This is a genomic window from Acidovorax sp. NO-1, assembly GCF_000238595.1.
GTDB lineage: Bacteria > Pseudomonadota > Gammaproteobacteria > Burkholderiales > Burkholderiaceae_C > Acidovorax.
In genome coordinates this window covers 1-111,306 of record NZ_AGTS01000036.1, presented here as the reverse complement: position 1 = coordinate 111,306, position 111,306 = coordinate 1, and the positions used below count along the sequence as shown (strand labels likewise).

The window sequence follows — 111,306 nt, the reverse complement described above, 5'->3', positions numbered from 1 at the left end:
CCTCGGCCACCACCATCAGGCGGCCCAGTGCACCGCCCAGTACGCCTTCGGCTGCCGCCAGGGCCCCCAGCGCGTTGGCGCTGCCGGGGGTGGCACGCGCCGCAGTGGCCGCGCTCTGTGCCTGGCCGCGCGCCTGGATGACGGCCTCCAGCGTGGCGGCTTCGTGCTGCAGGTAGCCGCGCGCAACCTCCACCAGGTTGGGGATCAGGTCATAGCGGCGCTTGAGCTGCACGTCGATCTGGCCGAACGCGTTGGCAATGCGGTTGCGCAGCTGCACCAGCCGGTTGTAGACGCTGATGGCCCACACCAGCAGCACAGCGATCAGGCCCAGAACGATCCAAGCGGTTGCCGACATAGCCCACCTCCCCTGTTGTGAATTGAATGGATGAATGAATGGGCGCATCTTAGTGGCAACTGCGCGCACACCCCTTGCATTCGTGTACCAGAAAATTTATGGTGAAAAATGCCTCCGGCACTTATCCAGCATGCGCTACGTGCTATATAAAAAATAGCAAAGCTTTGCACAACACCGGGCGGGCAGATCAGGGGGTGTTGCGGTTGCGCATCCAGTCGGCTGTTCCCATGAAGCTCTCTGCCAGGCGCGCGCGCAGATCGGCGGGCACGCCCGTCTCGCCCATGGCCTGGTCCATGCAGGCCACCCACTGGTCGCGTTCGGGGATGCCAATGGAAAACGGCATGTGCCGCATGCGCAGGCGCGGGTGGCCGAAGCGGCTTTGGTAGTGGTCGGGGCCGCCCAGCCAGCCGCACAGGAACCAGAAGAGCTTTTGCCGGGCGCTTGCCAGATCGCTGCCGTGGGCTGCGCGCAACGCGGCATAGGCGGGCTCCAGGTCCATCAGGTCGTAAAAGCGCTCGACCAGTGCGTGCACGCGGTCTTCGCCACCGATCCACTCATACGGCGTGATGGCCCGGGGCGCAGCGGCGTCGCCGCCGGAAGTCTCAGAATTCATATAAAAACACGCTCCAGCGCTTGTCCATCAAGCGCTGGCAGCTATCAAATTCATATCAAACAATGGCGCGGGCTTATTCCGACGCGCGGCGCAGTGTATCCACCACCGGGCGCAGCAGCACCTCACGCAGGCCCCACCAGCCCGCCGCCAGCGCCAGCACCGCGCCGGCCACGGCACCCGCCAGGGGCACCCAGGGTGCGGCGGTCCAGGCAAAGTCGAACACGAAGCGCGCCAGCGCCCAGCCCACACCCACCGCCACCGCACTGGCCAGAAAACCCGCCAGCAGGCCCACGCCCATCAGCTCGGCGCGCTGCACCTGCCGCAGCAGGCTGGCGCGCGCGCCCACGGCGCGCATGATGGCGTATTCGCGTGCGCGCTCTTCGCGCGTGGCCGTGACGGCGGCAAACAGCACCACCAGGCCCGCCGCCAGCGTGAAGGCAAACAGGAACTCCACCGCGCGGATCACCTGCTCCAGCACGCGCTGCACCTGGGCAATGGTGGCGCCCATGTCCACGTTGGTGATGTTGGGAAACTGGCGCACCAGGCCGTTGTCGAAGCCGTTGGTGTCGGGCGCGCGGTAGGCTGCAAGATAGGTCACGGGCACGCCCTCCAGCTCTGCCACGGGGTACATCACGAAGAAGTTGGCCCGCATGGAGCCCCAGTCCACCTTGCGCAGGCTGGTGATGCGTGCCTCGTTCTGCACGCCGCCCATGTCGAACAGCAGGCGGTCGCCCATCTTCAGGCCCAGGGTTTCGGCAATGCCTTCTTCGACGCTGATCGCGCCCTCTTCGCCCGGCTTCCAGGCACCGGCAACCACCTGGTTGTGGGGCGGGGCCTCCACGGCGTTCGACAGGTTGAACTCACGGTCCACCAGGCGCTTGGCGCGGTCGTCGGTGTAGTCGGCCGGGCCCACGGGCTTGCCGTTCACGGCCAGCAGGCGGCCCCGGATCATGGGGTACCAGTCGTACTTGGCCACGCCACCGTCCTTGAGCGTCTGCTGGAAGGCGTCGGCCTGGTCGGGCATCACGTTGATCACAAACCGGTTGGGCGCATCGGGCGGGGTGGCCTGGCGCCAGCTGTCCACCAGGTCGGTGCGCAACAGCACCAGCAGCACCAGGGCCAGCAGGCCCACGGCCAGGCTGCTCACCTGCACCACGGCATAGGCCGGGCGGGCCGATATCTGTCGCGTGGCCAGCACCAGCCAGCGGGGCGCGGTGGCCTCGTTCACACTTTTACGCAGCAGCTTCACCGCCACCCACGACAGCCCGGCAAAGAGGGCTACTGCCCCGGCAAAGCCGCCCACGGCGATCAGGCCGAGGGTGATGTCGCTGCTCACGGCCAGCAGCAGGGCGGCAAAGCCCGCCACCCCGATGCCCAGCACCGCCAGCGAGGCAGGCTTGAGCCCCCCCACGTCCCGCCGGATGACGCGCAGCGGCGGCACCTGGGCCAGCTGCAGCACGGGCGGCAGGCCAAAGGCAAACAGCAGCGTGAGCCCCATGCCCAGCCCGAACGCCACCGGCCACAGGCTGGGCGGCGGCAGGGCCGACTCGACCAGGCCCGCCAGCAGCAGCACAAAGGCGTAGTGCACCAGATAGCCCAGCGCCACGCCCAATGAGCTGGCAAACAGGCCCACCAACGCAAATTCGGCCGTGTACGCGCCCGCGATGGTGCGCTGGCTTTGGCCCAGCACCCTCAGCATGGCCGAGGCATCCAGGTGCTCGGCCGCAAAGCCGCGCGCGGCCAGGGCCACGGCCACGGCCGACAGCAGCGCGGCCAAGAGCGCCACCAGGCTCAGGAATTTCTGCGCGCGGTCCAGCGTCTGGCGCATTTCCGGGCGGCCGCTTTCGAGCGACTCCACCCGCACGCCGTGCACGTCGGGGTTTTTCGATTCAGCTTCGGCCCATTCGCTGAAGGCCTTGACAGCGGCGGCGGGCCCGATGACGGCGAAGCGGTAGGTCAGGCGGCTTGCGGGCTGCACCAGGCCGGTGGCGGGCAGGTCGGCCTCGTTCACCATCACCCGTGGGGCAAAGCTCATGAAACCGGCGCCGCGGTCGGGCTCGATCACGATGATGCGTGCAATGCGCAGCTGCGCATCGCCCAGCAGCAGCATGTCGCCCATGGCCAGGTTGAGCGATTCGAGCAGCGGGGCATCCACCCACACCTCGCCGCGCGCCGGGATGTCGCGGGTGGGCTGGTCGAGCGCGCCGGGGGCGTCTGCCACCTTGAGGCTGCCGCGCAGCGGGTAGCCCGGGGGCACGCTCTTGAGCGCCACCAGTTTGCTGGCGCCGCCCTGGGCGTCACTGGCGCGGCCCATGGTCGGAAAGCCCAGCGTGGTCACGGTTTGCAGGCCCAGGGCCTTGGCCTGCTCGACAAAGGCGGGGGGCGTGGGGTTGTCGCTGGCCACTACGGCATCGCCGCCGAGCAGCTGCAAGGCATCGCGCTGCAGGCCACCTTGCAGGCGGTCGGCAAAAAAACCGACCGACGTGAGGGCTGCCACTGCCAGCGTCACGGCCACGATCAGCAGCCGCAACTCGCCCGCGCGCAGGTCACGGGCCAGCGTGCGCCAGCCCAAGCGTAGAAAAGACAGGTTCATGGCGCTGAACCTTAGCGCAAATGGAACGCTCTGGCGACGCTCAGGGCTTTGCGTCCGCGGCGGCCACCTGCGGCGCGGCGCCGCCCTGTGCCTGCGCCGCTTGCAAGCGAAGCTCCAGCGCCTGCAGCACCGGAGCGATCTGCGCGCCCACATGGATCTGCGGGTTGGAGAAGCCGTCTTCTTTGCCCGCCTCCACCTCGCGCTGCGCGATCACGGGGACGGCCTTGGCAAAGGCTTCGGTGAACGAATGCGTCTGGCGCAGCTGTTCGTGGAACACCGCCCGGCCAAAGAAGGTCAGCTCGGAGCGCGTGCCGCAGCCGTATGACGTGTGCGTGGCATCGGCGGCGGTCATGATGAGGCTGCTGTCCGTAGCCAGGGGCTCGATCCAGCCGCCCGAGAAACAGGCCGACACGGCAATCACGCGGTGGCGGATGCCCGCCTCGTCCAGCATGGCGCGCAGCATTTCGGGCGTGACGGGGGGCACCTCCAGCGGCCAGTGCGAGGCCGCCAACTCATGGTTGCGCGCACCGTGCGAGGTCATGTAGATCACCAGCACATCGCTGTCGCGGTCCATGCGCTGGGCCAGCGCAGTGATGGCACGCTGCAGGTTCTGCGGCGTGGCCCAGGCGTGCGTGTCTGCAGTTTCGGCATGGTTGAGCAGGTGGAGCACGCGGCCCTGGGCGTCAAAGCGCTCTTGCAGCAGCGTGCTGACCATGGTGCTTTCCCGCCGGAACACGTTTTCGCTGGCGTAGGGGGCAAACACAAGCCCATAGACCTCCACCATGCCATCGCGGCCCGCGGGCAGCGCCTGTACCTGGCGTTCCCACAGCGCCTGCTGGTTTTCAAAGACCGCCTGCGAGAGCGCAAGCGGTGCGGGCTCCTGCGGTGCCGGCCCCGCATCGCCCGATGGGGCCGACGCAGCGGCCAGGCCCTGATGATCCGGCTCCCAGGGCTGGTCCTGAAACAGCCACATCCCCACGCCGATCACAGTCGCCATCGCCACCGAAAAGATCGATGTGCGCACCCGCGAGCGGATGAAGCGCGCACTCACCACCACCATCGTGGCCAGCACCCACAGTGTGAGCACCCCGTAGGCAACCCAAAAAACCATGCCCGCCACATCGCTGGCCCACAGGTCAGGCCTGTAGGCTAGCGCGCCCGTTAACGCGTACAGCAGCAACAAAGGCGCCAGGGGCGCCCAGGCAGACAGCACGTACCACGCCGCCAGCCCTCCCGATGGCCCCGATCCGGCGGGCAAAGAATGCTCTGCGGCAGCACGCTGCGCCGGAGCCATGGCCCACCAGCCGAGCCACAGCAGCACCAGGCTTGCCCACATCGGCGCCAGCCAGCCCCGCAGATTGAACTGGGCAGGGCCCACCACCTGGAACCGGGCCGCCCCCACCAGCAAAGCAGCGCCCAGCAGCGACAGCACCAGCACCTGCCAGGGGGAAGGCGCCGCGGCGGCGGTGCGCGGCCGAAGGAACAACGCGGCCCTCAGGCCTTCGCGCATCCAGCCCCACAGGGACAGCCTGGCCGGTGCCTGGGCCAAAGACCCGGAGGAAGCCACGGCGGTGGACGGCACAGGTGGCCCTTCCCCCAGCGGGATTTCGATCTTGGCGGGCTCAGGCCCCCACTGGCTGGGCAGGGTATCGGCCCAGTCGCTCTTGGCGTTCAGGTCTTTCATGGGGAGCGATCATGCCATTGCAGGTGTGGCGTGGGTCGGCGCGCCTGTCAGTGTCTGCGCCTGTGCAGATGGGGGCTGCAACGTCACCTGCTGCCGTGCAGCATCTTCAGGCCCGGCCTGCTCTCCCCGCTACGATCGCATCGCCGTTTCAGTCAGCGGGGGCGCCACCCTTGGCCACGGGTACAACCGGGGGCAGCGCCAATTGCGGCTGCAGCACCAGGCGGTCGGCGCCGCTGTAGCAGACAAACCGCCGGTTGGTGGCGCGCCCGATGGCGCACAGGCCCAGCTGCTGGGCCACGGCGTGTCCCATCTGGGTCATGCCGCTGCGGGACACCACGATGGGTACGCCCATCTGTGCGGACTTGATGACCATTTCGCTGGTGAGTCGGCCTGTGGTGTAGAACACCTTATCGGCGCCCGACATGGGGGAATGCAGGCCGCCCGCTGAAACGTCGAGTGGCTGCGTGGGGCCGGAGTGCGCCGAGGAAGCATCGCTTTCCAGCGTGCAGCCATCGGTATGCATCCACATCCAACCGGCAATGGTGTCGATGGCGTTGTGGCGGCCGACATCTTCCACGAAGGTGAGCAGCTTTTCGCCCTGGAACAGCGCACATCCGTGCACGGAGCCCGCGGACTTGTAGGTGGTCTCCTTGAGGCGGATGGCGTTGACGATGCCGTACAGCTCGCCCTGTGTCAGACGCGCCTCGGGGAGGGTGATGCGGTCCACCTCATCCATGAGCCCGCCGAACACACTCCCCTGCCCGCAGCCGGTGGTCACCACCTTGCTGGCAGTGCGCTCTTCAATGCGGGCAATGCCGTGGCGCGTGCGCACGGCGGCGGCGTGCACCTCCCAATCGACGGTGATGGATTCAATGTCGAACACGGACTCCACCAGCCGCTGGTTGCGCAGGTAGCCCAGCACCAGCAACTCTGGCTGGGCGCCCAGCGTCATGAGGGTGACAAGCTCGCGTTTGTCCACATAGATGGTGAGCGGGCGCTCGGCCGGGATCTGCACGTGCTCGCGCTCGCCGAATTCGTTGACAACCTCCACCTGGTGCGTGAGCGGCGCCTGCGCCTGCGTCAGTCGCGGCAGCGCAGGGAAAACGGGTGGTGTAGCGGGAGAAGGTGAAGCCATGGGGCGAATATACGCAGTGCCATCCCCTGCGAACGTATGGAGGGTTTTCGCGGGAATACCGTGGCGGTACTGCGCACAATGAAAAAAGCCGCGCACCATTTGCTGGGCGCGGCTTTCATGGTGGGGGCAAACGCCGATGTCAGGACTTGGGCGCCGATGCCGCGGCAGCGGGCGTGAGCGTGCTTGGGGGGCTGCTGGCGGTGCCTGGTGGCGAATGGGCGCCCGCTGCTTCTATGGGCTTGGCGGCAGGGGGCGTGTACGCGAACGGACCGGGATCGGGGCAGGCAGCAGCGGGCGCGGCCGACGGTTTGGCCGACGAGTTTGTCTTGCGGTAATGGGCCGCCACGCGGTCTTGCGCCAGGCACAGCTTGTAGCCATCAACCTTTGCAGACCAGGCGGACCGCGCCGCCGCCTCAGCCGCCTTGGCAGCGGCTTCGGGCGACGGGGCTGGCAGCTTGGCTGCGGCGAAGGTGCAGACACTGGCAGCGCACAAAGCCACCAAGGATGAACGGGAGAATTTATTCATGGTGCAAAACCTCATACCTGCGCGGGTTGACCCGCAGATGGCGTGGTGGCGTCGGCGGCCTGCGGGCTTGCGCTGCGCTGGCGGGGGATCTTTCCTGCCTGAACGTCGTCATACCAGAGCTCGTGGTGCTCCTTGGCCCACCCTTCGCTGACGTACCCTGTCCGCATGGCCTTGTAAGCGCCGCGCATGCCTACGGTGCCCATGTAGATGTGACCGCAGATCAACGCCATCATCCAGATTGCCAGAGAAGCGTGAATCATGTGGGCAATCTGCATGTCACTGCGCACGTCACCGAACCCGGGAATGAGTTTGTCCAGCACCAGGCCCGACGCAACCACGAAAATGCCCGGGATGGTGATGCCCCACCAGAAAAGTCCCTTTTCACCCGCGTTGAAGCGGTGCGAAGGAACCTGGTGGTCTCCGCCCAGCATGCCACCACCCTTGGACAACCACACGAAATCAGCGCGGTTGGCGATGTTGTCCTTGACGAAAGTCAGGATGATCACCAGAAGGGACACGGCAAACAGCGGGCCCATGAAGTTGTGCACGTTCTTGAGCACGTAGGTGAGCCAACCAAAAAGGGTGGCCCCCATGATGGGCAACAGAAAGAACTTGCCAAACGCCATGACGATGCCCGAGATGGCCAGTGCAATGAACGCAAACGCGTTCGACCAATGCGCGGCGCGTTCAAACGGCGTGAAGCGTTCGATGCGGCGCGGTCCAACACCATCGGCATGCTGATGTCCCAGCGGCCCCTTCACAAAGTAAAAAATGGCCAATGCCAGCAGCACGATGGCGAACAACGCCGCGCCGTACGGGATGATCCAGTTGTTGCGCACCTGTCTCCAGGCCTCTCCCGCATTGGTCACGCGGGAGCCGGGATACTGCACAAACGGCTGGATCAGGTTGCCGGCCTCTGGCGCCTGGCTTTTGGGCAGGCTGCTGTACCCGGTTACGCCCTGCCCCACCTGACGCCACATGGGCGCGTTGTTGCCCGGCTGCACCTTGGCGCGTTCGCCATTCGTCTGCTCGGCATATTTGGGGTCTGCGCTGGCATCCGGCCTGACCTCAAAAATGTTCTGGCTCTGAATGCCACCCGGGGCTGCGACTACTGGCGCGGCGGGAGCAGCAGGCGCATTGGCCACAGAAGCCGCTCCATCGGGCGCGGCGGGAGCCTGCGCATGGGCGGGTGCCCAGGCAAGCCCGGCCGCCAATGCGAGGGACCACACGATATGTTTCATGGCGGGCCTCACTTGGCGGTGGTGCGGGGATATTCGTTCTGACCGTACTGCAGCCGCGTCTTGAGTTGCGCTTCCCAGCTGGCCTTGTCGCCAGCTTTCCAGCCCGGTTCAGTGAAGTTGCTGCCCGTGCCAGCATAGGGCGCCGCATCACTGCGAATGCCTGCGCCGGTCTGGGGGTGCTCGCCACAGGCGCTCAGCGCTGCGGCGGCAAACAGGGTGGTGAGGAGCAGATGCGAACGCTTCATGACTTGCCTCCTGAAGGCTGACCCGCCTGTTGCGAACCATAGGCCGTACCCCAGCCCCACACTTCGGCGCCCTTGCCACGCTGTACCACGCGGTTGCGGAAGATGTCCGCCACCACGTCGCCATCACCGGCCAGGAGGGCTTTGGTGGAGCACATTTCTGCGCACGCGGGGAGCTTGCCTTCAGCCAGGCGGTTGCGGCCGTATTTTTCAAATTCTGCCTGGCTGCCGTGCGTCTCGGGGCCGCCAGCGCAGAACGTGCATTTGTCCATCTTGCCGCGCACACCGAAAGTACCCGACGAGGGGAACTGGGGAGCGCCGAAGGGGCAGGCATAGCTGCAGTAACCGCAGCCAATGCACACATCCTTGTCATGCAGCACCACACCCTCTTCGGTGCGGTAGAAGCAGTTGACCGGGCAGACGGCCATGCAGGGCGCGTCACTGCAGTGCATGCAGGCGACCGAAATGGACTTTTCGCCGGGCACCCCGTCATTGAGCGTCACGACGCGGCGACGGTTCACACCCCAGGGAACCTCGTGCTCGTTCTTGCAGGCCGTCACGCAGCCATTGCATTCGATGCAGCGCTCTGCATCACAGATAAATTTCATTCGTGCCATTGCCGTCTCCTTAGGCGCGTTCCACGTTGCAGATCGTGGTTTTGGTTTCTTGCATCATGGTCACGCTGTCGTAGCCATAGGTGGTAGCGGTATTCACGGCCTCACCGCGCACCACAGGTGCCGCCCCCTTCGGATAGTGGGCCAGCATGTCCACCCCCTGCCAGTGGCCGGAGAAGTGGAACGGCATCCACACCGTGTCGGGCGCCACGCGCTCCGTCACCAGTGCCTGCACATTCAGGCGCGCGCCGGTCGGCGAGCTGAGCCAGACGCGTTCGCCGTTGCGAATGCCACGATCCGCCGCAGTGCGGGGGTTGATTTCGACAAACGACTCCTGCTGCAACTCGGCGAGCCAGGGGTTGGAGCGGGTTTCCTCACCGCCGCCTTCGTACTCGACCAGACGGCCGGAGCTGAGAATGAGCGGGAATTTCTCGTGCGCCTTGTCGGCCACGTTCTTTTCCTGCACGGTCTTGTACAGCGTGGGCAGGCGCCAGAAGGCTTTCTTGTCGTCGTGGGTGGGGTACTTGGCCATGAGGTCCGGCCGGGTGCCATACAGCGGCTCGCGGTGCTGCGGAATGGCATCGGGGAAATTCCAGACCACGGCACGTGCCTTGGCGTTTCCAAAGGGATGGCAGCCATGTTTCATGGCCACACGGATGATCGCACCCGTGGGGTCGGTCTTCCAGTTCTTGCCTTCCGCCTTGGCCTTCTCGGCGTCGCTCAGGTCGTCCCACCAGCCCAGCTTTTTCAGCAGGACATGATCGAATTCGGGGTAGCCCGTGGTGATTTCACTGCCCAGCGAATGCGAGCCATCCTCGGCCAGCAGGTTGACGCCATCCTTTTCCACACCGAAGTTGGCGCGGAAGTTGCCGCCGCCATCCATGACGTGCTTGGAGGTGTCGTAAAGGTTGGGGGAGCCAGGGTGCTTCAGCTCAGGCGTGCCGTAGCAAGGCCAGGGCAGACCGAAATAATCGCCGCCAAAGTCGTAGCCCGTTTCCTTGTCCTTGCCGCCCTTGGCCTTGAGGGTCTTCACATCGAACAGATGCATGTTGCGCATGTGCGCCTTCAGGCGCTCGGGGCTCTGACCGGTGTACCCGATCGTCCAGACGCTCTGGTTGATTTCCCGCAGGATGTCTTCGGGCACGGGCTCGTCCATGCCCTTGACCTTCTGCATCTTGTAGTTCTTGGACAACTCGGCCGCAAAGCCCAGCTTCTCGGCGAACTGGTGCATGATCATGTGGTCGGAGCGGCTTTCCCACAGCGGCTCGATGACCTTCTCGCGCCACTGCAGCGAGCGGTTCGACGCGGTGCAGGAACCGCTGGTCTCGAACTGCGTGGCGGCAGGCAGCAGGTACACCGCGCGGTTGGGGTTCAGGTCCTCGGCCTTGCCAGGCATGGCGGCCATGGCGGCGGTGGCCGAGGGGTACGGATCCACTACCACCAGCAGATCGAGCTTGTCCATGGCGCGCTTCATCTCCAGACCACGGGTCTGGGAGTTGGGGGCATGCCCCCAGAAGAACACGCCGCGCAGGTTGGAGTCCTGGTCGATCAGCTCGTTGTTCTCCAGCACACCGTCAATCCAGCGCGACACGGTGATGCCGCTCTTGGTCATCATCGCGGGCGATGCGTACTGCTTTTTGATCCACTCGAAGTCCACGCCCCACACATTGGCGAAGTGCTTCCACGAACCTTCGGCCAGGCCGTAGTAGCCGGGCAGCGAGTCGGGGTTGGGGCCGACGTCGGTCGCGCCCTGCACGTTGTCGTGGCCACGGAAGATGTTGGTGCCGCCACCGGTCTTGCCCACGTTGCCCAGCGCCAGCTGCAGGATGCACGAAGCACGCACCATGGCATTGCCGATGGTGTGCTGGGTCTGGCCCATGCACCAGACAATGGTGCCGGGGTTGTTGTCATGCAGCATCTTGGCGACCTTGAACATCTGGTCTTCCTTGACACCGCAGGCCTCTTCCACCTTGTCGGGGGTCCATTTGGCCAGCACGTCCTCGCGCACCTTCTCCATGCCGTAGACGCGGTCGTTGATGTACTTCTTGTCTTCCCAGCCGTTCTTGAAGATGTGGTACAGCAGGCCGAAGAGGAAAGGAATGTCGGTGCCCGAGCGGATGCGCACATACTCGTCGGCCTTGGCCGCTGTGCGGGTAAAGCGCGGGTCCACCACGATCATCTTGCAGCCGGTTTCCTTGGCGTGCAGCATGTGCAGCATGGACACCGGATGGGCCTCGGCTGCGTTGGAGCCGATGTACAGAGCGACCTTGCTGTTTTGCATGTCGTTGTACGAATTGGTCATGGCGCCGTAGCCCCAGGTGTTGGCAACGCCGGCCACCGTGGTGGAGTGGCAGATGCGCGCCTGGTGGTCGCAGTTGTTGGTGCCCCAGAAGCTCACAAACTTGCGCAGCAGGTAGGCCTGCTCGTTGTTGTGCTTGGAAGACCCCACAAAGTACACGCTGTCGGGACCGCTGGCCTCGCGCAGCTCTTTCATCTTGGCGGTGATCTCGTTCAGGGCCGTATCCCAGCTGATGCGCTCGTACTTGCCGTTGACGAGCTTCATGGGGTAGCGCAGGCGGTATTCACCGTGGCCGTGTTCGCGCAGGGCTGCGCCCTTGGCACAGTGCGCACCCAGGTTGATCGGCGAATCGAACACAGGCTCCTGCCGAACCCACACGCCGTTTTCCACGATGGCATCGACTGCACAACCCACCGAGCAGTGGGTGCAGATGGTGCGGCGCACTTCGAGCTTGCTGTCACCGACCGCCACCTTTGCGCCTTCGGCAGCATTGGATTTTTTAACCAGCGTCAGTTGCGACGCTGCAATACCGACACCAACGCCCAGGCCGGAGCGGCGCAAGAAGGAGCGCCGGTCCATGGTGGGCAAAGCTTGCGACAGGCCGCGACGCAGGCTGTGCACAAAGGGCGATGCAGACGACGATGCGTTTTGCACCGCGTGGGAGGATTTCTTGGTTAACAACATGGCACGCCCCGCGGTCAGAGTTGGGTGGTCTTGTAGTACTGCTTCACGTGCGCAGACAGGTGGTAGCCACCGCCTTTTTCGGGCGCAACGCGTGCAGGTTCAGACACAACGGCATCTGAAGGCGCTACATGGGGAAGGGCCACTACGGCTGCTGCTGCAGCCCCTACGGTGGCGGCGCCGGAAAAGAAACTCCGGCGTGATGAATTCGGCTGGCGGTTCTGCATGCTTGTCTCCAGAATGGCTCGCTGCTATGAAACGGATTTCATACAGTCTATGTCAGTGTGTAAAAGCCTGCAATCGAGCTTTACACCTCCCACTAACTCACTCATCTTTTATAGCGTGGATGTACGGGTTTGTGCGGACTGCAGGCGTCAGGCCAGCATGTCGAAACCCTGCGACTCCACGTCCATGAAAGCCCGCGTGAATTGCGCCAAAGCCCCGTAGAACCGGGCTTCAGGATGCGCTTCGAGCGTGTCGCACAACCGCGCAATCCAGGGCTGCAGATGTGTCGTAAAAAAGTCGCGCTGCGCCGTCAGGTTGCAGACAGCTACGTCATCGCCCGCGATGAGGTAGCGCATCACTTCGCACAGGTACGCCACGTGGTCTTCGGTTTCCGGCATGGCATCGTCGCGCGCCAACCCCAGACGGTCCAGATCGGCGCGCAGGCGCGCAAGCGGCTTCTCGTTCAGAAAGCCACTCAGGTAGTGCGAACCGTACAGGTACACCTCGGGCTTGCCCACGCCGCCAAACAGACGATCGAATTCCTGTGCGATGGCGGCGTCGCTGTGCGCGCGCGCAGCGCCCACCAGCACCTGCCAGGGCTCTTGCAAAAATGCGCCGTCTGCCGGAGCCTCGGTGACGGCCACGCGCAGCGCAGCCATCAGTTCTGGGCTGGGCGCGGCGTAGTACAGCTGCGAAAGCACACCGTAGAGCTCGGCACGCGCGGTCTCCTCGTCCAGTGCGGAGCTGCCAACAGGGGATACCAAAGAAGCAGATGGGGCGCTCACAGGTCTGTCACTTTCGTTTCGCTTTGGGAGGAATACAGGTCGATCACACGGCAGTCGCTGCACATCTTGAGGCGCTCCAGCGCGTCGCCCTGGAACATCGCGTGGCCCGACAGCTTGCCCAGCATGGCCTCGATGGCCTTGACGGTGCCAAAGGGCTTGCTGCAGCGCACACAGGCCCAGGGCTTGGCTTCATTGAGCACAAGCAGTTGTGCGCGCTCCGGGCTCAGCAGCAGGCGCGGCTGCAGGGTGATGGCGTTTTCGGGGCAGGTGGTGGCACACAGGCCGCACTGCACGCAGTTCTTTTCAATGAAGCGCAGCTGCGGCAGCTGCGGGTTGTCCTGCAGCGCGCTCGCGGGGCAGGCGCTCACGCAGCTCAGACACAGGGTGCAGCGGTCCTTGTTGACCTCGATGGTGCCCAGTGGTGAACCCGCAGATGGCAAGGCAATGGCCTCTGGCCGCTCGGCCAGAGGCATCGGCGCCTGCTCGATCAGGTGGTCGAGCGCCATCTCCAGCGTGCTGCGCTTTTCCTGCGCCACTGCAAAGCGCGCAGCCACGGCCGGGGTCTTCTGGCGTGTCTGGCCCAGGGCCTGCAAGGCGGCGTCCAGCTCGGTGGGGTGCGCCGCGCGCAGCAGCTGCATGTGGGTGCCGGTGTAGCCCAGCCCGCGCAAGATGGCTTGCGCAACATCCATCTGTGACTGCAGGCCATCGAGGTACTGCGGGGCTTCTTCATCGGTGCTCAACACCACTACTTGCGAAGCGCCGTAGGCAATGGCACTCAGCCACAGGTCCACACCGGTGCTGACCGTGTGCCACAGCGCCACGGGGATCACATTGGCAGGCACGCCCTGCGCCAGCTTGAGCTGCGCGGCACGGCCCAGCTCTTCCACCAGCGCCTGGCCGCGCTCCTGGCTGTGCAGCAGCAGCACGGCATCCTTGCCACCTGCGGCGGCGTAGGTGGACAACAAGGTTTTGAGCTTGGCGCCCTGCTCGGTCGCACTGGGGTAGGCATAGGTCAGCGCGCCCGTGGGGCACACGGTGGTGCAGGCGCCGCAGCCCACGCACAGGTTGGGGTTCACCAAGATCCGCTGGCGGCTCTTGTCGCTGGCAATGGCCTCGGCCGAGCAGATGTCCACGCAGGCGTTGCAGCCCACGGTTTCGTTGCGGCTGTGGGCGCAGAGCTTTTGTTTGTAGACAAAAAACTTGGGCTTTTCGAACTCGCCCACCAGCTCGCGCAGCCTGAGCAGCGCAAGCATGTCGCGCCCATCCCAGCGCAGGTAGCCCTGCGGCAGCGCGTGCTGCAAAAACGTGGGCGTGGCGGTGGGCGAACGCAGGTCGAGCACCAGGTCAAAGCGCTCGGTCTGCGCCGTGGCGTCGCGGGTGAAGTCGATGGCACCCGCCACCTGGCACACCTTGACGCAGGCACGGTGCGACTGGCAAGCGGCCATGTCGATCTGGTAATCGAGCCCAATGGCGTTCTCGGGGCAGGCTGCCACGCAGGCATTGCAGCGTGTGCACAGGTCGAGGTCAATGGGGTTGTCTGCCTTCCACTGCAGCTCAAACGCACCCAGCCAGCCGGTAAGGCCCGTGATGCGCCCACCCAGCACGGGAAAACGCCGTGCCTGCGCACCGCCGGCATTGCCGGGGCCCTGGGTGAACAGGGTGACGTCGAGCACATCCGACACCAGGGCGGCAGCCTGTTCGGCCTGGTCGAGCGGCCCGATGATGAGCAAGCGGCCCGTGCTCTTGTAGGTGACCGTGGGCACGGGCGGCGGATCGGGCAGGCGGGCGGCGGCCAGCAGCGCGGCGATCTTGGGCGTGGCCTTGGCTGCATCGCGGCTCCAGCCCCCGGTTTCGCGGATGTTCACAAACCGTATGGGGGACACCGCGCCTTCGGTCTGCTGGCCCAGGTCGCCAAACAGGCGCTGCTCCTGCGTGCAGGCCACCACCACGTCGTCGCCCGACTGAATGGCTTTTTGGTATGCCCCCGCGTCGCGCCGGCACAGGGTGGAATGGAGGATCAGGTCTTCATGCAGCGCCGCGCCCAACGCCTTGGCGTTGAGGGGCATCGTCTGGTTGCAGTCGCAGATGAGCGTGGTGGTCATTTTCAATGTGGCTGGCTGGGATGGCCATCGCGCCCTCATCGGGCCGCGTGACCACCTCACGCTCGCTGGAGGGGTCGCTAGGAATAGCGTTGCATACCCCGGACTGTGCCACGTCCTGCGGCGCTGCACCCTCGGCATCATCCCGAGTCTGAGCAACCGCTGGGGCTATTGGGTCCGGTTCCGTTTCTGTCGATGCTGCGGCAGACTGGTTCGCGGGCAACGGATCTGCCGTCTTTTCATGGTCGAAAAAGCCCATCGCATGCGCACTGGCCATTTTGCGCAGCATGCCGTCGGGCAAAGGGTCGGGCTGGGTGTAGTCGCCCACGTAGATATCCAGGCCATCCATCACGTTGAAGTGCGGATCGGCAAACAGCTTTTTCATCGCCAGGTTGCGCACTTCGGGCGATACATCGCGCGCCACAAAGGCTTTGAAGTCTGACGCGGGCGTGAGCGCCTGGGCATCGGCCAGCGTGGGCGGCGGCGGGGCTTCGGCGGTGGGAGCAGCGCTTTTTGCTGCGCCAGGGTCTGCTCCGGCAGCCACAGCGGACGCGGGCTGAGGTGCCGAACCAACGGCTGAAGGCACCGAGGGCACGGACGGCGCGGGTGGCGGCGGCTCCTCCAGCGGTTTGCCCTCGCGCACCTCCTGCTTGCGGCGCGACCAGCGGCCAAAAAACCCGTCAGCCATTGCCTCCCCCTCCACCCCGGATTTTTTCAGTGGACACCGACGCGGGGTTGCCAAACCGGTCCTGCAGCGTGCGGAAGCTGTCGGGACGCTTACGGCGCTTGGGTTCGGGCTGGTAGTGCTCGGCTACAAAGGCGCGCATTGCCTCCACCACCTCGGGCGCCGCAGGCACCTGCTCGACCGTTTCCTGCGCGTCCAGCCACCGGCCCGCGTCGTGGTAGCTCAGGCTTACCGCCACGGGGCGTGCCAGGGGAATAGCCCCGGTGCCCGTGTCTTCATCACGGCGCCACATCACAAACCAGCAGGGTGCGGGCGAGGTGAGGTTCAGGTGGTAGCCCTCGGCATCGTCGCGGAACAGCTCTACGCGAAAGCCGGGGAACAGCCAGCGCTGCTCGCGCTCGTCCTGGATCAGCGGCCGGGGTTCGGTGCCGAAGGCGGGTTCATGGACCACCACCTCGGCCAGCGACCAGCGCCAGGGCTGCCAGCGGTTGTCGATGTGCTCGCACCGCATGATCACGGCAACGTCGGTGTAGGGGCGCTCAGTCATGGGCACAGACTTTACCCGCGACGGCCCGCCTCGGGGAAAGCCCGCCCCTACATCCGACATGCCAGCCAGGTGACTCCGTGAGCAGCAAGCCTTGCGCCCTGGCTTCGACAAGCTCAGCCCGAACGGCTTTTTGACTGTCAGCCGCCGAACGCCTGCAGGCCAATCTCAGTGCTGCAGGTCTTGCGCCGCCTCCAGCGGCTCGATGGCCACCGCGCAGTACTTGAATTCCGGGATCTTGCCAAACGGGTCGAGCGCCGCGTTGGTGAGCAGATTGGCCGCCGCCTCCACATATGCAAAGGGCATGAACACCGTGCCACGCGGCGTGCCGTCGTCACGGCGCACGCGCACCTGCAGCATGCCGCGCCGCGAGCGGATGCCCACCAGCGCACCGGGCTGCACGCCCAGCCGGGCCAGTTCGCCGCCATGCAGCGATGCGGTGGCCATGGGCTCGATGGCGTCGAGCACGGTGCTGCGCCGCGTCATGCTGCCCGTGTGCCAGTGCTCCAGCTGGCGGCCGGTGATGAGCACCAGGGGGTAGTCGGCATCGGGCTTTTCTGCGGCCGGTATCACGCTGGCGGGCACCAGTTGCAGGCGGCCCGTGGGCGTGGGGAATTTTTCGGTGAAGACGATGGGCTGGCCCGGGTCGCCCTCCGTGAGGCACGGGTAGGTCACGCTGGAGTCGCGCGCGAGGCGGTCCCAGGTGATGCCGTTGATGCTCGCGTGCATGGCCTGGCGCATTTCGTCGTACACGGCGGCAACGCCGGATTCCTCGCCTTCGTAGGTCCAGTCCAAGCCCATGCGCCGGGCAATTTGCTGGATGATCCACAGGTCAGGCTGCGCGTCGCCCGGCGGGTTCAGGGCGCGGCGGCCCATCTGCACCATGCGGTCGGTGTTGCTGGCGGTGCCGGTCTTTTCGGGCCAGGCGCTGGCGGGCAGCACCACATCGGCCAGCCAGGCGGTCTCGGTCAAGAAAATGTCCTGCACCACCAGGTGCGACAGGCTGGCCAGCGCGTGGCGCGCGTGGTTCAGGTCGGGGTCGCTCATCGCAGGGTTCTCGCCCATGATGTACATGCCGCGCACCTTGTGCGGATCGCTGTCGTCGGCCAGGGCCTTGTGCATGATCTCGACCACGGTGTACCCCGGCACCTCATCAAGCCGGGTGCCCCAGAAATCCTCGAACCAGGCACGCGCCCCGGCGTTGTCTACACGCTGGTAGTTGGGGAACATCATGGGGATCAACCCCGCGTCGCTGGCGCCCTGCACGTTGTTCTGGCCGCGCAGCGGGTGCAGGCCCGAGCCGGGTTTGCCGATCTGGCCGGTGACGGCGCACAGCGCAATCAGGCAGCGCGCGTTGTCGGTGCCGTGGATGTGCTGGCTCACGCCCATGCCCCAGAGGATCATGGAGGACTTGGCGGTAGCAAACGCACGCGCCACCTCGCGCAGCGTCTCAGCCGGTATGCCACACACGGGCGCCATGGCCTCGGGGCTGGAGCCCATCACGTTGGCCTTGAGGGCCTCGAAGTTGTTGGCGCGGTCGCGGATGAAGGCCTCATCCACCAGACCTTCGTCGATCACGGTGTGGATGAGCGCATTGAGCATGGCCACGTCGGTGTCGGCCTTGAACTGCAGCGTGCGCCAGGCGTGGCGGCCGATGTCCGTGATGCGCGGGTCGGCCAGCACGATCTTCGCGCCACGCTGGGCGGCATTCTTCATCCAAGTGGCGGCCACGGGGTGGTTGGCCGTGGGGTTGGAGCCGATCACGAAGATCAGTTCTGCATGCCCCACGTCATTCACCGGATTGCTCACTGCGCCCGAGCCCACGCCTTCGAGCAGCGCGGCGACACTGGAGGCATGGCACAGCCGCGTGCAGTGGTCCACGTTGTTGCTGCCAAAACCGGTGCGCACCAGCTTCTGGAACAGGTAGGCCTCTTCGTTGCTGCCCTTGGCCGAGCCAAAGCCTGCGAGCGCCTTGGGGCCGTGTGTGTCGCGCAGGTTTTTGAGCGTGCCGGCGGCCAGGTTCAGCGCCTCCTCCCAGGTCGCCTCGCGGAAGGTGTCGCGCCAGTCAGCGCCGTAGGGACGCACCTCTTTGGGCACGCCGGGCTTGCGGATCAGCGGCACCGTCAGCCGGTCGGGGTGGTGGGCGTAGTCGAAGCCAAAACGCCCCTTCACGCACAGGCGGCCATGGTTGGCCGGGCCATCGCGGCCTTCGACGCTGATGATTTTTTCATCGCGCACGTTGTAGGTGATGAGACAGCCCACGCCGCAGAACGGGCAGACCGAATCGACCTTGCGGTCCACCGCCTGCGGGCCGATGTGGGTCTTGGGGCGGAGCGCGCCCGTGGGGCAGGCCTGCACACATTCGCCGCAGGCCACGCAGGTGCTCTCGGCCATGGGGTCGTCCAGGTCGAAGACGATCTTGCTGTCTGCCCCGCGCAGCGCGTAGCCGATCACGTCGTTCACCTGCTCTTCGCGGCAGGCGCGTACGCAGCGATTGCACTGGATGCAGGCGTCCAGATTGACGGCCATGGCAGGGTGGCTCAGGTCAGGCGCGGGCTGCTCGCGTCGCAGGGCCTTGAGGGCCGGGCGCACGGCCACGCCCAGGCGGTCCGCCCAGGCGCTCAGCTCGCCGTGCTGGCCTATCGTTTCTGGATTTTTTGAGTCAAATTGGCCGCTAGCGCTTGATGGATAAGCGCCACCAGCTATCAATTCAGAAGTATTTGATTTTTCATCGTTCCACCGATACCCCACATCGGGCATGTCCGACAGCAGCATCTCCACCACCATCTGCTGGCTCTTGCGGGCGCGCGGGCTGGCCGCCTGCACCTTCATGCCATCCGCCGGTGCGCGGCAGCAGCTGGGCGCCAGCGTACGCTCGCCCGCGATCTCGACCACACAGGCGCGGCAGTTGCCGTCGGGGCGCAGGCCGTCGGCGTAGCAAAGGTGGGGAATCTCCACGCCGTGGCGCTGCGCGGCTTTGAGGATGGTCTCGCCCGGGTGGGCTGTCACGGGCTGGCCGTCCAGCTCGAAGGCCACGGCGGGCTGCGCCGCAGCAGTAGGTGTCAACACGGCGCTCATGGCTTCAACCCTCCGGGCAATTGCTCGGTCAGCGGGCTGTTACGCGGCTTGGGCAAATCGCCCGGCCAGGGGCCCTCGCCCACCTCATGCGGAAAGTATTTGTGAACGCAGCGGATGGGGTTGGGCGCCGCCTGGCCCAGGCCGCAGATGGACGCATCGCCCATCACCTGCGCCAGGTCGTCCAGCAGTTCTTCGTCCCACAGCGGCGCTTCCATCAGCGTCGCGGCCTTGGCCGTACCCACGCGGCAGGGCGTGCACTGGCCGCAGCTTTCGTGTTCAAAAAACCGCATCACGTTTAGCGCCGCATCGCGCGCCCGGTCGTGCTGGCTGAGCACGATGACGGCGGCCGAACCGATGAAACAGCCGTAGGGCTGCAGCGTGTCGAAGTCGAGCGGAATGTTGTTGAGACTCGCGGGCAGGATGCCGCCCGAGGCGCCGCCGGGCAGGTAGGCGTAGAGCTGGTGGCCATCGGGCATGCCACCGCAGTATTCGTCGATGAGTTCCTGCACCGTGATGCCCGCGGGCGCCAGCTTGACGCCCGGGTGCTTCACGCGCCCGCTCACGCTGAAACTGCGCAGCCCCTTGCGGCCGTGGCGGCCAAAGCTGGCAAACCACTGCGGGCCACGTTCCACGATGTCGCGCACCCAGTACAGGGTTTCAAAGTTGTGCTCCAGCGTAGGCCGGCCAAACAGGCCCACCTGCGCGATGTAAGGCGGGCGCATGCGGGGCTCGCCGCGTTTGCCTTCGATGCTCTCGATCATGGCCGACTCTTCGCCGCAGATGTAGGCGCCCGCGCCGCGCCGCAGCTCGATGTGCGGCAGGGGGCATGGGGGCTCGGCGCGCAGGTCATCCAGCGCCGCTTGCAGCAGCGCGCGGCAGCCGTGGTACTCGTCGCGCAGGTAGATGTAGACGGCCTCGGTGCCCACCACCTGGGCCGCGATGAGCACGCCTTCCAGAAAGCGGTGCGGGTCGCGTTCGAGGTAGGTGCGGTCCTTGAAGGTTCCGGGCTCGCCCTCGTCGATGTTCACGGCCATCAGGCGCGGCGCGGGCTGGTCGCGCACGATGCGCCACTTGCGCCCCGCCGGGAAGCCCGCGCCCCCCAGGCCGCGCAAACCCGAGTCCTCCATGGCCGCAAGCACGGCCTCGGCATCCATCTCGCCATTGACCAGCGCGGCCGCCGTCTGATAGCCGCCGTGGGCGCGGTAGGTGGCCAGGTCGGTGTGGGCGGGGCTGATTCCATCCGGCTGCGCGGGTACGCTGTGTTCGGCCAGCGCTGCAATATCAAAATTGATAGCTGCTGGCGCTGATGGGTGAAGCGCCAGAGCCCGATTTGGCTTCAAATTGACGGCGTCCAGCACCGCATCGACCGTGGCGTGCGGCACCGGGCACTGGTGCACCACGGCCACCGGCGCCTGCTCGCAGCGGCCCACGCAGGGCACGGCCTGCACCTGCACATCGCCCTGCCCTTCACCAAGGTTCATCGCGCGCAGGCGCTCGGGCAAGGCGGCCAGCAGTTCATGCGCGCCCGCCAGGCTGCAGCTCAGGCTCTCGCACACGCGCAGCACCAGGCGCGGGGCCACAGCGTCATCGCTGCGCACGATCTCGAAGTGGTGATAGAAGCTGGCCACCTCGTACACCTCGGCCATGGGCAGATTCAGCTGCTTGGCCAGCGCCACCAGGTGCCGGTCGTGCAGCACGCCGAAGTGGTCGTTCAGGCGGTGCAGGTATTCAATGAGCAGGTCGCGCCGGAAGCCTTCGGCCGGGCGCGGGCCCAGCAACTGCGCCACATCGGCCATCGCTGCGTCCTCGGGCTGGCGGCCCTTGAGGCGGCTTTTGCGGCGGATGCGCTCGCGCATGTCGTTGACCGACACGGCGGCCACGACGGTGGCGGTGGGGGCTTCGGGGGCGAGGTGCATGGAGCGAAATCGTGGAATGTCTTGTTGTGGTGCCTATGAAGCCGCCTGCATAAGGCGGCTGGGCGGTCGCAGTGTCGGCGAGGCACCCCGGTGCGTCAAATTGCGGATGCACATGGGTCGATCACAAAAACAAATGAGCTGCGCACCGTGGCATTGCGCTGCACAGCGTGGGGGCAGCTCATCCGCCGCCTTCCCTGCCTGCATTGCCTGCTCTGCCCGTTGGCAGGTTCTCCAGCAACCGGCTCGCCAGCAGCGCCGCCAGGTCTTGCGCCGAAGGCATGGACACGGGCGCGGTGGACAGGGCGCCATCGATCGCCAGGCTGGCCAGCCCGTGGGCCAGGCTCCACCCCGCCAGTGCCAGCTCGTCCGCCCCTTCGCCCACATGGGCATGGGCGGCTTTGCGCAGCACCTCAAAAGACCCGTCCGCCGCCGCCCGCAACGCCGGGTGGTCGGCCTTGTGTTGCAGCAGCGGGCTGAACATCAGCCGGAACGCGGCAGGACGCGCGAGCGCAAAGGCCACGTAGGCGGTGCAGTGCCCCACCAGTCTGGCGGCGGTGTCCACACCGGGGTGTGCGGCCTCCATGTCGGCCGCCAGGTCGTGAAAACCGCGCGTGGCCACGGCAGCCAGCAACGCATCCAGATTGGCGAAGTGGTGGTATGGGGCCGCATGCGACACCCCCGCCGCTTTGGCCACCGCGCGGAGGCTGAGCGTGGCCCCGGACGCCAGCAAGCCCTCGGCGGCAGACACCAGTGCGGTGCGCAAGTCGCCATGGTGGTAAGTGGCGCGCGGAGTTTCAGCTGAGTTCATGGCGGCAATCTTGACACAGTCAAGATACACCCCAACAATACCCAATCCTGACACCGTAAAGATAAACCATGACCCGACGCCTGCTCCAAGCCACTACCGCCGTGATGGCGCTGATCCCAGTTGCCACTGGCGTGCTGACGATGATGGGCATCTACGACCCGATCTACCGCACCAGCGGCCTGCCGCGCGATGCGCTGCTCGACGGCAACCTGCGCTTTTTTGGCGGCGTGTGGCTGGGGCTGGGCCTGGCGATGTGGTCGCTGGTGCCGCGCATCGACCGCGAGGGGCGGATGTTTGCGGTGTTGTGGGGCGCGGTGTTTCTAGGCGGCGTGGGCCGGGCGCTGTCGATGGCCTTTCTGGGCCTGCCACCCGCGCCATTTATCGGTTTCACGGTGCTGGAGCTGGTGGGTGCGCCGGCCTTCATCGCGTGGCAGCGACGCGTGGCTACAGCACTGGGGCGGCCCGGCCCATTTCGCGTGGGTAGGGCCCGAGAAACCTGCACCTACAGCGGCTCCGCCGCCAGCAATCCGCTGTGCGCTGCGGCGTGCTGCAACCACTCACGATCTTGCGCCAGCGCCAGTGCCGCATCCAGCGCCCGGGTGGGCTGCACCTGCCGGTGCGACATGAATCCAATGGGGGTGGTGAGCACCGGGCTCGTCAACGGCAGGGCCTCCAGTCCATCATGGCCGCGCACGGCGTCCACCAGCGCACCGGGCAGGACGCTGCACACATGGCCCGCCACCACGCTGAGCGCCAGGGTCAGCACCGAATCCGTTTCCATCGCAGGCATCACCGTGGCGCCGGCAGCGCGGAAGGCGCCATCGACCAGGCTTCGGTTGTGCATCTCGGGGGTAAGCAAGCACAGTGGCAGGCGTGCGGCATCGGCCCAATGCATGGGGTCGCCGATCTGCAAGCCGCGCACGTTGGCGGCAGGGGCTCGGCGCAGCAGAAAGTAGTGCTCCACATACTGCGGCCAAGCACGCAATGGCCCGCCGCGTGCAGGCATGCGCTCGGTGTAGCCCAGCGCCAGGTCCAGCGCAATGCTCTCCAGCCCCGCCTCCAGCGCCTGCGAGCTCATCGACAGCGCCACCGGCACGATGCCCGGGTGCCGTGCCTGCAGCTGCGCCGCAAACCGCGCCAGGATGGGCATGGCGGTGGGCACCGCGCCCAGGCGCAGCGTGCCGCGCGGGTGGGCGGCGTCGCTGCTCAGGTCCTGCTGCAGCACCTGGTGCTCGTGCAGCATGCGCTGGGCGGTGGCCAGCACGCGCTCGCCCTCGGGCGTGAAGCCTTCGAAGCTGCGGCCCCGGCGCACCACCACCACGCCAAACTCCTTTTCCAGCGCGCGCAGCGCGTTGGACAGCGCTGGCTGCGTGATGTGGCAGGCCTGCGCAGCCCGGCCAAAGTGCCGGTGCTCGTGCAGCGCCACCAGGTAGCGCAGGGACGCGAGCAGGTTCATAGCGCAGCGCGGCAGATCAGGAGGATCAGGTGTTCTTGCTGATCGAGATGGTGGGGAACTTGTTGGAGAAGTCCTTGGCCTGCTGCGCGATCTTCACCGCCACGTCGCGCGCCACCTTCTTGTAGATCTTGGCCACATCCCCGTCGGGGTCGGCCACCACCGTGGGTTTGCCACTGTCGGCCTGCAGGCGGATGCTCATGTCCAGCGGCAGCGCGCCCAGGTAGTCCATGCCGTAGTCGGCCGCCATCTTCTTGCCGCCGTCGGCGCCAAAGATGTGCTCCACCTGGCCGCAGTTGCTGCACACATGCACCGCCATGTTCTCGACGATGCCCAGGATGGGCACGCCCACCTTTTCGAACATCTTGATGCCCTTCTTGGCGTCGAGCAGGGCGATGTCCTGCGGCGTGGTGACGATGACAGCACCAGTCATGGGTACGCGCTGGCTCAGGGTGAGCTGGATGTCGCCGGTGCCGGGGGGCATGTCGATGATGAGGTAGTCCAGGTCTCTCCAGTTGGTCTGGCGCAAGAGCTGCTCCAGCGCCTGCGTGGCCATGGGGCCGCGCCAGATCATGGCTTCGTCCTGGTCCACCAGGAAACCGATGGACATGACCTGCACGCCGTAGTTCTCCAGCGGCTCCATGGTCTTGCCGTCGTCGCTCTCAGGCCGGCGGTTGATGCCCAGCATCATGGGCTGGCTGGGGCCGTAGATGTCGGCGTCGAGCACACCCACACTGGCGCCCTCGGCCGCCAGGGCCAGGGCCAGGTTGGCGGCCGTGGTGCTCTTGCCCACACCGCCCTTGCCGGAGGCCACGGCGATGATGTTCTTGACCTGCGGCAAGAGCTGCACGCCGCGCTGCACGGCATGGGCGATGACCTTGGTGGTGATGTTGACCGACACGTTGTCCACCCCCGCCACGCCCTTTGCGGCGGCCACCAGTTGGCGGCGCAGCTCGGGCACCAGGCTCTTGGCGGGGTAGCCCAGCTCCACGTCAAAGGCCACGTCGCCACCGGTGATCTGCAGGTTGCGCAGGGCGCGGGTGCTGACAAAATCCTTGCCCGTATGGGGGTCCAGCACGCTGGAAAGTGCGGCCAAAAGGCCCTGTTCGGTGACTGCCATTCAATTAACTCCTGTGGGGCCGGTAGTCTATTCCCAAGCCCCCGCCCCCTGCCGCTGAAGGACAATGCGCACGCTTCGCCCGCGGCCACCCGCTGCCGCGGCGAGAAACAGACAGAACGTAAAGGACCCCCGTGAAATTCAAGATGGCCGAGAAATCCCTGTTTGCGGTGCTGCTGCGCTCGCCGTGGTGGATCAGCTTTGTGGTGGTGGGCCTCATCACACTGGTGTCGGGTGCGCTGCTGCCCAAGGAGTACTTCCTGGTGGGCTCGCTCGCCGGGTTTCCCATCTTTGTGGTGGGCTGCATCGCCGCATGGCGCCAGCTGCGCGCGCCCAGCCCCGCCAAGGTGGCCGAGATGCTGGATGCCGTGGGCAGCATGCCGTGGCGCAGCTTTGCCGACACGCTGGAAGCCGCGTGGGTGCGCGAGGGCTGCACGGTAGAACGCCTCAAGCCGGGCGGCGCGGCCGACATGGCGCTGATCCTCGGCGGCAAAACGACGCTGGTCAGCGCCCGCCGGTGGAAGGCGGCCACCCATGGCGTGGAGCCGTTGCGCGATCTGCACGCTGCCATGCAGGCGCGCGATGCGTCGGCCGGCGTGTATGTGGTCACCCAGGGGCAACTGAGCGACAACGCGCGTGCCTTCGCGCGCGACCACGGCATCACCGTGCTGCAAGGCGAAGGCGTGGCGCGCCTGCTGCTGGCGGCCCGGTAATCCCATCCCACCCGCGCGGCAGGCCCGCCGCCGGCCCTCGGGTTTTCCCACATGGTGCCGCGCGGGGCGCCCTCCACACTCGGGGCTATCTTCCCCGCTTGTGCCACCCCACCGATGCCCACCCCAGCCAGCCCCGATGCAACCCCGCCAGCCTCCCCGTCGCGCCCTGCGGGCCTGCTGCTGACCGGCGGCGGCGCCCGGGCTGCCTACCAGGTGGGGGTGCTGGAAGCCATTGCCGACCTGCGCCAGGCCTGTGGAGAGGGGGGCGGCCCCAACCCCTTTCCCATCATCACCGGCACCTCGGCGGGTGCCATCAACGCCGCCGCACTGGCCTGTGGCGCCGACAACTTTGACCGAGCCGTGCGCCGCATCGCGCGGGTGTGGCGCCAGTTCCATGCCCACCATGTGTATGGCGCGGATTCACTCAGCGTGATGCGCAGCGGCGCGCGCTGGCTTACGCTGGTGTCGCTGGGCTGGGCGCTGGCCCGCTGGCGCCGCATGCGGCCACGCTCGCTGCTGGACAACTCTCCGCTGGAAAAACTCCTGGTCAAGATGGTGCCGCTGGTGCGCCTGCCCCGGCTGATCCGCAAGGGCCACCTCACCGCGCTGGCCGTCACCGCCTCCAGCTACAGCTCGGGCGAGCACGTCACGTTCTTTGAGGCGGCCTCGCCCGTCAAGCCGTGGGTGCGCTCGCAGCGCAAGGCCGCCAGCGACCGCATCACGCACGAGCATCTGCTCGCGTCCTCGGCCATTCCGTTCATCTTCCCGGCCAAGGGCATCGAAGTGGACGGGCACACCGAATACTTTGGCGACGGCTCCATGCGCCAGTCAGCCCCCATTGCCCCCGCCATCCACCTGGGGGCCGAGCGCATCCTGGTGATTGGCGCGGGCCGCATGCACGAGCCCAAGGGCGATGCCGCCGCCAACCCAACGCCCAATTACCCCACCCTGGCGCAGATCGCGGGGCATGCGCTGTCCAACATTTTTCTGGATGCACTGGCCGTGGACGTGGAACGCGTGCAGCGCATCAACCAGACCCTGTCGCTGATTCCCGAAGAAAAGCGCCTGCACAGCGCGCTGCGCCCCATCGAGCTGCTGGTGATTGCGCCCTCCCAACGCCTGGACGCCGTGGCCGCCCGCCACGTAGGCGATCTGCCCCGCCCCGTGCGCACCATGCTGGGCGCCCTGGGCGTCACCACCAACATGGCCGACGTGCGCGGCGCGGCGCTGGCGAGCTACCTGCTGTTTGAAGCCAACTACACCCAGGAGCTGATGGCCCTGGGCCGCGCGGACACACTGGCCATGCGCGGGGAGGTGTGCCGGTTCTTCGGATGGTGCGATACCGGAGCAGAGTTGCAGATCCGGCACCATACCTAAGCCTCAACAGGGCTGACTGCAGCACCAATCAAAAACCTCTGCGCCCAAACTGCAGGCCAGCCAACAAAAATAGTGCAGTCAAAGCGCCAATCGCCCACGGAGAAAGGGTGGGAATGGGATGCGCTGAGGCGGGCTCCGCATTAACCACACGAAATACCTTCAATTCGTCGATGCTGGCCGGGCTCCTGCTGTAGAGCGCAATGCGGTCAAACGCAGGCGCCGAGCCAATATATTCAGCCGAAGGTGCAGGTGGATTCAGGTAGTCGAACCCGGTGAGGTCAGGCAAAACCCACATGCGTGTGACGTTCGCGGTGAAATCAATACGTACTACCACCGCGCTCAAGGTACCGAGGCTGACCGCACTGCACGACGCCGCTGCGAGATTCGAAGTCAGAATCGCATAGACCGCAATGACGCAGCCGCCGTTGTTGCCAACGCCGCCGGTTTGGACGCCGGATGAAGACAGACGAATAGTTGGAGTTCCCCCGCCGAACTGAGTGCCGAACTGCGATAGGAACTGGATAAACACCACCCCTGTGTTTTGCAGCGGCAGACTGCGCGCAGCGTCATTGATCTGGGTGCCTGCGGCCCGGAAAACTGCCCTGCCCCCTGATGCGGTGACACCCGGCAGCGCAAGCCCTGTGGCATTGGTAAAAAAATCCGTGAACGCAGGGCTGTCAGAAACCCAGGCACTCGTCCATCCCGTACCCCCGCTCTGCCCGACAAGAGAAATACCTCCGGTGTATACAAATGACTCCTCCACCACCACCGTAGTCACAGGCGCACCGTGGGCCAGTATTGCCGTGCCCAAAGAAGCAACACCCAACACGCGCTGAATTCGACGCACAGCACAGCACCACAGCGACTCACCAAAGGTTATAGACATGAAACATCCGAAGTATTGACATTCCATGATCGACGAAAAGGCATGCGCAATGCGCCACTTGTAAAAATATCCCCGCGACTTCGCTTGCCGATGCACGCGGGGTAGCGAACGCGAAATTCTCCCCAAGTACCCAACGCCTGATGCGCCTCTAGCCATAACGCGAGCAACCAGACCGACTCAACCCCCCTAAAATCGCGGGTTCCGCCTGAGAAAGCCGCATCCCATGACGACCTCCGCCCGCAAACTCTTCGTTACCACCGCCCTGCCGTACGCCAACGGCAACTTCCACATTGGCCACATCATGGAATACATCCAGGCCGACATCTGGGTGCGGTACCAAAGGATGCAGGGCAACGCTGTCAACTTTGTGGGTGCGGACGACACCCACGGTGCGCCCATCATGATTGCCGCCGAAAAAGCGGGCAAAACGCCCCAGCAGTTCGTGGCCGACATCGCTGCGGGCCGCAAGCAGTACCTGGACGGCTTTCACATCAGCTTTGACAACTGGCACAGCACCGATGCGCCCGAAAACCACGAGCTGGCCCGCCAGATTTACCGGGACCTGCGCGACCGCGCCGATGGCAGCCTGATTGAAGTGCGCACCATCGAGCAGTTCTTCGACCCCGAGAAGAACATGTTCCTGCCCGACCGCTACATCAAGGGCGAATGCCCCAAGTGCCACGCCAAGGACCAGTATGGTGACAACTGCGAGGTGTGTGGCTCGGTCTATGCACCCACCGACCTCATCAACCCGTTCTCGGCCCTGTCCGGCGCCAAGCCCGAGCTCAAGCACTCCGAGCATTTCTTCTTCAAGCTGTCGGACCCGCGCTGTGTGGAGTTTCTGGAAAACTGGACGCAGGACGGCAAGCTGCAGCCCGAGGTGGCCAACAAGATCAAGGAGTGGTTCACCGTCCGCACCAACCCCGACGGCACGCAAAGCGAGGGCCTCGGCGACTGGGACATCAGCCGCGACGCGCCCTACTTCGGCATCGAGATCCCCGACGCGCCCGGCAAGTACTTCTACGTGTGGCTGGACGCGCCCGTGGGCTACCTCGCATCGCTGAAGAACCTGCTGGAAAAGCGCGGCGAAAGCTACGACGCCTACATGGCCGACCCGGCGATGGAGCAGTACCACTTCATCGGCAAGGACATCGTCACCTTCCACACGCTGTTCTGGCCCGCCATGCTGCACTTCAGCGGCCGCAAGACGCCCAACAACGTGTTCGTGCACGGCTTCCTCACGGTGAACAACGGCGAGAAGATGAGCAAGAGCCGCGGCACCGGCCTGGACCCGCTCAAGTACCTGAGCCTGGGCATGAACGCCGAGTGGCTGCGCTACTACCTGGCCGCCAAGCTGAGCGCCCGCAACGAAGACATCGACTTCAACGCCGAAGACTTCATGCTGCGCGTGAACAGCGACCTGATCGGCAAATACGTGAACATCGCCAGCCGCGCAGCGGGCTTCTTGACCAAGCGCTTTGACGGCAAGCTGACCAGCAACTTTGGCGCTACAGGCGCTGCCCTGCTGGCCGAGGTGCGCGGCGCCAGCGATGCCATCGCGCAGATGTACGAAACCCGCGAGTACAGCAAGGCCACGCGCGAGATCATGCTGCTGGCCGACAAGGTCAACGCCTATGTGGACCAGAACAAGCCCTGGGACTTGGCCAAGGACGCTGCCAACAACGAGGCCCTGCACCAGGTGTGTTCGGTGCTCGTCAACGCCTTTGCCGCGCTCACCCGCTACCTGGCACCTGTGCTGCCGGGGCTGGCCCAGGCGGTGCAAGGCTTTGTGGGGGTGAACATGCAGCAGTGGAACGTGGCGGGGGACGTGCAAGCCATCCAGCCCTACCAGCACCTGATGCAGCGCGTGACGCCTGAGCAGCTCGAAGCCTTGTTTGAGGCCCCAGCGCAAGCAGAACAAGCGCCAGCAGCTACAGAAACCGTAGCGGTCGGCTCCCATCCTGGCGGCGAAGAACTCGCCCCCACCATCACCATCGACGACTTCACCAAGATCGACCTGCGCATCGCGCTGATCGTGAATTGCGAACCGGTGGAAGGATCGACCAAGCTGCTGCGCCTGACACTGGATGTGGGTGAAGGCCCCGACCTGGAAGGACGTCCCATCCTGCGCAACGTGTTCAGCGGCATTGCCAGCGCCTACAAGCCCGAAGACCTGGTGGGCAAGCACACCGTGATGGTGGCCAACCTCGCCCCGCGCAAGATGAAGTTCGGCGTCTCCGAAGGCATGGTGCTGGCCGCCAGTCACGGCGACGAAAAGGCCAACCCGGGCATTTACGTGCTCAACCCCTGGCCCGGCGCAACACCCGGCATGCGCGTGCGCTGAGCGCACAGACGCCCCACCCCGAAACAAAGGCCCTTCACGGGCCTTTGTTGTTGATGGCGGCGTCATGTGGGGCGGCCCCTCAATGCCCCACGTACCGCCCCGGCCGGTGGCTGATCCACAAAAACCCGCTCATCACCAGCACGGCCAGCACCGAATACGCCACGCGCTCGGGTGGCACCACAAACAGCGCCAGCAGCACCACGGAGCCGTCGATCATCATCTGCACCTTGCCCGCCCGCATGCCATAGCGCCCCTGCAGGTACAGCGACACCACGGTGGCGCCGCCCAGGCTGGAGCGGTGGCGCGCCAAAAACAGGCAGCCCGTGCCCAGCAGCAGGCCGCCCAGCAGCGAGGCGAACAGCGGGTTGAGGTAGTCCACGTGCATCACGTGCGGGAACAGCTCGGTGAGCAGCGACAGCAGGCCCACGCAGACAAAGGTCTTGATGGTGAACTCGTGGCCCATGCGCGTCCAGGCAAACCAGTAGAACGGCAGGTTGACCACAAAGAACAGCTTGCCGAACGAGATGCCCGTGACGTAGTGCAGCAAGAACGCCACCCCGGCCGTGCCGCCCACCAGCAGCCCCGCCTGGTTGAACAGCATGAGCGCCATGGCCACAAACAGGGTGCCGGCGAACAGCGCCTGCGCATCTTCAAACATGCCGTGGCGCAGCGAAGGCACTGGGGGAGCGGTGGGCGGTTGCATGGTGGTGGCAAAAGTCTTGTGCAAAAGGGTGGATCGGCGGGGCGGGCGCCCGCATGGCCGAAGTCTGGGTGTACAGACTAGCAAGCATTGCGCCAGAGGGCAGCCGCCTGCGTGCCGCCAGAACTCCGGGAAATTTTAGGCTTTTCAGGCCCCATCGCTTATCCATCAAGCGCCTGCAGCTATCAAACTTGTAGTGCTTAACGCACTAGCCTGACACCACGCTGATGGTGCCATGCCGGGCGTGGCGCACGCGCACAGTTGGGGTTGCCATCGGTTGCAGCGCAAGCCCTGCTCACTACACTGGTTGGCTCCATGCCGGAACCCACGCCCCTCGCACCAGCGGCTCACCGTGCGCGCAGGGGTCCGTCCTGCGCGGTGAACACAAGGTGCGCCGCACGTGCTGTTCCTTCACACCGGAGCCCTCATGCAGTTTTCTGCCGCTTTTCGCCCCCGCCTGATCGACGCCCTGCGTGACTACACCAAGAGCCGCTGGCTGGCCGATGTGGGTGCGGGGGTTACGGTGGGCATCGTGGCGCTGCCGCTGGCCATGGCGTTTGCGATTGCGAGTGGCCTCAAGCCCGAGGCGGGGCTGTGGACGGCGATCATCGCGGGCTTTTTGATATCGGCGCTGGGCGGCACCAACGCGCAGATTGGGGGGCCGGCGGGCGCGTTCATCGTCATCGTGTACGGCATTGTGGAGCGCTACGGCGTGGCCAACCTGCTGATCTCCACCGCCTGCGCGGGGGTGCTGCTGGTGCTGCTGGGGCTGTTCCGCCTGGGCACGCTGGTGCGCTTTGTGCCGGTGAGCATCGTCATCGGCTTTACCAACGGCATTGCGGTGCTGATTGCGCTGTCGCAGGTGAAGGACTGGCTGGGCCTGTCGATCGATCGCATGCCGGGCAATTTCTTTTCGCAGGTGAGCGCGCTGGCGCAGCACATCGACACCTTCAACCCCTATGCGTTCGGGCTGGGGCTGGCGTGTGTGGCGCTGCTGTTCCTCTGGCCACGGCTGTTTCTCAAGGGCTCGCCGGTGATCCGCCTGATGGAGGGGCACACGGTGCGCCGCTTTGCGCGCGTGCCCGCCCCCGTGGTGGCGCTGGTGGTGCTGAGCCTGCTGGCCTGGGGGCTGGGATTTCCGGTAGAGACCATCGGCTCGCGCTTTGGCGGCATTCCGCAGGGGCTGCCGGTGTTTGCCCTGCCCGATTTTTCGTGGGAGACAGTGCGGCTGCTGGTGACCCCCACGCTGACGATTGCGCTGCTGGGCGCCATCGAGTCGCTGTTGTGCGCGCGCGTGGCCGACCAGCTGGCCACCGACCCGCACCATAAAAAACACGACCCCAACCAGGAGCTGATGGCCCAGGGCGCGGCCAACATGATCGTGCCGTTTTTTGGCGGCATGCCGGCCACGGGCACCATTGCGCGCACGGTGACCAACATCCGTTCGGGCGCCACATCCCCGGTGGCGGGCATGGTGCACGCAGCCACCCTGGCGATCATCGTGCTGGTGGCGGCGCCGCTGGCGCTGCACATTCCGCTGGCGGTGCTGGCGGGCATCCTGCTGTACGTGGCCTGGAACATGGGCGAGTGGCACGAGTTTGTGCGCCTCAAACACTTCAGCAACCACTACCGGCTGCTCATGCTGAGCACGTTTTTCCTCACCGTGGTGTTTGACCTGACCGTGGCGGTCGAGGTGGGCCTGTTCATGGCCTGCGCGCTGTTTGTGCGCCGCATGAGCGGGCTGTTTCGCGCCGTGCGCCAGCCCGATGCCGCGCCACCGCCCGGTGCCGACCTGGCCTCGCAGGCCACCGCCGCCACGCGCCCGGTGGCCACGTGGCGCCTGCACGGGGCGCTGTTTTTTGGCGCTGCCGCCAAGATCGACCCCATCATCCAGGCCGTGGAAACCGGCCCGCCCGGCATGGATGTGGTGCTGGACGCCTGCGAACTGGTGGCGCTGGACACCACCGGGCTCGATGCGCTGGAGCAGATCCTGCGGGCCGTGGCCGCCCGCGGGGGGCGCCTGAGCCTGACGCACCTGCATGAGCAACCGCGCTCGCTGATCGAGCGCTCCGGCTTTGCCGACCGGCTGGCGGCGCAAGGGGGGATGGGGGCGCAGGTCTGACTGGCGGCACGGCCCCCTGTGTCCTGCCTGTGTCCCGCCTATCGGCTGCCCCGGAACTCGGGCGCCTCCGTGTCAGGCCCCGTCTGGGTGCGCAGCACGACGTGGTCCGGCCCATGGACCACACTGAACATCTGCGCCTCGCCCGGGGGCTTGAGAAAGCGCCATTCGGCCCAGGTCTCGTTTTTCAGAGCGTAGGGCGTGACCTTGGCGGGCTTGCCCAGCAGGCGGCGCACCTCGTCCATGCGCATGCCGGGCTGCACGCGCGCGAAGTTTTCGGGTGTCAGCACCTGGCGCACTGCGGTCAGGCGCCCGTCCGGGCCGATGGTGATCATGTAATTCACCTGGCCTGCGGGCTGGCGGTTGTATTCCAACGTGCGCGCGCCACCGGGCTCGTCCCAGACGTTTTCGGGGATACCAAAACGGTCGCGCACGTCGGCCTCGGTGGAAACGCCCGGCTGAAGCTCGCTGATGCGCTGCGGATCGCAGGCCGTCAGCGCCAGCAGGGAAAAGGCGGCAGCCACGAGGGCTGAGGAGCGATAAATCAGGGCCATGGGATCGTCCCGGTAAAATCCGACGCAGAGAGGTTAACAGTCCATGTCCATTTTCCGCCGCCCCGACTACCAGTCCGACGCCACGCAGTTCATCAACCAGCTCAAGGCCAGCCGCCCCGAACTGGACCAGCAGCAGCAGGCCGGCCGTGCCCTGCTGTGGGACAAGAAGGTAGACCGCAGCATCTGGACCGAGTACCGCGAAGGCCAGGTCGAGCAAAAGCCGTACGTCTACCAGACCAACGCAGATTAAGCATCAAAATGGCCTCTAGCGCTTATTCAATAAGCTCTAGTAGCTCATTTTTTTATAGCAAACCATGACCACAGCGAACGAAGCCAACGTGGCCGATTCGCCGGATCTGTCCGCGCTGGACGCGGCAGGCATGCCCGTGGTGGTGGATCAGGTGGCGCTGGCACGCCTATACGGCGAGCCGCTGTTTGCGCTGCCGCAAGACCTGTACATCCCGCCCGATGCGCTCGAAGTCTTCCTGGAAGCCTTCGAAGGCCCGCTCGATTTGCTGCTGTACCTGATCCGCAAGCAGAACTTCAACATCCTCGACATCCCCATGGTGGGGGTTACCAAGCAGTACCTGGCGTATGTGGACGAGATCCGCAGCCGCAACCTGGAGCTGGCAGCCGAGTACCTGCTGATGGCGGCGATGCTCATCGAGATCAAGTCGCGCATGCTGCTGCCGCCCAAGAAGCAGGCCGAAGGCGAGGAGCCCGAAGACCCCCGCGCCGAGCTGGTGCGCCGCCTGCTCGAATACGAGCAAATGAAGATGGCGGCCATGCGCCTGTCGCACATGCCGCAGTACGGCCGCGACTTCCTGAAGGCCCAGGTCTACATCGAACAAAGCCTGCAGCCACGCTTTCCGGACGTGCACGTGGTGGAACTGCAGGACGCCTGGCGCGACATTCTGAAGCGCGCCAAGCTGGTGCAGCACCACAAGATCACGCGCGAGGAGCTCTCGGTGCGCGAATACATGAGCATGGTGCTCAAAACGCTGCAGGGCCGCCGCTTTGTGGAGTTTGAAGAACTCTTTGAGCCCGAAAAAGGCAGCACTGTGCTGGTGGTGACCTTCATTGCGCTGCTGGAGCTGGCCAAAGAGACGCTGATCGAGATCACGCAGGCCGAGGCTTTTGCCCCCATTTACGTGCGCCTCGCTTACACGCCGGTCTAGGCTGGCTCCCCTGTTCACCGCCCTGGCCGGTGGCCGTGGCGCTACCCCTTTCTTCACCCGCAAGCCATGGCACCCCACGACTTCGACGTTCTCATCGTAGGCAGCGGCCTCGCCGGCCTCTCGGCCGCGCTGCACCTGGCGCCCACGCACCGCGTGGCCGTCATCACCAAGCGCACGCTGCAAGATGGCTCCAGCGGCTGGGCCCAGGGCGGCATTGCCGCCGTGCTGGCTGACGACGACAGCTTTGCCGCGCACATCGAAGACACACTGGTCGCCGGCGCAGGCCTGTGCGACCTGGCCACCACGCGCTTTGTGGTGGAGAACGCGCCCGCATCGATTGCCTGGCTGCGCGGCCTGGGCGTGCCCTTCACGCTCGAAGGCGACCAGCTGCACCTGACGCGCGAAGGCGGCCACAGCGCGCGCCGCATTGCCCATGTGACCGATGCCACCGGCGCGGCCGTGCAGCGCACACTGATCGACGTGGTGCGCAGCACGCCCGGCATCACGCTGTTTGAGCAGCACACGCTGGTGGACCTGATCACCACGCGCAAGCTGGGCCTGCCTGGCAACCGCTGCCTGGGGCTGTATGCGCTCGACAGCGACACCGACGAGGTCGTCACCTTCCGCGCGCCGCAAACCATCCTGGCCACGGGCGGCGCAGGCAAGGTGTACCTGTACACCACCAACCCCGACACCGCCACGGGCGACGGCATTGCCGCCGCCTGGCGCGCGGGCTGCCGCGTGGCGAACATGGAATTCATCCAGTTCCACCCCACTGGCCTGTACCACCCGCACGAAAAGTCTTTCCTCATCAGCGAGGCCGTGCGCGGCGAGGGCGGGCAACTCAAGCTGCCCCCCTCTGCCGGCGGCACGCGCTTCATGCTCGACCACGACCCGCGCGCCGAACTGGCCCCGCGCGACGTGGTGGCCCGCGCCATTGACTTCGAGATGAAGAAACACGGCCTCGATTGCGTGCACCTCGACATCTCGCACCAGAGCCCCGCGTTTTTGCAGGAGCATTTCCCCAACATCCTGGCCCACTGCGCGTCGCTGGGCATCGACATCACGAAGGAGCCCATCCCCGTGGTGCCCACCGCCCACTTCACCTGTGGCGGCGTGCTGACCGACCTGGCGGGCCGCACCGACCTGCCCGGCCTGTACGCCGTGGGCGAAGTGGCCTGCACCGGCCTGCACGGCGCCAACCGCCTGGCCAGCAACTCGCTGCTCGAATGCATGGTGTTCGCCCGCGCCGCCGCGCAGGCCATCGCAGCAGCCCCGACCACGGAACTGCCCACCGTTCCCGCCTGGGACGACAGCCGCGTGACCGATGCGGATGAATCCGTCGTCATCTCCCACAACTGGGACGAGCTGCGCCGCTTCATGTGGGACTACGTGGGCATCGTGCGTACCAACAAGCGCCTGGAACGTGCCGCCCACCGCATTGCCATGCTGCAGGGCGAGATTCAGGAGTTCTACGCCCATTTCCACGTCACGCGCGACCTGCTGGAGCTGCGCAACCTGGTGCAGGTGGCCGACCTGATCGTGAAAAGCGCCCAGCTGCGCCGCGAAAGCCGGGGCCTGCATTTCAGCCGCGATTACCCCGAGATGGCCGCGCCTGCGGCCCCCACCCTTCTCGTACCACCGGTGGCCCGATGACCTACAGCGTCAAAGAAATTTTCTACACCCTGCAAGGCGAAGGCGGCCAGGCGGGCACACCCGCGGTGTTCTGTCGCTTTGCGGGCTGCAACCTCTGGACTGGCCGCGAGCAGGACCGCGCGCAGGCCATCTGCCAGTTCTGCGACACCGACTTTGTGGGCACCGACGGCACGCTGGGCGGCAAGTTCGAAACGGCCACGGCACTGGCGGAATTGATCGCCGCCCAATGGCCTGCAGGCGCGGGCCATCGCCTGGTGGTGCTGACGGGTGGAGAACCCCTTCTGCAGGTCGATACGGCACTCATCGACGCGCTGCACGCGCAGCAATTTCGCATTGCGGTTGAAAGCAACGGCACCGTGATTGCGCCCGAGGGCATCGACTGGCTGTGCATCAGCCCCAAGGCGGGTGCCCCGTGGGTGCAGCGCAGCGGGCAGGAACTGAAGCTCGTGTGGCCCCAGCCGGGCTTTGACCTGCAGGCGCTGGAGCAGGACACGCAGTTCACCCACCGCTTTCTGCAGCCCATGGATGGCCTTCTGCAGCGACAGAACACTGCCGCTTGCATTGACGCCTGCCTGGCCCACCCCGCATGGCGCCTGAGCCTGCAAACTCACAAGCTCACCGGTATCCGGTGAGCGGTTTTCTTTTTGGTTCCCGTATGTTGTTCACCATCTCCCAGCGCTTCTTCTTCGACGCTGCCCACACCCTGCGCCGCGAGATCGAGGCCGAAGGCAGCCGCCGCGTGCACGGCCATACCTACCACGCCGAGGTCTTTTTGAGCGGCCCACGCGACCCCGCCACCGGCATGGTGCTGGACCTGGGCCTGCTGCGCAGGGGCCTGGAGGTGGTGCGCGAGCAGCTGGACCACCACATGCTGGACGACGTGCCTGGCCTGGGCACGCCGACGCTGGAGAACCTGTGCGTTTTCATCGCCCAGGCGCTGCCCGCCGACCTGCGCGCCAGCGTGAGCCGCGTGCGCGTGTGGCGCGAAGCGCTGGGCGACAGCTGCGTGCTGGACTTTCCGCAGCCCTGACCGACCAAGGCCCTGCCACCGGCAGACCCTCCCCCATTCACAGACTTCACTGAAGGAAGCCGATGTTCCGCACCCTGCTCAAATCCAAGATCCACCGCGTGGCCGTGACCCAGTGCGAGCTGCACTACGAAGGCTCGTGCGCCATCGACGAAGACCTGCTGGACGCCGCCAACATCGCAGAGAACGAGCAGATCCACATCTGGAACATCAACAACGGCGAGCGCTTCGTCACCTATGCCATCAAGGGCCAGCGCGGCAGCGGCATGATCTCGGTGAACGGCTCGGCCGCACGCCGCGCAGCCGCAGGCGACCTCATCATCATTGCTGCCTTTGCGCAGGTGCATGAAGACCAGGTGGGCACGCACCAGCCTCAGTTGGTCTTCGTGGACGAGCACAACCGCCAGACCGAGCTGCGCCACGCCGTACCCACCCAGGGCGTCTGACCATGCAGCCCACGCACGACGGACTCGTGGCCCGCAGCCTCGCCAGCGTCTGGCACCCCTGCACCCAGATGAAGCGGCACGAAACCCAGCCGCCCGTGGCCATTGCGCGCGCCCAGGGCCCGTGGCTCTACGGCACCGATGGGAAGCGCTACCTGGACGGCATCAGCTCCTGGTGGGTCAACCTGTTCGGCCACAGCCACCCACACATCCAAGCCGCGCTGGTGGACCAACTGGGCAAGCTCGACCACGTGATGCTGGCGGGCTTTACCCACGCGCCCGTGGTGGAGTTGTCCGAGCGCCTGGCCGCCCTCACCGGCCTGGGCCATGCGTTCTACGGCAGCGACGGCGCAGCCGCGACCGAGATCGCCCTGAAGATGAGCGCGCACTACTGGCGCAACACCGGCCGCCCCGCCAAGAGCCGTTTTGTGGGCTTGGCCGGCGGCTACCACGGCGAGACCGTGGGCGCACTCGCTGTGACCGACATTGCGATCTTCCGCGAGGCCTATGCCCCGCTGGTGCGTTTGGCCGATACCGTGCCCAGCCCCGATGCGCGCAATGCAGCCCCTGGCGAAACCGCGCAAGACGTGGCCCGGCGCGCCGCCGCCGCGCTGGAGATCTGGCTGCAGGAGCACCACACCACCACCGCCGCATTCATTGTTGAACCGCTGGTGCAATGTGCTGCGGGCATGGCCATGCACGACCCCGACTACCTGCGCCTGGCGCGCGCGCTGTGCAGCCGCTATGACGTGCACCTGGTGGTGGACGAGATCGCCGTAGGCTTTGGCCGCACGGGCACCATGTTTGCGCACCAGCAGGCGGGCATCCAGCCCGACTTCATTTGTCTTTCCAAGGGCCTCACCGGCGGCACGCTGCCGCTGTCGGCCGTGCTGACCACGGACGTGGTGTACGCGGCGTTCTACGACGACGATGTGACACGCGGCTTTCTGCATTCGCACTCGTACACCGGCAACCCCCTGGCCTGCCGCGCGGCGCTGGCCACGCTTGAGTTGTTTGAACAGCTGGATGCGCTGAATGCCAACAAGGCGCTGGCGCAACGCATCGATGCGGCGTGCGCACCCTTGGCACAGCATCCACGTGTGCGCCATGCGCGCAGCCTCGGAATGATCTGGGCCTGGGATGTGGACACCACGCTGCCCGACTTTTCCCGCCGCTACCACCAGCACGCCATGGCGCGGGGGCTGGTGCTGCGGCCCATCGGCAAGACGCTGTATGCCATGCCGCCCTACATGCTCGACGACGAAGCCGTGCAATGCCTGGCCAGCGGCGCGCTCGCTGCGCTGAACGCCACGCTGCAAGAGGAGAATTGATGATTGGATGTTTTGTCACCGGCACCGACACCGGCGTCGGCAAGACGCTGGTGTCCGCCGGTCTGCTGCGTGCATTGGCAGCCCACCACCCCCGCGTGGTGGGTATGAAGCCCGTGGCGGCGGGCGTGGTGCCTTGGGGGGACGACTGGGCCAGCGAGGACGCGATCGCGCTGCGCTCGGCCTCCACCCTGTCCGTCGCACCCGAGCTGGACAACCCCGTGCTGCTGCTCGACCCGTTGTCGCCCCACATTGCGGCCGAACGTGCCGGGGTGCAGATTGATATCGCGGCCATCGTGCGCAGCTACCAGGCGCTGGCCGCCCAGGCGGATGCCGTGGTGGTGGAGGGCGCGGGCGGTTTTCATGTGCCACTGACCGACACCCAGACCGGTGCCGACCTGGCCCAGGCCCTGGCCCTGCCCGTGGTGCTGGTGGTGGGTTTACGGCTGGGCTGCCTCAGCCATGCGTTGCTGACTGCCGAGGCCATCCGGGCGCGTGGCCTCGTGCTGGTGGGTTGGGTGGCCAACCGTGTGGACCCCGAGATGGAGGCCGCTGACGAGAACATCGCCTACCTGCGTGCGCGCCTGGGCGTGCCGCTGCTGGCCGAGGTGCCGTACCAGGACCTTCCCGATGCGCGCAGCCTGGTGTTTGAACTGCCCGGGGAATGGCTATGACGCAGGAATCCCACCCCACCTCCTGGCTCGACGAGATCCCGGGGCGCCTGGCCGACATCGAGCGCGCCCACCTGCTGCGCCGCCGCCGCGTGGTGCAACCCGCGGGCGGTGCCCACCTGCTGGTGGACGGCCAGCCCATGCTGGCCTTTTGCAGCAACGACTACCTGGGCCTGGCCGGCCACCCCGCGCTGGCCGAGGCCGCTCGGGACGCCACGCACACCTTTGGCGTGGGCTCGGGCGGATCACCCCTGGTCAGCGGCCACAGCGCCGCCAACGATGCGCTGGAGCGCGACCTGGCCGCCTATGTGCAACTGCCCCGCGCGCTGTACTTTTACGCGGGCTATGCCACCAACACGGGCATCATCCCGGCGCTGGTGGGCGAAGGCGACGCCCTGTTCTCCGATGCCCTGAACCACGCCTGCCTGATTGACGGCGCCCGCCTGTCGCGCGCCACCATCCACCGCTATCCCCACGCCGACCTGGCCGCGCTGGAAGCGCAGCTCGCCGCCAGCCCCGCCCGGCGCAAGCTGGTCATCAGCGATGCGGTGTTCAGCATGGACGGCGACCTGATCGACATCCCGGCGCTGCTGGCGCTGTGCGAGCGCTACGACGCCCTGTTGCTGCTGGACGATGCCCACGGCTTTGGCGTGCTGGGCCCCCAAGGGCGCGGCAGCCTGGCACAGGCGGGGCTGACGGGAGCCACGGCTTCACGCCGCGTGCTTTACATGGCCACGCTGGGCAAGGCTGCGGGTGTGGCGGGCGCCTTTGTGGCAGGCGATGCAGCCCTCATCGAATGGCTGCTGCAAAAAACACGCACCTACATCTTTGCCACTGCGGCACCGCCGCTGCTGGCCAGCGCGTTGCGGCAAAGCCTGCGGATCATGGAGGCGGCCGACGACCGGCGCGCACATCTGGACGGACTCATCGCACAGCTGCGCCAGGGCCTTTCCACGCTGCCCGCACCGCTGGGCTGGCACCTGCTGCCCTCGCACACGCCCGTGCAGGCCCTGATCATCGGCAGCAACGAAGCCGCGCTGGCGGCGATGGAAGGCCTGCGCTCCCAAGGCCTGTGGGTGCCTGCCATCCGCCCGCCCACCGTGCCAGCAGGTACGGCGCGGCTGCGCATTGCGCTGTCGGCCGCGCACACCACCGACGACGTGGAACAACTGCTGTTGGCGCTGCATGCGCTGGCAACGCAGTCACTCAACCGTTGATGCGCCGCAGTACCATGCACAGCCCAGGCCACCTGCCCACGCAGGCCCTTCTATAACCCTCCAGCGAGACGATTTCATGCCCCACCTGACCATCGAATACTCGGCCAATCTGCCCCACTACCCCGAAGCCGAAACGCTCACAGCCCTCAACACCACGCTGTGCGCCCATCCCCAGGTGCAGGACGAGGCAGACCTGAAAACCCGTTTCATCGTGGCCGACAGCTTCGAGATCGGCATCGCGCCCGCCAACCGCGCTTTTGTGCACGCACAACTGCGCTTGCTCGCAGGGCGCACGCCCGAGGCCAAGAAAGAGCTGTCCGACCGCATTGCCGCCGTGCTGCGCGAGCGCACGCCCCGGCCGCAGGGCGTGATGGTGCAGCTGAGCGTGGAGATCGTGGACATGGACCGGGATTCGTACGCCAAAGAGCGGCTGTGAACCGGCCATGAACCCGGCGCCAGCCTCGCAACATACGGGGCCGCTGGCGCACAGTCACGCGGCCAGCGTAGCCGCCAGCCAGCCGCGCAGGCTGTTGATGAACGCCCACCCTTGCACGCGGGGTATGTCGGCCACGCGCAGAACGGCCTCTACCACGTGGCCGTCCTGCAGGGCCACGGCGCGGCCCACACCGGGCAGCAGGCCGCAAGACAAGGGCGGCGTCACCCAGCGTCCGTCAATAAGCGCGGCGATGTTGCCGAAGGTGCCCTCGGTGATCTCGCCCGCCTCGTTCCACAGCACCGTGTCGAACACGCCGGGGATGGTGGGGGCAAACGCCGCGTAGTGCGCGCGGCGGGTGGTCTTGTAGCGCACAAACTCGCTGTGGGCGGCCGCAAAGGGGCGCGGCGCCAGTTGCAGGCGCACGGGCACCGCAGTGGTCTGCAGCGCAAAGGCCTCGGCGCGGGCGCTGCCGTCCGCCGCCAGCAGCAGGCGCACCCGCCAGTCGCCATCGCGGTGTTGCAGGGCGGCAATCTGCAGCTCCTGGCGCACCGCATGGGCGTTGAACGCAAAGCCGAAATGTGCAGCCGCTTCGCCCATGCGGCGCACATGCTGGTCGGCGTGCATGAATTTACCGTCGTGCAGGCCCAGGGTTTCGAGCACCTGGAACGGAGCGCTTGCCCGCTCGACAAAGGCGCGCTTGTAGTGCCACTCGGCCCATTCGGCGCCTGCCTCGGCACCGGAGGTGATGCCGCTGCCAATGCCGCAGGTGGCTTCGGCAAAGACGGGGGAGGCATCCGCACCCGCACCCGTACTCACGCCACGCAGCACCACGGTGCGGATGGGCACGTTGAACGTGGCCGCCACCGGGTGGAGGCCGTCCGGCCCCGCTGCGCCGCCCGGCCGCACCACGCCCACGGCGCCGCAGTAGACGCCGCGCGGCGCGGGCTCCAGCGCGCGGATCATCTGCATGGCGCGCACCTTGGGCGCCCCCGTGACGGAGCCACAAGGGAACAGCGCCGCAAAAACATCCGTCAGCGTGGTGCCGGGGCGCGTGCGCGCGGTCACGTCCGAGGTCATCTGCCACACCGTGGGCAAGGCCTGCGTGGCAAACAGCGCAGGCACCTGCACGCTGTGCGGCAGCGCAATGCGCGACATGTCGTTGCGCAGCAGGTCCACGATCATCACGTTCTCGGCACGCTCCTTGGGCGCCGTGCGCAGGTGCTCGGCCTGCTGCGCGTCCTGCTCGGGGGTGGCGCCACGCGGGGCCGTGCCCTTCATCGGGCGGGCCAGCAGAGTGCCGCCCTCCGGCGCGTCCCGCCAGTCAAAAAACAGCTCGGGCGACACCGACAGCACCTGCTCATCACCCGCCTGCAGGTAGGCGGCATAGCCCCCGGGCTGGGCGCGCAGCAACGCGGCAAACAAGGCCTGCGGCGAACCCTGCAGCGTGCCGCGAAAGGGTGCGGTGTAGTTGACCTGGTACAACTCGCCCGCCGCAATGGCCTGCTGGATTTGCGCCAGCGCGGCGTCAAACGCCTCGCGCTCGGGGCTGTCGTTCCACACCACCTGTGCAGGGGCAGTATCCGTTGCATCGTCGGCCTCGGGCTGCGGCACGTCGTACACCGCAAACCAGGCCAGCGGGCCGTCGGCCGCATGGGTCTGCAATGCGGCATCAAAGGCCGACGCGGCCTCGTAGCGCACATGGCCCACGCACCAGCGGCCTTGCTGTGCGGCGGCGAACACGGCGTCGAGCACACTGCGGACCTCGTGCAGTGCGTGGGCCACCCGCACCTCGCGCGGTGCCTCGAACCGGTGGCGCAGGCGCGTGGCGCCCGCAGTCAGCGGCTGGGTGAAGTCAATGCGGCAACTATGGGTCAAAGCAGGCGGTGGCGCTAGTGGATCAGGCGCTTATAGCTATCAAAAAATGAGCAATCATCAACACATCGTGCGCTTTCAGGCAGCGCCCAGGTGGGGCACCAGTGCGCCGGTGGGCTGACCGTTCTTGAGCGCCGCCGTGAAGGCCAGCATGCGGTCAATCGGCTGGCGCGCACGCGGGATGAGCGCGGGGTCCACATGCACGGTGTTGGCACCGGTTTCCAGCACCCGCGCCACATCGGCCAGGCCGTTCATCGCCATCCAGGGGCAGTGCGCGCAGCTTTTGCAAGTGGCGCTGTTGCCCGCCGTGGGCGCTTCGTAAAACGTCTTGCCGGGGTTGAGCGTGCGCAGCTTGTGCATCATGCCGTTGTCGGTGGCCACGATGAACTCGGTGGCGTCCATCTCGCCAGCGGCTTTCAGGATGGCGCTGGTGGAGCCCACGGCGTCGGCCAGGGCGATCACGTCGGCAGGGCTCTCGGGGTGCACCAGCACCTTGGCGTGCGGGTGCTCATTTTTCAGCAACTCCAGCTCCAGCGCCTTGAATTCGTCGTGCACGATGCAGGCGCCATTCCAGAACACCATGTCCGCGCCGGTTTCGCGCTGGATATAGGCGCCCAGGTGGCGGTCGGGCGCCCACAGGATCTTTTGCCCTGCGGCCTTGAGCGCGCCCACGATGTCGAGCGCGCAGCTCGACGTGACGAGCCAGTCGGCCCGCGCCTTCACGGCGGCGCTGGTGTTGGCATACACCACCACGGTGCGGTCGGGGTGCGCGTCGCAGAAAGCGCTGAATTCATCGATGGGGCAGCCCAGGTCGAGCGAGCAGGTGGCATCCAGGTCGGGCATGAGCACGGTTTTCTCGGGGCTCAAAATCTTGGCCGTTTCGCCCATGAAGCGCACGCCGCTCACCACCAGGGTCTGCGCGGCATGGTCGCGGCCGAAGCGGGCCATCTCCAGCGAGTCGCTCACGATGCCGCCGGTTTCCTCGGCCAGGTCCTGCAGGTCGGGGTGCACGTAGTAGTGCGAGACCATGACCGCGTTTTTTTCCTTGAGCAGGCGGCGGATCTTGTCTTTCAGCGCCACGCGTTCGGCCTGGGTGGGCTCGGGCGGCACCCGCGCCCAGGCGTGCTTGGTCGCGCACACCCCGCCTTCGGCAGGCTGTTCGTAATCAACTTCCTTGAGAAGGATGGTGGTGTTCATGACAACTCCTGCAGGCGCATTGAAAAGTCGGTGGCCTTGACGTCCTTGGTCAGCGTGCCGATCGAGATGCGGTCCACGCCCGTCTCGGCCAGCGCGCGCAGGCCTTCGAGCGTGACGCCGCCCGAGATTTCCAGAATCGCCCGGCCCGCATTGATGCGCACGGCCTCGCGCAACTGGGCCAGGGGCATGTTGTCCAGCAGCACCATCTTGGCACCGGCATCCAGTGCCTCGGTAAGTTGCTCCAGTGTTTCCACCTCGATCTCGATGAACTTCGCTTGCGCAGCCACCTTGTCAGCAGCGCGCAATACAGCCGTCACGCCGCCCGCTGCGGCAATGTGGTTCTCCTTGATCAGCACGGCATCGTGCAGGCCGATGCGGTGGTTGGTGCCGCCGCCCACGCGCACGGCGTACTTTTGCGCCAGGCGCAGGCCGGGGAGGGTCTTGCGCGTGTCCACGATCTGGGCGCGCGTGCCCGCCACCACATCGACATAGGTGCGCGTCTTGGTGGCCACGGCGGACAGCAGCTGCAGGAAGTTCAGCGCCGTGCGTTCGGCCGACAGCAGCGCGCGCGCATTGCCTTCCGCCTCCAGCACCACCTCGTCCGGCGCACAGCGCTGGCCTTCGGCCACATGCCAGGTGATTTCCACAGCCGGGTCCAGCGCACGCAGGGCGGCTTCCGCCCAGGGGGCGCCGCAGATCACGGCGGACTCGCGTGCCAGGATGCGTGCCCGGGCGCGGCGGCCGGGGTCGATCAGGCCGGCGGTGAGGTCGCCAGTGCCCACATCTTCCGCCAGGGCGCGCGCCACATCGGCCTCGGCCAGGTCTGTGACTGCGTGGTCTTTGAACGGTGATTTCGAAAGCGTCATGGGCCGCGAGCATACCGGGAACACAACAACCCCCACCGGGCGCCACCCGCCCGCAAACCACTAAGTACACCCATTATTGGTCGCATAGACTCGCGGAAATTTCGCCCCTGGAAGCCTCATGACCGCCCACAGCACCGTCTCCGCCACGCCCTACGGCACCCTGCCGCCAGCCTCGCCGCTGCCGCAGCGCCGCCCTGTCAGCCTGCCGCGCCTTGCGCAGATGCGGGAAGCCGGCGAGAAGATCACCATGCTCACTGCCTACGACGCCACCTTTGCCGCGGTGGCCGACGCAGCCGGCGTGGAGTGCATTCTGGTCGGTGACTCGCTGGGCATGGTCTGCCAGGGCCTGCCCAGCACGGTGGGCGTCAGCCTGGACACCATGGCCTACCACACGGCCAGCGTGGCGCGCGGCCTGCACCGCGTGCAGGGCACGGCCTGGCTGGTGGCCGACCTGCCCTACGGCACCTATGCCGAAAGCCGCGAACAGGCCTTGCGCAGCGCCTGCGTGCTGATGCAGGCGGGTGCGCACATGGTCAAGCTGGAAGGCGGCGGCTGGACAGCGCCCACGGTGGAATTCCTGGTGCAGCGCGGCGTGCCGGTGTGCGCCCACCTGGGCCTTACGCCACAGACGGTGCACGCCCTGGGCGGCTACCGCGTGCAGGGCAAAACGGAGGACGCCGCCCGCACGCTGCGCAAGGAAGCGCACGAACTGCAGGACGCAGGCGCCGCCATGCTGGTGCTGGAGATGGTGCCGGCAGCGCTGGCGGCCGACCTCACGGCGGCGCTGGCGAACTGCCACACCATCGGCATCGGCGCAGGCAACGGCACGGCCGGCCAGGTCCTGGTGTTGCACGACATGCTGGGCATGAACCTGGGCAAGATGCCAAAGTTTGTCCACAACTTCATGCAGGACGCCGGCAGCGTGCGCGGCGCCATGGAGGCCTATGTGCAGGCCGTCAAGCAGGGCCGTTTCCCGGACAACACCTTGCACGCCTGGTAAGCCTTTCCCCTTCTTCTTCTGATCCCGTCCCACCCCATGCTGATTGCCCATTCCATTGCCGACCTGCGCCAGGCCCTCGCACCGTACCGCCGCCCCGCCTTTGTGCCCACCATGGGCAACCTGCACGAGGGGCACATCGCCCTGGTGCGCCAGGCCCGGCCACTGGGCGACGTGACCGTGGCCAGCATTTTTGTGAACCGCCTGCAGTTCCTGCCGCACGAGGACTTTGACAGCTACCCCCGCACCTGGGATGCCGACTGCGCCCAACTGCAGGCCGCCGGTTGCGACGTGCTGTTTGCCCCGCGCGAGGCCGACCTGTACCCCCAGCCCCAGACTTTCAAGGTGCATCCCGACCCGCAACTCGCCGATATGCTGGAGGGACACTTTCGCCCCGGCTTCTTTGTGGGCGTGAGCACCGTGGTGATGAAGCTGTTTGCGTGCGTGCTGGGGCAAACCGGCGGAACCGCCGTGTTTGGCAAGAAGGACTACCAGCAGCTCATGGTGATCCGCCACATGGTGCAGCAGTTTGCGCTGCCGATCGACGTGGTGGCCGGTGAAACCCAGCGCGCCGCCGATGGCCTGGCACTGAGTTCACGCAACGGCTACCTCAGCCTGCAGGAGCGGCAGGAGGCTGTGGCGCTGTCGCAGGCATTGGGCCAACTGGCGCAGCAATGGCTGTCGCGGCCGGACGCCCGCGCCGGCCTGGAAGCCCGGGCCCTCGATGCCCTGCGTGCCCGGAGCTGGGCGCCCGACTACCTCACGGTGCGCCGCCGTGCCGACCTGCTGCCAGCGACGGACGCCGACGCGGCAGGCACGCTGGTGGCACTGGGCGCGGCGCGGCTTGGCACTACGCGGTTGATTGACAACCTTGAATTCTGATTGCTATCAAATAAATAGCTGCTCGCGCTTATTCATCAAGCGCCGAGAGCCTAAAACACCAAAAATTTAGGCTTAGTGCGTTTCCGGTGACATGGCCCTCGCACTGCCTGGCGCGGCTGCCTGGCCCTGCACCAGATCGTGCACGAACCGCAGCTTGACCATGGCACCGGACGACAGGGCGAACGGGTAGGCATCGTGCTGCCCCAGGCTGCGATTGAGGCTGTTGAGCAGGAGTGTGAGAGGCACCCACTGGCGCACCATGTCCTGAAAGTCGGGGCGGTCCGTGGCAAACGGGTCGGTCACCTGGTGGCGGGTGGCGGCATGCGGGTCGGGCACCGTCACGCTGGCCTGGTAGCTGGCCGCCGTCTCCAGCAGGTCGAGCATGTGCAGGTAGTGGGCCCAGGTCTCGGCCCAGTCCTCCCAGGGGTGCGCGGCGGCGTAGGCACTCACATGGCTTGCTGCCCAGTCGCCCAGATGACCGCCCAGCGCGTAGTGCGCGTCCAGGGCGGCGGCGTAGTCCTGGCGTTCATCGCCAAACACTTGCCGGAACGCCTCGGTGCGACCCCCGTCGCGCACCAGCTGGTCCCAATAGAAATGGCCGGACTCGTGGCGCAGGTGACCGATCAGCGTGCGATAAGGCTCGCCCAGGGCAATGCGGCGCCGGGCGCGTTCATCATCGTCCGCCTCCGCGATGTTGAGCGTGATCGTGCCGCTGGAGTGGCCGGTGAGGACAGAAGGTGCGCCCGGCATGTCCGCCAGAAATTCGAACACCGGTCCGGGCCGCCCCGGCAAAGGCTCCAGGCCCAGGCGCGCCAGCGTGTAAAAAAGCTGGCGCTTGGCCGCTTCGATCTGCTTCCAGCGCCCCAGGTTGGCGACGTCAGACAGGTACGGAAGCACCCGCGTCTGACGGCAGGACGCGCACAGGTCTGAAAAGTCGTTGGCGGGCACGGCGAAATTGCAGGCCTGGTAGTGCGTGTGGTTGTGGCACATGCGATAAAGCCGCCCACTGTACGCAGTACCCCCGCGCTCGCCCATCCTGCGCCACAGCCCGGGCCCGTCCTGCGGTGCAGGCGCCAGCGCCGCCATCGTGAGCTGATCCGGCACAAAGGCCAGCGCGTTACCGCAGTGCAGGCACTGCACGCTGTCAAAAAAAACCAGATGACCGCAATGGTCGCAATTGAATACCCGCATGGTGATGAGCTTAATGCAGCGAGGCGAGTCGCAAGTTGCGCCAGCCAATGAAGACCTGCAAGCGCCAGGCTCCTCCATGAAAAAAGGTTCCGGAGCAAGCCCCGGAACCTTTTCCATCTCACCGCGCACGGTGGTTGCCGTTGAAGGTGCCGCAACCGGCGTGCGCTCGCGCCTTATCAGGGACGCACGACGATGCTGTTACGCACTTCACGCACGTTCTTGGTGTTGCGGGCAATGGCCTCCGCCTGGTTCTTTTCGGCCTGGGACTTGGCAAAGCCCGACAGCTGAACCGTGCCATTCAGCGTTTCCACGCTGATGGAGGTGGCGGACACCGTCTTGTCTTCAGCCATCTTGGCCTTCACGGCGGTCGTGATGCCGGCGTCATCGATGTACGAACCCGCGGTCTGCTGGTTGCGGGCCACAGAACAGCCAGTCGCCGTCACGATGGTCATGCCAGCGACGGCGGCGAAAGCGAGTGCACGTGCGTATTTCATGGTATTTCCTTTTTTCAAGATAGGTTGGGAACGCGGGTGCTGGGTAAATGCAGCCTGCCGGTCTGTTGCACCCTCCGCGACCGGCGGACTGTGGGAAATGACTTAGTAGCTGGCGCGGCGGCGGGACATCCACAGCACCAGCGTCGCCAGGGCTGCCCCCGAGGCGGCGGCGATCACCATCGACTTGCCCGGTTGTTGCGTTACGTATTGGGTGGTGGCATCGGCTGCGTGTTGTATCTGGCGGCGGGCCCGGGCGCTGGTTTCAGCGCAGTAGCCAATGCTTCGCGAAGCAAGTTCCTGGGCGCGGGCGGCCAGGTCATCGATCACCGGGTCGGTCTGGCTGCGCAGGGAACGTACGCCCTCTTCAGCCTTTTCCAGCGAGTTGTTGGCGGCGGTGCGCGTGGAATGCACGGCGTCCTGGGCGGTTGCCAACACGTCATCGGCCAGGGTTTTGGCGGTGGTGGCGACCTTGTCAGTGGCGGTTTGGATGCTCATGGGAAAACTCCTTCAAATTTGGGTGGTGTGGGTACAGGGCTGAGAAGGCGTCTAGCCTTTTTTGAGCAGACCCAGAACAAAGGTCACGACTGCCATGATGATGAACACAAAGAACAGAATCTTGGCGATGCCGACAGCACCGGCGGCAATACCGCCAAAGCCGAACAACGCCGCAATCAGCGCGATCACCAGAAACACAACTGCGTAGTGCAACATTCTTTTCTCCTGTGAGAGGCCGGTGTGCCGGCGTTGGTGGGTGGCACAGAACTTCAGCGCCTGGAGATGACTGTAGATGGGCGGCGGCGCACGGGATGCCGGTTCCCGGCGCGCGAGCGTGTCGGTGGCGCAGCGGGACCGGTGTAGGACAGGGGCCCGCGGGAAATCAGGCGCAAAAAACGGAGCGACGGACTTGCGACGTGGCACGACCATGCAGCGCGCCGGGCATGGTCACGATGAAAGTGGCCGAGGTGGGCCAATGGCGGCACACGCACGCCTTTGCAGGCTCAGCTACTGGTACGCGCGCCCTGCTGCAACGGCAGCGTGGCCGACACCACCGTGCCATTGCCCGGTTGCGAGGTGATGGACAACCGCCCCCCTGCAGACTCCACCCGGTGGCGCATGCCTGACAGGCCGTGCGACGTGGGGCGCACGGAAGCGGGGTCAAATCCCTGGCCATCATCGCGCACCTGCACTGCGACATGGGTGGGGTACCCATGCACCGACACCAGCACCTTGCTGGCCTTGGCGTATTTGCCAATGTTGGTCAGCGCCTCCTGCACCATGCGGTACACGGTGAGTTGCGTGGCATCGGGCAGTTTCACTGCTTCCAGGCTGGTCTCGACTTCGATGCCTGCGCGCTCTGCGTATTCACGCGTAAGGATTTCGATGGCCGCGGTGAGCCCCAGATTGGCCAGTGACGAGGGGCGCAGGTCTTCAATGATGCGGCGCTTGAGCGCAATGCCGCTGTTGAGGGTTTCCGTGAGGTGCTTGAGCCGCTCGGCCACCTCGGGCACGTTGGCATCAATTTTTGACTTGAGCCGCGCCACATCCAGCTTGGCTGCTGTGAGCAGTGCGCCGAGCTCGTCGTGGAGTTCGCGCGCAAGATGTCCGCGCTCTTCTTCGCGCACCTGTTGCAGGTGGTTGGCCAGCTCCGAGAGCGTGGCGGTACGCATCTTCACCAGCCCTTCGAGCCGGTCGCGCTCGCGTTCAAGCAGGGCCTGTTCCCGCTGATTGACCACCTGCAGCGCCTGCGCCTGCCGCAGGTACATGTAAAACGCCAGCAGGCCGATGACAGTGACCGTGGCAATGCCGATGCGCGACAGCATCAGCGATTGCTCGATCTGCTCACGCCCCTGGTGCACGTAGGTGTCGCTGCGGGCAATGAGCTCCTTGGCGTGCTCACGGATGGCCTGCATGTGCTCCTTGCCCACATCGGTGTGGAGGATGAACTTCCAGGCGTCCTCGTTGCCCTGGCGGCGCAGGCGCAAGCTGAGCTCCATCTCCGCGAGCTTGCGTGAAATCTGCCGCGACAACAGCGCGAACTCCTGCATGTCGCGCGGTGAATCCATGAACAGCTCGCGCAACTGGTCCAGGTTGGTCTGCACGCTCGCTACAGCCTTGTCGTAGGGCTCCAGATACGTCTCGTTGCCCGTGAGCAGGTAACCCCGCTGGCCGGTCTCGGCATCCAGCATGCTCTGCAAAAGAGTGTTCACCGCACGGTGGGCGTTTTGCCCCTGGGTCATCTGTTCCACCGCGCCTTGGGATCGCATGTGTCCTGTCTCGTTGATGGCCACCAGAACCATGGCCGCCAGCAATGCCATCGGCAAGCTCAACGCCATCTTGCGCACCTTGGGTAACCAGATGCGGGTGTTTTCTTTAAGACTCATACGCGGAATTCTGGATAATGTGTGAGGAACCTGGCACAACCCTGCAACCAGGGTCAATGTGCCGACAAGCATTGCAACCTATCAACCTCAGGAGCGGTACCACCGCCCTGCGAAAGAAAGATCGATGATCAAAATTGGCATTGTGGACGACCACGCGATTGTTCGTTCGGGGCTGCGGCAGTTCCTCTCGGAGCACGTGGACCTGCGGGTGGAAGGCGAGGCCGGCAACGGGCGCGAGGCTATCGACCTGGTGCGCAACAAGGAAATCGATGTCCTGCTGATGGACCTTTCCATGCCCGGCCAGAGCGGTCTGGATGCACTGGCCATGCTGCGCGCCAAGGCGCCGGACATGGGCATCCTGATCCTGAGCGGCTACCCTGAAGAGCACTATGCGATCAACCTGATCCGCCAGGGTGCGAGCGGTTACCTGAACAAGGAATGCGAGCCGTCGGAAATTGTGGAGGCGATCCGCACGATCGCCCTCGGACGCCGCTACCTGACGCCCGCAGTGGCCGAGCTTCTGGCCCAGCAACTGAACCGCAAGGACGACGCGCCGCCGCATGAACAATTGTCGGAACGCGAGTTCCAGGTGTTCCTCAAGCTGGCCAAGGGCGAGACCGCAGGCGACATTGCCAAGGCGCTGTCGCTGAGCGTGAAAACGGTGAGCACCTACCGCACGCGGCTGATGGAGAAGATGAGCCTGTCTTCCAACAGCGACCTGACCTACTACGCTCTCAAGAACCGCCTGATTGACTGACATGGATCGATGGCCTCAGTCTGGGGTCATGGTCTGGGCAAGCTGCCAGAGCATCAAGACGGTGAGGGATGTCGCGCCAGCAGCGCGCATCCTGGAGCAGGAAATCAGGCGGACTGGCCGGCCGCTGGATGCGGGGTATTGGCGTTCATGCCATGGTTGCTGTGCTGGATGCAATACTCCACCAGCGCATCGATTTCATTGGACTTGTCAAACACGGCGTCCACACCCAGCTGGGCGCAACGCATGCGCACATCCGGGGTTGCGTAGTTGCTGAGAACCACCATCCTTTGCCCCGGCCGGCGATCGCGGCACGCTGCCAGCACACCGAGGCCACTGCCCTGCCGCAGGAACAAATCGACGATGGCAAGATCCCAGAGGTCGGTTGAGGCGGCGAGCCAGCTCTTGCCCTCGTCTTCCGTCTCGGCAAACCCAACCGCTTCCACAGACGCCAATTCTTCCAGAGTACCAATCAGGTTCTCGCGGATGGTCGCGTTGTCTTCAACAATGTAGGTTCGGAGTTTCACGGGAGAGAGGTCCAGTTTCGCTACAGGGCACGGTTGCGCTGATCGAGCCTCAACTTTAGTGCTGGTATCAGGGCGATTCTGCCAGCCACCACACGGGGTGGTTGTAGGGATATTCCTACGCAACAACACCACACACGGGGCAATGCACCGCGCGCGCCACATGCATCGTGCTCCACTCCATCGTCCTGCCATCGAGCATCAGAAGGCGTCCCGCCAGGGACGCACCGATACCTGCGATCAACTTGAGAGCCTCTGCAGCCTGCATGGCCCCCACCACCCCAACGAGGGGTGCGAACACGCCCATGGTGGAACAGCGCACCTCTTCAAATTCCGCATCCGGCGGAAAAACGCAGGCATAGCAGGGGGATGCCGCGTCGCGCGGGTCCACCACAGTGATCTGCGCATCAAAGCGGATCGCCGCGCCGGCCACGAGGGGCTTGCGATGGCGCACACAGGCTGCGTTGATGGCGTGGCGTGTGGCGTAGTTGTCGCTGCAGTCGAGCACCACGGATGCGTCCTGCACGAGCGCGTCCAGCGCGGCGCCATCTGCGCGCACCTGCAGCGCGGCGACCTTGACTTCCGGATTGATGGCCTGCATGGCAGTGGCGGCGGATGCCACCTTGGGAAGGCCCACACGGGCGGTGGTGTGGGCAATCTGGCGCTGCAGGTTGGTAAGGTCCACCACGTCGTCATCGACCAGGGTGATGCGCCCCACTCCGGCAGATGCCAGGTACAGCGCAGCAGGCGACCCGAGGCCACCCGCCCCGATGATGAGGGTGTGGGCATCCAGCACCTTCTCCTGCCCCTCTATGCCCATCTCGTCGAGCAGGATGTGGCGTGAATAGCGCAGGAGCTGGTCGTCTGTCATGGAAGGCAATCCAAAAAATCAAAAATGGCAAGACCGCATGCAAGGCGGGGCAGCACAAATGGCAAAGGCCGGATTTCGCTGGAAATCCGGCCTTCAGCGCAGGGGGCGAGCGCTTAATTCTCTTTCTTTTCGTCCGTGCGTTCAGTCAGTGTCTTGCTGACCAGCACGGGGCGGCCCTTGAGCTGGTTCAAGGCCTGCACCAGCTGGAAGTCCTTCTCGGAACCGAACTCTGGGATCTTGCGATCGGACGCTGGCTTTTTGGCCTCTTCCTCCAGGCGCTTGCGGGCGTCTTCGCGGGCTTTCTCACGCGCCTCATCCTTTTTCTCTTCACCCTGCCCGCTGCCCAGGTGCTTGTCCAGATCGGCCTCGCGCATGCGCAGGGCTGCAAAGATATTGCCTTCTTCCGACTCGTCAATCATCACGTCGGGCACGATGCCCTTGGCCTGGATCGACTTGCCGCTTGGCGTGTAGTAACGGGCGGTGGTCAGCTTGATGCCGGTATCCGGGCCCAAGGGGCGCACCGTTTGCACCGAGCCCTTGCCAAACGTCTGGCTGCCCATGATGGTGGCACGCTTGTGGTCCTGCAGCGCTCCGGCCACGATCTCGCTGGCCGATGCCGAGCCTTCATTCACCAGCACCACCAGCGGCACGGACTTCAGGGCCGCAGGAAGCCGGCGTAGCGGGTCGCCGCTGCCGCGGCGCTGGTAGAACTCGGGCGAGGCCTTGTAGGTGGCCTTGCTGTCCGCCAGTTGGCCGTTGGTGGAGACCACCGTCACATTGGCGGGCAGGAACGCTGCCGAGACTGCCACGGCAGCGTCCAGCAGACCACCGGGGTCGTTGCGCAGGTCCAGCACCAGGCCCTTGAGATTAGGTTCCTGCTTGTACACCTCTTCAACCTTGCGGACAAAATCGTCCACAGTGCGTTCCTGGAACTGCGACAGGCGGATCCAGGCATAGCCTGGCTCCACCACCTTGCCCTTGACGGACTGTGTCTTGATTTCTTCGCGGGTGATGGTGACGGGGAAGGTCCGGCTCTCGTCCTTGCGGAAGATGGTGAGCGTCACCTTGGTGTTGGGCTCGCCGCGCATGCGTTTGACGGCATCGTTGAGCGACAGGCCCTTGACTGCGGTCTCGTCGATCTTGGTGATCAGGTCATTGGTCTTGAGTCCGGCGCGGAAGGCAGGCGAACCCTCGATGGGCGACACGATCTTGATCAGGCCGTCTTCCTGCGTGATCTCAATGCCCACGCCCACAAAGCGGCCCGAAGTGCCCTCGCGGAATTCCTTGAAGGACTTCTTGTCGAAATACTGGGAGTGCGGATCCAGGCTGGACACCATGCCCGAGATGGCGTCGGTGATGAGCTTTTTGTCATCCACCGGCTCAACGTAATCGGTCTTGACCAGACCGAACACGGCGGACAGTTGCTGGATTTCTTCGAGCGGCAGCGGCGACATGGCGCCACGCGCCACCGTTTGCAGTGACACCGTGGTGAGCGCACCCGCCACCACGCCTACCGACACCCATCCTGCAATCTTGAGTTTGTGGCCCATACAACACCTTTTACCGCTTCAAAACCAATATACACCTTGGAAGGGCCGCACCCGCTGCAGTTCCGCATGGATGCTCACTTTCGCGCGGAATAAGCAGGGGTTTCCCCGCTCTTTACCTGCGATTTACGCTTTGCCCTGCGACGCCACGGCGGCTGCAGCCCTGGCCGCCGCTTCCGCATCGCCCAGATAGTAGTGGCGGATGGGCTTGAGATCGGCATCAAGCTCATATACCAACGGGATTCCGTTGGGAATGTTCAGGCCCACGATGTCGGACTCGGAGACGTTGTCCAGGTACTTCACCAGCGCGCGGATGGAGTTGCCATGCGCCGCCACCACCACGCGCTTGCCCGAGCGGATGGCGGGCGCCATGGCTTCGTTCCAGAACGGCAGAACACGGGCCACGGTGTCTTTCAGGCATTCGGTCAGCGGCACGCACCCTTCAGCCAGGCTGGTGTAACGGCGGTCGCTGCGTTCGCTGCGGGGGTCGGTGGCTTCCAGCGCCGGCGGGGGCGTGTCATAGCTGCGGCGCCACACCAGCACCTGTTCGTCGCCGTATTTCTTGGCCATGTCGGCCTTGTTCAGGCCCTGCAGGGCGCCGTAGTGGCGCTCGTTGAGGCGCCAGTCCTTGACCACGGGCAGCCAGGTGCAGTCCATTTCGTCCAGCGCGTACCACAGGGTGTGGATGGCGCGCTTGAGCACGCTGGTGAATGCGAGGTCAAACTCGTAACCCTCGGCCTTGAGCAGCTTGCCGGCCGACATGGCCTGCGAGACCCCCGTGGGCGTCAGATCCACATCCGTCCAGCCGGTAAAGCGGTTTTCAAGGTTCCAGGTGGATTCGCCGTGGCGGATCAAAACGAGCTTGTACATGGTTTCCCCAGGAAATGCGGGCCAAAGAAAAATCGGACCAAACCCGGCATTCTAGAATTACGCGGTTCGCCAACCCAAGGAATCTTTGTGAAATTCATTCTCGACAACTGGTACCTGATCTTCGTGGCAGTGGCTTCCGGCAGCATGTTGCTGTGGCCCGTGCTCAAGAGCGCCAGTGGCGGCTCGCTGACACCTGCGCGTGCCGTGCAACTCATCAACCGTGAAAAGGCCGTGGTTATCGACGTGTGCGAAACCGAAGAATTTGCGGCCGGCCATGTGGGCGGCGCCAAAAACATTCCGCTGGGCCAGCTCGAAGAACGCCTGCCCGCCACCGTCAAGAACAAGGCCCTGCCCCTGGTGCTGGTGTGCACCAGCGGTGCCCGCGCCAACCGTGCCGTCGGCATTGCCAAGAAGCTCGGCTATGACAACGCCCAGGCCATGGCCGGTGGGCTCAAGGCCTGGCGCGAAGCCAGCCTGCCGGTGGAAAAAGGCTGATTCGTCCCCATCTGCAGAAATCGCCCGCTTTTTCTGACCCGCTTTTCCCCGGAAGGACCGCCATGCAACCCGTGAAGATGTACACCACCGCCGTCTGCCCCTACTGCGTTCGCGCCAAGCAGATCCTCAAGTCCAAGGGCGTGGAGCAGATTGAAGAGATCCGCATTGACACCGACCCGGCCGCGCGCAGCCACATGATGGAAATCACCGGCCGCCGCACCGTGCCGCAGATCTACATCGGCGACACCCATGTGGGTGGCCACGACGATCTGGTGGCGCTGGACAGCCGGGGCGAGCTGATGCCCCTGCTGGGCGCTGCCTGACGGCACCTTCGGGCGCTGCATAATGCAGCCCCATGTGCCCGCTGCGGGAGCTGCTCCCCGGCGGGTTTTGTTTTGCTAGCAATTCGTAAGAGCAAAGAGACTTCACCATGGCCGATCAAGAAAACCCCGTATTCCAGATCCAGCGCGTCTACCTCAAGGACATGTCGCTGGAGCAGCCCAACTCCCCCGCCATCCTGCTCGAACAGGAGCAGCCCAGCGTGGACATCCAGCTGGGCGTGGAAGCCACCCCCGTGGCCGAAGGCATCTTTGAAGTGGCCGTGACCGCCACGGTGCAGACCCGCATCAAGGACAAGACGGTGTTCCTGGTCGAAGCCAAGCAGGCCGGCATCTTCGAGATCCGCAATGTGCCCGAAGACCAGATGGGCGCCATCATGGGCATCGCCTGCCCCCAGATCGTGTACCCCTACCTGCGCGGCAACGTGGCCGACGTGATCAACCGCGCCGGCTTCCCGCCCGTGCACCTGGCTGAAATCAACTTCCAGGCCATGTTCGAGCAGCAGCAGGCCCAGGCGGCAGGCGCGCCCGCCTCCACGCTGGCGCAATAATTCCGTCGGCAATTTGAGGTCTTTTTGGCCTCCAGCGCTTGATGGATAAGCGCTAACAGCTATGAAAATCATAGTACTTGGTGCCGGAGCCTGGGGCACCGCGCTCGCGATGAGCGCCGCCCAGCACCCTGCCGGCCATGCGGTGACGCTCTGGGCGCGCGATGCCGCCCAAGCGCTTGCCATGCGCACCGAGCGCCAGAACCCGCGTTACCTGCCGGGCCTGGCCTTTCCCCCTTCTCTCACCGTGGCCGATGGCGACTTTGCGGCGCTGCTGCACGGGGCCGATCTGGTCATCGTGGCCACGCCGATGGCGGCGCTGCGCAGCATGCTCAAGGCGCTGCGCGGCTGCACTGCGCCCGTGGCATGGCTGTGCAAGGGCTTTGAGGCGGTTTCGGCCGAAAAGCCGGAGTCTTTTGGGCTTCTGGCGCATGAGGTACAAGCGCAGGTAGCTCCTGAACTGATAGCAGGCGTCTTCAGCGGCCCCAGCTTTGCACAGGAGGTGGCCCTGGGCCAGCCGACCGCCCTGGTGGCCGCCAGCCCCCACGCGAAGGTGCGCGATGCCCTGGTGCGCGCCTTTCACAGCCCCAGCGTGCGGGTGTATGCCAATGAGGACATCGTGGGCGTGGAAGTGGGCGGCGCGGTGAAGAACGTGCTGGCCATCGCCACCGGCCTGTGTGACGGACTGGCACTGGGGCTCAACGCCCGGGCCGCCCTGATCACCCGGGGGCTGGCCGAGATGACGCGCCTGGGTGTGGCGCTGGGGGCCCGGCCGGATACCTTTATGGGCCTTTCGGGCCTGGGGGATCTGGTGCTGACCGCGACGGGCGACCTCTCGCGCAACCGCCGCGTGGGCATGCTGCTGGCGCAGGGCCAGAGCCTGCAACAGGCGGTGCAATCACTCGGCCATGTGGCAGAAGGCGTGTACAGCGCACGCACAGTGGCGCAGCGTGCGGCGCTGTTGGACGTGGAGATGCCCATCACACGGGCGGCTGTGGCGCTGCTGGATGGGCAGATCAAGCCCGAAGCCGCAGTGGCCCTGCTGATGGGCCGCGGCCCCGCGCAGGAGTGGACATAACCTCCGAGGTTGTTTTAGAGCTGCGGGCACCGCCCGCGCAACCCCGTAAAAAAGCCGCGCAAACCCCAAAGGGCCTGCGCGGCTTTTGCTTGGCGGGTGCCGTCGGATCAGAACACACCAAACAGCATGAGCAACAGAATCACGGACAGTGGGACGCCAAGTAGCCAGGCAATGATGGGCATGGTGATCTCCTGAAAAGGGTTGAAGGGGTTAGGTGGTTCCACTGTAGGCCCGCGCTCGTGACGCCCGTGTGCGCCAGCGCTGCGCGTGGCCGTAGGCCCGTGCCTACCGGCTGTCGGCGCAGCGCCCGCCCCCTTCCGCCCTCTCAGAGCCCCAGTTCCAGCGCCAGCAACTCGTCCACCGTCTGGCGGCGGCGGATCAGGCGGGCCTGGCCACCATCCACCAGCACCTCGGCAATCAGGGGACGCGTGTTGTAGTTGGAGGACATGCTTGCGCCATATGCCCCGGTGTGGTGGATAACCAGCAGGTCGCCCACATCGGCCGCAGGCAGGTCGCGCGGCAGCACCACGCCGCCGTCGCCCTGGGTGAACACGTCGCCGGACTCGCACAGCGGGCCCGCCACCACGCTGGCTTTTTCCGCCGCCGTGGCGCCATCGCGGCGCAGCACGCTCATGGCGTGGTAGCTGCCGTACATGGATGGGCGCATGAGTTCGTTAAAGCCGGTATCGACCAGCACAAAGTGGTTGCTGCCCGCGTTCTTGGTGGCACGCACCTGGCCCAGCAGCACGCCCGATTCGGCCACCAGGAAGCGGCCGGGCTCGATCTCCAGGCCGAGCTTGTGGCCCACGATGGCCTCGGCCTGCTGGCGCGCGGCGTCCCACAGGCCGTGGTAATGCTGTGTGTCCACCACCGGGTCGCCACTGCGATAAGGGATGGACAGGCCGCCACCGGCCGAGATGGCGTGCAGGTCATGCCCGGCGGCATGGGCCGTGCGCACCAGGTTGACCATGGCACCGCACACTTCCTGCAGGTGGCTGTAGTCCACGCCCGAGCCGATGTGCATGTGCAGGCCCACCAGCTTCAAGCCGTGCTGCTGGATCGCATCCAGTGCGGCAGGCAGGTCGGTGTGCCAGATGCCGTGCTTGCTGTGCTCGCCACCCGTGTTGGTCTTGTTGCTGTGACCATGGCCAAAGCCGGGGTTGATGCGCAGCCACACCGCATGGCCCGGCGAACGCGCGCCCAGCTGGTGCAGCATGTCGATCGAGCCAGCGTTGACCGGCACGCCGTGTTCCACCACGCAGTCGAGCGTGGCGGCGTCGAACAGGTCGGCGGTAAAGACGATCTCCGACGGCTCTCCGCCGGCCGTGTAGCCGGCCGCCAGCGCACGCAGGATCTCACCGCGCGAAACCGCATCCACCTTCACGCCCTGCTCGCGCATGAGCTTCAGGATGTGGATGTTGGAGCAGGCCTTTTGCGCAAAGCGGATGGTGTCGAAGTTGGACACCTGTGCGATGCGCTGGCGGATGGTGGCCGCGTCGTACACCCACAGCGGGGTGCCAAACTGGTCGGCCAGGGCCCAGAGCTGGGCGGGAGAGAAGGGATTGGACATACGAAGGGCTTCCAGAGGCCAGCAAGGCGGAACGAAGCGGCGATCATGCCGGTTTCGATCTATTCAGTCGAATGCTTTAATTTACATAATCCATTCAATATGGATATGCTTTGCCGATGACCGAACCGACCGACACATCCCTGGCCCACCGCATCACCCACCGCCACATCGAGGTCTTCCGCGCCGTGATGACGGCCGGTAGCGCCACGGGCGCGGCCGACCTGCTGCACAGCTCACAGCCTACCGTGAGCCGCGAGCTGGCGCGGCTCGAATCGCTGCTGGGCTATGCCCTGTTCGAGCGCGTGCAAGGCCGTCTGCGGGCCAACGCGCGGGCGCTGGCGCTGTGGGATGAGGTGCAGCGGTCGTGGCAGGGGCTGGAGCGCGTGGTCGACCGGGCCGTGGCGCTGGGCCGGTCCGACGCCGTGCGGCTGTCGGTGCTGTGCCTGCCCACGCTGGCCCACGCGCTGCTGCCGGGCGCGGCGGCGCGGCTTATGCAGGGTCAGCCGCACGCGCGCGTGTCGGTCACGCCGCAGGAGTCGCCCCTGCTCGAAGAATGGATGAGCGCCCAGCGGTTTGACCTGGGCTTGTGCGAGCAGACCACCGCACCGCCGGGTACGCGCGCCGAGGTGCTGCTGACGCTGGATGAGGTGGCGGTGCTGCCTGCGTGGCATGCGCTGGCGCGAAAGCCGGTGCTGGAGCTGGCAGATTTCGCCAATGAGCAGTTTGTGAGCCTGTCAGCAGACGACCCCTACCGCCGCCTCATCGACGCGCGCTTTGCCGAAGCGGTTGTGTCGCGCACCTTGCGGGTGGAGACCCACAGCGCGGCCGCCGTGTGCGCCATGGTGGAACACGGCCTGGGCATTGCCATCGTCAACCCCGTGACGGCCCTGGCCGCGGCAGGCGACAGGCTGGTGCTGCGGCGCCTGGCGTTTTCGATCCCGTTCAGCGTGACGGCACTGCTGCCGCTGTACCGCCCGCCCCTGCCCGAGGTGGAGCCGATGCTGGACGCCTTGCGCGCACAGGCCGCACACGTGGTGGCACAGGTGGCGGCGCAGCTTGCAGCGGCAGGCACACCAACGGCCGGGCCACAGACGCCGCCCCAATAGCTATATATTTGATAGCTGTCGGCGCTTTACCAGCAAGCGCCAGAGCCAGTTTTGATTCAAATTTTCAGGCTGGCGACAGGCTGCGCACCTTGACGGCGAGCCGCTGTTCAACCGAGGGCGACACGAACTTGGTGACCTCGCCGCCCAGCACCGCGATCTCGCGCACAAAGGTGCTGCTGATGAACTGGTACTTGTCGCTGGGCGTGAGGAACACGGTTTCCACCTGCGGCATGAGGCTGCGGTTCATGCCGGCCAGCTGGAACTCGTAGTCAAAGTCGGTCACTGCACGCAGTCCGCGCACCATGGCCTTGCCGCCGCGTGACACCACAAAGTCGCGCAACAGGCCCGAGAAGCTTTCCACCTGCACCTGGGGGTAGTCCTTGACGGCTTCGCGCACCATCTCGATGCGCTCTTCCAGAGAGAACAGGGTCTTCTTGTGGTGCCCCGCTGCCACGGCCACGATCACACGTTCAAACAGCTGGGTGGCCCTGCGCACCACGTCTTCATGGCCCAGTGTGATGGGGTCAAAGGTTCCGGGGTACACGGCGAGCACGTTCTGGGCCATGGCTGGTTGTCTCCTGTCTGGCTGTATGGACGTTGGCCCGGGGCCTTGGGAACACGTTCTCAAGGACTTGCCGGGCCGCGTGCGCGCATTATGCAGTGCAGTGCAACATTCATCGGCGTGGGCTCAGACCGCGGCGGCGGCCATGCGCCGCAGCAGGTGCGCGTGCACGGCACCGGCCTTGAGGTGGCGGTGCAGCGCCATGCCAACCTCGGCCAGTTCGTCGGCTGAAAAGGCGCGGGGCGCTTCCAGGTAGACAAAGCCCTCGGCGGCCACGGCTTTGGCGGCGGCCTGCAGGGCTGGCATGAACAGGTCGCTGTCAAACGGCGGGTCCAGCAGCACCAGGTCGATGCTGGCGGGTGCGGCCTGCTTCAGCGCGGTCAGGCCGTCGCCGCGCTGCACGCGCACTGCGGTGGCCGAAAGGCGCTGCTGCAGGGTGTGCAGCTGGGCCACCAGGCCAGCATCGCTTTCCACCAGCTGCACGGCGGCCGCTCCCCGCGAGGCGGCTTCGAGCCCCAACGCGCCCGTTCCCGCAAAGGCATCCAGGCAGCGCCAGCCACTCAGGTCCTGGCCCAGCCAGTTGAACAGGGTTTCGCGCACGCGGTCGGGCGTGGGCCGCAGGCCCGGGCGCTGGGCCACAGGCAGGCGGGTGCGCTTCCATTGCCCGCCAATGATGCGGATTTCGCCCGCGCCCTTGGGCGCCGCTTCGGCAACGGCCTTGTCCTTGGGCCCGCCCTTTTTGCCAGCGGCAACCGGCGGGGCGGCCGCTGCGGCCTGGGCTTTGCGGATCTCGGCGTTGATGGCGGTGGTTTTCAGGGTCGAGCGGCTCATGGCTTGCCCCCCACCACCACGGTCACCATGCGTTCGGGTTGCAGCTTGCGCGCCATGGCGGCACGCACATCGGCCACCGTGAGGGCCTCCACCTTCTTGGTCCACTGGTCGAGGTAGTCCAGCGGCAGCTCGTTCCAGGCGATGTTGGCCACGTTGCCCAGAAGCTTCTTGTTGCTGTCGATGCGCAGCGCAAAGCCGCCGATGAGGTTGTCCTTGGCGGCGCGCAGCTCGGCCTCTGTGGGGCCTTCCGCCACGTAGCGCGCGATCACGTCGCGCGACACCTGCACCGCCTCTCGCGCCTGGTCTGGCCGCGTCTGCAGGCCCACGGTGAAGGCACCGGCATGCAGGCCCGCCGCAAAGTAGCTGTACACGCTATAGCTCAGGCCACGCTTTTCACGCACTTCGTTCGTCAGCCGCGAGACAAAACCACCGCCGCCGAGGATGTGGTTGCCCACCAGCAGCGCGAGGAAGTCCGGGTCCTTGCGCTGAAAGCCGGGCTGGCCGATCAGCACATGGGCCTGGGCGGACGCAAACGGAATGTTCTGCTCCACCGGCGCCGCGAGGGCGTCGATTTCGCCCACGGGTGGCAGCGGCGCGCAGCCCGATGTGGCGGGCAGGCGCGACAGCAGCGTGGCCACCAGCGTCTGCGCCTGTGCGCGCGTGACGGCGCCCACGATGCTGACCTTGGCGCGGCAGGCCGCAACGTGCTGCGTGTGAAACGCCTGCATGTCGGCCACGCTGATGCGCGCCAGGGTCTCCTCGGTGGTGCGCACACCGTAGGGGTGGCTGCCGTACACGGCCGAGCCGAACGCATGGGCGGCCACCGTGGCCGGGCGGGTGAGGGACTCCTTGATGCTGGCGCCCCAGCGCGCGCGGTCGCGCTCCCACACGTCGGCGGGCCAGCCCGGCTCACCGATCTGGCGCGCAGCCAGGCGGGCGGCCTTGTCGAGCAGCGCCGGGTCGGTGAGCGAGCGCAGCGTGTAGTGCAGCGCGTCGTTGTCGGCACCCGCGTCAAAGCTGGCGCCCAGATCGGCCCAGGCCTCGCCCAGCGCGTTCTCGTCCAGCGCCGGTTCGCTGCCCGCCGCCTTCACGCCCTTGCTGGCCATCGACGCCACGGCGCTGGCCAGGCCCGACTGGCCTGCCGGGTCGCGGCGGCTGCCGGCATCAAAGTCGATCTGCACGTCCACCATGGGGATGACCGGGCTTTCGACCAGATACACCTTGGCGCCGCTGGGCTCCACCCAGTGCTGGATGGGCAGCAGCGCCCAGGCAGAATTTGAATAAAAAACGGCTCCAGCGCTTATCAGTAAAGCGCGAGCAGCTATGTTTTTAATAGTAATCATGAAAAGAGGCGCAAAGCGGGTTCAGTGGCGGGACGCACCGGGTGCGGGCTGTGCGCGGGGGCGGGGGGAATCCAGCGGCTGGGGCAGCAAGGTGGCCACCGTGAGCTGGTCGTCGCCAAAATATTTGGCGGCCACGGCCTGCACCTGGGCGGGCGTCACGGTGCGCAGCAGCTCCAGAAGGCGTTCGTTGGCGTCGAGCGGAAAGCCCTGAATCCAGTTGCCCCCCAGCTCCTGCGCCTGGTTCATCACCGAGTCGCGTTCATACACGGTCGAGGCGATCCACTGCGTCTTCACGCGGGTCAGCTCAGCCTCGCTGACCCCATCGCGGGCGACGCGGGTGACCTCGGCGCGCAGGGCGTCTTCCACCTGCTGGGCCGTCTTGCCTGCAGCGGGCACACCGCTGAGCATGAACAGGCTGGGGCCACGGCCCGTGACCATGGCGCCGCTGCTGGCGCTGTCGGCCACGCGGTTTTCGCCCTGGGTCAGCGCGCGGTCGAGCCGCGCGCCGTCGTAGCCGTTGAACACCGCCGACAGCACCATGAGCGCCAGAGCGTCGCGGTCGGTTTCGGTCAGGTTCTCCACACGGTTCAAGCTGGGCGCACGAAACGCCAGCGCCACGTAGGCCTGCTCGGCCGGTGCCTTGACAGCGAGGCGGCGCAGGCCCTGCTGCGCGGGCTCGGTGCGGGGCTTGCGCTCGGGCAGCGCGTGGGCGGGCAGACTGCCGTAATACTTCTCGGCCAGTGCGCGGACCTGGGCCACGTCCACGTCGCCTGCCACCACCACGGCGGCGTTGGTGGGCGTGTACCACTGGCGGTAGAAGGCGCGCACGTCTTCGGGCGTCATGGCGTCCAGGTCGCTCATCCAGCCCACGATGGGGCGGCGGTACGGCGAGGCAATGAACGTGGTGGCAAAGAGCTGCTCGGCCAGCATGGCGCGGGGCTGGTCTTCGGTGCGCAGGCGGCGCTCTTCCTTGACGACCTCGATCTCTTTCCTGAACTCTTCATCCGGCCAGTGGTTGTGGGCAAACCGGTCGGATTCGAGCTTCATCACGTCTTCGAGCCGGTTCGATGGAATCTGCTGGTAGTAGCCCGTGTAGTCACGGCTGGTGAACGCGTTTTCGCGCCCGCCCAGGGCGGCCACGCGGCGCGAGAACTCGCCCGGCGGCAGCGTCCTGGTGCCCTTGAACAGCATGTGCTCGAGCACATGGGCCACGCCGGTGGTGCCGTCCACCTCGTCCATGGAGCCCACGCGCAACCAAACCATGTGCACCGCGGTGGGAGCACGCCGGTCGGGCTGCACGATGAGCTGCATGCCGTTCTTGAGCGTGAACTGCTGGGCGCCGGAGGCCGTGGCAGACGGCGCGGACTCAGAAGGCGTCGCAGGGGGTTGGGAAGCGGGAGGCGTTGCCGAAAAGGCAGCCCCACATGTGAGGCAGGCCAGCAGGCCCAGGAGGGTGACAGCGCGTTTCATAGAATGGCTGATTCTAAGAACCCGCCAATGTTCAGTTTTTTCAAGAAAAAGCCCTCCCCCGCGCCTGCCCCTGCCGATGAGCCCCCACAGGCTTCGTCGCCAGCCACCTCAGTGCCAACGCCTGGGCTTTCGCCCATTGCCCCACCGCCCCTGGCCCGCCAGGAGGCGGCGCAACCCGCGAAGCCGCCAGCCGCACCCGCCCCGGCCCTGCCTGCCGCCGCAGAGCCCGCATCCCCATCACCCTCCCCTGCTCCCGCTCCCGCTCCCGCCGGGTTTGGCTGGCTGCGCAACCCATTTGCCCCGAAGGCTCCCGAGGTAGTGGTACCGCCTGCAACCGCACCGGCGCCCGCGCCGGTTGCCACGCCTGCGCCCGTAGCCCCTGTGGTGGCGCAGCCAGCGCCCGCTTCCCCTGTACCAGCCCCTGTGCCCGCGGCCGCACCGGTTGCTGCACCCGCACCCTTCGCCCCTGCCGCCCCCGCAGCGTCCGCAGCGCCTGTCGAACGCAAAGGCTGGCTGGACCGGCTCAAGAACGGCCTGCGCAAGACCGGCAGCTCCATCACCACGGTCTTCACCGGCACCCAGATCGACGATGCGCTGTATGAAGAGCTGGAAGAAGCCCTGCTGATGGCCGACACCGGCGTCAAGGCCACCAACCACCTGCTGGCCGACCTCAAACGCCGCGTGAAGGAGGCCAAGGCCACCGACCCCGCCGCCGTCAAGGGCCTGCTGGCCGATGCGCTGACCGACCTGCTGCGCCCGCTCGAAAAAGCCCTGGTCATTGGCGAGCACACCCCCACGGTGATCATGGTGGCGGGGGTGAACGGCGCGGGCAAGACCACGTCCATCGGCAAGCTCACCAAGCACCTGGCAGACGAAGGCGCGGCCGTGCTGCTGGCGGCGGCCGACACCTTCCGCGCGGCAGCGCGCGAGCAACTGGGCGTCTGGGCCGACCGCAACACGGTCGAAATCGTCAGCCAGGAAGGCGGCGACCCCGCCGCCGTGAGCTTTGATGCCGTGACGGCCGGCAAGGCGCGCGGCAAGGACGTGGTGCTGGTGGACACGGCAGGGCGCCTGCCCACGCAGCTGCACCTGATGGAAGAGCTGAAAAAGATCCGCCGCGTGGTCACAAAGGCCGACGCCACGGCCCCGCACGAGGTGCTGCTGGTGATCGACGGCAACACCGGCCAGAACGCGCTGGCCCAGGTGCGCGCGTTTGACGACGCGCTGCAGCTCACCGGCCTCATCGTCACCAAACTGGACGGCACGGCCAAGGGTGGCGTGCTGGCCGCCATTGCGCAGGAGCGCCCCATCCCGGTGTATTTCATCGGTGTGGGTGAAAAGCTCGAAGACCTGGAAACCTTCAACGCGCGAGAGTTTGCGCAGGCTTTGCTGAGCTGACATCGGCCCTGCGCCGAACCGGCGTGCCCCGGCTCAGCACGGCCAAGGGCTGTTGACGAGCTGGCACGATCGCGCACTTGCGCGTTTACGAACCCTGGCAATTCCCGCATGATGGGCCTTCCCTTTCCCCGAGATCCGGAAGGCCCATGTTTGTAGAGCTGGTCAAAGGTGTCGCCCTGTTGCTGGCGCTGTGCTTCCTGCACGGCTTCGCCATCCGCACCTGGCGCCACCGCCCGTTGGTAGGGCAGGTCCTGTCCGGCCTCCTGTTTGGAGGCATCTGTGTAGTGGGCATGCTCACCCCGGTGGTGCTGATGCCCGGCGTGATCTTTGATGCGCGCTCGGTGGTCCTCAGCATGGCGGGGCTGTTTGGCGGCCCGCTGGTGGCCAGCATTGCTGCGGTCATGGCCGGGGCGGGAAGGCTGTGGCTGGGCGGCACCGGTGTTGAAGTGGGCCTTTTGGTGATCATTTTGTGCACGGCGCTCGGCCTGGTGTACCGCCAGGGCCGCGCCCGCGGGCGGCTGGGGGTTGAGCCGCTGCCGCTGGCGGCTTTCGGTCTGCTCGTTCACACCGCCGTGATCGCCTTGTTCCAGCTCCTGCCCGACGAAGCGGCAGCACGTTTCAACCAGACGCTGGCCCTGCCCTTTGTCCTCACGTTCACACCTGCCACCGTGTTGCTGGGGCTGCTGCTGCGGGATGTGGAAGACCGCCTGGTCACCGAACACGCCCTCCAGGACACCGCCGCCCGGCTCCAGGCCATCACGGGGGCAATACCCGACGTGCTGCTGGTGCTCGATGCCAACGGCCGCTATGTCGAGGTGCTGTCGATCAACGACGCGGCGCTGGTGAGCAGCGCCTCCGAGTTGCTGGGCCGCAGGTTGCAGGACGTGCTTGCGGCAGACCAGGCGGACCAGTTCATGGAGGTGATCCGCAGCACCCTGCGCACTGGCCGCACCAGCACACTGGAGTACGTCATTCAGACCCAGGCGGGGGTGCGGCATTTCGAGGGCCGCGCGCACCCACTGGCGGTGGCGGTGGGGGGCCAGCCGGCGGTGGTGTTTCTGGCGCGCGACACCACGCACCGCAAGGAGGCCGAAAGCGCACTGCGCGAATCCGAGCTGCGTTTTCGGTCCCTGCTGCTCAATATCCCGTCGATTTCGGTGCAGGGCTACCTCGCCGATGGCACCACCAGCTACTGGAACAAGGCTTCCGAGCAGTTGTACGGCTATACGGCTGAAGAGGCGCTGGGGAGCAATCTGCTGGATCTCATCATCCCTCCCTCCATGCGCGATATGGTGCGCGCCAGCATGGGCCACATGTTTGCCACGGGCGAGGCCATTCCCGCGGGTGAGCTGCAATTGCAGCGCAAGGACGGCTCTGTCGTGCATGTGTTCTCCAGCCACGCCCACATCCAGGTGCCGGGTCACCCTGCGGAGATGTTCTGCATTGACATCGATATCTCGGGCCGCAAGGCCGCCGAGGATGAAGCACGGTATCTGGCCTTCAACGACGCGCTCACGCACCTGCCCAACCGCCGCCTGCTGGTGGATCGGCTTCAGCAGGTGCTGGCCAGCAGCGCGCGATCGGGGCTGACCACGGCCGTGCTGTTTGTGGACCTGGACAACTTCAAGACCCTGAACGACACGCGGGGCCATGAGGTGGGCGACCTGCTGCTCAAGGAAGTGGCCGTGCGACTTCGCGGGTGCGTGCGTGAGCAGGACACCGTCGCACGCCTGGGGGGCGACGAATTTGTGGTGGTGCTGCAGAGCTTGAGCAGTGACCCGCCCGAGGCCGCATCCCAGGCGCGCACGCTGGGCGAGCTGATCCTGGCCCAGTTGCGCCAGCCCTACGAGCTGGCCGGGCACGAGCACCACTTCACGGCGAGCATCGGGGTCACGCTGCTGCGCGACCACCGCGATTCGGTGGACGAAGTGCTCAAGCAGGCCGACATGGCCATGTACCGCGCCAAGGGCGCGGGCCGCAACACCCTGCGCTTTTTTGACCCCGACATGCAGCAGGCCGTGAACCGCCGCGCCCTGCTCGAAACCGAACTGCACAATGGGCTGCGCCAGGCGCAGTTCCTGCTGCTGTACCAGCCCCAGGTAGACGTTGAGCGGCGCGTCATTGGCGCCGAAGCCCTGGTGCGCTGGCAGCACCCGGTGCACGGCATGGTTCCGCCATCGGAATTCATTCCACTGGCCGAAGAATCGGGCCTGATCCTGCCCCTGGGCTACTGGGTGCTGGAGACCGCCCTGCGCCAGCAGGCGCGCTGGCGCGCCGATCCGCGGTTTGCCCACCTCACGGTGGCCGTCAACGTGAGTGCACGCCAGTTCCTGCAGGAAGACTTCGTGAGCCAGATACTCACGCTGCTGCGGCACACCGGCGCAGACCCCGGGCACATCAAGCTGGAGCTCACCGAAAGCCTGCTGCTGGACAACGTGGACAGCGTGATCGACACCATGCGCAAGCTGGGCGCCGAGGGGGTGGAGTTCTCGCTGGACGACTTCGGCACAGGGTACTCGTCCCTGAGCTACCTCAAGCGCCTGCCCCTGCATCAGATCAAGATTGACCAGGGCTTTGTGCGCGATGTGCTGCTGGACCCCAGCGATGCGGCCATTGCACGATCCATCATCGCGCTGGCGGGCAGCCTGGGGCTGGAAGTCATTGCCGAGGGCGTGGAGACACCAGCGCACCACCAGTTTCTGCTGGCCCATGGCTGCATGCGGTTTCAGGGCTATCTGTTCGGAAAACCCATGCCGCTGGAGCAGTTTGAAGCGACTGTACTGGCCGCCGGCCCGATGGACCCCACAGCCCCCTGAGAACGCCGGACCCTGGCGGCTCCTGCGCTATCAGGCCACCACACGGGTCGGGGCGACCTCCGCGTCCACCCAGTCGGCATACGCCCCGGAGGCTTCAAGCGTCTGCACCACCAGCTGCGGCAACGCATACGGATGCTGCGACCGCAACAGGTCGAGCAAGGGATGCAACGCGCGCGCCACCGTCTTGCACGCCAGGCGAAGTTCGCGGTCTTCCTGCAGCGCCCCTTGCCAGTGAAAGTAGGCAGTGATCGGCTCCACCTGCACACAGGCCGCCAGGCGCGCCTGCAAAATCAGCTGAGCCAGGCGCCGCGCCTCCGCTTCGGTGGCGACCGTCGTGCTCACAACGAGAATTTCGCAAAGGGCTGTCGGACGGGTCATCAGCGTCTCCCTCAATCTGGGCGTCAAAGTCTGCCACACAGGCCTGTACGACTCCAGCACCCAATTCCGGCCGGAACCTTGGCGCCGGTTCATCAATCCCACAGTTCATACCCGCCCATGCGGGCACCGCAGAAATCACAAAATTCATTGAAATCAATCACTTGGCACCCTGCACTGCGCAGCGCAGCAGCACACGACGGCGGGGGAACTTACGTTTTAGCACTCACTCACAGAGAGTGCTAACATCATGGCTTAGAGGAAAGGATTGCCGGAATGAACATTCAATCTGGAACCGCGACGACGACTTTGGCGCCCGCCAACCCTTGGGCGCTGGTGCCTCCTTTGGGCAATCTGGATGCGTACATTTCCGCCGTCAACCGCCTGCCACTGCTCACGCACGAAGAAGAGCAGGCTTATGCACGGCAGCTCAAGGACAACAATGACCTGGACGCCGCCGGCCGGCTGGTGATGTCGCATCTGCGTCTTGTGGTTTCGATCGCCCGCCAATACCTGGGTTACGGCCTGCCCCATGGCGACCTGATCCAGGAGGGCAACGTGGGCCTGATGAAGGCTGTCAAGCGCTTCGACCCCGACCAGGGCGTGCGCCTGGTGAGCTACGCCATGCACTGGATCAAGGCCGAGATCCACGAATACATCCTCAAGAACTGGCGCATGGTGAAGGTGGCCACCACCAAGGCCCAGCGCAAGCTGTTCTTCAACCTGCGCTCCATGAAGCAGGGCTTCAAGGCCGATGCGTCTGCGGCCGATGCCGCAACGCACCGCGATACCCTGTCGGATCAGGAAATCGATTCCATGGCCGCGCAACTCAATGTGAAGCGCGAAGAAGTCATCGAGATGGAAACCCGGATGTCGGGCGGCGATGTGCTGCTGGACCCCGCACCCTCGGACGACGGCGAGCAGGCTTTCGGGCCCATTGCCTACCTGGCGGACGCCTCGCACGAACCCACGGCCATGATCGAGTCGCGCCAGCGTGACGCCCTTGCCACCGACGGCATTGCCACCGCGCTGGGCAGCCTGGACGACCGCAGCCGCCGCATCGTGGAAGAGCGCTGGCTCAAGGTGAATGACGACGGCACGGGTGGCATGACGCTGCACGACCTGGCGGCCGTCTATGGCGTGAGTGCGGAGCGCATCCGCCAGATCGAGGTGGCCGCCATGAAGAAGATGAAAAAGGCGCTGGCCGAATACGCCTGAGCCAACGCGGCAAGGTAGTATCCTCCGCCGATAAAACTGCCTCGTGGGGCCCCGGTTGGGGCCCCTTGTCGTTGGGGCCGCGATGATTACCTTGAGGAGAAATTACCCATGCCACGTCCCCCCTGTCTCACCCCGTCGCGGCGGGCCTCGCTGCTGTTGGCCCTGGCAGCCGTCGTGTCGCCGTGGTGCCATGCGCAAGGCAGCGCCGTGCCCACGGGTGCCGGCGCCGCAGCTGCGTGGCCGACCAAGCCACTCAGGATCATTGTCGGGTTCCCGGCGGGAACCTCTCCCGACCTGACGGCACGGGCGTTTTCTGAACCCCTGTCCAAAGCGCTGGGCCAGCCCGTCATTGTGGAGAACCGGGTCGGGGCAGGTGGCAATATCGGCGCCGATGCGGTGGCCAAGTCACGTGACGACCACACCATTGGCCTGATGATCAATGGCAACATGACCATCGCCAAGATGATCAATCCGGCGGTGCCCTATGACCCCCTCAAGGATCTGGCCCCGCTCAGCCTGATCGGAACGTCACCCCTGGTGCTGACGGCACCCGTTGCCCAGCCGGGCGTACCCGCCAGTGCGGATGCGCGCGAGTTTTTCGCCGCGGCCCGCGCGGCTGGCGACACATGGAGCTATGGCACGCCGGGCGTGGGCACGGTCGGCCATATCGGCACCGAACTGCTCAAGTCGCACAGCAGCATCAACCCGGTCCATATCCCGTATCCGGGCTACCCACAGGTCGCCACCGCGATGCTGGGCGGCCAGCTGCAGATGGCCATGCTGCCCCCCGCGCTGGCGCAGGCCCAGGTGCGCGCAGGCAAGCTGCGGGCGATTGGCGTCACTTCGACCGTCCGCAGCCCGCTGGTCCCTGATGTTCCCAGCCTGGCCGAGGTGGGCATCCGCGGTTTCAACCTTGAAATCTGGAATGCATTTGCCGCACCTGCCACCATGCCCGCGGCCATCCAGGCGCGGCTGGCCGCTTTGATCGGAGATATTGCCCGCAGCGACGAAATGCGCACCAAGCTTTTCCAGCAAGGCTGGCAGGTGGCCGGCACGTCGCCCGAAGGGCTGGCCAACCGCATACAGGCCGACACCCGACTGCTGGGCGATGTGATTGCCCGGCGTGGCATCAAGGCGGAGTGAAGGGCAGGCGCCTGAGGGCGCTGGGGTGGCCGCTTCAGCCCGCCTCGCCCAGCAGCGCCTTGACATCGGACGCCAGCGCCTGCGCGCCGCTGCCATATCGGTTGTACACGCGCAGACGGCCCGCCGTGTCGTACACGTAGCTGCCCGCCGAGTGGTCCATGGTGTAGCTGGTGGGCGTCTTGCCGTCGACCTTCTTGTAGTAGATCTTGAAATCCTTGGCGACGGCAGCGAGCTGCTCGGGTGATCCGCGCAAGGCCAGGAAACTCGGGTCGAAGTTCGCCATGTAGGCTTTGAGCACTTCGGGGGTGTCGCGCTCCGGGTCCACGGTCACGAAGATGCCCTGCAGGCGGTCGCCATCCTTGCCCAGGATCTGCTTGACCTCGGCCAGCTCCTGCATGGCCGTGGGACATACATCAGGGCACTGCGTGAAGCCGAAGAACACCACCACCACCTTGCCCGCGAAGTCCTTGATGTGGCGCGCCTGGCCATTGTGGTCGGTGAGCGGGATGTCACGGGCGTACTCCGCGCCGGTGATGTCCACGCCCCGAAACTCGGTTTTTTTCTCGGAACAGGCACTAAAAATGCTCGCAGCGCTTATGGATAAAGCGCTGACAGCTATCAATTTAAGAGCATTTCGTTTCAGCATGGGCATGGCAGTGTCACAGCACGTAGTGGTCCACCAGCAGCGCGGCAAACAGCACGCTCAGGTGGATGAGGGAAAACCGGAAGGTCTTGCGCGCGAGCGCATCCGAGTAGTTGCGCCATAAGGCAAAGCCATAGCCACAAAAACCGGCGCTCAGCACGACCGCGGCGGCCAGATAGATCCAAGAACTCATGCCATACACGAAGGGCATCAGGCAACCCGCAAAAAGGATCAGGGTGTACAGGAACACCTGCAGGCGGGTGAACTCGTTGCCGTGCGTCACCGGCAGCATGGGCAGGCCGGACTTGCGGTAGTCCTCCACCCGGTAGAGGGCGAGCGCCCAGAAGTGCGGCGGCGTCCACAGAAAGATGATGAGGAACAGGATGAGCGCTTCCGGACCGACGTTGTTGGTCATGGCGGCCCACCCCAGCACCGGCGGCATGGCGCCCGATGCGCCCCCGATCACAATGTTCTGCGGGGTGAGCGGCTTGAGGATCACGGTGTAGATGACCGCATAGCCCACAAAGGTAGCAAACGTGAGCCACATGGTGAGCGGGTTCACCCAGAAATACAGCAGCGCCGAGCCCGCAGCACACAGCACGGCGGAAAACAGCAGCGTCTGGGTGTTGGAGAGCTGGCCTTTGGCCGTGGGGCGCCAGGCGGTGCGCTTCATCTTGGCGTCAATGCCCTGCTCCACGATGCAGTTGAAGGCGGCCGCCGCGCCCGCGACCAGCCACACCCCGGCACAGGCAATGGCCATCAGCCCGAGCTGCGCCCCGGAGGGAAGCCCTGGCACCGCGAGCACCATGCCGATCAAGGCACAAAAAACAATGAGCTGTACCACCCGCGGCTTGGTCAGCGCATAGAACTGCGACAGGCGCGACGGCGGGGATACAGCGGCGGGGGCAGCAACACTCATGCAGACACTCTCGATGCGCCCGAGGGCGCGGAAAACTCTTGGTGCGCAGCGGCCGTGTCGCTGGCCACCAGGGCCCAGGTCAACACCACCACCAGCGCTGCAGCACCGCCTGTGTGCAATACGGCGGCGATCAGCGGCCAGTCCAGCACCACGTTGGACAGACCCGTGACCAGCTGCAGCAGCGCGAGCGCCGCCAGCCAGCGCCCTTGCACCTGCAGCACATGCGCCTGTCGCAAGCGCCAGCACAGCATGCCCAGGGCCGCCAGCACCACATAGGCCATGAGCCGGTGGACGTAGTGAATGGCCGTGAGCCCCGCAAAACTGATGTGGCTACCGTCCTGAAGCATGCCCAGCGCGCGCCAGATCTGGAAGCCCTGCGAAAAATCCATGGGCGGCCACCAGCTGCCCTGGCAGGTGGGAAAGGTGGTGCAGGCCAGCACGGCGTAATTCGTGCTCACCCAGCCGCCCAGCACCACCTGAACGGCCACCAGAAGCGCCGTGGCCACCAGCCCCCAGCGCAGCCCGGCCGAGATGCGCACGGGCGCGCGGCCCTGTGCGGCGTGGGTCTGCCGCACGGCCTGGACACACAGCAGGGCCAGCAGCACCAGCCCGCCGATGAGGTGCAGCGTGACAATCGCCGGGAACAGCTTCATCGTCACCGTGAGCGCCCCGAACGCACCCTGCAGACACACCCAGAACAGCGTGAACGTCGGCCACCACGGGCTGATGGGGGCCGGCGGCCCCTGGCCCCGCAGAGCCTTGCGATGCTGCACCCAGGCCGACACCGTGAGCACGATGATGAGCACGCCCACGCCCGTGGCGAGGTAGCGATGGATCATCTCCACCCACGCCTTCCCGTGCGTCACGGGCCCGGTGGGCATGGCCTCCTGAGCGGCGGAGATCTCCGCGCGGGCGCCCACGGGGCTGGCATTGCCATAGCAGCCGGGCCAGTCCGGGCAGCCCAGACCGGAATCGGTCAGACGCGTGAAGGCGCCAAACAGCACCAGATCAAACGTCAGGAACAGGGTCAGCACCGTGAGCGCTTGCAGGCGACGCACGGGCGATTTGCCCCGATTGCGCCAGCCCACCCAGGCCAGCGGCCCGAGCGCAATCAGCACGCCCAGCAGCATGAGCCTCGCCAGGGGCGCCAGGTCGTACAGCGGCTGTGTATCCATCATCATGGCTGCCCAGGTCGGCCCGCTTCATCCCACGAGGACGACGCACGCAGCAGGCGTTCCAGGTCGCGCTTGGCCTTGGCTGCGCCGGCAGCGTCCATGGCGGCGGGAAAACGCATCATCCAGTTGCCCATGGGGTCCACCACGTACAGATGGTCCGCGAGTTGCTGGCCCTCGGCGGGCGCCAGCCAGGTGCCGAGTGTTGCCGCATCCACCCGCAGCACCGTGGCCTTTTGCAGCGCGGGCGCCAGGGCGGCCGGAATCTCGGCTGCGTCGTTCACGAGCCATACCCAGTCCACACGGTCCTTTTCCCGGCCGACACTCTCGCGCAGTTGCCGCTGCAGGTAAAGATGGTTCTGGCAGGCAGCCTCGCACGCGCCCCCCGCGACGCTGACCAGGAGCCACTGCCCCTTGAGCGACGCAAGGGAAAGCGCCTTGCCATCGAGCGCCGTCGCGCTGGCATCCGGCAACGTGCGCTGCGGATTGATCAGCTCGCCATAGTTGCGGCGGCCTTCGGGACGGATCACGTAGTACGTGAAGTACGAGGCGACCACCGGGGCCGCACAGATGAGCAGCACGCCGAACATCTTCCACCGTCCGTAGCGCGCACGCTGGGCCGTGGCCACAGCACCTGCAGCTTCGGGCAGCGTGTGCACGGTCAGACCCAGGGGATGGTCCCCCTGCGCCTCAGGCGGCAGGCTGGCTGCGTGGGCGAATGAACCGTCGGACGATTTGGAACCAGACATAGAGAAGTGCAATCAGGCCGCAGAGCCCGAACCATTGAAATGCGTAACCGTAGTGTTTGTCGACGCCTGTGCCCACCACGGGCCAGTTGCGCTGCAGCCCCTCGCTGGGCTCGCCGCCCTGCTGCACCGTGAGCGGAGCCAGCGCCAGACCGGTTTCGGCGCGAAACGCTGCCAGGTCGAGATTTTGCCGGATGCGGGAAGACCCCAGCGCGCTGTCGGCGCCCTGGAACTCGTACAAACGGGACGGAGCAGGCGCCACGCGGCCCTGCACACGCACCATAGCGTCTTGAGGCGTAAGCACCTGGGGCAGCTGCATCCGATCCTGGAAGTTGCGCGGCGCCCACCCGCGCTGCACTAGCACCACACCGCCCCTCTCTGCGGCCAACTGCAGTGGCGTCAGCACAAAAAAACCCGGGCGGCCCTGCATCTGGCGGTTGTCAAGGTATACCGTGTGCTGTGGCAGCCAGTGCCCTTCCAGCACCACGGAACGGTGGACCAGGACATCCTGGTCCGGATCTGCGTTGAGCAAGCTTGCACCGTCTATCGCAGGCATGCGGCCCCGTTCGTCCAGCAGCGCCTGCAGCGCCTCCTTGTCTGCTGCGCGGGACAATTGCCAGCGCCCCATGGACGCGGTGATCAGCATCCCCGCAACTGCCGCCGCAGCAATCAGCCAAAAGCGCAGGCCCAGAGATGGACGGACGGCAGTCACTGGATAATGTGCTCCATGAAATACCTCGTAGTGGTGGCGTTTATTGCCATTCTTGCCAGCCTGGCTTCTGCCCTGTTCTTCATGATGCGCAATGGCCGCGACGACAAGGCCAAGGGCTCTCACATGGCCAAGGCGCTTGCGCTCCGGGTGGGGTTCTCCATCGTGCTTTTTCTGTGTATTTTGGTGGCATGGAAGCTCGGTTACATCCAGCCCACCGGACTGCCTGCCACCACGCGTTAAAGACGGACTTTTCGCCCCTCCACATGCCAACAAAAAAAGCGCCGCGAGGCGCTTTTTTCGTGGCAGAAGAAGCCCTCGTACGCTTACATCCAATAGACGAGCACGTAAAGGCCCAGCCACACCACGTCCACAAAGTGCCAGTACCAGGCGGCACCTTCAAAACCAAAGTGCTTGTCTGCCGTGAAATGGCCCTTCTGCAGGCGCAGCGTGATCACAAGCAGCATCAGCATGCCCAGGAACACGTGGAAACCGTGAAATCCGGTCAGCATGAAAAAGGTGGAGCCGAAAATACCCGAGTTGAGTTTCAGGTTCAGGTCGGTGTACAGGTGGTAATACTCGTAGCCCTGAACCAGCAGGAAGACGAAGCCCAACAGCACCGTGGCCCACATGAAGGCGATGGTCTTGCCGCGGTGGTTTTCACGCAGTGCATGGTGTGCAATCGTGAGAGTGACACCCGAAGTCAGAAGCAGCGCCGTATTGATGGTGGGCAGCCAGAAAGGGCCCACGGTCTGGAAAGGCTCCACGATCCCTGCGGGAGAAGCCGTGACGCCCGCAGCCAGGCTGGGCCACACGGCCTTGAAGTCCGGCCACAGCAGGGCGTTTTCCAGGCTGCCAAGCGCGGGCACAGAGTGCGAGCGCGCCCACCACAGGGCCGTGAAAAACGCGCCAAAGAACATTACCTCGGAGAAGATGAACCAGCTCATGCTCCAGCGGTACGAGAGGTCGATCTTGTGACCGTACAGACCCCCCTCACTCTCGCGAACCGCGTCACCGAACCACTGATACAGGGTGAACAGCCACCACACCAGACCCAGAGCAAGCGAATACTTGCCCCAGTCATGGCCGTTGATCCATTGGCCTGCGCCCAGAATGACAAAGAACAGACCAGCTGCCGCCATGACCGGATGACGCGACTCCGCCGGCACGTAGTAGTAGGGGGTTCCGCTGTGGGTTGATGCACTCATTTCAGCTCCTGACTCTCAAATCTTTGTTTTCAGCTTTGTATTCGGTACGCGGACCAACAACCAACTCACACTATCCAGTTAACCAGCCCGATCAGGCCAATCACCAACAAAAACACCGCAACCAGCCCCACCACGATGATGTGCAACGGATTGAGTTTTTCCACATCCTGCTGGTACTCGCTGCCTTTGCGCAGGCCGATCAGTGACCACGCCACAGCCCGCACGGTTCGCACCAGCGACCCCTTGCGTGCATGGGGTTTGTCGGCTGCCGGGCCATTCAGCGGCATGTTCACGATCCCGCCCCCTGCACGGGGGCTGTTGCAGGCAGCGAAAATCCGATTGCGGCCGTAGACTCGGGTGCGGGGGGCGTTTTGCCACCCACCTCAAAAAACGTGTACGACAGCGTGATGGTGGTGACATCCTTGGACAGTCGTGGGTCAATCACGAAAGCCACCGGCCATTCTTTTTTCTCACCCGGCTCCAGCACGTACTGGTTGAAACAGAAACACTCCAGCTTGTTGAAGTGCGCTGCAGCCTGGCGTGGCGCGTAACTGGGGATCGCCTGGGCGGCCATGCGACGGTTCTGGATGTTCTGGAACTCGTACATCACTGTCGTCAGTTCGCCCGGATGAACCTGCACAGAACGCTGCGCAGGTTTGAAATCCCAGGGGCCACGCGCGTTGGCGTCGAACTCCACGGTGATCGTGCGGGACCTGTCGACCTGCGTGTTCGCAGGCACCTTCACGTCCTTGCCTGCTACGCCGTTGCCTGGCACCTGGCGCTCTGACAGCGACAGGATGTTGATACCCGTCATTTCGCAGATGTGCTTGTAGATGGGAATCAACACATAGCCGAAGGCAAACATGCCAGCCGCAATCACGACCAGCTTGCCGACCATCTTGGCGTTTTCGCGGTGCAGGCTCATGGCAGGTGCGGCTCAGCGGGACAGCACAAACACTTTGACCACAAACCCGACAAAGAACACCACGGCCACCGATGCCAGGATCAGTGCCATCCGCAGGTTGCTCTTTTTTTGTTCGGGTGTCATGGCCATGGTGCTCAACCGATCACGCGGGTTGCCGTAGCGTCCAGCTTGGGCGGGTTTTCAAACGTGTGGAAAGGCGCTGGCGAGGGAACTTCCCATTCCAGACCCTCGGCGCCATCCCATGGCTTGGCCGCAGCTTTTTCGCCCTTGCCACGCATGGCGGGGATGACCACAGCCACAAAGAAATACACCTGGGCCAGACCAAAGCCAAGCGCACCCACCGAGGCGATGGCATTGAAATCAGCAAACTGCATGGGGTAGTCGGCGTAGCGACGGGGCATGCCGGCCAGACCCAGGAAGTGCATCGGGAAGAACGTGATGTTGAAGAAGATGAGCGACGACCAGAAGTGAATCTGACCACGCGTTTCAGAGTACATCACCCCCGTCCACTTGGGCAGCCAGTAGTACACGCCAGCAAACATGGAGAACAGCGAACCCGCCACCAGCACATAGTGGAAGTGGGCGACCACATAGTAGGTGTCTTGCAGCTGGATGTCGATCGGAGCCATCGCCAGGATCAGGCCGGTGAAGCCGCCCATGGTGAACACGAAGATGAAACCCACCGCAAACAGCATGGGGGTTTCAAACGTCATGGAGCCGCGCCACATGGTAGCGATCCAGTTGAAGATCTTCACGGCCGTGGGCACGGAGATCAGCATGGTGGCGTACATGAAGAACAGCTGACCCGTCACAGGCATGCCGGTCGTGAACATGTGGTGGGCCCACACGATGAACGACAGGATGGCGATGGACGATGTCGCGTAAACCATGGAGGCGTAACCAAACAGCTTCTTGCGGGCAAAGGCAGGAACGATCTGGCTGATGATGCCGAAGGCCGGCAAGATCATGATGTAGACCTCGGGATGGCCGAAGAACCAGAAGATGTGCTGGTACATCACCGGGTCACCGCCACCGGCGGGATTGAAGAAGCTGGTGCCGAAGTGACGGTCCGTCAGCGTCATGGTGATGGCACCGGCCAGCACAGGCATCACAGCGATCAGCAGGTAGGCGGTGATGAGCCAGGTCCAGGCGAACATGGGCATCTTCATCAGCGTCATGCCGGGGGCACGCATGTTCAGGATGGTCACGATGATGTTGATCGAGCCCATGATGGACGAAGCACCGAGGATGTGCATCGCGAAGATGCCCGCATCCATGGAGGGTCCCATCTGCAGCGTCAGCGGCGCATACAGCGTCCAGCCTGCCGCGGGAGCGCCGCCAGGCATGAAGAACGAGGCCACGAGCATGAGAGCGGCAGGAATCATCAGCCAGAAGCTGAAGTTGTTCATGCGTGCGAACGCCATGTCGGATGCCCCGATCTGCAGCGGGATCATCCAGTTCGCAAAGCCCACAAAGGCCGGCATGATGGCACCGAACACCATGATCAGACCGTGCATGGTGGTGAGCTGGTTGAACAGCTCGGGGTTCACCAGCTGCAGGCCGGGCTGGAACAGTTCGGCACGGATCAGCAGCGCCAGGACGCCGCCGATCATCAGCATGGTGAAGGAGAACAGCAGGTACAGCGTACCGATGTCCTTGTGGTTGGTGGCGTACACCCAGCGGCGCCAGCCGGTGGGTCCGTGGTGGCCGTGGTCGTCGTGTGCGTGGTCGCCCGCGTGACCGTGGTTGTCCAGAACTGCGCTCATGTTGGATTCCTCAATACGTTGGGGCGGTGATTACTTGCCACGCTGGGCCACGACTTCCGAAGGCTGCACCAGTTGGCCGGTCTTGTTGGACCAGGAATTCTTCGTGTAGGTGGCCACGGCGGCAATATCGGTGTCGCTCAGCTGCGCCCACGCAGGCATCGCGCCGTTGGCCGCGCCCTTGAGAAGGATGTCGATCTGCTTGGCGTGGTCGGCATCGAGCACTACTGCCGAGCCGTCCAGCGGCTTGATCGGACCCGCGCCCTTGCCGTTGGCCTGGTGGCAGGCAGCGCAATTGGCCGCATAGACCTTTTCGCCGCGTTGAACCAGGTCACCCAGGGCCCACACCTTGCTGGGGTCATCCAGCTTGGCTGCGGCAAGCTTCTTTTGCTCGCCCACCCAGGCGGTGTAATCCTCGGCGGACACCACCTTTACGTGGATGGGCATGTAAGCGTGCTCCTTGCCGCACAGCTCGGCACACTGGCCGTAGTAATCACCAATCTTCTCAGCACGGAACCAGGTGTCGCGCACAAAACCGGGAATGGCATCCTGCTTGATACCGAACGCCGGCACCATGAACGCGTGGATCACGTCATTGGCAGTCGTGATGATGCGGATCTTCTTGCCCACCGGCACCACCATGGGGTTGTCCACCTTCAGCAGGTAGTTGGCCGGGGCATCCTTGACATTGCCGCTGTCGGACATAACGCGGTGGCTGCTGTCCAGGGTAGAGATGAATCCGATGCCTTCGCCCTCACCCGTGATGTAGTCGTAACCCCACTTCCACTGGTAGCCGGTGGTTTTGATGGTCACATCGGCGTTGGTGGTGTCCTTCTGGGCCACCAGCACCTTGGTGGCTGGCAGCGCCATCAGGATCACGATGATGAAAGGAATCACGGTCCAGACGACTTCAACAGTCACTGACTCATGGAAATTGGCCGACTTGGCGCCCTTGGAACGGCGGTGCTTCCAGATCGAATAGAACATCACGGAGAACACTGCAACAAAGATCACCGTGCAGATGATCAGCATCATCCAGTGCAGAAAGTGCTGCTCTTCCGCAATCTTGGTCACCGGGGGATGCAGGTTCAGCTGGTTGACTGCAGGGCCTCCAGGCAGATCCTGGACGGCGTGGGCCGCAGAGCCCACCCATGCACCGGCAATCAGCAGCAGAGAAGCCAGTTTGTTGGAAATGCTCTTCATAGTTCTCACTTACTTCTAAGCCTCAATTTAACCAATCCCTTGGGCGCACCTGCATGGGGTCAGGCAGCGCGCAAGGCCATGCGGATCTCCGATGCCAGGGCCGGTCGAAGTTCGGGGCGCACATAGCGCCCCACTTCAACGGTCCGACCCTGCGCCGACAACATGATGAGCGAACGGTCACCGGTCTTGGGCTCGACCCGAACCCGGCTCCGATCAAACTCGGCACGCTTCAGCTTGCCTGCTGTCTCCAGCTCCACCACAAGGCGCGAACCCTGCAGTGAAATCCTCTCGCCATCCGCCGCATGGCGACCGTACATGGCGAACGCAATCCCTACCGCCACCATTTCGAGCCATGCAAAAGGCATCACCAGGCGGGCGCCGAGCATCCAGAAGAATGTCGCTATCCCCAGTGACACCACGCACAACGACAAGTACATCCAGCCCAATTGCACCGGAGTGACCGAGCAATTGCGACCCAGACGCCAGTCAATGCCTTGACCCGACACCGTGGCAAATTGAAAAACCAAACCCGTCACCCGATGTGCTCACAAGACTGCCGACTGCACTGCGCATCACACACTGGGCGTGACTGGCACAGCTGGCAAAGTTGCGCGGGAAGATGCCCGAAATCTCAATAACCTTGAATTGTAGCGTGCCTTGTTCCATGTCATTGACAGGAGGTTACACGTCAGCCCTCTTTGCCGTTTTTGCGCAGCATGCTGCGCATGTCCTGGAGCGAAACCGCACTGCTGGGACTCACGCGCACGCGCGGTGCGGGCTTGAAAGCATGCCCGTAGATGATCTCGAAAGTCAGTGCCAACTGACCTGAATTGTCCGGATCTGCCAGCCGATTCGAGAGCACCTGGTAGAGCTTGTCGCGCCAGCGGCGCCCGCGCAATGAGGGAAAGCGATCAGGATGAAGATTGCAACCCAGTTCCCGCAGTTCCTGCACCAGCCGCTCGGGGGCGGCAAACGTGAGGGTGATGCGCTCCATGTCCATCACCGGCTCGGCAAAACCGGCGTGCACCAGCATGTCACCCCAGTCGTGCATGTCGGTGAAAGCGTGGCCCGCCGGTGGCCAGCCGAGCTCGGAATACACCGCATGCAGCTCACGCAAGGTATCAGGCCCCAGGCACGAGAACATCAGGTAGCCATCCACCGCGAGAGCACGGTGCCATTGCGCGATCAGCGCCTGCGGGTCGGCCGCCGTGTGCAGCGCCATGTTGGCCCAGAGCATTTGCACACTCCCGTCCGCAGGCGCACCCAGTTGCGGGCTGGGTGCGCTCCAACGCGCTGGGCTCCACCAGGGCTTGGCCAGCGCCTGCCGGGCAACCGCTTCGCAACGGGGCGCTGTTTCGTAGATCTGGCAGCGCGCCTTGGGATAGCGCGCGCTCACCAGGGCATGCGCCTGCAGGCCGCCGCGCACCGCATCCCAGTGGCACCACGACTGCGGAGCCTGGCGAATCCACTGCAGGCGGTCCTCCATGCGGCGCGCAACCTCCTCGTGCAGCCAGGGAGATAAGGCCGGGGCCGCTGCATGCCAGCGGGCCGCGGCAACGGGATCAATGGTGGGGGGACGCTCGGAGGACATGGGCCGCGCGAGTATATTGATTCATGCTTTTTACGGGTCTGACGGGGATTTCGCGCCACCTTCGTGCATGGGCCGGCAAAGTGCCCAGCCAGTGTTCGTTTTGCCACGCATGGCCCTCGCAGCGTGTGTGCGAGGCCTGCGTGGCGCGATTTGCACAGCCTGCCACGCGTTGCCAGCGCTGCGCCCTGCGGGTGCCTGCGGGCGTATCCATCTGCGGGGCCTGCATTCAGAGCCCGCCCAGCTTTGACGGCTGCCTTGCTGCGGTGGACTACGCCTACCCTTGGGCCGATGCACTGGCGCAGTTCAAGTTTCGCGGCGATCCGGGATGGGCCCGGGCACTGGCCCTGCTGATGCGCAGCACACCGTGGATGGAGCCCGCCGTGGAAGCTGCAGACCGGGTCATCCCCGTGCCCCTGTCCACCGAGCGGCTGCGCGAGAGGGGCTTCAACCAGTCGGCCCTGCTGGCGCGGCATCTGGCGGGCCCCAAGACCGACCCCCAGACGCTGCTGCGCCTGCACGCCACCGAGGCGCAAAGCAGCCTGCCCAGGGCGCAGCGCCTGCGAAACCTGCGCGGGGCTTTTGCCCTGGAGCCGGGCCATGCTGCCAGCCTGCGCGGCCAGCGCGTGGTGCTGGTGGACGATGTGATGACCACCGGTGCCACCCTGGAAGCTGCCACGCTGGCCCTGCGCGAAGCGGGGGTGGCGCATGTCACGGCCGCCGTTCTGGCGCGCACCGGGCTGGATTGAAAGGCCTGCGGAAGGGAGCGAGAGACAAAAGGGATACTTTTGATTACGAGCGGTTGCCTTACTCACACGCCGCCCGATGACAATGGCAGGCATGTTTCATATCGTCCTTGTCGAGCCCGAGATCCCGCCCAACACCGGGAACGTCATTCGCCTCGCGGCCAACACGGGTTGCACCCTGCACCTGATCGAGCCCCTGGGATTCTCCATGGAAGACCGGCAGATGCGCCGCGCCGGGCTGGACTACCACGAATACGCCCAGGTCCAGCGCCACGCCGGATGGACGGCCTTTTTGCGCGATGCCCAGCCTGACCCGGCCCGCATGTTTGCCATGACCACCCATGGCTCGCAATCGGTCTACACCACCTGCTTTCTGCCCGGAGACTGGATGGTGTTCGGCGCGGAAACACGGGGGCTTCCGCCCGAGCTGCGCGAAAGCTTTCCACCCGCACAGCGGCTTCGCCTGCCCATGGTGGCGGGCCAGCGAAGCCTGAACCTGTCCAATGCCGTGGCCGTGACGGTGTTTGAAGGCTGGCGGCAAAACAGCTTTGCCACGCCCGATGGCGAGGTGGCCGTGGAGCCCGAAGGCACCATCATCAGCGGTTTCGCTCAGCTCGGCTGAGCCAGCCCCGGCTGCTCCGCCATGGCCAGGGGCACGTGTTCCGACAAAAAGTCGAGAAACACCCGGGTGCGCGCAGGCAGCATGCGGCCTGACGGCAACGCCGCATAGATGGTGTAGCGGGAGAAGATCCAGTCGGGCAGCACATGCACAAGCTCCCCCCGCGCCAGGTGCTCTTCGGCCAGCAGGCGCGACGTGACCACCACGCCCATGCCGTCCACCCCGGCACGCATCAAGAGCTCGGTGCTCACCGATTGCAGCACGGCAGGCGCCTCCACCTCGGCATCCGGCACGCCCGTGCGCAGCGACTGCAGGCGCAGCTTGCGGCCGGGCCCCATCTGGGCGCGCACGGGAGCGCTGGAGTCACGCAGGTGGTCGTGGTCTGCCAGATCCTGCGGGATGCGCGGCGTGCCCTTGCGCTGCAGGTAGCCGGGCGCGGCCAGCACGATGGCTTCACCCTGCAGCAAAGGGCGCGCCACGATGTTGGCGTCAAAGTCTTCGGCCGCCACCATGATGGTGACGTCGAACTCATCCACCCGGCTGGATGCGTAGGCATCCACATTGATGTCCAGCATGACCTTGGGGTGACGCGCATGCCAGGCGGCCACCATCGGCGCGAGAAAATTGGTGGCCAGCACCGGCGCCGCCACGATACGGATGGTGCCGCGCAGATCGCGCGTGCTGGCTGCGGCGGCGGCTTCGGCGTCGTCGATCTCGTGCAGGATGGCGCGCACCCGCTGCAAGTAGGCGTCGCCCGCATCGGTCAGCGCCAGCTTGCGGGTGGTGCGCTGCAGCAGGCGCGTGCCCAGGTGCTGTTCCAGCTCGGCCACCATGCGGGTGACCACGGGGGGCGACATGTCCATGGCGCGGGCGGCGGCGGCAAAGCCGCCCTCTTCCACCACGCGCTCGAAAATTTTCATCGCTTGCAGGCGGTCCATGGTTCAGACCTCCTGCCCGATTGCGACCAGGCTCAGGCCGGGGCGCCGAAATTGCGCGCCAGCGATTCGGCCACGCACACCGGCTTGTCGGAGCCCTCGCGCTCCACCGTCACCAGCCAGGTCATCTGCATGCCGTCGGGCGCCACGGGCTCGGCGGCCTGCAGCGTCAGGCGCGCGCGCAAGCGGCTGCCCACCGGCACCGGCGCGGTGAATCGCACCTTGTTGAGCCCGTAGTTCACGCCCATGCGTGAGCCTTCGATGGTCAGGCCCGCCTCGAAGAACTTCGGGATCAGCGACAGCGTGAGAAACCCGTGCGCAATCGGCGCGCCAAACGGCCCGGCCTTGGCACGCTCGGGGTCCACATGGATCCACTGGTGGTCGCCCGTGGCCTGGGCAAACAGGTTGACCTGTTCCTGCGTGATGGTGATCCATTCGGTCACCGCGACCTCCTGGCCCACGCAGGCGCTGACTTCGGAATAAGAGCGAAAGATTTTCATCGCTGCAATGTAGCCCTGCCCTCCTGTGGGCCTTGTCTGCCGGGTGACAGGTGTTTTCCCGAAGGGCTGGTTGTACGTTCTGCTTCACGCTGTCCTTCAAGAATTGAGCCAGGCACAGATGCCTTGCCACTGCTCCAGGTCGCGCGCCACGCGGCCGGGTGCCACGTCGAACAGCGTGAGGCCATGCGCCGCCAGGTGGATGTAGTTCTGCGTGTCGCGCAGATAGCCCAGCACCGGGAATCCCAGGCTGTCCACAAAGTGGTGCAGCTGCTCGGCCGCCTTGGTGCGCGCGTCCACGCGCATGCCCACGATGCCGATCTGCACGCCTTCGGCGCGGCGGTGTTCGGCCAGCTGGTCCAGAAAGCTGCGCGTGGCAAAGATGTCGAACACGCTGGGCTGCAGCGGCACGATGATCTTGTCGGCCAGCTTGAGCACGTCGTTCAGGCGCCAGCCGTGCAGGCCGGCGGGGGTGTCGAGCACCGCGTGCGTGGTGCCCTTGGGCGGGCGGCTGATCACATCCGAGCTGGTGTCCCAGCTGCCGATCGGGCGCGCCGCAGGCGGGCGCAGGCCCAGCCACAGCCGGGCGGATTGCTGCCGGTCGGTGTCGCCCAGGATCACGGGGTGGCCCTGGCTTGCAAAGTAGCCCGCGATGTTGGTGGACAGCGTGGACTTGCCCACCCCGCCCTTCGGATTGGCGACAACAACTACTGGCATGACAACCTCCTTGGAATCTGCACAACCATGAAAAATCAAGCCAAATCAGCCTCCAGCGGTTGATAGACAAGCGCCAAAAGCTATTATTTTTATAGCAATCGCCCCATCAGGCGTGCTGCCCGCCGCGCTTGACGAAGAACAGCCCGGCGCCCACCGCCATCAGCAAGCCACCGAACACGCGGTTCTGCGCCCGCACCGCGCGTGCGCTGCGCATCAGTCGGCGCAGGGCGCTGGCCCCCGCAGCGTAGCCGTGCATGACCACCACGTCCACCGTGACGGTGGTGGCGGCCATCACCAGCAACTGCGTCCACAGCGGGCGCGTGTCGGTCATGAACTGGGGTAACACGGCCACCATGAAGATGATGCCCTTGGGGTTGGTGGCATTGGTCAGAAAGCCCGTGAGGCAGCGCTTTTGCCAGGTGCCGGCGGCCTCGGCAGCATCGCCCTGCACGGGCGAGGCGTCCCCGGCGCGCCACTGCGCAAAGCCCACATAGATCAGGTAACACGCGCCCAGCACCTTGACGATGCTGAACGCCACCTCCGACGCCAGCAGCAGCGAGCCCACGCCTGCCCCAGCGATGAGCAGGATCAGCAACAGGCCCAGCTGCAGGCCCAGGATGGTGGCACCCGTCTTGCGCACGCCGTACGACAAGCCATGGCTCATCGACAGCACGGCCCCCGAGCCCGGCGACACCGCAATCAGGCACGACGCCGCAAAAAAAGCCAGCCAAGTCTGCAAATCCATGGGTCACCGTACCTGTGTGCGAAGAAGGGCCAGCATCTTAACAACGCCCCCGCACCGTTGCCACGGTGTGAATAAAAATGAGCTCCAGCGCTTTACCATCAAGCGCGAACAGCTATCAAAACAGAAGCGCAATAAGCGGCAGCGCTGCGCACCCTGCACCGCCACGGGAATGCCAGAATTCCGATACGCCCACCCCATGCCACCACGGCCCCTCCATGGAACACGCCCCCACCTGGCTTACCTACGGTTTCCTGTACCTCACCGCCGCCGTGCTGGCCGTGCCCATTGCCAAGGCGCTGGGCCTGGGCGCCATCATTGGCTACCTGGCGGCGGGCATCGCCATCGGGCCCTGGGGCCTGGGGCTGGTGAGCAACGTGCAGGACATCCTGCACTTTGCCGAGTTTGGCGTGGTGCTGATGCTGTTCCTTGTCGGCCTGGAGCTGCAGCCCAGCCGCCTGTGGGCGCTGCGCCGCCCGATCTTCGGCACCGGCAGCGCGCAGGTGCTGGGCTGCGCGGCCGTGCTGTTTGCGCTGGGCGCGCTGGCCGGCCTGCCCTGGCGTGTGGCGCTGGTGGGCGCGCTGGGCCTGGCGCTGTCGTCCACGGCCATTGCGCTCAAGACGCTGGCCGAGCGCAACCTCATGCGCACGCAGAGCGGGCAGGCGGGCTTTTCCATCCTGCTGTTCCAGGACGTGGCGGCCATCCCCATCCTGACTCTGCTGCCCGTGCTGGGCGCCGCCGCGGCCGGTGGCGCAGGCCACACCCCGGGCGAGTTGGTGCTGGAGGTGCTCAAGATCATCGGCGTGATCGCGGCCATCATTCTCGGCGGTCGCCTGCTGCTGCGGCCCGTGCTGCGCTGGATCGCCAAAAGCAACACCCCCGAGATCTTCACCGCCGCCGCGCTGCTGCTGGTGGTGGGCATCGCCTACCTGATGGTGCTGGTGGGCCTGTCGATGGCGCTGGGCGCCTTTCTGGCCGGCGTGCTGCTGGCCGACAGCGAATACCGCCGCGAGCTGGAGGCCGACATCGAGCCTTTCAAGGGTCTGCTGCTCGGGTTGTTCTTCATCGCCGTGGGCATGAGCATCGACTTCGGCGTGATCCTGCGCTCGCCCGGCGTCATGGCCACCGTCCTGGTCGGCTTTCTGGCGGCCAAGGCCATCGTCATCTATGCCCTGGCCAGGTTCGTCGGCATACCGTATCAGGAGCGGCCGGTGTTCACCCTGCTGCTGGCGCAGGGCGGCGAGTTTGCGTTTGTGGTGTTCCAGGCCGCTGCGGGCGCCCGCGTCTTCCCGGCCGAGACCGCCTCGCTGCTGATTGGCGCCGTGGCGCTGTCGATGCTGATCAGCCCGCTGCTGCTGGTGCTGCTGGACCGCGTGCTGTTGCGCCGCCATGCGCAGCTCAAGACCGCCACGCCCCAGGCCGAGGAAATCTCCGAGCCGCAGGAGGCGCCCATCATCATCGCGGGCTTCGGCCGCTATGGGCAGATCGTCTCGCGCGTGCTGCTGGCGCAGGGCATCCCCACCACCGTGCTGGACCACAGCGTGGACATGCTGGAAGTGGCGCGCACCTTCGGCTACCGCGTGTTCTATGGCGACGCCACCCGGCTCGACCTGCTGCGCATTGCCGGGGCCGAACACGCGCGCATCCTTGTCATTGCCGTGGACGATGCCGAGCAGTCCGTGCAGATTGCCAGGCTGGCGCGCGCGCACTTCCCCCACCTGCAGGTGGTGGCCCGCGCCCGCGACATCACCCACTGGAACAAGCTGCGCGACCTGGGCGTAACGCTGGTGCAACGTGAGCTGTTCGAGTCCAGCCTGCAAAGCGCCCACACCGTGCTGGAGCTGATGGGCCTGCCACCCGCGCAAGCCACCGCCATCACCCAGCGCTTTCGCACCCACAACATCGCCCTGGCCGACCGCATGTACCCGCACCACAAGGACCGCGCCAAGTTCATCGCGGTAGCCCGCGAGGGGCGCAACCAGCTGGCCGAGCAGATGGCCAAAGAGCGGCAGGAGAGTGCGGCGCTGAGCGCGGCGGGGGCGGAGTACCCGGGGTATGGCGGCGCGGACGATGCGGCACAAGGCGATGCGCCTGCCAGCATCCAGAATCCTGATAAAAACGGGCTGTAGCGCTTATCCATAAAGCGCCAACCGCTACATTAACAATAGCATTCCAAAAAACACGCGGCGTTCTGCAAGCCCCGCGCAGACCCTGAACACCACGGCACAATCGCGCCCATGACCCTGCCCATCGACGCCCCCTGGATTCAGACCCTGCGGCTCACGCTGGAGGTGGCTGCCACCGTGGCATTCGCACTCTCGGGCGTGATCATGGCCGCGCGCAAGCGGCTCGACGCCGTGGGCGTGTGCGTGGTGGCCTTTGTGGCGGCATTTGGCGGGGGCACCCTGCGCGACCTGCTGCTGGACCAGCGGCCCTTCTTCTGGATACGCCACACCGGCTTCGTCTGGGGCATTCTGGCGCTGTGCATTGGTGCCATGCTGTTCATGCGGCAGCGTCACTTTCAGCCCACCGAGCGCGCCATGCTGCTGCCCGATGCGATTGGCCTGGGGCTTTTTGCGGCCGTGGGCGTGGACATTGCCACCGCCGTCGGCATGCCCCCCCTCATCGCCGTGATGATGGGCGTGACCACCGGCGTCTTTGGTGGCGTGCTGCGCGACGTGCTGTGCAACGAGGTGCCGCAGGCCTTCAGCGACCACCGGCCTTATGCGCTGTGCGCGTTCGCCGGTGGCTGGGTGGACGTGGGCCTGCGCCAGCTGCAGGCCCCGGAGTGGGTGCCCCTGGTGGTCTGCGTGCTGTTCACCGCCGGCCTGCGCGGGCTGGCGCTGTGGCGCAACTGGCAGCTGCCCGCGTGGCGGGTGTAGCAATACCCGCACCGCCCTCCCCGCTGGCGCCCCCGTGACAGCCCCGGGCCGCATACGCCGCCACACTGGCCGGCAAGACTGCAGGAGACACCGCCCCATGACAGCAGACCACCCCCAACCGGCCACGCTGGCCGCCACCGCCCTCATCGACAGCGACGCGCCCACCGTGCGAGCGTTTGCCGCCAAACATGCGCAGGGCACCACCGACCGCGAGCGCGTCGTGGCCCTGTACCTGGCCGTGCGCGACGGCTTTCGGTATGACCCGTACCGCATCGACCTGTCGCCCCACGGCATGACGGCGAGCACGGTGCTGGCCAACGGCTACGGCTGGTGTGTGCCCAAGGCCGCATTGCTGACGGCGGTGTGCCGCGCGGCAGGCATCCCGGCGCGCATGGGCTTTGCGGACGTGAGGAACCACCTGTCCACCGAGCGCATGCGCGAGACCATGAAGACCGACCTCTTCATCTGGCACGGCTACACCGACATCTGGCTCGATGGCGCCTGGCGCAAGGCCACGCCCGCGTTCAACATCGAGCTGTGCGAGCGCTTTGGCCTGCTGCCGCTGGAGTTCGATGGGCTGAACGACTCCATCTACCACCCTTTCGACAAGACCGGCCAGCGCCACATGGAATACGTGCGCCAGCGCGGCGCGTTTGACGACCTGCCGCTGGCGCAGATCGTGGCCGACTTCCGCACGGTGTACGGCGGCTGGCTGCAGGGCGACGCCACCCGCAGCAGCCTGCAGGACGCCAGTTTTGCCAACGACATTGAAAAGGAAACTCGCTGATGCCGCACGCCCCCGAGACCGCCACCACTGCCGCCAACGCCGCCATTCCCACAGGCTTCGCCCCGCTGGTGGCCGGCGGCCCTTACATCCAGCACAACGGCCCGCTGTATGTGCTGCACCAGGGCCCTGTGGTGAAGTTCGGCTTTCGCGTGGAGCGGCACCACACCAACCCCATGGGCAACCTGCACGGCGGCATGATGGCCACGTTCTGCGACATGCTGCTGCCGCTATCGGTGCACCGCAAAAGCGACCAGGTGGCCGACCGCTTTTTGCCCACCATCAGCCTGCAGATCGACTACCTGGCCCCTGCCCCGCTGGGCGCCTGGGTGGAGGGCGAGGCAGAGCCGCTGCGCATCACGCGCTCGCTGGTGTTTGCGCAAGGGCTGGTGACGGCCCACGGTGTGCCGTGTGCGCGGGTGAGCGGCGTGTTCAAGATCGGGCCGGTGGCGCCCCTGGATGCGGTGGAATAAGCACACCGTGCGGCCCTGCAGCAAGGGATATCCTGCATAACCCTCGCGCGGCGGTGGTAGTGCGGATCGGGATGGGGCGCAAGGCGTCTTTTGGCAGCCAACAGCCGGGCTATTGGCAAGAAAAGCAACGCAGCGAACCGCCCGAGGCCGCGCTATCACGGGCCGCAGGGAGTTGTGCAGGTCATCCCAAGCCCGCATGGGCTCAGAGATAATGCGCTTTTGGCCCCCGGGTCATCCACCATTGAACACCGAAGGTTCTCATGCTCTGTGCCGTTGTTCTATGTGTTGCCGCCGCCGCAGGCGGGCAGCCGGCAGCGGCCGATGGCTGGTTCACATTGACCGGCGACCGGGCAGAGACCAGCAAGAACCTCATTGAAATCCTGCCCGAGCCCATTGGTGTGGACCAGCGCGTGCTGCTGGATCTGCGGGTCTCGCGCGACCGGGAGCGCACGTCGTTCCGGGGGCAGAAATACCGTTCGTACTACGCCAAGGCGGTGGTGGACTGCACCGCGCGGCGGGCCTGGTACCTGCACCTTTCGTACTACGCGCAGCCACACTGGGCCGGCAACGTGATCGCCAAGGAAGAGTACAAGGAAGGCGAGGCCGAGGTACGGTTCAAGGACATGGCCAGTGAATGGTCGCAGCGCATGGTGTCGGCGGCCTGCAAGGTGCGCAAGCTCTCCGGCTGACCGCGGCCGCAGCAGCGTTTAGCGCTCTCAGAATACCCATCAAAACAGCCTCTGGCGCTTATCCATCAAGCGTCAGAAGCTATCTTTTTTGATGGTTAACCTCTCCGCAGCGTTCAGTCCACGCTGGCGCCTGATTCCTTGACGACCTTGCCCCATTTCACGCTCTCGGCCTGGATGAAGGCGGCGAACTGTGCGGGTGTTTCGCTGTAGGTTTCAGCGCCCTGCTCGTTGATCTTCTTCTTCACGTCAGGCTGGGACAGTACCTTGACCAGCGCGGTATTGAGCTTGGCCAGCACGGGCGCAGGCGTACCAGCGGGGGCAAACATGCCAAACCACGACGTGGCCTCGTAGCCGGGTACGCCCGCTTCGGCGATGGTGGGCACGTTGGGCAGCTCGGGCGAGCGCTTGGCGGTGGTCACGGCGATGGGCACCAGCTTGCCGCTGCGCACATGCTGGATGGCCGAGGGCATGTTGTCGAACATGATGCCGATCTGGTTGCCGAGCAGGTCCGTCACAGCCGGGGCACTGCCCTTGTAGGGCACGTGCACCATGTCCACCTTGGCCAGGCTCTTGAACAGCTCGCCTGACAGGTGGATGGAGCTGCCGTTGCCCGACGAACCAAAGTTGATCTTGCCGGGGTTGGCCTTGGCGTAGGCGATCAGCTCGGGCACCGTCTTGAACGGCTGGGCGGGGTGGGCCACCAGCAGGTTGGGCACGTTGGCCACGCGGGTCAGCGGGGCGAAGTCCTTGACGGGGTCGAACGGCATCTTTTTGTACAAGGCGGCGTTGATGGCGTGCGTGCCCACCGTGCCCATGAACAGGGTGTGGCCGTCTGCGGCGGCCTTGGCAGCCATTGCGCCGCCAATGTTGCCGCCAGCGCCTGCGCGGTTATCCACGACGACCGACTGGCCCAGCTCGGTGGTCAGAGCCTGCCCGATGATGCGCGCCAGGATGTCGGTGGTACCACCTGCGGCAAACGGCACGACGATGGTGACGGGTTTGGTGGGGTAGGCCTGGGCGAACGCAGCGGGGCTGGCGACAAGGCCTGCGCCCAGCACGGCGGCAGAGGCGATGGCGCCCAGGGTGAAGCGGCGGCGTGCAGAGTTCGTGATCGGGTTCATGAGGCTTGTCTCCTTCAGGATGGTGGTGAAAAAATCGCAGTGGCGCGCCAGAAGCTGGACGTGCCATGGCCTCAACCGGGCGCGGGCGCCTGGGCGAGAACCTCGGTGGGTGCCCCCGCGGTCAGGGGGCGATAAAAGTCGTCAGATCACACGCTATACAGGGGCTACCCCTAGCGTGGTGCCTCCGCACACGTACAGAATCTGGCCCGTCACAAAACCGTTGTCGGGCGACAAAAAGAACAGCGCGGCACGGGCCACGTCTTCGGCGGTGCCCATGCGGCCCACGGCAATGCTGTTCAGGATGCGCTGCGTCTGCGGCGCGCCATCGGGGTTGCTCTGGCGAAACAGTTCGGTGGCGATGGGGCCGGGGCCGATGGCGTTGACGGTGATGCCGTCACGCCCGAGCTCCATGGCCAGCGTGCGCGTCATGCCGATCATTCCGGCCTTGGTGGCGGAGTAGACGATGCGCTCGCCCTTGCCCAAAGCGGCGCGCGACGACATGTTGACGATGCGGCCCTGCCCGCTGGCGCGCAGCGTGGGCAAAAAGGCCTGCACCAGCAGCATGGGCGCGCGCAGGTGCAGGCCCACCACGTCGTCCAGCTGCGCGGTGGTGGCGGTGTCGATGGTGCCGGGGCGCGTGGCGCCGGCGTTGTTCACCAGGGCGGTGACGTTGTGCTTGGCGGCAATCTCGGCCGCGCGTTCGCGGGTCGAGGCTTCATCGGTCAGGTCGCCCTGGTACGAGGTGAGTTGCGGGTGGCTCCAGGTGGGCAGCACGTAGTCGAGGTTGACCACGGCGCGGCCCTGGGCCAGCACGGCTTCTGCAATCGCGCGGCCGATGCCGTTGCTGGCGCCGGTGATGACGGTGACGGGAGTGCTTTGATCCATCGCTGTCACACGCGCTCCAGGATGATCGCAATGCCCTGGCCCACGCCGATGCACATGGTGCACAGCGCGTACTGGCCGGCGTGCTCGTGCAGGCGGTTGACGGCGGTGGTGACCAGACGCGCGCCGCTGGCGCCCAGCGGGTGGCCCAGCGCAATGGCGCCACCCCAGGCGTTCACCCGGGCATCGTCGTCCTTGATTCCCAGCGCGCGCAGCACGGCCAGGCCTTGCGCGGCAAAGGCTTCGTTGAGTTCGATCACGTCCATGTGGTCGATGGTCAGGCCCGTCTGCGCCAGCACCTTCAAGGTGGCAGGCGTGGGGCCAAAGCCCATGATGCGCGGCGCCACACCGGCCACGGCCATGCCCACCACGCGGGCGCGGGGCTTGAGGCCATATTTGGCGGCGTTGGCTTCATCGGCCAGCAGCAGCGCACAGGCGCCGTCGTTCACGCCGCTGGCGTTGCCCGCCGTCACCGTGCCATCGGGCCGCACCACACCCTTGAGCTTGGCCAGCGCCTCCAGGCTGGTCTCACGCGGGTGTTCGTCCTGGCTCACGATGATCGCGTCGCCCTTCTTTTGCGGGATGTGCACGGGCACGATCTCGCGCGCCAGGTGGCCGGCCTTGATGGCGGCCACGGCGTTGAGCTGGCTGCGCAGGGCCATCTGGTCCTGGGCTTCGCGCTCGATCCTGAAGTCGGTCGCCACGTTCTCGGCGGTTTCGGGCATGGAATCGACGCCGTATTTTTCTTTCATCAGCTTGTTGATGAAGCGCCAGCCAATCGTCGTGTCATACACCGCGTTGTTGCGGCTGAAAGCGCTCTCGGCCTTGGGCATGACGAAGGGCGCGCGGCTCATGCTCTCCACGCCGCCCGCGATCATCAGCCCGGCCTCGCCAGACTTGATGGCGCGTGCTGCCGTGCCCACGGCATCGAGCCCCGAGCCGCACAGGCGGTTGATGGTGGCGCCCGCCACGTCGATCGGCAGGCCCGCCAGCAGGCTGCTCATGTGGGCCACGTTGCGGTTGTCTTCACCGGCCTGGTTGGCGCAGCCGTAGAGCACGTCGGTCACCGCGGCCCAGTCCACGCCGGGGTTGCGGTCCATCAGCGCCTTGATGGGGATGGCACCCAGGTCGTCGGTGCGCACGCTACTGAGCGCGCCGCCGTAGCGGCCGAAAGGGGTGCGGATGGCGTCGCAGATGAAGGCCTGGCGTTGTGGTTGGCTCATGGTTTTGTCTCCTCGTTTCTTGGGGGTTGGATTCGGTCAGGCTGCGGGGCGGATGGGCAGGCCCACCAGCTGCTCCAGCTCGGCCAGCGTGAGGCCGGGCACCATGTCGATGAGCTGCAGCCCGGTGGGCGTGCAGGCCAGTGTGCACAGGTCGGTGTAGATGCGTTTCACGCACGCGACACCGGTGAGCGGGTAGGTGCACTGCGTGACGATTTTGCTGGCGCCCTGCTTGGTCAGCAGGTCCATCATCACCCAGGTCTGCTTGGCGCCGATGGCCAGGTCCATCGCGCCGCCCACGGCGGGGATGGCGCCGGGCTCGCCGGTGCTCCAGTTGGCCAGATCGCCCGTGGCGCTCACCTGGAATGCACCCAGCACGCAGATGTCCAGATGCCCGCCGCGCATCATCGCGAAGCTGTCGGCGTGGTGGAAGTACGCGCCGCCGGGCAGCAGCGTGACGGGCTGCTTGCCCGCGTTGATGAGGTCGTAGTCCTCCAGACCTGCCGCGGGCGCCGGGCCCATGCCCAGGATGCCGTTCTCGCTTTGCAGGATGACTTCGCGGCCCTCGGGGATGTGGTTGGCCACCAGGGTGGGCTGGCCGATGCCCAGGTTGACGTAGGCGCCATCGTGGATGTCTTGCGCCACACGTTTTGCCAACTCGTCTTTACTACGCTTTTGATAGCTGCTCACGCTTATTCCTTCTGCGCTGGTGGCCAATTTCATGCCGATTTCTTGAAACCGCCAGCCTGCGTGGCAACGCGGTCGATCTTGACCACGTGGCTCACGTAGATACCGGGCGTGACGATGGCTTCAGGGTCCAGTGCGCCCAGGGTGACCACCTCGTGCACAGTGGCAATCGTGGTCTTGGCGGCCGTGGCCATCACGGGGCCGAAATTGCGCGCCGACATGCGGTAGGTGAGGTTGCCCCAGCGGTCGCCCTTTTCGGCCTTGATCAGGGCCACGTCGCCGTGGATGGGGTACTCGAGCACGTAGTGCTTGCCGTTGATCTCGCGCGTTTCCTTGCCTGCGGCCAGCTCCGTGCCATGCGCCGTGGGGCAGAAGAAGGCGCCAATGCCCGCGCCCGCAGCGCGCAGGCGCTCGGCCAGATTGCCCTGCGGCACCAGTTCCAGCTCCAGCTTGCCACTGCGGTACAGGTCATCAAACACGTAGCTGTCGACCTGGCGCGGAAAGCTGCAGATGATCTTGCGCACGCGGCCGGCCTTGAGCAGCGCGGCCAAGCCCTGGTCCGCATTGCCTGCGTTGTTGTTGACCACCGTGAGGTCACGCGCGCCCTGGGCAATGAGGCCGTCGATCAGCTCTCCAGGAATGCCGGCCGTGCCAAATCCGCCAATCAGCACCGTGGCACCATCCTTCACCCCTTGCAGGGCCTGGGCTACCGAGTCCGCCAGTTTGTTGATCATTGCAACGCTTTCTTGGAACTTGTTGTTGTCTCTATTGAAAATTTGTTCGTATATAGAACAATTGTTCGCTTAAAGAATTATAGTTGGCATACGTATGAATTCACAAACCACAGAAACCAAAGACCACAAGCCAAGTGATAGCTATGTGCAATCGTTCGCGCGCGGGCTGGAGGTGATCCGGTCGTTCAGCGCCGCCACGCCGGAGCAGACATTGAGTGAAGTGGCCGCGCAGACTGGCCTGACCCGCGCCGGCGCGCGCCGCATCCTGCTCACGCTGCAGACGCTGGGCTATGTGGCGACGGACGGCAAGCTGTTTCGCCTGAGCCCGCGCATCCTGGATCTGGGGTTTGCGTACCTGTCGTCGCTGCCCCTGTGGAACCTGGCCGAGCCGGTGATGGAAGACCTGGTGGAGGAGGTGCGCGAGTCGTCATCTGCCGCCGTGCTGGACGGCCTGGACATCGTCTATGTACTGCGTGTGCCCACGCACAAGATCATGCGCACCACGCTGGGCGTGGGCTCGCGCCTGCCTGCGTGCTGGACCTCGATGGGCCGTGTGCTGCTGGCGGGCTTGCCGGATGATGAACTGCAGGCCCGGCTGCAGGGCCTGCGCATGGAGCGGTTTACCGAGCACACCACCACCGATGGCGATGCGCTGCTGGCCCACATCCGCCACGCGCGTCAGCAGGGCTGGAGTCTGGTGAACCAGGAGCTGGAAGAGGGTTTGATATCGATTGCTGCGCCGCTGACCAACCGCACAGGGCAGACGGTGGCGGCGCTCAACATCAGCGGTCAGGCCAACCGCACGAGCGCGACGATGATGCAGGAGAGCCTGCTGCCTGCGCTGCTGCGCGCGGCCCGGAGCATTTCGCGAATGATGGGCGCGCCCAGGGGCTGAAGATGCGTTGGCCTGCGACGCATCCAGCCGGCACGGCCCTCAGTTTTTCCGAAAACCCAGCACCAGCACCACGCCACCCAGCACCATGGCGCCCAGGCTCATCCACTGGGGGATGTTGACGGATTCTTTTTCCTTCACGGTGAGCTCCAGCGGGCCCAGCTTGGCCTGGGTGGTGTCCTTGGTAAAGCTGAAGCCACCGGTCAAAAACCCGGCCAGCCCCACCACCAACAACAGCACACCGACGATTCGCATTGCATTCATGAAACTTCTCCCCATGCCGGGTTTTAAGGACTGCGACAAAGTGGACCCGGCTCCCGACCTTTGCGCCAGCCCAATGTAGGTGCCCCAGCGCAGGGCCGGCGTAGGACGCCGCCCCGGCGCGATGTAGCAAGCGAGGGCGATCGGGCCCGGCCTTCCCCTGTGCGCTCCGGGCTCTTGCCCTGCGTGCTACCCTCACGCCCCATGTTCAGCCCCTCCCAAGCCGATGTGCGCCGCTTCCTGTGCGGCGTTCACGCCAAGACCCAGAGCGGCGCCCCCATGGAAGCCATCGAGACGCTGGCGAGCCTGTGGATCGCCGAGCACCCCGAGTACCACACCGACCTGTCCGATGCCGATGCGGCCGTCACTCGTAACTACGACGAAACACCGGGGCAGACCAACCCGTTTTTGCACCTGTCGATGCACCTGTCCATCAGCGAACAATGCAGCATCGACCAGCCGCGTGGTATCCGGCAGGCAGTAGAGCTGCTGACAGCCCGGCTCGACTCGCTGCACGACGCCCACCACGCCACCATGGACTGCCTGGGCGAGATGCTGTGGGAGAGCCAGCGCGCGGGCCGACCGCCCGATGGCGATGCCTACATCGCCTGCGTTCAGCGGCGCGCCACCCGCGACTGACCCGCCGCGGTGCCTGACCGTGGAGACAACACGATGAAACCGTCCAGAAAAGCGACTTCCAGCCGCCCCCCAGCCAACTCGCCCGGGCAATCCACGCCACATGCTGTCGCCTGGCCGGGGTACGGAGGCCTGGTGCCATTCGTGGCCCTGGCAGCAGCCAGCCTGCTGGCACCCGACCACCGGTCTCTGTGGAGCCCCGCGCTGATTGCCTACGGCGCCGTGATCCTGAGCTTTGTCGGCGCCTTGCACTGGGGCTTTGCAATGACCGCGCCGCAAATGCCAGCGCGGCAGCGCACGATCCACTATGTGTGGAGCGTAGTCCCGGCGCTGCTGGCATGGCCCACTCCACTGCTGCCCGTCGCTGCGGGCGCGCTGATTCTCATCCTGGGATTTGTTGCACACCTGGTGCTGGACTTCAGCCTGGTGCGGACCACGCCGGTGCCCAGGTGGTATCTGCCACTGCGCCTGCAACTGACCGCCACGGCCTGCATCTGCCTCGGCCTGGGGGCCTGGGCTGCGAGTCGCTGAGTCACCGGCGAACCGCTCCCTTGGTACGCAAGCCCTGAGGAGGCCTGACCCGTCCTGAATAGCGTTGACACCCAGGACGGTTAAAAACTCCAGCCGGACTATCCGGCCAACGACGCCCGATGCACCGCATCGGGCGTTTGCATTTTCAGCGATAGGTGTGGCCGCTCGCAGTTGTAGATGCGCACCGACTGCTCAACCATGCGTCTGGCCTGGGCGAGATCCGCAGAGCGCTGCAACAAAAATTCGGTCTTCAGAATGCCGTTGACCCGCTCGGCCAGTGCGTTCTGATAGCAATCGTAGCCGTCCGTCATCGAGCAGGTCACGCCGTGGTGCTTGTGCAGGGCCTGGTAGTACGTCGAGCAATACTGGATGCCTCTGTCGGAGTGGTGCACCAGTTGCTGGCGAGTGCGCCGACCCGATAGCGCCATCTTCATGGCCTGCGCTACCTCTTCGGTCTGCAGGCTCTCGTGCACGTGCCAGCCGACGATCTTCCTGGAGTACGCATCCGTAACCAGGCTCAGATAGACGAACTTGCCGTGTGTGGGTAAGTAGGTGATGTCTGCTACCCAGACCTGTTCGCTGGCGCTGGCGTGAATCTGCTGTGGCCCTGCTTTGAGCAGGTTCGGATGGCGCCTGAAGCGGTGGTGGCTGTCGGTCGTCTTGTGGTACGCCCGCCGGGGCGCCACCAGCAGCCTGGCGTTGCGCAGGATGTCGAACATCGCATCGCGGCCCAGAGCTATTGCCTGGCGCTGCAGCGGCTCCTGCAGCAAGTGGTGCAGCTTGCGCGTGCCTATGCGTGGCTGACGCATGCGCTGCTCGCGCACCAGCTCCACCACCGCCTGCGCATTCGCCAGGCGATCGGCCTCGCGGCGCCTGCCCTGGTAGTACGCCTGACGGCTGTGGCCCATATGCTGGCAAGCCCTCTTCACGCTCAACCCTGCGACGAGGTTTTGCGAGAGGACTTGCCCAAAGGCTTTTTTACGACGCGCACCCCGTAGTCCTTGCGCAGCACATCGATGACGGCTTCAAACAGCTTGGCCTTCTCCTGCGCCTGTTCGAGCTGCACCTGCAGCGCCTTGATCTGCTGCTCGGGCGTGAGCGGTCCTTTGGTCTTGTCTAGCGGCATGGCTGCAGATGATGCCGCAGGACTCCAGCCCAGGCGTCCGTGCTTGCGCAGCCACACCAGCACCGTCGAGCGCCCCTGGATGCCGTACTTGCGCTGCGCCTCTTTATAGGTGAGCTCGCCTTTTTCTACCTGCTCTACCACCACCAATTTAAAGGCCAGTGTGTAGTCGCGCTGCGTGCGTTTGATGCCTGATTCCATGACACATCTCCCTTGTGAAGGGTCCACATGTCAACGCTGGGTAGGACGGGTCAACCCAAAAACAAAAAGCCCGCTGAAGCGGGCTTGTTTTATGCAGTACCGAGTGCGCTGACTGTCGCAGGGTGGGCGGTCACTTGAATCGCGACTGGGGCACGACCTGCAGGTCACCTTCCACGCCACCGATGTAGTTCGCCAGCGCCTTCAGTTCGGCATTGGTGAACTGCTTGGCAATGCCCGCCATGATGGCGTTGCTGCGGCCCAGGTTGTTGTTCTTTTCCACCTTGTACGACTTGAGCGCCACGAACAGGTAGTCGGCGTGCTGGCCCGCAATCTTGGGGTATGAGGGGTCGATGGGCTTGGCGAAGTTGTCGCCGTGGCAGGACACGCAGGCGCCCTTTTGCAGCAGCGCCGCCACTTGCACGCTGGGTTCGCGCTTGGGCTTGGCCGCCAGTTCGATCGACTTGCCGTGCTGTTCGTAATAGGCCGAAACGTCGGCGATGTCCTGCTCGCTCAGGGTCTCGGCAATGCCGCGCATCGTCGGGTGCTTGCGATCACCCTTCTGGTAGGCCACCAGCGCCGCGGCGATGTACTTGCCGCTCTGGCCCGAGATCATCGGCACCTTGTGCACTTCAGGAAAGCTGGCCTGGTAGCCCGGAATGCCGTGGCAGCCGATGCACATGGCGATCTTTTGCTTGCCGGCTTCCACGTCGCCTTTGGCTTCCTGGGCGTGGGACAAGGCGGTCACGGAAGCGACAGCCAGGGCAAATAGCGTGGTCAGCGTTTTGTTCATTTTGCGCGCACAATCTCGTGGAGGTTCAGCTCTGGGCTCTGATCAACCGCCGATTATAGCCAGCGCCCTGTCAAGCCCATTCATCAACGATCCGGTGTTTTCCCCCATGAAATTCCAAGGCTCCCAGAACTACGTCGCCACCCAGGACCTGATGCTCGCCGTCAATGCTGCCATCACGCTGCAGCGGCCCCTGCTGATCAAGGGCGAGCCCGGCACGGGCAAGACGATGCTGGCCGAGGAAGTGGCGCAGGCCCTGGACATGCCCCTGCTGCAGTGGCACATCAAGTCCACCACCAAGGCACAGCAGGGCCTGTATGAGTATGACGCGGTGAGCCGCCTGCGCGACAGCCAGCTCGAAGGCGGCAGCGAAAAAGTCAAGGACATCCGCAACTACATCATCCAGGGCGTGCTGTGGCAGGCCTTCACGGCCGACCGGCCCGTGGCGCTGCTGATCGACGAGATCGACAAGGCCGACATCGAATTCCCGAACGACCTGCTGCGCGAGATCGACCGCATGGAGTTCTACTGCTACGAAACGCGCGAGCTCATCAAGGCCAGGCACCGGCCGCTGGTGTTCATCACCTCCAACAACGAGAAGGAACTGCCCGACGCCTTCCTGCGCCGCTGCTTCTTCCACTTCATCAAGTTCCCCGAGGCCGACACGATGCGGCAGATCATCAACGTGCACTTCCCCACGCTCAAGGCCGACCTGCTGGGCGTGGCAATGAAAACGTTCTATGACGTGCGCAACCTGCCGGGCCTGAAGAAAAAACCTTCGACCAGCGAGCTGATCGACTGGCTCAAGCTGCTGGTGGCCGAAGACATCCCTTTGAGCGCCCTGCAAAGCGCTGACAACAAGGTGGCCGTGCCACCGCTGGTGGGCGCGCTGCTGAAAAACGAACAGGACGTGAGCCTGTTTGAAAAGCTGGTTTTCATGAACCAGAGGAACCGTTGATTCCCGGAGCGCGGCCATGAGTTTCGTTGAACCGCTGGTGATGTGCCACAACGGCGTGCGTCTGGAGCCGCTGGCCCTGGCGCACGAAGAAGGCCTGCGCGCTGCTGCCGCGGACGGCGAGCTGTGGAAGCTGCGCATCACCTCGGTGCCCGAACCGCATGAGACACGGGCCTACATCGAGACAGCGCTCAAGATGCGCGAAGACGGCCACCGCTTTGCTTTTGCGGTGGTAGACGATGCGACAGGAACGGTGCTGGGCAGCACCAGCTACCACGACATCCTGCCGGCCGTGAAGCGCGTGGAAATAGGCTACACCTGGTACCGCCAGAGCGTGCAGCGCACCCACGTCAACACCACCGCCAAGCTCCTGATGATGGGCCACGCCTTCGACACGCTGGGCTGCCATGTGGTGGGCTGGCGCACCGACAACTTCAACTTTGCCTCGCAACGCGCCATCGAGCGCCTGGGCGCAAAAAAGGACGGTGTGATCCGCGGCCACGCACTGCGCCGCGACGGCACCATCCGCGATACGGTGATGTACAGCATGCGCACTGGCGAGTGGCCTGAGGTCAAGGCACAATTGCTATATCTTTTAGAGCGGCATGCGCTTACCCAGTAAGCGCTGGAGGCCAATATCATGCTCATCGACTTCTTCTACACCCTGCGCTCGGCCAAATTGCCGGTGTCCGTGAAGGAATACCTCACCCTGCTCGAGGCCCTGCAGGCCGGTGTGGTGGGCCCCAGGTCAGATGACGCGTGGAGCCTGGACGATTTCTACAACCTCTCGCGCCTCACGCTGGTCAAGGACGAGAAGCACTACGACAAGTTCGACCGGGCCTTCGGCGCCTACTTCAAGGGCGTGGAGATGGTGGCCGACTTCACCAAGGAGATCCCGGCCGACTGGCTGCGCAAGATCCTGGAGAACGAGCTCACGCCCGAGCAGAAAGCCGCCATCGAGAAGATGGGCTGGGACGAGCTGATGGAGACGCTGAAAAAGCGCCTCGAAGAACAGAAGGAACGCCACGAGGGCGGCAGCAAGTGGATCGGCACCGGCGGCACCAGCCCCTTCGGCCACGGCGGCTACAACCCGCAGGGCGTGCGCATTGGCGGCGCGGGCAAGAACAAGAGCGCCGTGAAGGTGTGGGAGCAGCGCGCCTACAAGGACTACGACGACCAGCAGGAGCTGGGCACGCGCAACATCAAGGTGGCGCTACGCCGCCTGCGCAAGTTTGCGCGCGAAGGGCATGAACTCGAACTGGACCTGCCCGACACCATCCGCAGTACCGCTGCCAACGCCGGGTATCTGGACATCAAGATGGTGCCCGAGCGCCACAACAACGTGAAGGTGCTGCTGCTGATGGACGTGGGCGGCACGATGGACGAGCACATCCAGCGCGTGGAAGAGCTCTTTTCCGCGGTGAAGAATGAGTTCAAGCACCTGGAGTTCTACTACTTCCACAACTGCGTGTACGACTTCATGTGGAAGAACAACCGCCGCCGCTTTGCCGAGAAGTTCCCGACCTGGGACATCATCCGCAAGTACAACAAGGACTACAAACTCATCTTCGTGGGCGACGCCACCATGAGCCCCTACGAGATTTTGCAGCCCGGCGGCAGTGTGGAATACAACAACGAAGAGCCAGGCGCCGAGTGGATCCAGCGCCTCACGCACGCCTTCCCCAAGCATGCGTGGATCAACCCCGAGCCCCAGGGGGTGTGGCAGTACCGCCAGAGCATCAGCATCATCCAGCAGCTGCTGGGCAACCGCATGTACCCGCTGTCGCTCAAGGGGCTCGAAGAAACCATGCGGCTGCTGTCCAAATAGGTTCCCTCTGGGCCATCCGCTGGCGGGGGCAAGGGCAAGCCGCATGTGAGTCCCTGTCTGACAAGCAAGGGCTTTTTTTCGCGGCATAGTCGGGGGCGCTGATCGCCGCCACCCCTTGCGCCCTTACCTTCCTCCTGCCGTGCTGTTCCGAATCCTGCGCCCCGCCACTGCCAATGCTCCAACGCCGGCCCCCTGGTCGGCGTTGCTGCTTATTGGCGCGCTGTGCCTGCAGGGCTGCAGCCTGCTGCCATTGAACGGTACAGAGGGCGACACCGACGCACCCGGCGCGCCCGTGGTGGCCGAATCGGCCTCGCCATCGTTCGCGGTCGAGGTGCGGGCGCCCGACGAGGTGCGCGAGACGCTGGAGCGCCATCTGGAACTGCAGCGCTTTCGCAACCTGCCCGATCTGCAGGCCGCCGAGCTGCAGCGCCTGCTGGGGGCGGCCGATGCCAACGCCCGCGAGCTGCTGGGCACGATGGGGTACTTTGCGCCCACCATCACGGTCGAGCTCACCGAAACCCCGGCCAGCGCAGGCGCGCCGCGCACCGTGGTTGTCACCGTGCAGCCCGGGCCGCAGACCCGCATTGCCAGTGCCGACATCGGCTTTTCCGCCCTGTCGGGCAACGATGCGGAGGGCCGCACACGCCAGCAGCTGCGCGTGCAGCGCAACTGGTCGCTGCCCCCCGGCCTGCCGTTTACCCAGTCTGCATGGGACTCTGCCAAGAATGGCGGCCTGCGTGAACTGCAGGTGCGCCGCTTTCCCACGGCGCGCATTGCCAACAGCCGTGCCGAGGTGGATGCCGATACCCACGAGGCCAAGCTGAGCGTGACGTACGACCCGGGCCCGCCCTACCGCTTCGGGCCCCTGCGGGTCGAAGGCAGCGAGCGCTACGCCGCCGATGGCGCAAGCCGTCTGGCCCGCCTGCCTACCGGTGCTGTGTACGACGAGGCCGAAATGCTGGATGCCCAGCTGCGCTTGGCCAGCAGCGGCTATTACGACGCCGTGTTCCTCACGCTCGATACCGAGGGCACCGACCCGCAGTCCGCACCCGTGGTGGCCAAGGTGCGGGAGGCGCCGCTGCAAAAGCTGGTGTTCGGTCCCGGCTTTTCGACCGACAGCGGCGCACGCCTGTCGCTGGAGCACATCCACAACCAGCTGCCCGTGATCGGCTGGCGCGCGGTGAGCAAGCTCTCGCTGGACCGCGAGACCAAACACGCCAGCAGCGAATGGACCGACCTGCCCGATGACAACGGCTGGCGCTGGTTTGCAGGCGCCCAGCTGCAACGCGAGGCCACCGGCGACTACGACGTCAACAGCGGGCGCCTGCGCTCCGGGCGCAGCAAAAGCAGCAAGCACATCGACCGCAACTACTTTCTGCAGTACGACTACGCGCACAGCCAGGGGCTGGCCGCCAACGCGCTCTCGCCCGCAGATTCCAGCGCCGCCCTGAGCATCAACTACGGCTGGACGGGCCGCTATTTCAACAGCCTGACCGCACCCACCCGCGGCCACGGCATTGCGGTGGAGCTGGGCCTGGGCACCACACTGCGGCCCGAGCGCGACCCCTTTGTGCGTGCGCTGGTGCGCTGGCAGTCCTTCGTTCCCGCCGACCGGGTGACCGACAGCGCGGGCGTGGGGCGCAACGCCCGTGTGGCGCTGCGCGCCGAAGCCGGTGTGGTGCTGGCCCGCGATGGTGCCCAGGTGCCCGTGACCCAGCTTTTTCTGACCGGGGGGGATACCACCGTGCGCGGCTATGGTTACCGCAGCATCGGCGCACGCACCGACAACGGCCAGATTTACGGCGGCCGCACCATGGCAGCGGGCAGCGTGGAATGGCAGCGCCCCATCGTCTACAAGGGTCAGATGACAGACTGGGAGAGCGCCGTGTTCATGGATGCGGGCGCCGTGGCGGACAAGGTCGGTGACCTGAGCCCCCGCGTGGGGCTGGGCGCAGGCGTGCGCTGGCGCAGCCCCGTGGGCCCGGTGCAGGCGGATCTGGCCTACGGCGTGAAGACCCAAGAGGTGCGGCTGCACCTGCGCCTGGGGTTCAGCTTCTGATGGCAACGCGCACCCCGCCACCGCCACCACCCCGCGCCCGCGCCTCCGATTTCAGCGCCGGGGCCACCACGGCCGGGCGTGCACCACCCCGGCGCGCGCCACGTGCCGTGCGCGCGCTGGGCTGGCTGCTGCTCAGCCTGGTGGCGCTGGTGCTGGTGGCCGCAACGGGCGTCTGGTGGTGGGCGGGCAGCAGCACATCGCTGGCCGCTGCCCTTGCGCGTGCGGCGCAGTACCTGCCCGCCGACCAGACGCTGGAAAGCCGCGAGGTGTCGGGCGCGCTGCGCAGCGGCGGGCGCATTGGCTGGCTGCGCTGGAGCAGCCCCACCCTGGCGGTGGAGGTGACCGACATCCGCCTGGGCTGGCAGCTGGCTCCCTTGCTGCAGCGCCGTCTCGAGCTGGGCGAGGTGCACGCCGCGCGCGTGCTGATCACGCCCCAGACACCTGCGGTTCCTCCACCCGATACGCCCCTGAATCCCCTGACAGAGCTGGTGCTGCCGCTGCAGATCGGTGTGCCGTTTCGGGTCGATGCCATCCAGTGGGCGGGCCCCACCGCCGTGCAGGCCCAAGGGCTGCAAGGCGACTACCGCTTTGACGGCGGCGAGCACCGGCTGAACATCGACCAAGTGCAACTGGCCCAGGGCCGCTACAGCGCCCGCGCCACCTTGCAGGCCCGGACGCCCATGGCCCTGGATGTGACGGTGGAGGGCAACGTGCAGACCACTGTGCCAGGCAGCACGTCCACCACCCCGATCCAGCTGGGCGCCCACGCCACGCTGCAGGGCACCCTGGCCACGGCGGCGGCGCAGCTGGAGCTCCAGGCGCGCGTGAGCCCCGCCGCAGATGCGGCACCGGCGGGATCGGCAAACCCAGCCTCCGCAGAGCCCATGCAGGCTGATGTGCAGGCCACACTGGCCCCGTGGGCGTCACAGCCTGTGCAGGCGGCCACCGCCACCTTGCGCGCGGTGAACCTGGCAGCGCTGTGGCCGCAGGCCCCTGCCACGCAGCTGCACGGCACGCTACAGGCCGGCCCTGCGCCAGTGGGCACCAGAGACCGCAGCAGCGCCACGACCAGCCCATCGAGCGGCTGGTCGCTGGAGGCCCGGCTGCGCAACGACCTGCCCGGCCCGTGGGGACCAGGCCCGCCTGCCGCTGACCGCCCTGCAAGCCAGCGCCACCTACGACGGCAGCCGGTGGGATGTGCCTGGCGCTACGCTCCAGGCGGGCGGCGGCAGCGCCGCCGTGCAAGGCCACTTCACGCCCGCCACCGACGCGCTGGAGGGCCAGGCCGAGCTGCGCGGCCTGCGGCCCGACGCCTTGCACACCGCCCTGGCTGCGGCGCCGCTCTCGGGCCGCATCCGCGCCGAAACGCAAGGCACCGCCGTGCGCTTCAACGCCGACATTCGCGCCACCCCCGGCCCGGCCGCGCGCAGCACCACCCCTGCGCGTGCTGTACGCACCACGGGCCCCGCCCCGCTACGCATCAACACCCTCACCGCGCAAGGCAGCTGGCAACCGCCGGGCCCCGCGCAAGGCACAGACAGCGTCGGCACCCTGCAGCTCGACCGCCTGCTGCTCGATGCCCTGCAGGCGCGCGCAGAGGCGACCGGCTTGCGCATTGCGCTGGGTGCACAGTCCGCCCAGGGGCAGCTGACACTCACCGTGCCCGGCGCCACGGCACGGGCCAACGGGCAGATCGCCCCCCAGACCGGTGCGGGCGATCTGCAGGTGCAGTGGGCCGACGCCGACCGCACTATCCAATGGCTGACCACCCTGCCCTTTGTGGGTGCCAACCTGCAGCGCTCCGTACGGGGCGCGGCAGCCAAAGGTACGGCACAGCTCACCGCAAGGTGGAAGGGCGGCTGGCAAACCGCCGCCCGGCAACTGCAAGCCGCCAGCAGCGGCAACGCGCTGCCCACAGGCAAAGACCTGTTCGAGCTGCAAGCCACGCTCACCGCGCCCCAGCTGGACCTGACGCTGCCAGCCACTGCCACCGGCGCAGAACCCGGCGCAGCCACCCTGCAACCCGTTCAGCTGCGCGCGTTGAGCGCCACGCTGTCGGGCAGCCTGGCCCAGGCATCGCTGGTGCTCAATGGCGAGGCCCGAACCCTTGGCCCGCAAGCGCTGCGGGCCACAGTGCAAACCCGCCTGGCCGGTGGCATGCCCGCCGCCGGGCAATGGAAGGCACAGATCAGCGAGCTGCGACTGCAGGCGCAAGACGCGCAACGCCCCGGCCCCTGGGCGCTGCAGCTGGCCGAGCCGGTATCGGTCAACGTCAACAGATCGGCAAGCGGGCTCACGCTGCAAACCTCGGCCGGCCAGGCCCGCCTGACGGGCCCGATGCCCGGCACCGTCGTCCTGCGCTGGCAGCCCGTGCGCGTGGCGACCAGTGCAAGCGCAGGCACACCCGCCACGCTGCAAACCCAGGGCACGCTGCAAGGCCTGCCCATGGCGTGGGTGGATGCGCTGGGCCTGGGCGACAAACCGGGCAGCGCGGGCGCGCCGGGCGTCCCCGCTCAGCCGCTGCTGGCGCGCATGGGCCTTTCCACCAGCGTAGTACTGGACGGGCAGTGGAGCGTGGACACCACCCGCAGCCTGCGGGCCAGCGCCAGCCTGCGCCGCGCCAGCGGCGATCTGCGCATCCTGGCGGGCGACGCCACCGCCGTGACCGCCGTGCAAAGCAGCGGCCAGGGCACGGGCGCAGGCGCCGTCACTGCCATCGCCACGGAGGCCTCCGCCAGAACCCCGGGCTCGGGCGCAGGCAGCCCCGCAGGCGTGCGCCAGGCAGAAATTTCTGTCGAAGCCGAAGGCGACGCCCTCCGCGCCCGTCTGCTGTGGACCAGCGACCGAGCGGGCGAGGTGGACGCCACCGTCAGCACCCGCCTGGCACCTGCCACCGCAGACAACCCCATCACCTGGGCCGCCGACGCGCCGCTGGCCGGCACCCTGCGCGCCCGCCTGCCCGATGTGGGCGTGTGGTCGGCGCTGGCGCCGCCCGGCTGGCGCGTGCGCGGCACGCTCGATGCCAGCGCCACCTTGTCGGGCACCCGCAATGCACCGCTCTGGGCCGGCACGCTGGGCGCTGACGACATGGCCGTGCGCTCGGTGGTCGACGGCGTGGACCTGCAGGGCGGGCGCCTGCGGGCCACGCTGCAGGGCAACCAGCTCAACATCACCGAGTTGCGCCTGCAGGGCGGGCGCGGCAGCAGCGCACGCATTGCGGGCTTCAGCGGCAACCGCACGGCGGCGTCGCAAGACGGCGGCACGCTCACCGGCACCGGCCGCATCACCTGGGGCAACAGCGCCACCGCAGCCACGGGCATGTCAGGCATTGCCATGTCGATGCAGGCCGAGGCCAAAGCGCTGCAGGTGCTGGTGCGGGCCGACCGCCAGGTCAGCGTCTCGGGCACCGTGCAGGCGCAGCTGCAGCAGGGCCAGATCAGCCTGCGCGGCAAGCTCACCACCGACCGCGCCACCATCATCCTGCCCGACGAATCCGCGCCCACGCTGGGGTCTGACGTGGTGGTGCGCTCCAAAGCCAAAGACCTTGCCGACCAGGCCCGGGCCCAGGCCGCCGCCAAGGCGAGCCAGGTGGCGGCCCAGGCCGAAACCGCCAAGCCGCCCGACATTGCGATCACCCTCAACCTGGGGCGCGACTTTGCCCTGAGCGGCCACGGCATCACCACACGCCTCACGGGCGAGGTGGAGATCCGCAGCAGCGCCGTGCCCGGCGCCCCGCCGCGCGTGACCGGCGAGGTGCGCACCGACGAAGGCCGCTACCGCGCCTGGGGCCAGATGCTGAACGTGGAAACCGGCCTGATCCGGTTCAACGGCCCGTACAACAACCCCTCGCTCGACATTCTGGCGCTGCGCCCCAACATCCGCGTGCGCGCCGGTGTGCAGGTCACCGGCACCGCGCAGGCGCCCCGGGTCACGCTGTATTCCGACCCCGAGCTGCCCGACGCCGAGAAGCTCTCGTGGGTGGTGCTGGGCCGCGATGCCGCTGCCGGCGGTGCCGAAGCCGCCGTGCTCCAGCAGGCCGCCCTGGCGCTGCTCGGCCGGGGCAACAACCCGGGCGCGGGCATCGCCAGTCGGCTCGGCCTGGACGAAATCGGCGTCAAAGGGCCTGCCGCGGGTGAAGACGCATCCACCGCGGCCCTCACCCTGGGCAAGCGGCTCTCACAAGATCTGTATGTGACGTACGAACGCAGCCTGTCGGGCACGCTGGGCACGCTCTACATCTTCTACGACCTCACCCGCAGCCTCACGCTGCGCGGGCAGACAGGCGAGAAGAGCGCGGTGGACATCATCTACACCGTGAAGTACGACTGAGCCCGCACCCTCGCGGCCGAGGCCGCAGCGCCCACTACAATGCGCGGCTGTCTCGCCTCCTCGTAGTTCAATGGATAGAACGAGTGCCTCCTAAGCGCTAGATACAGGTTCGATTCCTGTCGAGGGGACCATATTCATAGTCAAAATGGCCTCCAGCGCTTGCTGTATAAGCGCCTACAGCTATCAAATTTGCGCAATTGAAGGCCGTACTCCGGCCGGACAGGCTCAGGTACGGCGGGCCGGGGCGTCCGATGCAGGAGCGGTTTCGCCGGTATCCACCGCCGTACCAGCCGCCGCGCCGCCAAGCGCACCTGCGATGCCGCCTACCGTGCCTCCAACGAGGACACCAACCGGGCCGGCGACCGCCACACCAACGGCCGCGCCAGCCGCTGCGCCCGCCATCATTCCGCCACCCATCAGCACCGACTGGGACTCGCGCTCAGCGTCTTCGGGCGACAGGGCCGTCTGAGCGCCTTGTCTCGGGTCTTGCGAGGGAATGCCGTAGCCCGGGGTGGCCTGCTCGGCCAGGTCCGCGTCGATGGGCGGGGGGTGTGTGTCGGCTGGTTTGGGATGGGTTGACTGCATGTGCGTCTCCTGAAAAGGGCAACGAAACCCGAGTGGTTTCATCTGTGTTCCTTTTTTAAGGCGCTTGGCAGGCGCCGGGCGAAGTCCGGCAGACCGTGCGCCTGTCAGACAACGCCGGGGCGCTGGCCGCGCATGGGTCCGCGCGCTATTTGAGCCACCTGCGCTGCGCGCGGGGCTGCACGGTGATTTCCACGGTCTGGTGCACGGCTGGATGGCCCGATGCGGCGTCGGTTTCCACCACGTCCTCCAGATCAATGTCCTTGACCTCCGAATCGGTGGCCTCTTCCAGTTCTGCCAGGATGGCGCTGACCTTGCGTTCAGCCTCGTCCACCCGGGCTTCTGGTAATGGCGGAATGCGCGTCATGGGCAGCTCCTGTAACAAAAGCCCATTGTTGCGATGGAGCAAGGCCACGGTGTGTCATCCAATGCCGCCTAA

The 111,306-nt window shown here is 65.8% G+C and carries 110 protein-coding genes, 1 tRNA gene and 2 pseudogenes (1 of these 113 only partly in view); 44 read left to right on the top strand and 69 right to left on the bottom strand.

Features of this window, described 5'->3' with window-relative positions; all coding sequences use genetic code 11:
• From KYG_RS03675 to KYG_RS03590, 18 genes are all read right to left on the bottom strand, one after another.
• Positions 1–355, bottom strand: partial view of a LemA family protein gene (locus KYG_RS03675; protein ID WP_008903480.1) — the 5' portion only. 239 nt of this gene lie to the left of the window's left edge; 355 of the gene's 594 nt are visible here — the first part of the coding sequence; its start codon is at positions 353–355; its stop codon lies beyond the left edge, outside the window.
• A gap of 187 nt (positions 356–542) precedes the next feature.
• On the bottom strand, positions 543–968 hold the full coding sequence (locus KYG_RS03670) for a group II truncated hemoglobin (RefSeq protein ID WP_008903479.1): 426 nt from the start codon (positions 966–968) through the stop codon (positions 543–545).
• 73 nt (positions 969–1,041) lie between these two features.
• Positions 1,042–3,561: an ABC transporter permease gene (locus KYG_RS03665; RefSeq protein ID WP_008903478.1), complete on the bottom strand. Its 2,520-nt coding sequence runs from the start codon at positions 3,559–3,561 to the stop codon at positions 1,042–1,044.
• 40 nt (positions 3,562–3,601) lie between these two features.
• Entirely contained in the window at positions 3,602–5,245 is a 1,644-nt protein-coding gene (locus KYG_RS03660) for a C13 family peptidase (RefSeq protein WP_008903477.1), read from the bottom strand.
• 148 nt (positions 5,246–5,393) lie between these two features.
• Positions 5,394–6,380, bottom strand: a complete 987-nt coding sequence (locus KYG_RS03655; protein ID WP_008903476.1) for a formate dehydrogenase accessory sulfurtransferase FdhD — start codon at positions 6,378–6,380, stop codon at positions 5,394–5,396.
• A 139-nt stretch (positions 6,381–6,519) separates the two neighbouring features.
• Entirely contained in the window at positions 6,520–6,906 is a 387-nt protein-coding gene (locus tag KYG_RS03650) for a hypothetical protein (protein WP_050813787.1), read from the bottom strand.
• A gap of 11 nt (positions 6,907–6,917) precedes the next feature.
• On the bottom strand, positions 6,918–8,147 hold the full coding sequence (locus KYG_RS03645; protein ID WP_034692959.1) for a formate dehydrogenase subunit gamma: 1,230 nt from the start codon (positions 8,145–8,147) through the stop codon (positions 6,918–6,920).
• 8 nt (positions 8,148–8,155) lie between these two features.
• Entirely contained in the window at positions 8,156–8,392 is a 237-nt protein-coding gene (locus tag KYG_RS03640; RefSeq protein ID WP_008903473.1) for a hypothetical protein, read from the bottom strand.
• Complete coding sequence (fdh3B, locus tag KYG_RS03635) at positions 8,389–9,006, bottom strand: formate dehydrogenase FDH3 subunit beta (RefSeq protein ID WP_008903472.1); 618 nt, start codon at positions 9,004–9,006, stop codon at positions 8,389–8,391. The genes KYG_RS03640 and fdh3B overlap by 4 nt, the downstream gene beginning before the upstream one ends.
• Before the next feature lie 10 nt (positions 9,007–9,016).
• A complete protein-coding gene (locus KYG_RS03630) occupies positions 9,017–11,986 on the bottom strand; it encodes a formate dehydrogenase subunit alpha (protein ID WP_034692956.1) in 2,970 nt (989 codons plus the stop codon).
• A 14-nt stretch (positions 11,987–12,000) separates the two neighbouring features.
• Positions 12,001–12,210, bottom strand: coding sequence for a formate dehydrogenase (locus tag KYG_RS03625; protein WP_034692953.1), 210 nt, complete (start codon positions 12,208–12,210; stop codon positions 12,001–12,003).
• Positions 12,211–12,357: 147 nt separating this feature from the next.
• Entirely contained in the window at positions 12,358–12,993 is a 636-nt protein-coding gene (locus tag KYG_RS03620; protein ID WP_008903469.1) for a molecular chaperone, read from the bottom strand.
• Positions 12,990–15,059 carry a 4Fe-4S binding protein gene (locus KYG_RS03615; protein ID WP_008903468.1) on the bottom strand — a complete coding sequence of 690 codons (2,070 nt, stop codon included), beginning with the start codon at positions 15,057–15,059 and terminating at the stop codon, positions 12,990–12,992. Before KYG_RS03615 ends, KYG_RS03620 begins: the two co-directional genes overlap by 4 nt.
• A complete protein-coding gene (locus tag KYG_RS03610; RefSeq protein ID WP_008903467.1) occupies positions 15,019–15,780 on the bottom strand; it encodes a DUF3306 domain-containing protein in 762 nt (253 codons plus the stop codon). The genes KYG_RS03615 and KYG_RS03610 overlap by 41 nt, the downstream gene beginning before the upstream one ends.
• Positions 15,773–16,324 carry a DUF3305 domain-containing protein gene (locus KYG_RS03605; RefSeq protein WP_008903466.1) on the bottom strand — a complete coding sequence of 184 codons (552 nt, stop codon included), beginning with the start codon at positions 16,322–16,324 and terminating at the stop codon, positions 15,773–15,775. The genes KYG_RS03610 and KYG_RS03605 overlap by 8 nt, the downstream gene beginning before the upstream one ends.
• 165 nt (positions 16,325–16,489) lie before the next feature.
• The gene (fdhF, locus tag KYG_RS03600; RefSeq protein ID WP_008903465.1) at positions 16,490–19,399 is read right to left on the bottom strand and encodes a formate dehydrogenase subunit alpha; all 2,910 of its coding nucleotides are present in this window, start codon (positions 19,397–19,399) and stop codon (positions 16,490–16,492) included.
• The gene (locus tag KYG_RS03595; RefSeq protein ID WP_008903464.1) at positions 19,396–21,315 is read right to left on the bottom strand and encodes an NAD(P)H-dependent oxidoreductase subunit E; all 1,920 of its coding nucleotides are present in this window, start codon (positions 21,313–21,315) and stop codon (positions 19,396–19,398) included. Before KYG_RS03595 ends, fdhF begins: the two co-directional genes overlap by 4 nt.
• 178 nt (positions 21,316–21,493) lie before the next feature.
• Positions 21,494–22,123, bottom strand: a complete 630-nt coding sequence (locus tag KYG_RS03590) for a TetR/AcrR family transcriptional regulator (RefSeq protein WP_034692949.1) — start codon at positions 22,121–22,123, stop codon at positions 21,494–21,496.
• Positions 22,124–22,191: 68 nt separating this feature from the next.
• Here KYG_RS03590 and KYG_RS23550 point away from each other — a divergent pair.
• Positions 22,192–22,581 (top strand): annotated as a pseudogene (locus KYG_RS23550) (DUF4345 domain-containing protein); the annotation flags it as partial.
• A 44-nt stretch (positions 22,582–22,625) separates the two neighbouring features.
• On the opposite strand, the gene KYG_RS03585 reads toward KYG_RS23550, so the two are convergent.
• On the bottom strand, positions 22,626–23,579 hold the full coding sequence (locus KYG_RS03585) for a LysR substrate-binding domain-containing protein (protein WP_008903462.1): 954 nt from the start codon (positions 23,577–23,579) through the stop codon (positions 22,626–22,628).
• Between the two features lie 25 nt (positions 23,580–23,604).
• Positions 23,605–24,696: an iron-sulfur cluster carrier protein ApbC gene (gene apbC / locus KYG_RS03580; RefSeq protein ID WP_008903461.1), complete on the bottom strand. Its 1,092-nt coding sequence runs from the start codon at positions 24,694–24,696 to the stop codon at positions 23,605–23,607.
• 131 nt (positions 24,697–24,827) lie between these two features.
• Here apbC and KYG_RS03575 point away from each other — a divergent pair, with 131 nt between their 5' ends.
• Both KYG_RS03575 and KYG_RS03570 read left to right on the top strand, forming a co-directional pair.
• Positions 24,828–25,406 carry a restriction endonuclease gene (locus tag KYG_RS03575; protein ID WP_008903460.1) on the top strand — a complete coding sequence of 193 codons (579 nt, stop codon included), beginning with the start codon at positions 24,828–24,830 and terminating at the stop codon, positions 25,404–25,406.
• A gap of 114 nt (positions 25,407–25,520) precedes the next feature.
• Entirely contained in the window at positions 25,521–26,783 is a 1,263-nt protein-coding gene (locus KYG_RS03570; RefSeq protein WP_008903459.1) for a patatin-like phospholipase family protein, read from the top strand.
• Positions 26,784–26,811: 28 nt separating this feature from the next.
• Here KYG_RS03570 and KYG_RS03565 read toward each other — a convergent pair whose 3' ends face one another.
• Positions 26,812–27,669 (bottom strand): IPTL-CTERM sorting domain-containing protein, encoded by an 858-nt coding sequence (locus KYG_RS03565; RefSeq protein WP_008903458.1) that lies wholly within the window; start codon positions 27,667–27,669, stop codon positions 26,812–26,814.
• A 223-nt stretch (positions 27,670–27,892) separates the two neighbouring features.
• Here KYG_RS03565 and metG point away from each other — a divergent pair, with 223 nt between their 5' ends.
• Positions 27,893–30,013, top strand: coding sequence for a methionine--tRNA ligase (gene metG, locus KYG_RS03560; RefSeq protein WP_008903457.1), 2,121 nt, complete (start codon positions 27,893–27,895; stop codon positions 30,011–30,013).
• A gap of 79 nt (positions 30,014–30,092) precedes the next feature.
• Here metG and KYG_RS03555 read toward each other — a convergent pair whose 3' ends face one another.
• Complete coding sequence (locus tag KYG_RS03555) at positions 30,093–30,716, bottom strand: YitT family protein (protein WP_034692989.1); 624 nt, start codon at positions 30,714–30,716, stop codon at positions 30,093–30,095.
• Between the two features lie 424 nt (positions 30,717–31,140).
• Here KYG_RS03555 and KYG_RS03550 point away from each other — a divergent pair, with 424 nt between their 5' ends.
• Positions 31,141–32,835: a SulP family inorganic anion transporter gene (locus KYG_RS03550; protein WP_008903455.1), complete on the top strand. Its 1,695-nt coding sequence runs from the start codon at positions 31,141–31,143 to the stop codon at positions 32,833–32,835.
• Between the two features lie 38 nt (positions 32,836–32,873).
• On the opposite strand, the gene KYG_RS03545 is transcribed toward KYG_RS03550, so the two are convergent.
• Positions 32,874–33,386: a hypothetical protein gene (locus KYG_RS03545; RefSeq protein WP_008903454.1), complete on the bottom strand. Its 513-nt coding sequence runs from the start codon at positions 33,384–33,386 to the stop codon at positions 32,874–32,876.
• A 43-nt stretch (positions 33,387–33,429) separates the two neighbouring features.
• Here KYG_RS03545 and KYG_RS03540 point away from each other — a divergent pair, with 43 nt between their 5' ends.
• The 10 genes from KYG_RS03540 to KYG_RS03495 all read left to right on the top strand — a co-directional run bounded on the left by KYG_RS03540 (position 33,430) and on the right by KYG_RS03495 (position 41,342).
• Entirely contained in the window at positions 33,430–33,636 is a 207-nt protein-coding gene (locus tag KYG_RS03540; protein WP_008903453.1) for a DUF3460 family protein, read from the top strand.
• 130 nt (positions 33,637–33,766) lie between these two features.
• Positions 33,767–34,564 carry a ScpA family protein gene (locus tag KYG_RS03535; protein WP_237707193.1) on the top strand — a complete coding sequence of 266 codons (798 nt, stop codon included), beginning with the start codon at positions 33,767–33,769 and terminating at the stop codon, positions 34,562–34,564.
• A 66-nt stretch (positions 34,565–34,630) separates the two neighbouring features.
• Positions 34,631–36,220 carry an L-aspartate oxidase gene (gene nadB, locus KYG_RS03530; protein WP_008903451.1) on the top strand — a complete coding sequence of 530 codons (1,590 nt, stop codon included), beginning with the start codon at positions 34,631–34,633 and terminating at the stop codon, positions 36,218–36,220.
• Positions 36,217–36,852, top strand: a complete 636-nt coding sequence (gene queE / locus KYG_RS03525) for a 7-carboxy-7-deazaguanine synthase (RefSeq protein WP_008903450.1) — start codon at positions 36,217–36,219, stop codon at positions 36,850–36,852. Before nadB ends, queE begins: the two co-directional genes overlap by 4 nt.
• Positions 36,853–36,875: 23 nt before the next feature.
• A complete protein-coding gene (locus tag KYG_RS03520; RefSeq protein WP_008903449.1) occupies positions 36,876–37,250 on the top strand; it encodes a 6-carboxytetrahydropterin synthase in 375 nt (124 codons plus the stop codon).
• 62 nt (positions 37,251–37,312) lie between these two features.
• Complete coding sequence (gene panD, locus KYG_RS03515; RefSeq protein ID WP_008903448.1) at positions 37,313–37,693, top strand: aspartate 1-decarboxylase; 381 nt, start codon at positions 37,313–37,315, stop codon at positions 37,691–37,693.
• Positions 37,694–37,695: 2 nt separating this feature from the next.
• Positions 37,696–39,021, top strand: coding sequence for an adenosylmethionine--8-amino-7-oxononanoate transaminase (gene bioA / locus KYG_RS03510; RefSeq protein WP_008903447.1), 1,326 nt, complete (start codon positions 37,696–37,698; stop codon positions 39,019–39,021).
• Positions 39,021–39,692: a dethiobiotin synthase gene (gene bioD / locus KYG_RS03505; protein ID WP_008903446.1), complete on the top strand. Its 672-nt coding sequence runs from the start codon at positions 39,021–39,023 to the stop codon at positions 39,690–39,692. The genes bioA and bioD overlap by 1 nt, the downstream gene beginning before the upstream one ends.
• Positions 39,689–40,906, top strand: coding sequence for an 8-amino-7-oxononanoate synthase (gene bioF / locus KYG_RS03500; RefSeq protein WP_008903445.1), 1,218 nt, complete (start codon positions 39,689–39,691; stop codon positions 40,904–40,906). Before bioD ends, bioF begins: the two co-directional genes overlap by 4 nt.
• A gap of 76 nt (positions 40,907–40,982) precedes the next feature.
• A complete protein-coding gene (locus tag KYG_RS03495) occupies positions 40,983–41,342 on the top strand; it encodes a 5-carboxymethyl-2-hydroxymuconate Delta-isomerase (RefSeq protein ID WP_008903444.1) in 360 nt (119 codons plus the stop codon).
• Positions 41,343–41,396: 54 nt separating this feature from the next.
• Here KYG_RS03495 and KYG_RS03490 read toward each other — a convergent pair whose 3' ends face one another.
• From KYG_RS03490 to nadC, 3 genes are all read right to left on the bottom strand, one after another.
• A complete protein-coding gene (locus KYG_RS03490; RefSeq protein WP_008903443.1) occupies positions 41,397–43,217 on the bottom strand; it encodes a chorismate-binding protein in 1,821 nt (606 codons plus the stop codon).
• Between the two features lie 75 nt (positions 43,218–43,292).
• Positions 43,293–44,411, bottom strand: a complete 1,119-nt coding sequence (nadA, locus tag KYG_RS03485) for a quinolinate synthase NadA (RefSeq protein ID WP_008903442.1) — start codon at positions 44,409–44,411, stop codon at positions 43,293–43,295.
• Complete coding sequence (gene nadC, locus KYG_RS03480) at positions 44,408–45,277, bottom strand: carboxylating nicotinate-nucleotide diphosphorylase (protein ID WP_008903441.1); 870 nt, start codon at positions 45,275–45,277, stop codon at positions 44,408–44,410. The genes nadA and nadC overlap by 4 nt, the downstream gene beginning before the upstream one ends.
• A 118-nt stretch (positions 45,278–45,395) precedes the next feature.
• On the opposite strand from nadC, the gene panB reads away from it, so the two are divergent.
• Positions 45,396–46,277, top strand: a complete 882-nt coding sequence (panB, locus tag KYG_RS03475; protein ID WP_008903440.1) for a 3-methyl-2-oxobutanoate hydroxymethyltransferase — start codon at positions 45,396–45,398, stop codon at positions 46,275–46,277.
• Between the two features lie 36 nt (positions 46,278–46,313).
• Positions 46,314–47,156: a pantoate--beta-alanine ligase gene (gene panC / locus KYG_RS03470; protein ID WP_008903439.1), complete on the top strand. Its 843-nt coding sequence runs from the start codon at positions 46,314–46,316 to the stop codon at positions 47,154–47,156.
• A gap of 72 nt (positions 47,157–47,228) precedes the next feature.
• On the opposite strand, the gene KYG_RS03465 is transcribed toward panC, so the two are convergent.
• From KYG_RS03465 to KYG_RS03445, 5 genes are all read right to left on the bottom strand, one after another.
• Complete coding sequence (locus KYG_RS03465; RefSeq protein WP_008903438.1) at positions 47,229–48,347, bottom strand: putative zinc-binding metallopeptidase; 1,119 nt, start codon at positions 48,345–48,347, stop codon at positions 47,229–47,231.
• 176 nt (positions 48,348–48,523) lie between these two features.
• Entirely contained in the window at positions 48,524–48,841 is a 318-nt protein-coding gene (locus tag KYG_RS03460) for a BON domain-containing protein (protein ID WP_008903437.1), read from the bottom strand.
• A 102-nt stretch (positions 48,842–48,943) separates the two neighbouring features.
• Entirely contained in the window at positions 48,944–49,336 is a 393-nt protein-coding gene (locus tag KYG_RS03455) for a hypothetical protein (protein WP_008903436.1), read from the bottom strand.
• A gap of 51 nt (positions 49,337–49,387) precedes the next feature.
• Positions 49,388–49,552 (bottom strand): DUF1328 domain-containing protein, encoded by a 165-nt coding sequence (locus tag KYG_RS23545; RefSeq protein WP_008903435.1) that lies wholly within the window; start codon positions 49,550–49,552, stop codon positions 49,388–49,390.
• A 287-nt stretch (positions 49,553–49,839) separates the two neighbouring features.
• Positions 49,840–51,222, bottom strand: coding sequence for a CHASE3 domain-containing protein (locus KYG_RS03445; protein WP_008903434.1), 1,383 nt, complete (start codon positions 51,220–51,222; stop codon positions 49,840–49,842).
• Positions 51,223–51,346: 124 nt separating this feature from the next.
• On the opposite strand from KYG_RS03445, the gene KYG_RS03440 reads away from it, so the two are divergent.
• Positions 51,347–51,979, top strand: a complete 633-nt coding sequence (locus KYG_RS03440) for a response regulator transcription factor (protein ID WP_008903433.1) — start codon at positions 51,347–51,349, stop codon at positions 51,977–51,979.
• A gap of 104 nt (positions 51,980–52,083) precedes the next feature.
• Here the strand turns inward: KYG_RS03440 and KYG_RS03435 are convergent, their stop codons facing one another.
• From KYG_RS03435 to gpmA, 4 genes are all read right to left on the bottom strand, one after another.
• Positions 52,084–52,503, bottom strand: a complete 420-nt coding sequence (locus KYG_RS03435) for a response regulator (protein ID WP_008903432.1) — start codon at positions 52,501–52,503, stop codon at positions 52,084–52,086.
• Positions 52,504–52,618: 115 nt separating this feature from the next.
• Positions 52,619–53,371 (bottom strand): HesA/MoeB/ThiF family protein, encoded by a 753-nt coding sequence (locus KYG_RS03430; RefSeq protein WP_008903431.1) that lies wholly within the window; start codon positions 53,369–53,371, stop codon positions 52,619–52,621.
• A gap of 113 nt (positions 53,372–53,484) precedes the next feature.
• On the bottom strand, positions 53,485–54,921 hold the full coding sequence (locus KYG_RS03425) for a S41 family peptidase (RefSeq protein WP_008903430.1): 1,437 nt from the start codon (positions 54,919–54,921) through the stop codon (positions 53,485–53,487).
• 123 nt (positions 54,922–55,044) lie between these two features.
• The gene (gene gpmA / locus KYG_RS03420; RefSeq protein ID WP_008903429.1) at positions 55,045–55,788 is read right to left on the bottom strand and encodes a 2,3-diphosphoglycerate-dependent phosphoglycerate mutase; all 744 of its coding nucleotides are present in this window, start codon (positions 55,786–55,788) and stop codon (positions 55,045–55,047) included.
• Between the two features lie 87 nt (positions 55,789–55,875).
• Here gpmA and KYG_RS03415 point away from each other — a divergent pair, with 87 nt between their 5' ends.
• The 4 genes from KYG_RS03415 to KYG_RS03400 all read left to right on the top strand — a co-directional run bounded on the left by KYG_RS03415 (position 55,876) and on the right by KYG_RS03400 (position 58,247).
• Positions 55,876–56,283 carry a rhodanese-like domain-containing protein gene (locus tag KYG_RS03415; protein ID WP_008903428.1) on the top strand — a complete coding sequence of 136 codons (408 nt, stop codon included), beginning with the start codon at positions 55,876–55,878 and terminating at the stop codon, positions 56,281–56,283.
• 62 nt (positions 56,284–56,345) lie between these two features.
• Positions 56,346–56,606 carry a glutaredoxin 3 gene (gene grxC / locus KYG_RS03410; protein WP_008903427.1) on the top strand — a complete coding sequence of 87 codons (261 nt, stop codon included), beginning with the start codon at positions 56,346–56,348 and terminating at the stop codon, positions 56,604–56,606.
• A gap of 107 nt (positions 56,607–56,713) precedes the next feature.
• A complete protein-coding gene (gene secB / locus KYG_RS03405; RefSeq protein ID WP_008903426.1) occupies positions 56,714–57,172 on the top strand; it encodes a protein-export chaperone SecB in 459 nt (152 codons plus the stop codon).
• 61 nt (positions 57,173–57,233) lie between these two features.
• Positions 57,234–58,247: an NAD(P)H-dependent glycerol-3-phosphate dehydrogenase gene (locus tag KYG_RS03400; protein ID WP_008903425.1), complete on the top strand. Its 1,014-nt coding sequence runs from the start codon at positions 57,234–57,236 to the stop codon at positions 58,245–58,247.
• Positions 58,248–58,572: 325 nt separating this feature from the next.
• On the opposite strand, the gene lysA is transcribed toward KYG_RS03400, so the two are convergent.
• A complete protein-coding gene (gene lysA, locus KYG_RS03395; protein WP_008903424.1) occupies positions 58,573–59,817 on the bottom strand; it encodes a diaminopimelate decarboxylase in 1,245 nt (414 codons plus the stop codon).
• A gap of 116 nt (positions 59,818–59,933) precedes the next feature.
• Between lysA and KYG_RS03390 the strand changes: the two genes are divergently transcribed.
• Positions 59,934–60,923: a LysR family transcriptional regulator gene (locus tag KYG_RS03390; protein ID WP_008903423.1), complete on the top strand. Its 990-nt coding sequence runs from the start codon at positions 59,934–59,936 to the stop codon at positions 60,921–60,923.
• Positions 60,924–60,987: 64 nt separating this feature from the next.
• Here the strand turns inward: KYG_RS03390 and coaD are convergent, their stop codons facing one another.
• The 4 genes from coaD to KYG_RS03370 form a co-directional block, all read right to left on the bottom strand.
• Positions 60,988–61,488, bottom strand: coding sequence for a pantetheine-phosphate adenylyltransferase (gene coaD, locus KYG_RS03385; RefSeq protein WP_008903422.1), 501 nt, complete (start codon positions 61,486–61,488; stop codon positions 60,988–60,990).
• 123 nt (positions 61,489–61,611) lie between these two features.
• Positions 61,612–62,316 carry a 16S rRNA (guanine(966)-N(2))-methyltransferase RsmD gene (gene rsmD, locus KYG_RS03380; RefSeq protein WP_008903421.1) on the bottom strand — a complete coding sequence of 235 codons (705 nt, stop codon included), beginning with the start codon at positions 62,314–62,316 and terminating at the stop codon, positions 61,612–61,614.
• Complete coding sequence (locus KYG_RS03375; RefSeq protein ID WP_034692934.1) at positions 62,313–63,659, bottom strand: pitrilysin family protein; 1,347 nt, start codon at positions 63,657–63,659, stop codon at positions 62,313–62,315. Before KYG_RS03375 ends, rsmD begins: the two co-directional genes overlap by 4 nt.
• 21 nt (positions 63,660–63,680) lie before the next feature.
• On the bottom strand, positions 63,681–65,129 hold the full coding sequence (locus tag KYG_RS03370; RefSeq protein ID WP_008903419.1) for a pitrilysin family protein: 1,449 nt from the start codon (positions 65,127–65,129) through the stop codon (positions 63,681–63,683).
• A gap of 27 nt (positions 65,130–65,156) precedes the next feature.
• On the opposite strand from KYG_RS03370, the gene ftsY reads away from it, so the two are divergent.
• Together ftsY and KYG_RS03360 are read left to right on the top strand one after the other, a co-directional pair.
• The gene (gene ftsY, locus KYG_RS03365) at positions 65,157–66,527 is read left to right on the top strand and encodes a signal recognition particle-docking protein FtsY (protein ID WP_085942489.1); all 1,371 of its coding nucleotides are present in this window, start codon (positions 65,157–65,159) and stop codon (positions 66,525–66,527) included.
• Between the two features lie 146 nt (positions 66,528–66,673).
• Positions 66,674–69,343: an EAL domain-containing protein gene (locus KYG_RS03360; protein WP_008903417.1), complete on the top strand. Its 2,670-nt coding sequence runs from the start codon at positions 66,674–66,676 to the stop codon at positions 69,341–69,343.
• Positions 69,344–69,373: 30 nt separating this feature from the next.
• Here KYG_RS03360 and cutA read toward each other — a convergent pair whose 3' ends face one another.
• On the bottom strand, positions 69,374–69,721 hold the full coding sequence (gene cutA / locus KYG_RS03355; protein WP_034692930.1) for a divalent-cation tolerance protein CutA: 348 nt from the start codon (positions 69,719–69,721) through the stop codon (positions 69,374–69,376).
• Between the two features lie 273 nt (positions 69,722–69,994).
• On the opposite strand from cutA, the gene rpoH reads away from it, so the two are divergent.
• Positions 69,995–70,936: an RNA polymerase sigma factor RpoH gene (rpoH, locus tag KYG_RS03350; RefSeq protein ID WP_008903415.1), complete on the top strand. Its 942-nt coding sequence runs from the start codon at positions 69,995–69,997 to the stop codon at positions 70,934–70,936.
• Between the two features lie 108 nt (positions 70,937–71,044).
• The gene (locus KYG_RS03345) at positions 71,045–72,079 is read left to right on the top strand and encodes a tripartite tricarboxylate transporter substrate binding protein (RefSeq protein ID WP_008903414.1); all 1,035 of its coding nucleotides are present in this window, start codon (positions 71,045–71,047) and stop codon (positions 72,077–72,079) included.
• Positions 72,080–72,113: 34 nt separating this feature from the next.
• Here the strand turns inward: KYG_RS03345 and KYG_RS03340 are convergent, their stop codons facing one another.
• Genes KYG_RS03340 through KYG_RS03320 form a run of 5 tightly spaced genes read right to left on the bottom strand, consistent with a single transcriptional unit; the run spans position 72,114 to position 76,271 of the window.
• Positions 72,114–72,725, bottom strand: coding sequence for an SCO family protein (locus KYG_RS03340; RefSeq protein ID WP_192810314.1), 612 nt, complete (start codon positions 72,723–72,725; stop codon positions 72,114–72,116).
• A gap of 13 nt (positions 72,726–72,738) precedes the next feature.
• The gene (gene cyoE / locus KYG_RS03335; protein ID WP_008903412.1) at positions 72,739–73,641 is read right to left on the bottom strand and encodes a heme o synthase; all 903 of its coding nucleotides are present in this window, start codon (positions 73,639–73,641) and stop codon (positions 72,739–72,741) included.
• The gene (locus tag KYG_RS03330; RefSeq protein ID WP_085942491.1) at positions 73,638–74,819 is read right to left on the bottom strand and encodes a heme A synthase; all 1,182 of its coding nucleotides are present in this window, start codon (positions 74,817–74,819) and stop codon (positions 73,638–73,640) included. The genes cyoE and KYG_RS03330 overlap by 4 nt, the downstream gene beginning before the upstream one ends.
• Positions 74,819–75,562, bottom strand: a complete 744-nt coding sequence (locus tag KYG_RS03325; RefSeq protein WP_008903410.1) for a hypothetical protein — start codon at positions 75,560–75,562, stop codon at positions 74,819–74,821. The genes KYG_RS03330 and KYG_RS03325 overlap by 1 nt, the downstream gene beginning before the upstream one ends.
• Positions 75,504–76,271 carry an SURF1 family protein gene (locus tag KYG_RS03320; RefSeq protein WP_008903409.1) on the bottom strand — a complete coding sequence of 256 codons (768 nt, stop codon included), beginning with the start codon at positions 76,269–76,271 and terminating at the stop codon, positions 75,504–75,506. The genes KYG_RS03325 and KYG_RS03320 overlap by 59 nt, the downstream gene beginning before the upstream one ends.
• A gap of 15 nt (positions 76,272–76,286) precedes the next feature.
• On the opposite strand from KYG_RS03320, the gene KYG_RS03315 reads away from it, so the two are divergent.
• Positions 76,287–76,511: a twin transmembrane helix small protein gene (locus KYG_RS03315; RefSeq protein ID WP_008903408.1), complete on the top strand. Its 225-nt coding sequence runs from the start codon at positions 76,287–76,289 to the stop codon at positions 76,509–76,511.
• Between the two features lie 83 nt (positions 76,512–76,594).
• Here KYG_RS03315 and KYG_RS03310 read toward each other — a convergent pair whose 3' ends face one another.
• The 8 genes from KYG_RS03310 to KYG_RS03280 all read right to left on the bottom strand — a co-directional run bounded on the left by KYG_RS03310 (position 76,595) and on the right by KYG_RS03280 (position 82,958).
• Positions 76,595–77,476 (bottom strand): cytochrome c oxidase subunit 3, encoded by an 882-nt coding sequence (locus tag KYG_RS03310; protein WP_008903407.1) that lies wholly within the window; start codon positions 77,474–77,476, stop codon positions 76,595–76,597.
• A 65-nt stretch (positions 77,477–77,541) separates the two neighbouring features.
• Entirely contained in the window at positions 77,542–77,763 is a 222-nt protein-coding gene (locus KYG_RS03305; protein WP_034692925.1) for a DUF2970 domain-containing protein, read from the bottom strand.
• A gap of 2 nt (positions 77,764–77,765) precedes the next feature.
• Entirely contained in the window at positions 77,766–78,401 is a 636-nt protein-coding gene (locus KYG_RS03300) for a cytochrome c oxidase assembly protein (protein WP_008903405.1), read from the bottom strand.
• Positions 78,402–78,413: 12 nt separating this feature from the next.
• Positions 78,414–78,524, bottom strand: a complete 111-nt coding sequence (locus tag KYG_RS25005) for a cytochrome oxidase small assembly protein (protein ID WP_008903404.1) — start codon at positions 78,522–78,524, stop codon at positions 78,414–78,416.
• A gap of 11 nt (positions 78,525–78,535) precedes the next feature.
• A complete protein-coding gene (ctaD, locus tag KYG_RS03295) occupies positions 78,536–80,167 on the bottom strand; it encodes a cytochrome c oxidase subunit I (protein WP_008903403.1) in 1,632 nt (543 codons plus the stop codon).
• Positions 80,168–80,197: 30 nt separating this feature from the next.
• Positions 80,198–81,367, bottom strand: a complete 1,170-nt coding sequence (coxB, locus tag KYG_RS03290; protein ID WP_008903402.1) for a cytochrome c oxidase subunit II — start codon at positions 81,365–81,367, stop codon at positions 80,198–80,200.
• A gap of 59 nt (positions 81,368–81,426) precedes the next feature.
• Positions 81,427–81,903, bottom strand: coding sequence for a DUF2244 domain-containing protein (locus tag KYG_RS03285; protein ID WP_034692923.1), 477 nt, complete (start codon positions 81,901–81,903; stop codon positions 81,427–81,429).
• A 152-nt stretch (positions 81,904–82,055) separates the two neighbouring features.
• Positions 82,056–82,958, bottom strand: coding sequence for a class I SAM-dependent methyltransferase (locus KYG_RS03280; RefSeq protein WP_034692921.1), 903 nt, complete (start codon positions 82,956–82,958; stop codon positions 82,056–82,058).
• A gap of 23 nt (positions 82,959–82,981) precedes the next feature.
• Here KYG_RS03280 and KYG_RS03275 point away from each other — a divergent pair, with 23 nt between their 5' ends.
• The gene (locus KYG_RS03275) at positions 82,982–83,704 is read left to right on the top strand and encodes a ComF family protein (RefSeq protein ID WP_008903399.1); all 723 of its coding nucleotides are present in this window, start codon (positions 82,982–82,984) and stop codon (positions 83,702–83,704) included.
• 91 nt (positions 83,705–83,795) lie between these two features.
• Entirely contained in the window at positions 83,796–84,323 is a 528-nt protein-coding gene (locus KYG_RS03270) for a tRNA (cytidine(34)-2'-O)-methyltransferase (protein WP_034692970.1), read from the top strand.
• Here the strand turns inward: KYG_RS03270 and KYG_RS03265 are convergent.
• From KYG_RS03265 to KYG_RS03250, 4 genes are all read right to left on the bottom strand, one after another.
• Entirely contained in the window at positions 84,311–85,258 is a 948-nt protein-coding gene (locus KYG_RS03265; RefSeq protein ID WP_008903397.1) for a LysR family transcriptional regulator, read from the bottom strand. The genes KYG_RS03270 and KYG_RS03265 overlap by 13 nt on opposite strands.
• 32 nt (positions 85,259–85,290) lie before the next feature.
• Complete coding sequence (locus KYG_RS03260) at positions 85,291–85,755, bottom strand: MaoC family dehydratase (RefSeq protein ID WP_008903396.1); 465 nt, start codon at positions 85,753–85,755, stop codon at positions 85,291–85,293.
• Between the two features lie 96 nt (positions 85,756–85,851).
• Positions 85,852–86,469: a ParA family protein gene (locus KYG_RS03255; protein ID WP_008903395.1), complete on the bottom strand. Its 618-nt coding sequence runs from the start codon at positions 86,467–86,469 to the stop codon at positions 85,852–85,854.
• Between the two features lie 106 nt (positions 86,470–86,575).
• Positions 86,576–87,214 carry a LysE family translocator gene (locus KYG_RS03250; RefSeq protein WP_008903394.1) on the bottom strand — a complete coding sequence of 213 codons (639 nt, stop codon included), beginning with the start codon at positions 87,212–87,214 and terminating at the stop codon, positions 86,576–86,578.
• Positions 87,215–87,429: 215 nt separating this feature from the next.
• Here KYG_RS03250 and kefC point away from each other — a divergent pair, with 215 nt between their 5' ends.
• From kefC to KYG_RS03225, 5 genes are all read left to right on the top strand, one after another.
• Positions 87,430–89,340 carry a glutathione-regulated potassium-efflux system protein KefC gene (kefC, locus tag KYG_RS03245; protein WP_008903393.1) on the top strand — a complete coding sequence of 637 codons (1,911 nt, stop codon included), beginning with the start codon at positions 87,430–87,432 and terminating at the stop codon, positions 89,338–89,340.
• 108 nt (positions 89,341–89,448) lie between these two features.
• Positions 89,449–90,093, top strand: a complete 645-nt coding sequence (locus KYG_RS03240; protein ID WP_008903392.1) for a trimeric intracellular cation channel family protein — start codon at positions 89,449–89,451, stop codon at positions 90,091–90,093.
• Between the two features lie 97 nt (positions 90,094–90,190).
• Entirely contained in the window at positions 90,191–90,880 is a 690-nt protein-coding gene (locus tag KYG_RS03235; protein ID WP_008903391.1) for a transglutaminase family protein, read from the top strand.
• Positions 90,880–91,350: a PaaI family thioesterase gene (locus KYG_RS03230; protein ID WP_008903390.1), complete on the top strand. Its 471-nt coding sequence runs from the start codon at positions 90,880–90,882 to the stop codon at positions 91,348–91,350. The genes KYG_RS03235 and KYG_RS03230 overlap by 1 nt, the downstream gene beginning before the upstream one ends.
• A gap of 260 nt (positions 91,351–91,610) precedes the next feature.
• On the top strand, positions 91,611–92,039 hold the full coding sequence (locus tag KYG_RS03225) for a surface-adhesin E family protein (protein WP_008903389.1): 429 nt from the start codon (positions 91,611–91,613) through the stop codon (positions 92,037–92,039).
• A 113-nt stretch (positions 92,040–92,152) separates the two neighbouring features.
• Here the strand turns inward: KYG_RS03225 and KYG_RS03220 are convergent, their stop codons facing one another.
• The 5 genes from KYG_RS03220 to KYG_RS03200 form a co-directional block, all read right to left on the bottom strand.
• Positions 92,153–93,160, bottom strand: a complete 1,008-nt coding sequence (locus tag KYG_RS03220) for a tripartite tricarboxylate transporter substrate binding protein (RefSeq protein ID WP_008903388.1) — start codon at positions 93,158–93,160, stop codon at positions 92,153–92,155.
• 153 nt (positions 93,161–93,313) lie between these two features.
• On the bottom strand, positions 93,314–94,045 hold the full coding sequence (locus KYG_RS03215) for an SDR family NAD(P)-dependent oxidoreductase (protein ID WP_008903387.1): 732 nt from the start codon (positions 94,043–94,045) through the stop codon (positions 93,314–93,316).
• Positions 94,046–94,050: 5 nt separating this feature from the next.
• The gene (gene pcaF / locus KYG_RS03210) at positions 94,051–95,265 is read right to left on the bottom strand and encodes a 3-oxoadipyl-CoA thiolase (protein ID WP_008903386.1); all 1,215 of its coding nucleotides are present in this window, start codon (positions 95,263–95,265) and stop codon (positions 94,051–94,053) included.
• A gap of 36 nt (positions 95,266–95,301) precedes the next feature.
• On the bottom strand, positions 95,302–95,952 hold the full coding sequence (locus KYG_RS03205; protein WP_008903385.1) for a 3-oxoacid CoA-transferase subunit B: 651 nt from the start codon (positions 95,950–95,952) through the stop codon (positions 95,302–95,304).
• A 29-nt stretch (positions 95,953–95,981) separates the two neighbouring features.
• Positions 95,982–96,683, bottom strand: a complete 702-nt coding sequence (locus tag KYG_RS03200; protein WP_008903384.1) for a 3-oxoacid CoA-transferase subunit A — start codon at positions 96,681–96,683, stop codon at positions 95,982–95,984.
• 94 nt (positions 96,684–96,777) lie between these two features.
• Here KYG_RS03200 and KYG_RS03195 point away from each other — a divergent pair, with 94 nt between their 5' ends.
• Positions 96,778–97,578, top strand: a complete 801-nt coding sequence (locus KYG_RS03195; protein ID WP_008903383.1) for an IclR family transcriptional regulator C-terminal domain-containing protein — start codon at positions 96,778–96,780, stop codon at positions 97,576–97,578.
• Positions 97,579–97,617: 39 nt separating this feature from the next.
• Here the strand turns inward: KYG_RS03195 and KYG_RS03190 are convergent, their stop codons facing one another.
• Positions 97,618–97,839 (bottom strand): hypothetical protein, encoded by a 222-nt coding sequence (locus KYG_RS03190; protein WP_176886849.1) that lies wholly within the window; start codon positions 97,837–97,839, stop codon positions 97,618–97,620.
• A 201-nt stretch (positions 97,840–98,040) separates the two neighbouring features.
• Here KYG_RS03190 and KYG_RS03185 point away from each other — a divergent pair, with 201 nt between their 5' ends.
• Positions 98,041–98,475: a DUF1841 family protein gene (locus tag KYG_RS03185; protein WP_008903381.1), complete on the top strand. Its 435-nt coding sequence runs from the start codon at positions 98,041–98,043 to the stop codon at positions 98,473–98,475.
• Between the two features lie 33 nt (positions 98,476–98,508).
• Positions 98,509–99,003 carry a DUF3429 domain-containing protein gene (locus tag KYG_RS03180; RefSeq protein ID WP_085942486.1) on the top strand — a complete coding sequence of 165 codons (495 nt, stop codon included), beginning with the start codon at positions 98,509–98,511 and terminating at the stop codon, positions 99,001–99,003.
• Positions 99,004–99,101: 98 nt separating this feature from the next.
• Here KYG_RS03180 and KYG_RS03175 read toward each other — a convergent pair.
• Positions 99,102–100,327, bottom strand: a protein-coding gene (locus KYG_RS03175; RefSeq protein ID WP_369749730.1) for an IS3 family transposase whose coding sequence is annotated in 2 segments (ribosomal slippage) — positions 99,102–99,970 and positions 99,970–100,327 — 1,227 coding nt in all. Because the reading frame shifts where the segments join, the coding sequence is not laid out codon by codon here.
• 130 nt (positions 100,328–100,457) lie between these two features.
• On the bottom strand, positions 100,458–101,117 hold the full coding sequence (locus KYG_RS03165; protein WP_008903377.1) for a cytochrome c: 660 nt from the start codon (positions 101,115–101,117) through the stop codon (positions 100,458–100,460).
• Positions 101,118–101,223: 106 nt separating this feature from the next.
• Here KYG_RS03165 and KYG_RS03160 point away from each other — a divergent pair, with 106 nt between their 5' ends.
• The 4 genes from KYG_RS03160 to KYG_RS03145 all read left to right on the top strand — a co-directional run bounded on the left by KYG_RS03160 (position 101,224) and on the right by KYG_RS03145 (position 105,956).
• On the top strand, positions 101,224–102,072 hold the full coding sequence (locus KYG_RS03160) for a MoxR family ATPase (RefSeq protein WP_008903376.1): 849 nt from the start codon (positions 101,224–101,226) through the stop codon (positions 102,070–102,072).
• A gap of 16 nt (positions 102,073–102,088) precedes the next feature.
• Positions 102,089–102,691, top strand: a complete 603-nt coding sequence (locus tag KYG_RS03155; protein ID WP_008903375.1) for a GNAT family N-acetyltransferase — start codon at positions 102,089–102,091, stop codon at positions 102,689–102,691.
• Between the two features lie 18 nt (positions 102,692–102,709).
• Positions 102,710–103,897, top strand: a complete 1,188-nt coding sequence (locus KYG_RS03150; RefSeq protein WP_008903374.1) for a VWA domain-containing protein — start codon at positions 102,710–102,712, stop codon at positions 103,895–103,897.
• 151 nt (positions 103,898–104,048) lie between these two features.
• Positions 104,049–105,956 carry an autotransporter assembly complex family protein gene (locus KYG_RS03145; RefSeq protein WP_369749733.1) on the top strand — a complete coding sequence of 636 codons (1,908 nt, stop codon included), beginning with the start codon at positions 104,049–104,051 and terminating at the stop codon, positions 105,954–105,956.
• Here the strand turns inward: KYG_RS03145 and KYG_RS25440 are convergent.
• Entirely contained in the window at positions 105,946–106,305 is a 360-nt protein-coding gene (locus tag KYG_RS25440) for a hypothetical protein (RefSeq protein ID WP_008903372.1), read from the bottom strand. The two genes, KYG_RS03145 and KYG_RS25440, sit on opposite strands and share 11 nt — an antisense overlap.
• Before the next feature lie 535 nt (positions 106,306–106,840).
• Between KYG_RS25440 and KYG_RS03140 the strand changes: the two are divergent.
• Both KYG_RS03140 and KYG_RS03135 read left to right on the top strand, forming a co-directional pair.
• Positions 106,841–110,285, top strand: a pseudogene (locus tag KYG_RS03140) (translocation/assembly module TamB domain-containing protein).
• A 56-nt stretch (positions 110,286–110,341) separates the two neighbouring features.
• Positions 110,342–110,416: transfer RNA gene (locus KYG_RS03135), tRNA-Arg, on the top strand.
• 94 nt (positions 110,417–110,510) lie between these two features.
• On the opposite strand, the gene KYG_RS03130 is transcribed toward KYG_RS03135, so the two are convergent.
• Complete coding sequence (locus KYG_RS03130) at positions 110,511–110,870, bottom strand: hypothetical protein (RefSeq protein ID WP_034692917.1); 360 nt, start codon at positions 110,868–110,870, stop codon at positions 110,511–110,513.
• Between the two features lie 145 nt (positions 110,871–111,015).
• The gene (locus tag KYG_RS03125; RefSeq protein ID WP_008903368.1) at positions 111,016–111,234 is read right to left on the bottom strand and encodes a hypothetical protein; all 219 of its coding nucleotides are present in this window, start codon (positions 111,232–111,234) and stop codon (positions 111,016–111,018) included.
• Positions 111,235–111,306: the final 72 nt, after the last annotated feature.

Bases quoted from the DNA above. Each gene is read 5' to 3' on its own strand.
- KYG_RS03670 (WP_008903479.1), bottom strand. From the start codon at position 968: ATGAATTCTGAGACTTCCGGCGGCGACGCCGCTGCGCCCCGGGCCATC.
- KYG_RS03665 (WP_008903478.1), bottom strand. From the start codon at position 3,561: ATGAACCTGTCTTTTCTACGCTTGGGCTGGCGCACGCTGGCCCGTGAC.
- KYG_RS03660 (WP_008903477.1), bottom strand. From the start codon at position 5,245: ATGAAAGACCTGAACGCCAAGAGCGACTGGGCCGATACCCTGCCCAGC.
- KYG_RS03655 (WP_008903476.1), bottom strand. From the start codon at position 6,380: ATGGCTTCACCTTCTCCCGCTACACCACCCGTTTTCCCTGCGCTGCCG.
- KYG_RS03650 (WP_050813787.1), bottom strand. From the start codon at position 6,906: ATGAATAAATTCTCCCGTTCATCCTTGGTGGCTTTGTGCGCTGCCAGT.
- KYG_RS03645 (WP_034692959.1), bottom strand. From the start codon at position 8,147: ATGAAACATATCGTGTGGTCCCTCGCATTGGCGGCCGGGCTTGCCTGG.
- KYG_RS03640 (WP_008903473.1), bottom strand. From the start codon at position 8,392: ATGAAGCGTTCGCATCTGCTCCTCACCACCCTGTTTGCCGCCGCAGCG.
- fdh3B (WP_008903472.1), bottom strand. From the start codon at position 9,006: ATGGCACGAATGAAATTTATCTGTGATGCAGAGCGCTGCATCGAATGC.
- KYG_RS03630 (WP_034692956.1), bottom strand. From the start codon at position 11,986: ATGTTGTTAACCAAGAAATCCTCCCACGCGGTGCAAAACGCATCGTCG.
- KYG_RS03625 (WP_034692953.1), bottom strand. From the start codon at position 12,210: ATGCAGAACCGCCAGCCGAATTCATCACGCCGGAGTTTCTTTTCCGGC.
- KYG_RS03615 (WP_008903468.1), bottom strand. From the start codon at position 15,059: ATGCCCCTCAACGCCAAGGCGTTGGGCGCGGCGCTGCATGAAGACCTG.
- KYG_RS03610 (WP_008903467.1), bottom strand. From the start codon at position 15,780: ATGGCTGACGGGTTTTTTGGCCGCTGGTCGCGCCGCAAGCAGGAGGTG.
- KYG_RS03605 (WP_008903466.1), bottom strand. From the start codon at position 16,324: ATGACTGAGCGCCCCTACACCGACGTTGCCGTGATCATGCGGTGCGAG.
- fdhF (WP_008903465.1), bottom strand. From the start codon at position 19,399: ATGAGCGCCGTGTTGACACCTACTGCTGCGGCGCAGCCCGCCGTGGCC.
- KYG_RS03595 (WP_008903464.1), bottom strand. From the start codon at position 21,315: ATGCACCTCGCCCCCGAAGCCCCCACCGCCACCGTCGTGGCCGCCGTG.
- KYG_RS03590 (WP_034692949.1), bottom strand. From the start codon at position 22,123: ATGAACTCAGCTGAAACTCCGCGCGCCACTTACCACCATGGCGACTTG.
- KYG_RS03585 (WP_008903462.1), bottom strand. From the start codon at position 23,579: ATGAACCTGCTCGCGTCCCTGCGCTACCTGGTGGCGCTGCACGAGCAC.
- apbC (WP_008903461.1), bottom strand. From the start codon at position 24,696: ATGGCAGTCACCGAACAGGGCCTTTTGGCCGCACTTTCCAGCGTGCTG.
- KYG_RS03570 (WP_008903459.1), top strand. From the start codon at position 25,521: ATGCCCACCCCAGCCAGCCCCGATGCAACCCCGCCAGCCTCCCCGTCG.
- KYG_RS03565 (WP_008903458.1), bottom strand. From the start codon at position 27,669: ATGTCTATAACCTTTGGTGAGTCGCTGTGGTGCTGTGCTGTGCGTCGA.
- metG (WP_008903457.1), top strand. From the start codon at position 27,893: ATGACGACCTCCGCCCGCAAACTCTTCGTTACCACCGCCCTGCCGTAC.
- KYG_RS03555 (WP_034692989.1), bottom strand. From the start codon at position 30,716: ATGCAACCGCCCACCGCTCCCCCAGTGCCTTCGCTGCGCCACGGCATG.
- KYG_RS03550 (WP_008903455.1), top strand. From the start codon at position 31,141: ATGCAGTTTTCTGCCGCTTTTCGCCCCCGCCTGATCGACGCCCTGCGT.
- KYG_RS03545 (WP_008903454.1), bottom strand. From the start codon at position 33,386: ATGGCCCTGATTTATCGCTCCTCAGCCCTCGTGGCTGCCGCCTTTTCC.
- KYG_RS03540 (WP_008903453.1), top strand. From the start codon at position 33,430: ATGTCCATTTTCCGCCGCCCCGACTACCAGTCCGACGCCACGCAGTTC.
- KYG_RS03535 (WP_237707193.1), top strand. From the start codon at position 33,767: ATGCCCGTGGTGGTGGATCAGGTGGCGCTGGCACGCCTATACGGCGAG.
- nadB (WP_008903451.1), top strand. From the start codon at position 34,631: ATGGCACCCCACGACTTCGACGTTCTCATCGTAGGCAGCGGCCTCGCC.
- queE (WP_008903450.1), top strand. From the start codon at position 36,217: ATGACCTACAGCGTCAAAGAAATTTTCTACACCCTGCAAGGCGAAGGC.
- KYG_RS03520 (WP_008903449.1), top strand. From the start codon at position 36,876: ATGTTGTTCACCATCTCCCAGCGCTTCTTCTTCGACGCTGCCCACACC.
- panD (WP_008903448.1), top strand. From the start codon at position 37,313: ATGTTCCGCACCCTGCTCAAATCCAAGATCCACCGCGTGGCCGTGACC.
- bioA (WP_008903447.1), top strand. From the start codon at position 37,696: ATGCAGCCCACGCACGACGGACTCGTGGCCCGCAGCCTCGCCAGCGTC.
- bioD (WP_008903446.1), top strand. From the start codon at position 39,021: ATGATTGGATGTTTTGTCACCGGCACCGACACCGGCGTCGGCAAGACG.
- bioF (WP_008903445.1), top strand. From the start codon at position 39,689: ATGACGCAGGAATCCCACCCCACCTCCTGGCTCGACGAGATCCCGGGG.
- KYG_RS03495 (WP_008903444.1), top strand. From the start codon at position 40,983: ATGCCCCACCTGACCATCGAATACTCGGCCAATCTGCCCCACTACCCC.
- nadA (WP_008903442.1), bottom strand. From the start codon at position 44,411: ATGAACACCACCATCCTTCTCAAGGAAGTTGATTACGAACAGCCTGCC.
- nadC (WP_008903441.1), bottom strand. From the start codon at position 45,277: ATGACGCTTTCGAAATCACCGTTCAAAGACCACGCAGTCACAGACCTG.
- panB (WP_008903440.1), top strand. From the start codon at position 45,396: ATGACCGCCCACAGCACCGTCTCCGCCACGCCCTACGGCACCCTGCCG.
- panC (WP_008903439.1), top strand. From the start codon at position 46,314: ATGCTGATTGCCCATTCCATTGCCGACCTGCGCCAGGCCCTCGCACCG.
- KYG_RS03465 (WP_008903438.1), bottom strand. From the start codon at position 48,347: ATGCGGGTATTCAATTGCGACCATTGCGGTCATCTGGTTTTTTTTGAC.
- KYG_RS03460 (WP_008903437.1), bottom strand. From the start codon at position 48,841: ATGAAATACGCACGTGCACTCGCTTTCGCCGCCGTCGCTGGCATGACC.
- KYG_RS03455 (WP_008903436.1), bottom strand. From the start codon at position 49,336: ATGAGCATCCAAACCGCCACTGACAAGGTCGCCACCACCGCCAAAACC.
- KYG_RS23545 (WP_008903435.1), bottom strand. From the start codon at position 49,552: ATGTTGCACTACGCAGTTGTGTTTCTGGTGATCGCGCTGATTGCGGCG.
- KYG_RS03445 (WP_008903434.1), bottom strand. From the start codon at position 51,222: ATGAGTCTTAAAGAAAACACCCGCATCTGGTTACCCAAGGTGCGCAAG.
- KYG_RS03440 (WP_008903433.1), top strand. From the start codon at position 51,347: ATGATCAAAATTGGCATTGTGGACGACCACGCGATTGTTCGTTCGGGG.
- KYG_RS03430 (WP_008903431.1), bottom strand. From the start codon at position 53,371: ATGACAGACGACCAGCTCCTGCGCTATTCACGCCACATCCTGCTCGAC.
- KYG_RS03425 (WP_008903430.1), bottom strand. From the start codon at position 54,921: ATGGGCCACAAACTCAAGATTGCAGGATGGGTGTCGGTAGGCGTGGTG.
- gpmA (WP_008903429.1), bottom strand. From the start codon at position 55,788: ATGTACAAGCTCGTTTTGATCCGCCACGGCGAATCCACCTGGAACCTT.
- grxC (WP_008903427.1), top strand. From the start codon at position 56,346: ATGCAACCCGTGAAGATGTACACCACCGCCGTCTGCCCCTACTGCGTT.
- secB (WP_008903426.1), top strand. From the start codon at position 56,714: ATGGCCGATCAAGAAAACCCCGTATTCCAGATCCAGCGCGTCTACCTC.
- KYG_RS03400 (WP_008903425.1), top strand. From the start codon at position 57,234: ATGAAAATCATAGTACTTGGTGCCGGAGCCTGGGGCACCGCGCTCGCG.
- lysA (WP_008903424.1), bottom strand. From the start codon at position 59,817: ATGTCCAATCCCTTCTCTCCCGCCCAGCTCTGGGCCCTGGCCGACCAG.
- KYG_RS03390 (WP_008903423.1), top strand. From the start codon at position 59,934: ATGACCGAACCGACCGACACATCCCTGGCCCACCGCATCACCCACCGC.
- coaD (WP_008903422.1), bottom strand. From the start codon at position 61,488: ATGGCCCAGAACGTGCTCGCCGTGTACCCCGGAACCTTTGACCCCATC.
- rsmD (WP_008903421.1), bottom strand. From the start codon at position 62,316: ATGAGCCGCTCGACCCTGAAAACCACCGCCATCAACGCCGAGATCCGC.
- KYG_RS03375 (WP_034692934.1), bottom strand. From the start codon at position 63,659: ATGATTACTATTAAAAACATAGCTGCTCGCGCTTTACTGATAAGCGCT.
- KYG_RS03370 (WP_008903419.1), bottom strand. From the start codon at position 65,129: ATGAAACGCGCTGTCACCCTCCTGGGCCTGCTGGCCTGCCTCACATGT.
- ftsY (WP_085942489.1), top strand. From the start codon at position 65,157: ATGTTCAGTTTTTTCAAGAAAAAGCCCTCCCCCGCGCCTGCCCCTGCC.
- KYG_RS03360 (WP_008903417.1), top strand. From the start codon at position 66,674: ATGTTTGTAGAGCTGGTCAAAGGTGTCGCCCTGTTGCTGGCGCTGTGC.
- cutA (WP_034692930.1), bottom strand. From the start codon at position 69,721: ATGACCCGTCCGACAGCCCTTTGCGAAATTCTCGTTGTGAGCACGACG.
- rpoH (WP_008903415.1), top strand. From the start codon at position 69,995: ATGAACATTCAATCTGGAACCGCGACGACGACTTTGGCGCCCGCCAAC.
- KYG_RS03345 (WP_008903414.1), top strand. From the start codon at position 71,045: ATGCCACGTCCCCCCTGTCTCACCCCGTCGCGGCGGGCCTCGCTGCTG.
- KYG_RS03340 (WP_192810314.1), bottom strand. From the start codon at position 72,725: ATGCTGAAACGAAATGCTCTTAAATTGATAGCTGTCAGCGCTTTATCC.
- cyoE (WP_008903412.1), bottom strand. From the start codon at position 73,641: ATGAGTGTTGCTGCCCCCGCCGCTGTATCCCCGCCGTCGCGCCTGTCG.
- KYG_RS03330 (WP_085942491.1), bottom strand. From the start codon at position 74,819: ATGATGGATACACAGCCGCTGTACGACCTGGCGCCCCTGGCGAGGCTC.
- KYG_RS03325 (WP_008903410.1), bottom strand. From the start codon at position 75,562: ATGTCTGGTTCCAAATCGTCCGACGGTTCATTCGCCCACGCAGCCAGC.
- KYG_RS03315 (WP_008903408.1), top strand. From the start codon at position 76,287: ATGAAATACCTCGTAGTGGTGGCGTTTATTGCCATTCTTGCCAGCCTG.
- KYG_RS03310 (WP_008903407.1), bottom strand. From the start codon at position 77,476: ATGAGTGCATCAACCCACAGCGGAACCCCCTACTACTACGTGCCGGCG.
- KYG_RS03305 (WP_034692925.1), bottom strand. From the start codon at position 77,763: ATGCCGCTGAATGGCCCGGCAGCCGACAAACCCCATGCACGCAAGGGG.
- KYG_RS03300 (WP_008903405.1), bottom strand. From the start codon at position 78,401: ATGAGCCTGCACCGCGAAAACGCCAAGATGGTCGGCAAGCTGGTCGTG.
- KYG_RS25005 (WP_008903404.1), bottom strand. From the start codon at position 78,524: ATGACACCCGAACAAAAAAAGAGCAACCTGCGGATGGCACTGATCCTG.
- ctaD (WP_008903403.1), bottom strand. From the start codon at position 80,167: ATGAGCGCAGTTCTGGACAACCACGGTCACGCGGGCGACCACGCACAC.
- coxB (WP_008903402.1), bottom strand. From the start codon at position 81,367: ATGAAGAGCATTTCCAACAAACTGGCTTCTCTGCTGCTGATTGCCGGT.
- KYG_RS03280 (WP_034692921.1), bottom strand. From the start codon at position 82,958: ATGTCCTCCGAGCGTCCCCCCACCATTGATCCCGTTGCCGCGGCCCGC.
- KYG_RS03275 (WP_008903399.1), top strand. From the start codon at position 82,982: ATGCTTTTTACGGGTCTGACGGGGATTTCGCGCCACCTTCGTGCATGG.
- KYG_RS03270 (WP_034692970.1), top strand. From the start codon at position 83,796: ATGTTTCATATCGTCCTTGTCGAGCCCGAGATCCCGCCCAACACCGGG.
- KYG_RS03265 (WP_008903397.1), bottom strand. From the start codon at position 85,258: ATGGACCGCCTGCAAGCGATGAAAATTTTCGAGCGCGTGGTGGAAGAG.
- KYG_RS03260 (WP_008903396.1), bottom strand. From the start codon at position 85,755: ATGAAAATCTTTCGCTCTTATTCCGAAGTCAGCGCCTGCGTGGGCCAG.
- KYG_RS03255 (WP_008903395.1), bottom strand. From the start codon at position 86,469: ATGCCAGTAGTTGTTGTCGCCAATCCGAAGGGCGGGGTGGGCAAGTCC.
- KYG_RS03250 (WP_008903394.1), bottom strand. From the start codon at position 87,214: ATGGATTTGCAGACTTGGCTGGCTTTTTTTGCGGCGTCGTGCCTGATT.
- kefC (WP_008903393.1), top strand. From the start codon at position 87,430: ATGGAACACGCCCCCACCTGGCTTACCTACGGTTTCCTGTACCTCACC.
- KYG_RS03240 (WP_008903392.1), top strand. From the start codon at position 89,449: ATGACCCTGCCCATCGACGCCCCCTGGATTCAGACCCTGCGGCTCACG.
- KYG_RS03235 (WP_008903391.1), top strand. From the start codon at position 90,191: ATGACAGCAGACCACCCCCAACCGGCCACGCTGGCCGCCACCGCCCTC.
- KYG_RS03230 (WP_008903390.1), top strand. From the start codon at position 90,880: ATGCCGCACGCCCCCGAGACCGCCACCACTGCCGCCAACGCCGCCATT.
- KYG_RS03225 (WP_008903389.1), top strand. From the start codon at position 91,611: ATGCTCTGTGCCGTTGTTCTATGTGTTGCCGCCGCCGCAGGCGGGCAG.
- KYG_RS03220 (WP_008903388.1), bottom strand. From the start codon at position 93,160: ATGAACCCGATCACGAACTCTGCACGCCGCCGCTTCACCCTGGGCGCC.
- KYG_RS03215 (WP_008903387.1), bottom strand. From the start codon at position 94,045: ATGGATCAAAGCACTCCCGTCACCGTCATCACCGGCGCCAGCAACGGC.
- pcaF (WP_008903386.1), bottom strand. From the start codon at position 95,265: ATGAGCCAACCACAACGCCAGGCCTTCATCTGCGACGCCATCCGCACC.
- KYG_RS03200 (WP_008903384.1), bottom strand. From the start codon at position 96,683: ATGATCAACAAACTGGCGGACTCGGTAGCCCAGGCCCTGCAAGGGGTG.
- KYG_RS03195 (WP_008903383.1), top strand. From the start codon at position 96,778: ATGAATTCACAAACCACAGAAACCAAAGACCACAAGCCAAGTGATAGC.
- KYG_RS03190 (WP_176886849.1), bottom strand. From the start codon at position 97,839: ATGAATGCAATGCGAATCGTCGGTGTGCTGTTGTTGGTGGTGGGGCTG.
- KYG_RS03185 (WP_008903381.1), top strand. From the start codon at position 98,041: ATGTTCAGCCCCTCCCAAGCCGATGTGCGCCGCTTCCTGTGCGGCGTT.
- KYG_RS03180 (WP_085942486.1), top strand. From the start codon at position 98,509: ATGAAACCGTCCAGAAAAGCGACTTCCAGCCGCCCCCCAGCCAACTCG.
- KYG_RS03165 (WP_008903377.1), bottom strand. From the start codon at position 101,117: ATGAACAAAACGCTGACCACGCTATTTGCCCTGGCTGTCGCTTCCGTG.
- KYG_RS03160 (WP_008903376.1), top strand. From the start codon at position 101,224: ATGAAATTCCAAGGCTCCCAGAACTACGTCGCCACCCAGGACCTGATG.
- KYG_RS03155 (WP_008903375.1), top strand. From the start codon at position 102,089: ATGAGTTTCGTTGAACCGCTGGTGATGTGCCACAACGGCGTGCGTCTG.
- KYG_RS03150 (WP_008903374.1), top strand. From the start codon at position 102,710: ATGCTCATCGACTTCTTCTACACCCTGCGCTCGGCCAAATTGCCGGTG.
- KYG_RS25440 (WP_008903372.1), bottom strand. From the start codon at position 106,305: ATGTCGGTCACCTCCACCGCCAGGGTGGGGCTGCTCCAGCGCAGCCAG.
- KYG_RS03130 (WP_034692917.1), bottom strand. From the start codon at position 110,870: ATGCAGTCAACCCATCCCAAACCAGCCGACACACACCCCCCGCCCATC.
- KYG_RS03125 (WP_008903368.1), bottom strand. From the start codon at position 111,234: ATGACGCGCATTCCGCCATTACCAGAAGCCCGGGTGGACGAGGCTGAA.